The following is a 91,179-nucleotide window of genomic DNA, read 5'->3' on the forward strand; positions in this document are numbered from 1 at the left end:
GCTGCTGCATTTCGGCGCGGCGCCGCTTGAGGAAGGCGCTGTCGCGGAGAAGAACAAGCCGGGCTTCCGGCTGCTGGAGCTGCAGCTGACCGGCGAGGACCGGGCGGAATATCACGGCCGCACGCACCGCGCCTCGTATCCGGGCCTGCGGATGGTCTACAGCGGGCACAGCGAGACGGTGAACGGGACCGGGCGCAAGCTGGAGCTGACGCTTAGCGATCCCGTAACGGGCGTACAGGCTGTACAGCATTACCAGTTCTATACCGGTGTCCAGATTATGCGGTGCTGGACAGTGCTGGTCAACGAAGGGACGGAAGAGGCTGCGGTAGAATATATTTCCTCCTTCGCTCTGACCGGAATAGACAAAGAAGGCGCGGGGGACCGCAACGGCAAGATCGAGGTATCGCTTGCCCACAGCGGTTGGCAGAGCGAGCTGCAGTGGCGCACCTACAGCCTGCCGGAGCTGGGCATGTCCCACCTGGCCGACCGGGGCTCGAAACGGATCGCGGCCAGCAATACCGGCTCGTGGTCGGCGGCGGAGCTGCTGCCGATGGCGGTGCTGCACAACAAGGAGAGCAGCAGCACCTTGTTCTGGCAGATCGAGCATAACGGCTCCTGGCACTGGGAATTCACTGACCAGTATGACCAGCTGACCTTACTGGCGGGAGGACCAACCGAGCATGACAACCACTGGTGGAAGCGGCTCGCCCCGGGTGAATCGTTCACCTCGGTTCCTGTAGCCGTCGGTGCGGCAGAAGGTGGTTTCCGGGAAGCGGCAGAGCAGCTGACGCATTACCGGCGGGTCATCCGCCGGCCTAACGAAGACAACGAGCTGCTGCGGATTATCTTCAACGATTATATGAACTGCCTCTGGGGCAGCCCCACGACAGAGAAGCTGCTGCCGCTGATCGATGCCGCCGCCGAAGTCGGCTGCGAGTATTTCTGCATTGACGCCGGCTGGTATGCACCGGGCGAATGGTGGGACGGCGTGGGCGAGTGGCTGCCGTCAAGGGAACGCTTCCCGGAAGGGATCAAATACGTGCTGGATTACATCCGCAGTAAGGGAATGATTCCGGGGCTGTGGCTGGAGCTGGAGGTCATGGGCATTAACAGCCCCAAGCTGGCCGAGACGGACGACAGCTGGTTCTTCATGCGCCACGGCAAGCGGGTCAAGGACCGCAGCCGCTATCAGCTTGATTACCGGAATCCCAAGGTTATCGCCCACGCGGATGGCGTGATGAGGCGCCTGGTGGAAGAATACGGCGTCGGCTACATCAAGATGGATTACAACATCAATGCAGGCATCGGTACGGAGACGGATGCCGACAGCTTCGGGGACGGCCTGCTGCAGCATAACCGGGCGTATCTGGCCTGGCTGGACAGCATCTTCGCCCGTTATCCGCAGCTCGTCATCGAGAACTGCTCCAGCGGCGGCATGCGCATGGATTATGCCATGCTGAGCCGGCACAGTATCCAGTCGACGAGCGATCAGGAGGATTATGTGCAGTATGCGGCCATTGCCGCCGGCGCCCCGGCGGTGCTGACACCGGAGCAGGCTGCGGTCTGGTCGTATCCACTGCGAGAGGGCGACGATGAGGAAGTGATCTTCAACATGGTCAACGCGCTGCTGCTGCGTGTCCATCAGAGCGGCCACCTGGCCGAGCTGACGCCGCCCCGGCGGGCGCTGGTCAAGGAAGCGCTGGATTATTATAAATCGATCCGCGCCGACATTCCGCAGGCGGTGCCGTTCTGGCCGCTGGGCCTGCCGGATTCCGGCAGTGAATGGATCAGCCTGGGACTGCAGGCCGGCGAAACGCGCTATGTAGCCGTATGGCGGACAGCGGGGGAAGAAACAGAGGTCACCCTGCCTGTCGGCGATCTGGCCGGAGCCCGGCCGGAGATTGTTTGCGCTTATCCCAAGGAGCACCATTCAACATGGAGCTGGGAGCCGTCAGCAGGCGCGCTTACCGTGACGCTGCCGCCGGGAAGAACAGCCAGGCTGTTTGAAATCCGGCATTCATAAGCTTTAGATCAGCCCTTTGTGAGCAGAGTTTTCTCGCAAAGGGCACTGTTTTGCCCATAATGCTTAAACGGTTGAATTTCTTAATTTAAATATTCTCAAATAAAAACTTGTCAATCTCAAAGAAAATTGGATAAAATAGAGATTAAGTTGTCTTTTGTCGAAAACACTCTAAATATATCAGAGTAATTTGTCGATATATATCAAAAGATGTAGAAAAAAATTTGACAGGAAAGAAATAGCACACTACAATTGTCAAAGAGGCATAATCATTCCTACTATTTAGAAGCTTAGATAGCTTTTAACATCAATGATTAGATAAGTGTGACTTAAAGGAGGAAACATTGTAATGAAAGCAACAGGTATTGTGAGAAAAGTAGATGAGCTGGGACGTATCGTTATTCCGATTGAGCTGCGCAGAACAATGGGCATCGACATTAAAGATCCTTTGGAGATTTTTGTCGACGGGGAAAAAATCATTCTCCGGAAATATGAGCCGACTTGCATCTTCTCCGGCAGCGCAGAGAACCTGATCAATTTCAAAGGTAAAATGGTCAGCAAGGATGTCCTGGACGAACTGATCGCCAGCTTTGACCGGGTGTAAACTTATACTTAGGCATTATTTATACTTAACCATGACGGAGCCGGGTTCCGGGCACTTTAAAGTGCCTGTGATCCGGCTCTTTTTAAGCATTAGCCGCTCTCGGCGGAAATGCAGTTACCGTCTCCGGCTTCACGGGCGGACCGGCCTGGCTGCAGCGTAGACAATCCGCCCGCCCTCCGCTATGATGGGGGAGGAAAGCGAACCAGAAGATCAACCGGAAGGGAATGGATTACTTCATGACGAATGGAGCACTGGAGCCTGCCGCAGGCGGTGGGGCGCGGCTCAAGAAACCGGAAGCAATCGTCTTTGATATGGACGGAACCTTATTCCAGACCGAAAGTCTGCTGCTGCCCGCCTATCACAAGATGTTCGACATTTTGCGGGAGGAAGGTCTGCACAGCGGACCGACGCCGCCGGAGGAACTCATCCTGGGCAGCCTGGGCCAGCTTCTGGCACAAATCTGGAAGAACGTGATGCCGGGTGCGGATGAATCGGTGCACCGCCGGGCGGATGATTTGCTGCTGCAGCTGGAGATTGAGGGGCTCGAGGCGGGCGGAACCCTGCTGTATCCCGGAGTACCGGAGACCCTGGCCGCCTTGCGGGCCAGAGGTGTGCGGCTGTTCGTGGCCAGCAACGGGCTGCAGGATTATATCCACAGCATCACCGTGGTCCATAAGCTGGGGGATTTGTTCGAAGGGCTCTACAGCGCAGGAGGCCAAGGTACGGCTACCAAGACGGACCTGCTGCGGATTCTGCTGGACAACCATGGCGTTAAGAGCGCCTGGATGGTCGGCGACCGTTCTTCCGATGTCGAAGCCGGCAAAGGGAACGGACAGACCGTTATCGGCTGCGCTTATGCCGGATTCGGCAAGCAGGAGGAGCTGAAGGGCTCGGACCGCATCATCACCAATTTCAACGAGCTGATTGCGCTGTACGACGAAGCGGAGTGATTAAGCCATAGATGCATCCGGCGCAAGCCCGCCGGAAGGAACGCTGGAGACGTCTGCCTTTTCCTGGAACAGGAAGGTGGACGTCTTTTTACATATCAGGAAGCAGATAAAAGAAACTTGGCACTTTACATCCTGAAATTTGAGCGTATAATACAGCGTTGTGATAAATGCGCGGATTGCCCGTTCACCCGGCGCTTCATGCGCTGCATGGACGGGCGCTTATGAAATACAATGAGAACCTTTCTGAAATCCGGGGAATAGGTTGATTGGAGATGGTTATGGCAGCTATTCATATCAGAATTGTTGTTGAGAGAGGAATAGGTTGTCCGCCGTTGCCGGAGGTAAAGAATCATCCAAGGAGATGGGTCATTAAGTATGAACAAGTTATACGATCTCAGAAATAAACCGATTATACTGTTTACTTTCCTGCTGCTGCTCAAGAGCACGGTGGCCTACTTTGTCGTGTTTGACGACGGGCCGAACTGGGGCATGCTGCTTACGGAAATCCCGTTTTTCATTATTGTGTTCAGCCTGATCGAATGGTTCGCCTCCAAGCGGAAAATTCTCTATTATATGATTGCAAATCTCTTGATTACGCTAATCTATTTCGCTGTTCTCATGTACTACAAATACTACGGCGTCATCGCTACCTATCATGCCTTGCAGCAGGCCGATAAGGTGACGAAGGTCGGGGAAAGCACGTATTCGCTGATTGCGCCTTATTACTTGTTTATCTTTGTGGATATTGTCTTCTTCCTGTTCCTGATGTTCCGTCCGAAGTATGTCAAGCGGATGAAGGAAAGAGGCAGCAGACGGATGAGCCGGAAGGTGCTGCTGACTTCTACCGTGCTGTCGCTCGCCCTTTGCGTCTTCAGCGTCTGGCCGAACCATGCCAGCATGAATGAAATCAAGAAAGCCGAAAGCATGGGGATTCTTAATTACGAGGTATATACGCTGCTCGCGGACTCCACCGAGGACGAGACTATCATCGACGCCAAGGAGATTACGCAGCAGGTTGTAGATCAGGTGAAGGGCACCGTCACACCTGCAGCCCCGAAGTATTCCGGCGTGGATCAGGGCAAGAATCTGATCGTCGTGCAGATGGAGTCCTTCCAGAACTTCCTGATCGGCCTGAAGATCGACGGCCAGGAGATTACGCCGAACATCAACAAGCTGGTGAAGGAGAACACTTACTTCAACAACTTCTATACCAACGCCGGCCAGGGGACGACCTCCGATGCCGAGTTCGTGGTCAACACGTCGTTCTATGTGCCGAAGAATGAGCCGGCCACTTCCTCCGACTACATGAACAAGGCTGTACCGAGCCTGCCGAGGCTGTTGAGCCGCAGCGGGTATTATACGGCCACCTTCCATACCAACAGCGTGGAATTCTGGAACCGTACGGCGCTGTACAAAGCGGTCGGTTTCGACACTTACTATGATCAAGCCTTCTACGGCGACGACGACCATATCGCCTTCGGCTCCTCCGACGAGGTGCTGTTCAAGAAGACGGTACCGGAGCTGGCGCGCCTGGACAGCCAGCCGCAGCCATTCTATGCTATGGTGATTTCGATGAGCGCGCATCACCCGTTCCACCTGCCGGAAGCGAAGTACAAGATACAGCTTGCGGAGGAATACGACGATACGCTGCTGGGCAATTACCTGTATGCCCAGAATTATGCCGATTACGCCATGGGCCAATTCCTGGATCAGCTGAAGGCCAGCGGGCTGTGGGATGACAGCGTCATTGTGTTCTACGGCGACCATCAAGGGGTGCCGATGTATACGCTGGACAGCGCCGAGAAGGAGCTGATGCAATCGCTGGTCGGCCATGAATACGGGTATACCGATATGTTCAACATTCCGTTTATTGTGCATTCGCCGAGCGGCCAGCTGCCTCCGGTGATGAGCGGCACAGGCGGACAGATCGATATCCTGCCGACGGTGGCGAATCTGCTGGGCGTATCCACGGAGAGCCAGCTGCATTTCGGGCAGGACCTGTTCAACCAGGAGAGCAACCTGATTCCGCTGCGGCATTTCCTGCCGACCGGCTCCTTCATCAACGACAGCAGCATTTATGTGACCGGCAAGGATTATGCCGACGGCAGCAACTACAGCCTTATCGACAACGGCCTGATTCCCGGCGGCTCCACAGAAGAGCAGTTTAACCGGGCGCAGCGGCTGCTCGATCTGTCGAACAGCTATCTGCTGCAGCTGCCGGACCGGAAGTAATGCCTTAGAATCAGTCATAAGCTAGAATAGTACGGCTATAGCTCCCGGTTGTCCTTTCAAGGATGGCCGGGAGCTTTATTAATTTGGAGGCCGGTGCAGGAATAAGGGGGATTCCTGCCACTAAATTCAGGTTCCGGGCAGCCATCCATTTGGCTGAGGCGTGCGCTGAGCGCATCCGGAGCGCACTCCTTGTTTAATTATACTTAGGCCTGTTAACGCAGTGTTAAACAAGGGGCCGGATGTTGTATAATAAGGCCTTGTTAAGCAGCGGTACAATTCATAGGGAACAAGGGGAGCGCATGAAGCAGATTACGATTGGCATGTTCGCCCATGTCGATGCAGGCAAAACGACACTGGCCGAGCAGATGCTCTACCATACACAGACGATCCGCGAGCGTGGGCGGGTGGATCACCGGGACGCTTACCTCGACAGCCATGAGATCGAGCGGGCCAGAGGAATTACCGTGTTCGCTGATCAGGCGGTCATGACCTATAAGGATACGGTCTTTTATTTAATTGATACACCCGGACACGTCGACTTCTCACCGGAGATGGAGCGCGCGGTGCGGGTGATGGACTACGCGATTGTGGTGATCAGTGCGGTGGAAGGAATTCAAGGACATACGGAGACGGTCTGGCAGCTGCTGCGGCGGCACCGGGTTCCGGTGTTCTTCTTCATTAATAAAACCGACCGGTCCGGAGCGGATCCGGAGCAGGTACTGGAGGAAATCCGCAGCCAGCTGACTGCGGATGTGTGCAGCCTGGACGGCAGCTATACGGATGGCGGCCTGGCGCCGGCCCTGCAGGAGAGCATGGCCGAGCGGGACGAGGAGCTGCTGGAGGCTTTTCTGGATGGGGCAGGGAATGCGGATTATTGGCTGGATGCGCTGCGCGTGTTGATCCGCGGCTGCCGGCTGTATCCTTGTGTGAGCGGCTCTGCACTCCAGGATACCGGTGTGACCGGCTTCCTGGAGCAGCTATACCAGCTGGCTGATATCAGCTACGATGCCTCCGCCCCGTTCAGCGGGCGTGTCTACAAAATCCGCCATGACAAGAGCGGCGTGCGCCTGACTTACATCAAGGCGCTGAGCGGCACGCTGAAGGTCCGGGATGAGCTCACCTACCGCAGCGGCAGCGAGCTGCGGGCCGAGAAGATTACCAGGCTGCTGAGCGTCAGCGGCAGCCGGGTGCAGCCGGTGGATCAGGTGGCGGCCGGGAGCCTCTTCGCTGTAACCGGCCTCACGGAAGCCGGCGCGGGGCAGGGGCTGGGAGCCTGTGAAGATCACACGGAGTATGAACTGGTCCCGACCTTGACCTCCAAGGTGATCTTCGGCCCGGAGCTGAACGTGAAGGAGGTGCTGGGCGCCTTCCGGATGCTGAATGCGGAGGACCCGTCGCTTGCGGTGGTCTGGGAGGAGCAGGTGCAGGAGATTCATATTCACGTGATGGGCGTGATCCAGCTGGAGGTGCTGGAGCTGCTGGTGAAGGAGCGCTTCGGCTTTACCGTCTCCTTCGGCCGCCCGGAAATTCTGTACAAGGAGACCATCCGTTCGGCAGTCACGGGATACGGGCATTTCGAGCCGCTCCGCCATTATGCCGAAGTGCATCTGCGGCTGGAACCGGGAGAGCGGGGCAGCGGACTGACCTACAGAAACGAGTGCCGCCCGGAGCAGCTTAGCGTGGGGAATCAAAATCTGGTGCACTCCCATCTCTATGAGCGGGCGCATCACGGCCTGTTAACCGGCAGTCCGCTGACCGACATCCGGGTGACCCTGCTCACCGGCGCCGGCCATGACGAGCACACGCACGGCGGCGATTTCCGGGAGGCGACCTTCCGGGCCCTGCGCCAGGGGCTGGAGAAGGCGGAGAATGTGCTGCTGGAGCCGGTGTATGACTGCAAGGTCAAGGTGGAGCTGGATTTCATGGGGCGTGTGCTGTCCGACCTGCAGCGGGCCTCCGGCCGCTTCGAGCCGCCGGAGCTCACCCGGACCCATGCCGTGATCAAAGGCCGGGTGCCTGTCGCCACCTTTATGGATTACAGCGCAGAGCTGGCTTCCTTTACCCAGGGGAGGGGCAGCCTGCATCTGTCTTTCGGCGGCTATGAACGCTGCCACAACGAAGCTGAGGTCATCGGGCGGCTGGGGTATGACAAAGATGCCGACCCGCTCTACACTTCCACGTCCATATTCTGTGCCAAAGGCAGCGGTTATTCCGTTCCGTGGCACGAGGCTGAAGCGAAGATGCATTTATTGTGAGTAGCCGCTGCAATAACAGGAAGGCTGTGGTTCCGGTCACCTTCATGGATCGGGAGCCGCCGCCAGCGGCAGCTTCACCCGGACTTCAAAGCTGCCGGCTTCCACTGAAGCGCCTGCGCTGCCGCCCATCTGCTCAGCCAGCAGCTGCACAATATGCAGCCCCAGACCGGACGGGCGGGAGGTTCGGGCTTCATCGGCGGTGTAGAATCGCTCGAACAGCCGCTCCGGCTGCAGCGGGGTACCCGCAGCCACCGGATTACGGAAGGCCAGCAGCGCCTGGCCTTCCGCCAGCGCAACCTTGACCTCCACATCGCCTGCAGAGTGGGCCAGGCTGTTGGCAATCAGGTTGCGGATGATCCGCGCCGTCATTTCCGGATCGGCCAGCACCTCAACTGCAGCCGGGGCATCCAAGGAGATGTCAATCCCTTTCTGCTCAAAGTCACTGACCGCATCCGCCAGCAGTTCGGTTACGAGCGGGGACAGCGGGAGCGGGACTTGCTCCGCCTGCCGCCCGGCGGTGACCAGATAGGAATACTCGAACAGCCGCTCGATCAGCTGCCCCAGATGCTCCGCGTGGTTCTGGGCAATCTTCAGCTTGCCAGCCTGACCGGGAGTCAGCCCGCCAGCATTTCGGCCAGCATATGATTGATATCCTTACTGTCTTCAATAATGAGGATCATCTAGGTAGTCAGACACCTCCTTGTTGGAATGATAGTAACAGTATAGCCGATGGGGGGAGGGGCGTCAGCAGGGGAAGGTGAAAGAGTGATGTAACCGGACCGTAAAGCCGCTATCCACGAAAAAATGCGGGTTCTGGCGGACGTACGGACTCAGTTGCACTTAATCCGGCTGCACATAAGTATATATGCTTTTCAATAATGAATAAGCGCGCCGGTGTCCGTTACGGGGAAGCATTCGCGCATAGATGAAAAATAAGGTCATCCGAGTCCGTTACGGTGAAGAGCACGTTGAAGAGCATGGTGAAGGGGCAGACACCAGGCCCACTCCCAATAGAAGGCATGGGCCTAGTACCGCTATTCCTCCGTCGTCTTCGCCCCGGCGGGTACGTTCTTGTTCTTGTAGACCCACATGGCGTATTCGAGCGGGCGGGTCAGCGCCTTGTGATAGGTGGCGCTGTCGCCGGAGCGGGCGAACACCTCGCGGGCCGGCTTCGGGTTGACCTCCAGCACATAGATGCGGCCTTCGCGGTCGATGGCGAGGTCAAACGCCAGCTCGCAGAGTGCGCCGAAGCTGTCCTCAAGGTAAGCGGCGGCCTCCAGCCCCAGCTTCTCCGCGGTCTTTATCACTTTGGCGGCGCGCTCCTCGGTCCCGAGCCACTCCTTCAGCAGCTTCTCCGCGCGGACCGCGTGACCGCCGCCGTGCAGATTGGAGGTAACGCTGCGCGCGGCGCCTACCCGGCCGGCCATGCCTGTCAGCTCCCAGACGCCTTGCCCGTTCTTTTGCACCAGCATACGGTAGTCATGCACGCGCCCGCCCGGCAGGCGGAGCGGTATGCCCTGCTGCACAACGAACCGGCTGCCGATGCACCACTGGCGCACGATGGACTCCAGGCGCGAGAGCGATACTTTGCGCGGCGCAATGATCTGGCGGTTCTGGCGGCGGCCCTGGATGTCGTACATGCCTTTTGCGTCCCGCAGCCGTTCAATCCGCAGAATGCCCCGCCCGCCGGTGCCGTTGATCGGCTTGACATAGACGAGGGGGGCGAATTTCAGCATCCGCACCAGATCGGCGGAAGACTGGTACAGCAGCGTTTCCGGCAGATGCTGGCGGAAACGGCTTTTCTGGGCGAACGTCTGGTGAATCGTCCATTTATTCCGCAGGGGACGGTTAAGAAACGTCAGATGACTGTATTTGGAACGGAACTGCAGCAGCTGCTGGAACCGGGTGCTGCGCTGAATCCGGCAGCGGTCATAGATCATAGCAGGGAAAGGCCTCCATTTACGCGACCACTTGCCGCTGGCAGGATCATAGATCAGTGCGTGAATCATTTCCTTGGCGCTGTTCACATCCATCGGCGTAAACACAAAGACATCCAGACCGATCCGGCTGCCCTCGATAATCATCCGCCGGTATACGCCTTTCTCTTCCAGTTGTTTGGCATCGTTCAGATACAAGGTCAGGATGCCTAAGACCGGTTCCGGCACAGCGGATCACCTCCTTGACTAAGGATATCCGCCGCGCCCTCCTGCGGCAGAGGCCGCAGCAGCAGGGTGGGCTTGCCTGTCTTCCCGGTCAGCAGATCAACGGCGGCCAGCCCGCTGTTGAAGCACATCTTAAGGCTGGCCGGATTGTCGCAGGCCACCTGGCATTCCAGGCGGCCCAGACGGCGCAGCTGGGCGCTCAGGAGCGCCGTGCCGGTCCGCCGGTTCCGGTACAGGGGATGGACTGCGACAAGGCAGGCGTCCTTGCCGTAGCCGGAGACGAAGCTGACGCCAGCCAGCTGGCGGCCGTTCTGTCCGCGCACGGTGGCGACCAGCAGGGAGACGCCTGGAGATCCAAGCTGCTCCGGCGTCAGCCGGGCCAGCACCCTGCATCCGCGCAGTGTCAGCCGCTGCTCCCCGTGCTCTTTTAAGAATTCCAGCAATCCGGACAGCTTCTGCTTCCACTGCTCCGGACCGCAGTCATAGACCGAGGAGATCTGCATGGTGTGTCACTTCCTTTACGCTTAATTACTACTTGTTCTGCCGGGCCAGGTGCTGGCTGTACTGAAAAATCCGCTCCAGCGACAGCTTGCGGATATTCGGCTCGTCGAATTTCATCGGCCGCGAATTGGCCTCGAAGAACCAGAGGCCGCCGGCCTCGTCGACCCCGAGGTCCATCGACATCTCGCCGAGCGTCGCTTCCGACGCCCGCTCGATCTGGCGGGCGAGCAGCAGCGCAGTGGCAGGGACAACTTTAAGGATGGCCGACGCCTGCTCGGTGCCGAAATGCTCGCTGAGCATCGTGGCCGGATCTTCGACGCTCCCGCCGCGGGGTACATGGGTGGTGATGCTGCGGGACCCGGCGAGCCGGGCGCCTATTCCGGTCACGCCCCAGGCGCCGCGGCCGTTCTTTTGCAGCAGCACCCGCAGGTCAAACGGCCGGCCGTGGAAGGCAGCAAGCCCGATGGCCTGCTGCACAATATATCGGGCTGCCCCTTTTTCCCGGCTGATCCTCAGCCAGAGGCGTTCAATTGACGCGGCTTTGTAGGTCGTATTTTTTTTGTCGCTTTGAATTTGCAGACGGTAGGGCAGAGTGGCGTCTTCCAGGTACTTCAGGCGCATGATGCCTTTGCCCGCCTTGCCGCTCTCCGGCTTCAAATAGAGGCTGTCATGGCTTTTAAGCATCGCACTCAGGGTGGCGGCGCTGCGCAGGCGTCTCGTCTTGGGCACATGCTTGGCGGTAGCGCGTGATTCCTTTAGCCATTCGAACAGGTTCCATTTATTAAAAAAATTCGGATTATACAAATGAATGTGCTCGTGCTCCAGGCATTCGGAGATTTTGCGGGCAACCGGGGCCTTCTCCTCCTCATTGCGGTTAGGGATGCGGTTATAGACCACCTGCGGCAGCGGGAAGGACATGCTGTACCAGAGTTTTCCGCTGGCCGAGGGCACGTAACCGTTCACTGTCCGCTCATCCAGCTTCAGATCGCGGACGGTAACGACGTATACCACATAGCCGAGCTCTCTGCCGCGCGTAATGATATCGCGGAAGTTGTTGCGGTTTCCCTTGAACTGCTTGACACGGTCGCTCGTGGTCAGAATAGCGATGACGGGCTTGTTGGGATCGCGGGTGCTCACAGCTCATCCCTCCGGCGGAACTTGCTGAGATAGAGACAATGCTCCAGGATATGTTCAACGGAAGCCTTGCCCTCGGCACGCAGGGAGGGATGGCGGAAGATCGAGCGGCCGGGTTTGGCATTGGCTTCGAACATCCAGATGTTCTCATCCTGATCGATGCCGAGGTCAAAGCCGATCTCGCCGATCAGATGACGATGCTGGATTTCCAGTGACTCCGCCAGGCGGATCGCCGTCGTCTTCGCCCGCTGCAGCACCTCATCCGATCTTGCGCCGAAGACCCGGCCCAGCGCCTGCTGCGGAGTCAGGAGCGCGCCGCCGTTCTTGAGATGCGTAGTGACGCTGCCCCGGCCCGCCTTTTTGGCCCCGATACCGACAACGACCCACTGGTTGCTGCCATTCTTATGCATATGGAAGCGGAAGTCGATCGGGCAGCCGTCGATTTCAATCAGCCGGATGCCCTGCTGGACGACATAGCTCTGCAGGCCCTGCCCGTGGCGGCCGCGCAGCATGCGCATCAGGCTGTCGAAGCTGGCAAAGCGCAGCAGCACATTTTTGCCGTTCCGGCGGTAGCGGGCGAAGTAACCCTTCTTCGGCAGGTAGGTCAGCCGGTATATCCCGAGCCCCAGACTGCCTGCAGACGGTTTGTAATAGACAAAGTGATGGCGGTCGAGCATTTCCCGCATTTTTTCCGCGGTAGGGTTGGCATGTGTTTCCGGGACGAACCGGTTAGCGGCTCCGTCATTCTCCAGCAGCCGGTATATATCCGATTTGTTGAAGAAGCTCCAGTTGAAATAGGGGATCCGCTTGCGCATAAACCGTTCGCGGAGCTGGTTGATATAGGGCGAGGTTTCCGCTTTCCGGCTGGGCAGGCGGTTGTAGACTACATCGGGCAGCGGAACGATTTTGCGTTCGAATTTGCCGCTTGCGGTGAGAAAATACCCGTTCACCTGCTCCTGCTGCCAGTCGATGTCGCGTGGCATAAAAGCAAAGATATAGCAGCGGTTCGCCCCCTCGCGCAGCAGCTGCTTGATGAAGCCCGTGCGTGAACCGAAGGGCTGCGCCGCAGACGCCGGCCCGTCGGAGAGCACGCCGACCAGCGGGCCGAGCTGCACCTCGTCATTTTGCAGGTTGCGCAGATAGACAACGCCGCTCTTGGGAACCTTGATCGCGCTTTTGACGCCCGATGCCAGAAACAGGTGCTTGCCGGCGCGCTTGATCGGCTTGATCGCCGCCGGGATCGCATCCTTGCCGAGCCGCAGGCGGATGTTTTTTTTGCCGGAAAGCTTCAAGCTTTTCATCAACTCACCTGACACATAAACCACTCTTTGGGGCTGCTTGGTGAAATGCACGTTGCAAAAAGTGAGACCCATTATTGAATCCTCCTTAGGAACCGTTGATTTCGTACTCCGTCATTAGTGGAGCTGTCCGCGCGGCGGATTGCAGCCCGCCCCCCGCGTCAGCAGCAGGTAGCGCGCATAGCGCAGCGGGTTCTCGGCGGCCAGCCTGGCCGCGCGGCGGTCGCCGCTTAAGCCGAAGACGGCCCGGCCCGGCTTGGAATTGGCTTCGAGCAGATAGATCCGGCCGCCCCTGTCGATCCCGAAATCGAGGCCAAGCTCCCCGAGTCTGCCGCAGGACGCCTCCAGCAGGGGAGGCAGCAGGGCTGCCGCGGCGGTAAGCTCTCTCAGCATTGCTTCAGCCGCCGTCCCGCCGTATTCTTCAAGCAGGTAGGCCGGGGCGGGAACTGCAGTTCCTCCGCCGTGCAGATTGGAGGTGAGGCCTCCGCGTCCGCCCAGCCGGACGGCCATGCCGGTTAAGGTCCATACGCCGCGGCCGTTCTTCTGCATCAGCACCCGGACATCGAACGGATGTCCCTTGCTGTCGGTCAGGTGCAGGTAGGACTGTATGATATAGCGGCGCCGGCCGATGAAATGATGGATCCACTCCAGGCCCAAGCTCAGAGAGACGAAGGTATGGTGAAAGACGCCGTTGGCGCCATCCCGGCCGCTGATGCACATTCCGCCGCCGGCTTTCTGCCCGCTCAGGCGGGCATGGAGCGAGCGTTTGCCGTGCGTACCGTTAACGGGCTTCAGGAAGACGCCGTCCGCCCGCTTGGCCAGCTGCGCCCCGAGCTGTGCAGGACCGGTGTACAGCCGGGTTTCCGGCAGGAGCGGTGCGGCATCCCGGCTGCGGCGCAGCATCCGGTATACGTTCCATTTGTCGGGCAGCCCGCGCGACCAGGGAACGCTGCGGGGCAGAGACGCGATGGCCGCCGCCGCCGCCCGCTTCTCCTGCGGGTCGGTATAGAGGCCGCGGTTATACACAATGTCCGGGGGAGCGGCCATGGTCTGCTCCCACTGTCCGCCGCTGAAGGTATAACCGGAGATGGTGTTGCTTCCGCCGTCGACTCCTTCCGGGTGGAAGACTAGGGCCTGCAGTCCATAGGACGGGGCGGCGGCGCAAAGCTGGCTGCAGAATTCAGGTTCGGCGACAGGCGGATAGCCGTTTCTGCGGCCGGTCATGATGCCGAGGAAGCCAAGTCGGTTCTGTGTCATGATGTCCTCCTCATAACCCGGCCAGGTAACGGCAATAAAGAATCATTTGCTTGACGGACGGCCTGATCTTGGTTTCGTTAAGCGGTGTATTGTCATTCTTCGACGGCTTGGAGTTCACTTCCAGCAGCCAGATCCGCCCTGACTGGTCCAGGGCAAGGTCGATGCCGAGCTCGCCGAAATGGGCGGGGATGTAAGTCTCGACGCCTCTGGCGATCGCCAGCGCCGCCCGGGGCAGCTGCACCTGCGCATTCTCCTTCATGCCGGGAGGGAGATTACTCTTCGCGACCGCCTCCCGCACCGGACTGAGACTGCCGCCCCGCGCCAGATTCGAGACAAAATGATTGTTCCCCGCCGTGCGGGCGACAATGGAGGTGACGGCCCATTTGCCGGTGCCGTTCTTCTGCACCAGTGCGCGGAAATCGACCGGACGCCGGCCGATCTCCATCAAGGGCAGTCCTTGCTGGATCTGGAAGCGTGTGGTCTTCATCTTTGGTGCAATGGACTGGTACAGCTTCGCCAGACTCGGGTAAGTCTGTCTGCGGGTGCCGAGCGGGGTGGTGGAGAGCAGCCGGTATCCCCCGCTTTCGTCTTTGGAAATACGCAGAATCCCTTTGCCGAGGCTGCCGCGCACAGGCTTGAGGAATACGCTCGAATAGCTGTTGCACATTTTCTTCAGGGTGGCAAAGCCTTGGAGGGCATGCGATTCCGGTAAATACCGCTGCAGGGCCGGGTCATGCGTCAGCGCTTCGAATACCTCTGTTTTGTCCAGAAACTTTTCATTGAAAAAATGCGTTCCGTATCGGGATTTTACATCCGCCAAGAAATGCTGTACGCTAGGTTTGTTCTCCACCTTCCGCGTGGTCAGCCGATTATTGATGACGTCGGCTACGGGAAGGCTCAGCTTGTGCCAGCCCTCGTCGTATACCCAGCCCTGGATGGAGGCGCTGCGCGTTTCCAGTACATCCGGGGTAAAGAAATATACATAGGCACCCTGTACATGGCAGGCATTGGTCAGTTCCCGGCAGAACATCGTAATCGGGCCAAACAGCCTGTCGGGATGATCGGGATGGTCACGGCTGACCATTACGCCGATCAGCGGCCCCAGCCGCAGTGTACGGCTGCCGGGGCTGTAGGCGGCGTTCAGGTTCAGTTTGCTTTTCCAGCCCAGACGCCGGCCCAGACCTTCGCTGATGCGCAGACTGTCGGCTTTCGGGACAGGAACGACGGTTACCTCCTGCCGGAATGAGCCGAAGGCGAGCTGGATCATTCCGTGTGCCGGTATTTTGAGCCGTTTCATGGTTTTGTCGCCAAGCATTACAGCGTTTTCCTGCAGGATGCCCGAGTGGACCGTTTGGACCGGGATCTTGAACTTAGACATCGTGGATCTCCTTCCGGTAGGCAGCATGATGCCGGCAAAATGATAGCTAAGGGTTACATATCATTCATCATATGGAGACATCCGACCCTTGGTGATTGACCCATTTCATGAAAAAGCCGTGCCGGGCGCCTGCATCCGCGCCCTGACACGGCCGCGGTATCGCAACCTAGGGCAAGCGCCTATTTATCGTTCTGGACGCCGGGGGAGCGAATTTTGAACGAAGTGAATTCAAGAGAAGTATTGCTAACCATACTTTGAGGAGGATTAACATGAACGTAATCGATAAAGCGCATGAACTGGCAAGAGCCATTAAGGAGAGCAGCGAGTTCGCCGACGTATCCAGCGCGATGCGGGTGATTGAGTCAGATGCGGAGAGCAAAGCGATGCTGGACAACTTCCGCGCCAAGCAGGTGGAGCTGCAGCAGCGGATGATGAGCGGCGAAATGCCGCCGCAGGAGGACATGGAGCAGATGGAGAAGCTGTTCGAGGTGCTGAACCTGAACCTGGCCATCCGCCGGCTGTTCGAAGCGGAGCGCCGTCTCAGCGTTGTGATCGAGGATGTAAACAAGATTATTACCGACAGCTTGTCGCAGATGTACAGCGGCCGCTGAGGTCTGGTTGTACGGCGGGTGGAAGTTGCCGGCTGTTTATGGAAAAAAGGGAGCTTCTCCGCCATCCGGACGGAGAAACTCCCTTTTTGCGCTGGCCGGCGGAGGCCGTATTCCCGCCCGGGGGTGCGGCGAGCGGCTTGTTAGGCATACCCGCCAGGCAGCAGATACCGGCGGATAGGGACGCTTGGCATCCGCATGGAGTGAGCTTCCACTCTAGTTGGATTTTTGTCACTTAAATAATCCCTTTGTGCCGGTTAGCTGCGGATTAGTTCGATAATCGCCACTTAATCGTAGTGAAAGGGATGACTGGAGCGGATTTCTGTCAAAATAGATGGCGGAAATCCAATTAAATCCTGAAAATAGCCCTGTACGCGGAAAATAAGTGGCGGAAATCCAACTGGCGCCTAAGCCTCGCTGTGCTGCACCATCGCCACCGCCAAGCCTCGCTGTGCTGCACCATCGCCACCGCCAAGCCCCGCTGTGCTGCACCATCGCCACCGCAAGCCCCGCTGTGCTGCACCATCGCCACCGCCAAGCCCCGCTGTGCTGCACCATCGCCACCGCCAAGCCTCGCTGTGCTGCATCACCGCCACCGCAAGCCCCGCTGTGCTGCATCACCGCCACCGCCAAGCCCCGCTGTGCTGGTCCTGCGGCTCTGCAGCGCGTGTGCAAGCCGCGCTATTCCTGCTTGCCCTCGACGGCACAGAGCAGGATGCCTGCGGCCAGGCCGAGACGGCGGTCCAGTTCGCCGCGCCGGTCCTCCGAGAAGTCGGCGGTAATCTTGGTGACGAACGGATTGATATTTTGCCGGAACGCCGGAAGGGTCTGGTGCCGCAGCACAATATTGTACCGCTGCGGAATCAGCGTGATCATCCGCCGCAGCAAAGCCATGAGCGTGCTGTCCTCCTTGATCGCACCAAGCTCATGGTCGTGCCGGTCGAGAATGATCCACTCGTCTTTGACGATGGATTTTAGTCCTTTGCGCCTAAGTGCGCCTACATGCTCGCCGGACTCCGAATCATACACATCAAAGGTGGCGCTGAAATCAATCATTTTGCGGGCCTTGATGCGCAGAAGCTCCTGATGCATGCTTTCATCAGAGTACAGCGCAATATCCTCTTTGAGCTTAAAGGCCTTCATCTCCGAATACCCCACAAGCTCCTCTGCATTGTTGTAGAGGTGCAGCTTGGCGCCCATGATGGAGAAGACCTTTTTACGGATGGTGTATTCCGTGTAGCTGAATATCTGATTCAACATCTATCCCTCCTCGAATGCCCTTATCATCTCATATGCCCGCTTTCCCTGCCATCATAAACAGCTCATCCTTGCTGGCTGCTGTGCCTGAATCTACTTTCGGAAGTATATGGTTGTTTAATATTTTTGGCGGGTTGTCTCATATTCTGCAAAGACGGTTCATAGAGTAGAGATATAGAGACGGGATGAACACCCTTTTATTATTAGAACAAGGAGCTGTCCGACAATGAAAAAAAGAAACAAATTCAAGCATGCCGCCTACATGCTGGCAGCACTGGCAATGCTGCTGTACGCGCTGCCGCGGCTATCCTTTGGGGAAGGGCCCGGCTGGGTGCTGGGATTCGGCCTGGTCTGGTGCGGGTTTGCCTTTCTGGTCATTGCGGCCCACCTGCATTTCCTGCTCGGAGTCGATGAAGAGAAGCAGAAGCGGCTTGCTGCTGTCCGCAAGCATAAGCTGGAGCAGTGGCAGGAGCAATGGACGGAGAAGGCGAGAGCTGCCGGCCGGTAAAACGTATGTGCAATCCTGGTGAACAAAGGCACCGGTCAATAACACTGAAGCCATCGGGCATCCTGGCTATCACGGCTGAAGCTATCGGTCAGTACCGCTAAAGCCATCAGCATCCTGGCCATTACGGCTGAAGCCACCGGTCAGTAACACTGAAGCAATCGGCCTTACCTCTGGCAGCAGGGCAATAGATGATCTTGCCAAAACAGGCGTCCTCAGAACCGTTAGCGGTTCCGGCGGACGCCTGTTTTGTTGGCGTACAGTCTGCGGCATCCGAACCGCCCAGCTTGCCGTGCAGCATGCTCCGGCCGGGTCCGGGAGCCGGGGGCAAACCCGGGACCGGCGCGCCTTAGCTGCAGCGCATGCCCCCCGTCAAATAACGTTCAAATCTGCCGCGCTTCAGCACTGCATTCACTTGCGAACCGTATCGCTGGGCGTTAATATAATAGGTACAGTATAGTACAGATCGGACCATGGGGGTGTAACAGTTGGAGAGCCAGGGTGACAATATTACTAAACATGAACAACTGCTGCAGCACATTGAGAGCCTGAAGGTCGGTACGAAAATATCGGTCCGCAAGCTGGCCAAGGAGATGGCGGTCAGCGAAGGCACGGCCTACCGCGCCGTCAAGGAAGCGGAGAATCTCGGTATTGTGATCACCAAGGAGCGGATCGGCACGGTCCGGGTAGAAAAGAAGCCGCGCAACATTTCCGACCAGCTGACCTTCGGGGACGTGGTGGATATTGTCGAAGGCCATGTGCTTGGCGGAGCAGACGGGCTGGGCAAACATCTGCACAAATACGTCATCGGCGCTATGAAGGTGGACGCCATGGTCCGGTATATCGACGCGGACAGCCTGCTGATCGTCGGCAACCGCGAGGATGCGCATTCGCTTGCGCTTGAGCAGGGGGCGGGCGTACTGGTGACCGGGGGGTTCGGGACAAGCCGCGAAGTGAAGGAGCTGGCTGACGAGCTTGATTTGCCGGTGATATCCTCACGCCATGACACCTTTACGGTGGCGTCGATGATTAACCGGGCGATTTTTGACCGGCTGATCAAGAAAAAGATTATGCTCGTCGAGGACATCCTGGAGAGCAAACCCCGGCTGCACACGCTCAAGACCTCCAGTACGGTCGCGGAGCTGCGGAAGCTGTCGCAGGAGAGCGGGGAGCAGCGCTTCTCGGTCACGGATGAATGGAACCGGGTGATCGGCATTGTCGGCAGACGGGATGTCGAGGATCTCGCGGATGAGCAGGGCATTGAGAAGGTGATGGTCCGCAGCCCGATTACGGCCGGACTCCAGACCTCGCTGGCTTCGGCGGCGCAGATTATGATGTGGGAGGGAATCGACTTCCTGCCGATTGTGGACCGCAACCGCAAGCTGGTCGGCTCGCTGACCCGCAGAGAGGTGCTGCAGAGCCTGCGCGATGTCAGCAACCAGCCGCAGCTCGGCGAAACGTTCGACCATCTGATCTGGAACGGCTTTGCCGAGGAACGGGATGAGGAGGGGAGGCTGTTTTTCCACGGCTTTATTACCCCGCAGATGGCAACGGATCTCGGTACGATCTCCGTCGGCGTGCTCTCGACGCTGATGACGTTGTCGGCTTTCAAAGCGGCCAAGGATATTACCGGGAACGATTATGTGCTGGACAACATGGCAACGTATTTCATCCGTCCGGTGCAGATTGAACATTCGGTCATCGTGATGCCGAAGCTGCTGGAGATCAGCCGCCGTACCTGCAAGCTGGAGATCGAAATCAGCCATAATGAGACGATGGTGGCCAAGGCCGTCCTGATGCTGCAATCGATTGACCACGGATAAAGTCAGCAGGAAGGAATAACTTGGCGGGACAAATTACCTCTAATTCTTGTTGTCACCCGGAATCACGAAAATAAAGGGAAAGGCTACCTCTAATTCGCAGAAATGGCCGGTTTGGCTGAGCTTTAGTTCATTAGAGGTAGAAAATCCCGCTAATCTGCCGGAATTGGATTACAGGCTGAAATAAGTGGTGGAAATCCCTGTATTTCAGCACTGGCCTATTCCGGGCATGCGCTGATGTTGGCGCTGGAGCCCTTTTTCCTCTGTGATATACATCCTTTACCCCCGCGCAACCGGCCGGATTTCCACCCAGATTTGCAGCACGCCTTCCATGACCAGCATGGTGCGGATGCTGACCGCATATTCTTTTTCACGCACAATATAGATCTTGCCGTCCAGCAGGAGGCGTGCCAGCTTGCCGTCGGTGTCGATCTCGAACATGCTGCGGCCGCGCATCGGTTCCAGATCCTCCGTCATTTTGCCGACGATTTCCTTGGCCGTTGCCGGTTCAAGCGCCGGTTCTCCATCCTTGTCCCTGTCCCTGCTCGTTTCTGCACGCACCTTGATTTCCCGGATGACCGTGGAGGAGTTATTGTATTTCTTCAGCGTCTGAATGTCCTTGCGGTTCTGCTCCACCTCAAGCCGCAATTCCTGATTCTCTCTCCAGAGCGCATCGTAACCCGCATGAAAAATCGAATTGTAAAGCACGGTCCCTGCGACCATGCCCAGTACGAATACGGCGGAAATCTGCGAGAAGCGGCGGTAGCGGTGAAACGGCGGCACTCTCAACTGTCGCTCACCCCTTGCCGCAAACCCATTTGACCAGCTCGCTGCCCATATGGGCGCCCAGAAAGGCAAAGACAAGATAGAGAATCTGCTTGATGGCAGGAGAGAGATTGCCGCCGAGCATGTTGCTCTCAATCACCCGCATCGGGTCGATCGTGCCGCCGACGGCGGCGGCGAGCGCCCAGATTTTGATCCGGTCCGCGATCTCCAGCATCGTCTGTGTGGGCGGCTGCAGCGAGACCGCCGCACCGACGCCGCCCAGCATCGCGCCGCCCAGCACAATGCCGAAGGCAATAAAGAAGTCGAGCGCGGCTTTGCTCAGGAATACATTCATACATGCGCTCCTTTCGTGGATTCACCGGTACGGATATAAGCTTCGGAGTTGCCGCCGTAACAGGGCTGAACCGGCCCCGAAAGCCGGAATGGATTCTAGAGGAGACGGGGGATAATTGGAACCCGCGCCGGCCTGTCCCCGGTGTACCTACTCCATTCTATGGGCGGCTCCCGGGGGAATATGATAAAATAGTTAGATCATCTGTTTTGAATTTGCTAGCTGAAGGGAAGTGGGGACGCTTGAGCCCATTCGTGCATTTGCATGTGCACAGCGAATACAGTTTACTGGACGGGGCCGCGCGCATTACCGATCTCGTGCGCCGGGCCGGCGAATACGGCATGACATCGCTGGCGCTGACTGATCACGGAGTAATGTACGGGGCCATCCCCTTTTATAAAGCCTGCAAGGCTGCAGGCATTAAGCCGATTATCGGCTGCGAGGCCTATCTGACGGCCGGATCGCGCCGTGAGCGGGGAAGCCGCAAGGACCAGCCGATCTATCACCTGATTCTGCTGGCCAAGAATCTGACCGGCTACAGGAACCTGATGCGGCTTGTTTCCATTGCCCATCTGGAGGGCCAGCATTACAAGCCACGCATCGATATGGAAGCGCTGGCTGTACACGCCGAAGGCATAATCTGCCTTAGCGCCTGCCTCGGCGGGGAAGTGCCGCAGCATTTGCTGCACGGGCGGGACGAGGAAGCACGCCGGGCGGCGCTGCGGTATAAAGAAATCTTCGGCGATGATTTCTTCCTGGAGCTGCAGGACCATGGGATGCCCGAGCAGAAGCGGGTCAATCCCAAGCTGATCGCGCTCGCCGGGGAGCTGGATATCCAGCTGGCCGCCACCAACGACGTTCATTATCTGGAGCGTGAGGATGCGGAAGTGCAGGATGTGCTGATCTGCATCGGAACCGGCAAATCCGTGGACGACGAAGACCGGCTGAAGATCGGAACGGACCAGCTGTACCTGAAGAGCGGCGAGCAGATGGCGGCCTTGTTCCCGCATGTGCCGCAGGCGGTAGAGAATACGCTGGCCATCGCGGAGAAATGCAATCTGGAGCTGACGTTCGGCGAGCACATTCTGCCCGAATATTCACCGCTGCCCGAAGGACTGGATGCTGCGGCCTACCTGCGGCAGCTGTGTCAGCAGGGACTGGAGGAACGTTATGCCGGCCCTGGCGGCTGGCCTTCGCCGGAGCTTGAACGCACAGCCCGGGAGCGGCTGGATTACGAGCTGGGCGTCATCGAGAAGATGGGCTTCAATGATTATTTCCTGATTGTCTGGGATTTCATCGCCTTCTGCCACCGCCAGGGCATCGCCACCGGCCCGGGGCGCGGCTCCTCGGCAGGCAGCCTTACAGCTTATTGCCTGCGGATTACCGATGTGGACCCGCTGAGATACAATCTGCTCTTTGAACGCTTCCTCAATCCTGAGCGGATTACGATGCCCGATATCGATATCGATTTCAGCGATGAGCGGCGCGATGAGGTCATCGCCTATGTCGTTGATAAGTATGGGCATGAGCATGTGGCGCAGATCATCACCTTCGGGACGATGGCGGCGCGCGCCGCTGTCCGTGACGTCGGCCGGGCGCTCAATCTGCCGTACAGCGATGTGGACAAGGCGGCGAAGCTGATCCCCGGACAGCTCGGCATCAGCATTGCCCGGGCGCTGGAGAGCAGCCCCGAGCTCAAAGCGATGTATGAGAGCAACACGAAGACGAAGGGCCTGCTGGACATGGCGATGAAGGTGGAGGGCATGCCCCGCCATGCTTCGACGCATGCCGCCGGCGTCGTCATCTCCAAAGGTCCGCTGACGGACAATGTGCCGCTGCAGGCGGGCAGCGAGAATACCGCGCTGACGCAGTATTCCATGGAGAATCTGGAGAGCGTCGGCTTGCTTAAGATGGATTTTCTGGGTCTGCGGACCCTCTCGATCATTGAGCGGACGATGGACTGGATCAGGGAAATGACTGGCCATGTGCCCGATTTCCGCAGCATTCCCGACAATGACCCGCTGACCTACGAAATGCTCGGCCTCGGCGAGACGACCGGCGTCTTCCAGCTGGAATCGGCGGGGATCCGCCGGGTGCTCAAGGATTTGAAGCCGAGCGTCTTCGAGGACGTGATTTCCGTGCTGGCCCTGTACCGCCCGGGACCGATGGAATTTATTCCTAAATATATCGGCGGCAAGCATGGGGAATTCGAGGTGGAATACCCGCATCAGGACCTGATTCCAATCCTTGCCGACACTTACGGCATCATTGTGTACCAGGAACAGATCATGCAGATCGCCTCACGGATGGCGGGCTTCTCGCTGGGCGAAGCCGATCTGCTGCGCCGCGCAGTCTCGAAGAAGAAGCGCGAGACGCTGGACAAGGAGCGCAGCCACTTCGTTGAAGGCAGCCTGCGCCAGGGTTACGGTGAGCAGGATGCGAATGCGGTCTACGACATGATCGTACGCTTCGCCAATTACGGCTTTCCGCGCGCCCATGCCGCCGCCTACGGTGTGCTTGCGTTCCAGACGGCCTATCTGAAGGCCCATTATCCGGTGCAGTTCATGGCCTCCATGCTGACGGCCGTCATGGGTAACCACCGCAAGGTGGCGGAATATGTGCTGGAATGCCACCGCACCGGGATCGGCGTGCTGCCGCCGGATGTGAACGAGAGCGGCGTGCTGTTCACGCCGGTAGCCGGCGAAGGCGCCGGCGATATTCGTTTCGGTCTGGGCGCGGTCAAGAATGTCGGCACGCTGGCGGTGGAGAACATTATGACGGTCCGCCGGGAGCGGCCGTTTGACAGTCTGCTGGACTTCTGCCGCCGTGTGGACCTGCGGGTCTGCAACAAGCGCGTCATCGAGTCGCTGGTGCAGGCCGGGGCATTCGACCGGCTGCCGGGCCACCGGGCGCAGCTGCTCGCCATGCTCGACGAGACGGTGGAGGCGGCGCTGAAGTGGCGCAAGGAACGCGATGAGCTGCAGATTCAGCTCTTCGACGACCTGATCGAGACGGCGAACTGGGATATCCGCTATCCGGATATCCCGCCCTTCTCTGTGGGCCAGCAGCTTGAGCTGGAGCGTGACCTGCTGGGGCTCTATCTCTCCGGCCATCCGCTGGACGATCATGCGGAGCTGCTGGAGGAGCCGGGCATGCAGCGGCTGATGGACCTCGGCGAAGCCGCGGACGAGAGCATGTCCGTGACGGCCGGGATGGTGGTATCCGTCAAGGAGATCACCACCAAAGCCGGCAAGGCCATGGCCTTCGTGCAGTGGGAGGACCAGATCGAGCGCTGCGAGGTGGTCTTCTTCCCCGAGGTGTGGAAGCGCAGCCGCAGCATGATCGCCAAGGGCGCGCTGCTGGCGCTGCGCGCCAGGGTGCAGCTGGAGGACGAGGGCTTCAAGCTCCTCGCCGAGGAAGCCGCGCCGCTCGAAGCCGGCGCGGTCCGCGGGCTGCTGCAGCGGAGCCGCGCCGCAGCGGCCCGCGCTTCCGGCGCCGCCCGCCCGCAGGGCCGGGGCGGCGCGGCTCCCGCGCGGGCGCCCGGGCCGGGCAGCGCGGCAGCCCCGGCGCCATCCGCTGCGGCAGCTCCCGCAGCGCCCCCGCAGGCAGCAGCGCCTCCGCAGGCAGCGCCGGCTCCGGCCGGCCGGCGCGTCTTCATCAAGATCACGCCGGATGCCGAGAATCCGGCGCTGCTGACCCGCCTGCAGACGCTGCTGCAGAGCCATCCCGGGCCGTCTGCGACCGTGCTGTTCTATGAGCGGGACCAGCGGCTGCTGGCACTCAGCGACGCGTACCGGATCAATCCTACAGACGAACTGGTTGCCGCTGTTGAAGGCATGCTCGGCACAGGAACGGTGCGTATAAAGTAAGCACATTTTTGTGACTTTCCGCATACATTAGGGAACCACAGGGAATGGTCCCGTGCGGAAAGGAGAATAGCGGCATGTCCTACCAAATGGCGGCGGAAATACTGGAACGCAGGGGGGTCACACTTGCTTCCATCGTAGAGATCGTATATATTTTACAGTCGGCATATTACCCCGATTTAACCCATGAGGAATGTATGGCAAGCGTGAAGGCCGTACTTGGCAAAAGAGAGGTGCAGTACACCCTGATGACGGGGGTGGCACTCGATGAGCTGGCGGAGCAAGGCGTTCTGCCCCAGCCGCTGCAGGCGGTGATGGAGGCTGATGAATCGCTTTACGGGGCGGATGAGACGCTGGCGCTCGGAATCACCGGAGTGTACGGCATGATCGGTTTGACAGGCTTCGGTTATCTCGACAAAATCAAGCTGGGCATCATCGGCAAGCTGAATGACCAAGTGGGCCGGATCCATGTGTTCCTCGACGATCTGGTGGCAGGCATTGCGGCTGCCGCGTCGGCGCGGATCGCCCACCGCCACGAAGGCGCCAAGGTATACCCGCATCATACCGGGACGGAATGATTTTTACCTCAGATAATAGCAGAAATCGGGCCTCCCGGTCCTGCTTCCCAGGACCTACTCCTGTTGCGGGTGCAAAGATATGTATGTTATCATGATTCCAATATACGGGTACGGCCGGGAATTTAGATTAGGGAGGCTTTGTCAGGGCATGTGGACGGTAATTTACATTGCGCCGACCGCCAAAGTGGCGGATATGATTCAAAGCAAGCTGACGGAAGAAGGATTCATGGTGAAATGCCGACCGATCAATATGTCCAAGCAGCAGTTCGAGATACTGGTTCCTTCGGGCGAGCTCGAGGAAGTACAGGAAGTCCTTAATCTGATTCTCCATCCTTGAAGTTACAGGCGGTAGTGCGGACGCATCCTCTGTTTGGAGGCGAGCGCGCCAAAGGGCCGCCGTCTTACCCCCTGCGCAAAGCGCCATGCACGCCCTGAATTAGACTGAGCAGCAGCCGCAAGGCTACTGTATTCGCAAATAAACGGCTGAAGAGGTGCGACCTTGTTTAAAGATTTATTTCAGAAAAAACGGAAGTACGCCACGATCCCTTCAGATCGTCTGGAGCGGAGCGGCACAGCGCCTGAAGGCGAGCGCCCGAAACGGGAAATCCCGGAAGGGCTGATGAGCAAATGCAGCAAATGCGGAAGCATTCAGTACAGCAAAGAACTGGAGAAACACTTGAAGGTATGCCCTTCCTGCGGTCACCACATGCGTCTGAACGCTTCAGAGCGGATTGCCATGACGCTGGACCCCGAAGGGTTTATTGAATTTGACAGCGAAATGTCCTCCGTTGATCCGCTGAATTTCCCGGGATATGCCTCCAAGCTGGAGCAGCAGCAGTCCAAAACCGGACAAGTTGAGGCGGTTATTACCGGACAGGGGACGATCGGCGGTCATCCGGTGATTATCGCCGTAATGAACTTTGAATTTTTTACCGGCAGTATGGGCTCGGTCGTCGGCGAGAAGATTACCCGGGCCGTGGAAGAAGCCACCGAGCGTAAGCTGCCGATGTTGATCTTCTCCACCTCCGGCGGGGCCCGGATGCAGGAGAGCATCCTCAGTCTGATGCAGATGGCCAAGACCAGTGCGGCGCTGGCCCGCTTCAGCGATGCCGGAGGCTTATACATTTCGGTAATTACAGATCCGACAACCGGAGGCGTCTCCGCCAGCTTCGCTAGCCTGGGCGATATTATTATCGCCGAGCCCGGCGCCGTTTTCGGTTTTGCCGGCCGGATTGTCATCGAACAGACCATCCGCCAGAAGCTTCCGGACGATTTCCAGACGGCGGAATTCAATATGCAGCACGGCCAGCTTGACCTGGTGGTGCACCGTAAGGAATTGCGTTCCACGCTGACGAAGCTGCTGGAACTTCATGACGGGAAAGGGGGATTTTAAGTTGGCGGGAGAGTTGCCTTTTGAAATGCCTCTGGTAGAAATGCGCAAGAAAATTGGGGAACTGCAGCAGTTCGGAGAAGAGAAGGGCATTGATTTCAGCGATGAAATCGCCCGGCTGGAGGAGCGTTACCGCGTGCTTGCGGATGAAATTTACTCGAATATCACAGCATCGCAGAAGATGCATCTAGCCCGGCACCATGGCCGGCCGACCTCGCTGGATTTGATCAATCTCATCTTTACGGATTTCATTGAACTGCACGGTGACCGCCTGTTCGGGGACGATCTGGCAGTGGTCGGCGGTATCGCCCGGCTGAACGGCTGCCCGGTGACAGTCATCGGCCAGCAGCGCGGCAAGGACACCAAGGACAACATCCAGCGCTTCTTCGGCAGCGCGCATCCGGAAGGCTTCCGCAAGGCGCTGCGGCTGATGAAGCAGGCCGAGAAATTCGGCCGTCCGATCGTAACCTTCATCGATACCAAGGGGGCTTACCCCGGCAATACGGCCGAGGAACGCGGCCAGTCGGAGGCGATTGCCCGCAGCCTGTTCGAGATGTCCAGGCTGAAAGTTCCGGTGGTCTGTGTCGTTATCGGCGAAGGCGGGAGCGGCGGAGCGCTGGCCGTTGCGGTCGGCAACCGTGTGCTGATGCTGGAGCATGCCATCTATTCGGCGATTTCGCCGAACGGGGCGGCCTCGATCCTATGGAAGGATGCGGCAAAGGCGGAGCAGGCGGCGGAGGCTATGAAGATTACGGCTGCCGATCTCCTGGCGAATGAAGTTATCGAAGAGATTATTCCGGAGCCGCAGGGCGGCGCCCACCGTGACTATGAGGGGACTGCAGAGGCGATCAAGACAGCGGTCTGGCGCCATTTGCAGGAATTGTCCGCGTTCAGTGCGGTAGAGCTTGTCGAGGACCGCTACGCCAAGTTCCGCAAGATCGGTGAGTTCGCCGAGCCGGGGGACGAGCCTGCGGCGCTTGAAGAAGAACTGCACGGCGCAGAGTGATCAGCTTCACCTATTTGCACTTTCTGCACTTACCCGGTCTGTGCAAGGTGTACCGGAGAAGTGCTTATATACTATAAAAATAATCCCGCCGTCATAGCGGGATTATTCTTGTTCCGGGACCGCCCCGCTAAAGAATTCGACCGGATTTTACACGAAAAAGTCGCTGCAACATTGATTTTGTCTCCGACTTGCAGTAATATTCATAAGGGCGCAGTATATGGTATATGTGATAAAGTTCCTATACAAGCAACAAGCCTTATAGTAGATTTTGTAGTTGGAAAAAGTGAGACAGAGAGAACGAAAAAACGGAGGAAAACCTAATGCGGAAAAGTAAAATTGTATGTACGATCGGACCTGCAAGTGAGTCGTTGGAGAACATCAAAAAATTGATTTTGGCTGGTATGAATGTAGCCCGTCTGAACTTCTCCCATGGCGATTATGAGGAGCATGGCGGCCGCATCAAAACGATCCGTCAGGCTTCGAAAGAGCTTGGCAAAACCGTTGCCATCCTGCTCGACACCAAAGGACCGGAAATTCGCACAGGCAAGCTGGAAGTGGAACCGATTGAACTGGTTCAGGATGAGTTCCTGACACTGACTACGGAAGAAATCCTCGGCGATCAGAACCGTATTTCTGTGACCTATGCAGATCTTCCTAACGACGTTCAAGTTGGATCGACAATTCTGATCGACGACGGTCTGATCGGATTGACAGTTGTCGACATTCAAGGCACCGAAATCAAGACCCGTATCGTAAACGGCGGAACCATCAAGAGCAAGAAGGGCGTTAACGTGCCTGGAGTTGCCATTTCCCTGCCGGGCATTACGGAAAAAGATACCAACGACATCATCTTCGGGATCGAACAGGACATTGATTTTATCGCCGCTTCCTTCGTGCGCAAAGCCAGCGACGTTCTGGAAATCCGCTCCTTGCTGGAGAAGCATAATGCTTCCCACATTCAAATCATCTCCAAGATTGAGAATCAGCAGGGCGTTGACAATCTTGATGAAATCCTGGCCGCATCCGACGGTCTGATGGTTGCCCGCGGCGACCTCGGCGTGGAAATTCCAGCTGAAGATGTGCCGCTCGTGCAAAAAATGATGATCCGTAAATGTAATGTTGCCGGTAAACCGGTTATCACTGCAACGCAGATGCTGGATTCCATGCAGCGCAACCCGCGTCCTACCCGCGCCGAAGCGAGTGACGTGGCCAACGCCGTATTTGACGGAACCGACGCAATCATGCTGTCCGGCGAGACTGCTGCCGGTAAATATCCGGTAGAATCCGTGCTGACGATGTCCCGCATCGCTGAGAAGGCTGAGTCCGCACTGAACCACCGTGAAATCTTCATGAAGCAGCAAATCGCCCAGGAAACAACCGTAACTGAAGCGATCAGCCAATCCGTAGCGATTTCCGCCCTGGATCTGAACGCGAAAGCGATTCTTTCTTCCACAGTTACCGGCCACACTGCGCGCGTGGTTTCCAAATACCGTCCGAAATCGCCGATCATCGCGGTTACGACTCAGGAAAGAACGATGCGTCAACTGGCTGTAGTATGGGGAATTACACCTGTATTCGGACAAGAAGCGACTTCGACCGACGAATTGCTGGAAACTGCACTTAAAGGCGGCAAAGCTTCCGGGCTCGTTAAAGCCGGAGATCTGGTAGTCATTACTGCAGGAATCCCGCTGGGCAAATCCGGTTCCACCAACCTGGTGAAAGTGGACACGATCCCAGCCGACTAAGCTGCATTTCAATGATTGAATGGATTAATCGTTTAAAGAGCAATGGTGTAATTCACCATTGCTCTTTTTGTAGCATTGGGAGCCGGCTGCAGCTATGATGGAAGTTGCCGGTATTTTTGCAGAGAAACACCTTAGGATGGATTAAAGAGCGGGCTCCGCGAACAGGCGAGAGGCACGCTTTTACGATAAGAACGTCTGACCGCAAAGCTGTCCCCGCTGCGGTTCGGGCAGGACGGGATGGCTACGGTCACTCTCTTCTGGATCATGTAGCCGCCGTTCCGGGCGGTGAGCCGGGGACTCTTGCCATTCAGCCGGCAGCGGCTGAAGATGACAGTCGACATGCGGGTAAGAGCGGCCACATTGCCGCCGACCAGCGGGGCTTCCACCACCCATTCCGCAGAGTTATGCGGGCCGGTATACTTCTGCACTGTCCGGAAGAACCAGCCTTTGCTGAAATTGCGGAGGAAGATAACCCATTTTCCGGGACGAAGCTTATAGATTAGCGCATACATGCGGTCACCGGGTGAAACCGGGAGCGGAATAACGGTTTCCGAGGCCGGGAGGATCTCCCACCAGGCATAGTAATTGACGCTTCCATTCGCCGACTCATGACCGGTTCCCGTCTGAATCAGGCTGCCGTTCTTGAAGCCGTCGATGCCGATCCAGGCCGAAGAATAGGTTGGTCTTTCTGAAGGGTTGACCACAGGAACATTCCACTCGGCAGAAATTCGCTTGATGGAGCCCTTGGCTCCGGTTACGGCATAGCCGCTCCAGTTGCGGGAGTTCCAGCCGAATCCGGCCCTCCGGGTCCGGACTGAATTGGATTTGTCAATCAGACAGGGCCTGCTGCTCTTGGTTTGGACTACTGTGCCCACTTGTCCACCGCCTTTGCAAGGATTTCTCTCTATTAAATGCGGCGAACTCTTCTTAAGGTTGGGTATTCCGCTAAAAAGGAATGGGAAGGATTTATAGATAGCCATGAATAAACTAGTGAAGCTCCGCGGCTTTTATCTGTTTCTGGGGCTGGCCGGCGGCTCGTTCGGCTCCTACCTTTCACTGCTGCTCAAGGATAACGGACTTGATGTCGGCCAGATTGGTATGCTGATGGCTACCGGTACCCTGATTGCGATTATGATCCAGCCGGTCTGGGGGCTGATTGCGGACAGATACAATCAGGCGCGGCTGGTGCTCATTTTCAGCGTGGCCGTGCCGGCGGTGCTCTCCGTCTTTTACAGGTCCGAGTATTTCATCGTTCTGCTGCTGGTCTACACCGTATCGACCATCTTCTCTTCGACACAGGCCCCTATAGCCGATTCTTACGCCATTGCGGCGGCCAACCAGGCCGGGGCAACCTATGGCAGCATCCGGCTGATGATGAGTATTGGCGCGGCTGTGGGGGGCTATGCGGGGGCGCAGTATATTGCCGAGGTATCCGTATCGACGATCTGGGTGCCTTTTCTGCTGTTCAGCAGCATCGCTGTGGCCATTGCGTTATCCTTGCCAAGGCAGGCGGAGGAGAATCATATGATGACCCAGTCGTTCTCCAAAGGCGTGAAGCAGCTGCTCGGCAACCGCATCTTTCTGGCGTTTCTTGGCGGCAGCTTTTTGGTTAACCAGACCATGACGGCGTTCGGGACCTATTTTGTGATTGCCTTCCAATCGGTGGGCGGCTCGACCAGCCATTCCGGCATCGCCTTATTTCTGGCTTCCGTAACGAATGTGCCGTCCATGTTCTTTGCTTCCAAGGTCATCCGGAGACTGGGGATGGAACGGACCCTGCTGCTGGGCGCGCTGATTTATGTGCTGCGCTGGGGCATACAGGTGCTGTTCCCTTACCCGATGGTGATGATCGGAGTTCAGGTGCTCCATGGGCTGTCCTTCGGGTTCTTTTATATTGCAGCCGTCGAATATGTATCAAAGATTACGCTGCCTGAGATTCAGGCTACCGGCCAGAGCGTGTTCAACATGGTCTTCTCGGGCTTTGCCGGGATTCTCGGCAATCTGCTGAACGGCTTTCTGCTGGATCAGGGCGGCGTGAACGCCATGAATATATCTTGTATGCTGAGCTCCATGATCGGGGCTGCGCTGCTGCTGTATGTGGCCCGCCGCTCGCGTCGCGCCATCCCGGCTCCGGCCGCCCCCGGAGAGCTTGGCGCTTGAAACAGCATCCGGGAGGTTAATGGAAAGGAGCAATACCAATGAAATCACAGGAGCCGCCATCCGCCGGCCGCTGGTACGGCACAGCATTTCGGGTCCGTTATCAGGAGACCGACCGGATGGGTGTGGTCTACCACGCCAATTACTTGAGCTGGTTCGAGAGCGGCCGGACGGAAATGTTCCGCAGGCTGGGCCTAACCTACCGCTCCATGGAGGAAATGGGCGTGCTGCTGCCGGTGACGGCGGCAGATTTGCAATATAAAGCGCCGGCGCGCTATGATGATCTTGTAGCCGTATTTGCGCGGATTACCGTTTGCTCGGCGCTCAGGGTGGGTTATGAATATGAAGTGCGCCGGATCGGGAGCGGGGAAGCGCAAGCAGAAAGCGTACAGGAATTTCCGCATTTTCCCGCACCCCTATCGCGGGAAGAGCTTCCCGGTGAATTACTGGTTGCCGGAACCACCAGCCATGTATGGGTGAACGGGGAGTGGAAGCCGGTCCGGCTGGACCGGGCGCTGCCGGAGCTGTATCAGGCGATTCAAGGAGCGCTCGGGGAAGAAGGAGGAAAGTAATGATCAGAAGCAAATGGCTGTGGGCGGCGCTTTTTATCATCCCGGCTGTGGAATTATTCGCTTTCATTTATGTCGCGGAAGCAATCGGGGCGCCCAAGACGCTGCTCTTAATGCTGTTTACTTCGGTGATCGGCATGCTCATGATGCGCTTTGAGGGCAAGAAGGTGCTGCAGGACAGCAAGCTGCAAATGCAGGAGGGCAAGGTGCCCGGGCGGACGATGCTGGACGGTCTGTGCATCTTTTTCGGCGGCCTGCTGCTGATTCTGCCGGGATTTATAACCGATATCGTCGGCTTCTCGCTGGTCTTTCCGCTCACCCGCCCGCTGTACCGGGTGGTTCTTCTGAAATGGATCGAGAAGAAGATGAAGAACGGAACCATCACCTACTACCGCAGATAGCTGCGGCATCATTGACAAAGCGTGTTGCTCTGCATTCAAGCAGAGTGATGCGCTTTTTTGTAATGTGTTATTGAAATGTGAGTGAGCCGTCAGTGTGCAGGGGTTTTATTTAGCCACAGCTTGAGTTACGATAAGCACTGGGGTTATTTTACAATGCAAGGAATCCTGGAACAGTAAACGGAGGGGATGACTCTGGAAAGTTATGCATGCTTATATGTTGTACGCGGCGAACCCTATCGATCGGGCACCTGCGTGAATCTGGGAGAGGATGAAATCCTGGTCGGCCGGGCCTCCAGACTGATCACTCCGGATATGGCTTTTACGAATGCCTTTATCTCCCGGAAGCATTTCGTTATCCGCAGGGAGCAGGACAAGGCGGTGCTATATGATTTAGGAAGCCGCCACGGAACGGAGATCAATGGCGTACCGCTAACGCCCCACATGCCCTATCCCTTGAACAATTTCGATATCATTAAGCTAGCCAGAGGGATGGTCGTCCTCGACTTCTCCTATATGTTTGCCGATCAGACTCTGGATATAGGACCGCTCAGCATCACGAGTTACCTGGAAATCCCGCAGCTTCCGCCGCTCACAATTCACTGGGAAAAGAGGGAATGTGTAGTGGACGGCAGGAGAATCCGCATGTCCGAAAAAGAATATCTGCTGATTCGTGTGCTCCATGAGAACGCCAACCGGCTTGTTCCGCTGAGCGAAATCAAATCCAGGGTATGGCCGGAAAGATTAGCGGGGTCACATGGTGTCACCGATGTAACTCTCGATGAACTGAACGCCCTCATATACCGGGTCCGCAAAAAATACGGGAAGAATACCTTTCTTATCAGCGCTGTGCGCGGCGGTGGATACATGCTCGAATCTGAAATGAAAACATTATAACGAGAGCGGGGATAACTTCATGAAGTACATACAGGCGGAGTATTCAGGACCGCTGAACGGAACGGTGCATATCCCGGGATCGAAGAACAGCTCCCTTGCCTTGCTGGCCGCCGCTTGTCTGACCGACCATACCGTAACTCTAGAGGGCATACCGCGCATAGACGATGTCCGGATTATTGCGGAGATCGGCCGGGATATCGGGATCAGGCTGGAGCAGGATGGCGGACAGGTGATCATTGACCCGAGCGGCATTCACAGCTCCGTGATCGATCCGGGCAAAGCTTCGAGCTACCGGGCCTCCTATTATTTTGCCGGCGCGCTGCTGTCCAGATTCGGCAGAGTCACCATCGGAATGCCCGGAGGCGACGATTTCGGCTCAAGGCCGATTGACCAGCATATCAAGGTATTTAAAGCGCTCGGAGCGCAAATACATATCTTCGAAGACTATTATGAAGTCGAGACAGCCGGGCTGAAGGGTGCGGATATTTATTTCGACACCATTACCTCAGGTGCGACGATCAATGCGATGCTGGCGGCTGTGCTGGCCAAAGGGCAGACCCGGCTGCATGGCGCAGCGGTGGACCCGGAGGTGTGCGATACGGCAAGCTTCCTGAACCGGCTCGGAGCACGGATTACCGGGGCGGGAACGGAACATATCCGTATTGAAGGCGTCTCTTATCTGAATGGGGGAACGCATACGGTAATTCCGGACAGGCTGATCGCCGGAGCGTTTCTGATGGCGGCGGGGCTGCAGGGAGGGCAGATTACCGTCAAGGACGTCATTCCCGAGCATCTGGGCGCCTGCATAGCCAAGCTGGAGGAGATCGGGATAGCTGTGGAGTGCGGCGAGAGCCAGATTACAGCTTACGGAACCGGCCCGCTGAAGGCAACGCGGATCCGCACGGGGATGTACCCGGGATTTGCCACCGATTTACAGCAGCCCATGACCGCACTTCTGCTGCAGGCCAAGGGGACGAGCATCGTTAACGACCGCGTCTATCCTAAACGGTTAGCTCACGTTCCGCAGCTGCGGCGGCTTGGTGCAGAGATAGAGCTGCGGCGGGAAAGCGTGTTTATCCGCGGCGGACACCCGTTGAAGGGCGGCTGGGTTCATGCTGGAGATGTGCGTGCCGGCACTTGCTTACTGCTGGCCGGTCTGGCTGCTGAGGGCAGTACCTATATTACAGGAGTCGAGCATATCGAGCGCGGCTACGAGGACGTCATTGGCAGCTTCCGGTCCATTGGCGCCAAGGTCGCGATGTACGAGTCGGATGCGCAGGAGCTTCCGGGCCGGGATTTACATGCCAATGTGCGTGTGCTCCGTTAAAGTCTGGAACAGGGAATGTATTACCATGTGAAAAATTTTCTTTTGGGCCATCCTTATTGGATGGTCTTTTCCTGCTTCTCGCTGCGGCTGCTTATTGGGGTCCCCGCAAAGTACCAGGAAACAGCTTCAAAGCAAAAGCTTCACTTTGCGGGGGTATTCAGTGCAGCCGGCCGCTGACGACGTAGCTGAGGAGCGCCCGGAACACCCCGGCCCGGTTGAACGCATCCAGGATCACCAGGACTACCGGGCCCAGGAGGATGCCGAGCATCCCGAACAGCTGCATGCCGGCGAACACGCCGATCAGCATGGCGAGCGGATCGATACCTACGCTGCTGGCCAGCACCTTGGGCTCCAGCACTTGGCGGGTCACGAGAATCACAGCGTACAGTACGAGCAGTCCGGCGGCGAGACCCAGGTCGCCGATCATATACGAGTACAGCGACCAGGGCAGCAGGATAATTCCGACGCCGAGGTAAGGGATCATATCGACCAGCCCGATGGTCAGCCCGATGGCAAAAGCCGAATTGACACGCAGCACCAGCAATCCGGCAATGACAATCACCGCTGTTACCGAGATCAGCACGAGCTGCGCGCGCAGATAGCCGAACAGCGCCTTGCGCAGATCGCCCCATATCTCCAGCACCGGACGCTGCAGGCGGGCGGGGAGCAGCAGGCTCAGCCTGGCGTTATGCCGTTCCCAGCCGGTGCTGAGGAAGAAAGCGGCCAGCACAATGACGATCAGAATCGTCCCCAGACTGGGCAGAGCGGAGACCAGATTCAGAATCATATTGAAGAAGCCGGTGATCAGCTTGGTGACGGCATGGCCGACGCTTTCTGTCGTGCGGCTGATATTGCTGTCGATGGTGGCGTGATAGTCGGGATTGTCATAATAGAATTGGTTGATCTGATTGATGATGTTCTGGATACTGGCATTGCGGCTGAAGGAGAGCAGCAGCTCGCGCCACTGGTCGGTATGCAGGTCAAAGGTCTGCAGCAGGCCAATCAGTTCCTTGACCAGACGGGTGATCAGGGCGGTCAGCACCAGGGCGGTGCCGCCGACGTACAGCAGCAGCGACAAGGATACGGCCAGCCAGCCCGGCAGCCGGATGCCCTTCAGCAGCTCCACCAGCGGGCGCATCAAGTAAGCAAGCAGCCAGGCCAGCAGGAGCGGATAGAGAAGCGGCAGCAGAAAGTATACGGCGAGCACGAAGCCCAGGGCGGCCAGAAGCACCCATAAGCCGCGCAGCACTCTTTTTAGCACAAGCATGTCCATCCTCCGGTCCTCCCCCGAATGATTCCTGCATTGATACTCTATGTATATTCATAGATTGTCCTTAAAAGACTACAGGGAGCGGAAAGCGGAGACCCGCTAAACTGAAAACGCATTCATGAAACAGAGAATCGTTCGTTTTTTTCTATCTCCTTGATAAAATCATTTGATGCTTGCTAAAGCTTCCATGTTGTTCACATAAACGTCAAAATCCGTTATGATTATTAAAGAATCTGCTTTAAATATCGTTGCATTCCCCGCAAATACTGCATCCGCCCACTCTTTCGTGAAGATGTATCCGCAAAATTGTAAATGTTTTCATCATGTTAGGAACGGCTTTTTATACCCTTGTTGGCAAAGGAGAGAGATAACTATGACAGCTACAAAAGGATTGGAAGGCATCGTTGCCACGACCTCTTCGATCAGCTCCATTGTGGACGGAGTTCTCACTTACCGCGGATATGATATCGACGATCTGGCGGTGAACGCCAGCTTTGAAGAGACCGCCTATTTGCTGTGGTTCGGCGCTCTGCCCACCGCCAATGAGCTGCAGGCGCTGCAGCGGGATTTGAGCGCGTTCGCCGCGATCCCGGAGCAGGTCATCGCGCAGATGAAGCTCTTTCCAAAGGAAGCCAACACGATGGCTGCGCTGCGTTCGGCCGTGTCCAGCCTGGCGCTGTACGATGAAGCCGCCGACGATATGAGCCGCGAGGCCAACGAGATCAAGGCTGTGAAGCTGCAGGCCCAGATTCCGACGATTGTGGCCGCTCTGGCCCGCATCCGCAAGGGTCTGGAACCGGTCGCACCGAAAGAGGGGCTGACGCTGGCCGAGAATTTCCTGTATATGCTGTGGGGCAAAGAACCGGACATGATTTCGGTTAAAGCGCTCGACTCTGCACTGGTGCTGCATGCCGACCATGAGCTGAACGCTTCCACTTTTGCCGGACGCGTTACCGTCGCTACCCTGTCCGATATTTATTCCGGTGTGACCTCAGCCATCGGCGCACTGAAGGGCCCGCTGCACGGCGGCGCCAACGAGGCCGTGATGCGGATGCTGGAGGAGATCGGCAGCCTGGACGCGGTAGAGCCGTATATCCAGGATAAGCTGGAGCGCCGCGAGAAAATCATGGGCTTCGGGCACCGGGTATACAAGAATGGCGATCCGCGCGCGAAGCATCTGATGAAGATGTCCCGTGAGCTGGGCCTGATGAAGGACGACACTACGCTCTACGACATGTCCGTGAAGATCGAAGAACTGATTACCTCGCAAAAAGGCCTGAAGCCGAACGTCGATTTCTACTCTGCTTCCGTGTATACCCAGCTTGGCATTGAACGTGAATTGTTCACGCCGATCTTTGCCATCAGCCGGGTATCGGGCTGGACTGCCCATTTCCTGGAGCAGTATGACAACAACCGCATCATCCGTCCGCGTGCCGAATACACCGGTCAAATCGAACAAAAGTATGTTCCGGTGGATGAAAGATAAGCCTGTCTTTGCAGGCGTCTCCTTCCCTTTAGTAGAATAAGCTATAAATAAACCGTCAGCAGCCGCTGCGCTTTCGGGACCGTTCCGGTTACCGCCGGGCGGCGGCTGCTGCAATTACCCCATAGGAGGAATCCCCAACCATGTTGAAACTGGAGAAATACGCTCTGCCGACAGAAGGCGAACAAATCACAATCGAAGACGGCAAACTGGTGGTTCCCGATCAGCCGATCGTTCCGTTTATTGAAGGCGACGGCACAGGGCGCGATATTTGGCGCGCATCGAAGCGCGTGCTGGACGCTGCAGTGGAGAAGGCTTACGGCGGCAAGAAGCAGATTGCCTGGTACGAAGTGTTTGCCGGCGAGAAGGCCTTCAATACATACGGCGAATGGCTGCCGAATGATACGCTGGAGGCGATCCGTGAGTACATTGTCGCCATTAAGGGACCGCTGACCACGCCAATCGGCGGCGGTATCCGCTCGCTGAACGTGGCGCTGCGCCAGGAGCTGGACTTGTATGTGTGTCTGCGTCCCGTACGCCACTTCGACGGTGTGCCTTCGCCGGTGAAGCATCCGGAGCTGGTGGACATGGTCATCTTCCGCGAGAATACCGAGGATATTTATGCCGGTATCGAGTACAAGGAAGGCTCCGAGGAAGTCAAGAAAGTGATCGAATTCCTCCAGAAGGAAATGGGCGTGAACAAAATCCGCTTCCCGGAAACCTCCGGCATCGGCATTAAGCCGGTATCTTCCGAAGGCTCGAAGCGCCTTGTGCGTGCAGCTGTGGAATATGCAGTGAAGCATGGCCGCAAGAGTGTAACGCTGGTACACAAAGGCAACATCATGAAATTCACTGAAGGCGCGTTTAAGAACTGGGGCTACGAAGTGGCCGAGCAGGAATTCGGCGACAAAGTCTTCACCTGGAACCAGTACGATGTTATTAAGGAGCGCGACGGCGAAGCCGCTGCGAATGCTGCCCAGAAGGAAGCGGAAGCAGCCGGCAAGATTATCATCAAGGACGCGATTGCCGATATCGCCCTGCAGCAGGTGCTGACCCGTCCGACTGATTTCGATGTCATTGCCACGCTGAACCTGAACGGCGACTATCTCTCTGACGCCCTGGCTGCACAGATTGGCGGCATCGGCATCGCCCCGGGCGCGAACATCAACTATGTCACGGGACATGCGATCTTTGAAGCAACCCACGGCACGGCTCCGAAATATGCCGACAAGGATGTCGTAAATCCCGGCTCGGTCATTCTCTCCGGCGTCATGATGCTGGAACACCTCGGCTGGCAGGAAGCCGCAGACCTGATCTACAAAGGCATGGAGACAGCGATCAACAACAAGACGGTAACCTATGACTTCGCCCGCCAGATGGAAGGCGCAACGGAAGTGAAATGCTCCGGCTTCGCGGACGAAATCATCAAGCATATGTAGGAGTCAGCAACGCTAACAAAACTAAGCATATGCTTACGAGGCAAGTTTTGTCCGATGCATATTCACAGCAGTAATCCTAACAAAACTTTTAGGAGGTCAAATCGTGGCCATCAAACGTTATAAAATTACAGTGGTAGGCGCCGGGTTCACCGGTGCGACTACGGCGCTGATGCTGGCGCAGAAGGAACTGGGCGATGTGGTGCTGCTGGACATTCCGCAGCTTGAGAATCCGACCAAGGGCAAGGCACTCGATATGCTGGAGGCCGGACCGGTTCAGAAGTTCGACAGCCAGATTACCGGCACGTCCAACTATGAGGATGCGGCCGATTCGGATATCGTCATCATCACTGCAGGCGTTGCCCGTAAGCCGGGCATGAGCCGCGACGATCTGGTGAACACGAACGCCGGGATCGTCAAGTCGGTCTGCGACAATGTGAAGCAGGTTGCTCCTGAATCGATTGTCATCATTCTAAGCAACCCGGTGGATGCGATGACTTATGTGGCTTACAACGCGCTGGGCTTCCCGAAGAACCGCGTCATCGGGCAGTCCGGTGTGCTTGACACCGCCCGCTACTGCACGTTCATCGCGCAGGAGCTGGGCGTATCCGTGGAGGATGTGCGCGGCTTCGTGCTCGGCGGCCACGGCGACGACATGGTGCCGCTGGTGCGGTACTCCAGCGTCGGCGGCATTCCGATCGACACGCTGATTCCGGCGGAGCGCATCGAAGAGATCGTGCAGCGCACCCGCGTCGGCGGCGGAGAGATCGTCAGCCTGCTCGGCAACGGCAGCGCCTACTATGCACCGGCTGCCTCGCTGGTACAGATGACCGAGGCGATCCTGAAGGACAAGAAGCGGATTATTCCGGTAATCGCCTTGCTGGAAGGCGAATACGGCTACGACAATCTGTTCATGGGCGTACCTGCGCTGCTGGGCGCAGGCGGCATTGAGAACATTTATGAGCTGGAGCTGACGCCGGACGAGAAGGCGGCTTTGGATAAGTCGGCTGATTCCGTGCGCAATGTGACCTCGGCAGTAACAGTTTAACCGGTTTGTATAGTATCACAATTGGCCCGCGGTTCTGACAGAACCGCGGGCCTTTGTTGTAAATCGGGAATTGTCAGGCCTCTTCCTTTTCTTCCTATGCCGAAATGGGTATAATAGTATGTAACTTTAATCACTGCAAATATAGGAGGTTACCTGGTATGTGGAAGGCTACGTTTTTCCTACATATGATCGGCACCCTGGCGCTGGGATTCTATCTGGTGCTGCCCTTTGTGCTGGGCAAGACCCAGAAGCTGTCTGCTTCCGCTAAAGAGGGCACGCTGAGTTTTATCAGCGGGTTTAACCGGTTCGCCCAATACGGGCTGGTGATCCAGCTGCTGACGGGCGGCTACATGATGTCGCAAGGCGAATATTCCGTGCCTTGGATGGTCATTGTTGTCGTGCTGATGCTGGCCATGTTTGCGCTTGGCGGCATTATGGGCAAGCCGCTGCGCCTGGCCGCCGCCGGCATGCGCGAGAACCGCGATGTCTCGGCCGAGACCGGCAAAATCCGCACGCTCAGCCTGCTGCTGCTGGTGGCGCTTGTGCTGATGATCTTTTTCATGGTGTACAACGAGCTCATCTAAAACAACATAAAGAACCTGGAATAACCCGCCTCCCAGATCCGGAGCTGCGGGTTATTTGGGCATTAGCCGTTTCAGCCGCACCAGCTATATCAGCCGCACCCGCTACACCAGTTCTGGCAGCTCCCATACCCCGCTGCGCGTGAAGTCTTCCAGAATGCCGGCCGGCAGCAGCTCCTGCAGCTCATTCCTGGTGCACCACAGATATTGGCTGTGCTCTTCCGACAGTTGTACCTTATCCCCGCCGGAACGGCACAGATAGGTAAGCAGCACCAGCTGCCTTGCCTGATCGGTTAAGAACGAGGTGGCGTAGAGCAGATCGCCCACAGCTACCGTAAGACCGGTCTCCTCCTTGATTTCTCTGGCCAGCGCATCCTCCAGACCTTCGCCGAATTCGATTTTGCCGCCGGCGCATTCCCAGGTGCCTGCTCCTACAGCATCGGCCTGAGTACGCTGCACGAGCAATACTCTCCCCTGGTTCAGGATCACGCCTTTGACGGCGACGATGATGGACCGTGAGTTTTTTGCCATGAAGTCAACTTCCTCTCCAAGTAACTGCGTACTTTCGCACAGAACCTGCATAGTACCTAATTTAGTATATATCCGGCATCCGGCAAAAACGACAAGATTATCGTTTGACAAGCCTCAAGGTGTGGTAAGTAAGATAACGTAATCACTTATCCACTCTTGATGCAGTACGAATAAAGCATGTCCCATAAGCCATCCTAACCGAGTGAGATTGCAAAGTATGCACACAGCGAAAGGAGACTATGAACATGTCAGACAACAAGCAAACGCAAAAAACTCTGCCTCCTCAGGAGCAGGACCGCCAGCCCGGGCTTGAGAGCGAAATGCACCCGCTGCCGGAATTTGAATCGGCGGAATATAAGGCCGCAGGCAAGCTGCTCGGCAAAGTCGCGCTGATTACAGGCGGAGACAGCGGAATCGGACGGGCGGTAGCCGTCTATTATGCCAAGGAGGGCGCCGATGTCGTCATCTCCTATCTGGATGAACATTCCGATGCGGAAGAGACCAAACGCCAGGTGGAGCAGGAAGGCCGCAAATGTATTCTGGTGGCCGGTGATATCGGCGTAGAAGCTTTTTGCCAGGACCTGATTAATAAGACCGTGGAAGGCCTCGGTAAGCTGGACATTCTGGTCAACAATGCGGCAGAGCAGCATCCTCAGAAGAGCCTGGAGGATATCAGCTCGGAGCAGCTGGAGCGGACGTTCCGGACGAATATTTTCTCCATGTTCTATCTGACCAAGGCCGCCCTGCCTCACCTGAAAAAAGGAGCTGCCATCATCAACACGACCTCGGTCACCGCATACCGCGGGCAGCCGGAGCTGCTGGACTATTCGTCCACCAAGGGCGCGATTCTCAGCTTTACCCGCTCGCTGGCCCTGAATCTGGCGGAAAAAGGCATCCGTGTCAACGCCGTGGCCCCGGGCCCGATCTGGACACCGCTGATTCCATCGACCTTCGATGCCAAGAAGGTCAGCGAATTCGGCGCAACCCAGCCGATGAAGCGTCCGGGCCAGCCGGAGGAGCTCGCTCCTGCTTACGTCTACCTGGCTTCCACCGATTCGTCCTATGTCAGCGGCCAGGTCATCCACGTCAACGGCGGCGAGATTATCAACGGCTGATACTGCTCGTATAAATACAGGTTTGCTAAAGCCTTATCCGGAGGGATAGGGCTTTTTGCTGCTCTGGGGTAGGCCGGGAATACGGAGAGCTGTGAGTAGCGGAAGGCAGCCGAAAGTGGGATGTAGAATCGTTGTTTGGAGTAAACGGCATTGCCAAGCAACAATGTTTGAGTGGAGTGTGTAAACCGCAGGGTGCCTAAGACTTCATTTATTAAGTCTTGGACCGCCGCTGCAAAACGTTCCATCACGCTGATAATGCTCATCACATGCCGGTAACACTCATCCAAACTTACTAAAGCCAGCATTCTCTTACGCTGCTATTCTGCTAAATAGCGTCTCCTCGGTCTGTAAGCTGCCGCGGAATCAGGAATCTGTTTCGATAACTGCTTAACAAGCGTGCTTTTCCCAACACCGGATGATAAACCGCAAATCGCAAATACCTTACAGTTTTTATTCATTGGAAGTAGCCTGTCCGTTAGCTCCAATGAAGCATCGGCAGTCCAGAACTTTATTTTCTTTTGACACTGGGAACGACGTCAGAGGTGCCAAGCATGCCTACAGCCCGGGGCGTACTCCCTGGCTGTCCGCCCCGCAGGCCTAGCCTGGCTGCTGCGGGGCCGCTACTCCCCGCTGCCGGCCGACAGCTCGTCCAGCGACAGCTCAAAGCCCGGCGCCAGGTGGACGAGGAAATAGTCCACCTCGGGCAGAGCCAGCTCGCGCAGCTTGGCACCGGTCTGCGTCTTGGCGGCGGCGAACTCGCGGTTGCCTGCGGCGACCTCCCAGACGCATTTGAGATAGGCGTCCAGGCTGTCGGCCGCCTTGACGTACAGGAGCAGTCCGGCATCCCTGGAGCCGGGCGGACTGTCCTGCGGCTGCAGGAGCGGCGCGTAGACGGCGCGCAGCTCCGGCGGGACCATCGCCGCCAGGCGTTCGGCGGCGATCCGCTCCATGTCGCGGAAGCTGGCAAGGAGCCGCGGGTTGTTGTGCTTTACCGGCGTGGCGATGTCGCCGGTGAATACCTCGGTGGCGTCGTGGAACAGCGCCATCGTGGCTGCCCGGTCGGCGTTCAGCGAGCGGGCGAAGTGGACGTTGCCGATCGTGCAGAGCATATGGGCCAGCAGAGCGACCTGGAACGAATGCTGCGCCACGTTCTCCGGGGTGGTGCTGCGCATCAGGCTCCAGCGCTGAATGTACTGCAGGCGGTACAGATAAGCGGAGAAATGGTAGTTCAATTTTTAAGTAACCCCTTTCATACGCGCTTTAATATGATATTATAATAACTAATTGTAACAGAGTTTAAGCAACCTTGACGGACCAGAGAGGAGCTTGATAGCGATGCGGGATTTCGAAGAGAGTATATATCAGCTGATCGTGGAGACCTCCACCAACCTGCCGGGCGATGTGCGGCGGGCTGTGGCCAAGGGGCGCGCGCTGGAGGACCGGGCGACCCGTTCCGGTCTGGCGCTGACGACCATCGCACAGAATATCGGTATGGCCGAGCAGGAGGTATCACCGATCTGCCAGGATACGGGGATGCCGACTTTCATCGTGCATACGCCTGTCGGCGTGAATCAGATGGAGATGAAAAAGGATATCCACAGCGCCATTGTCCGGGCCACCAAGGGCGGCAAGCTGCGCCCCAACTCCGTGGACTCACTGACGGGCGAGAATAGCGGCGATAATCTGGGCGCAGGCACACCGGTGATTCATTTTGAACAGTGGGAAGAGGAGAACATCGATGTCCGGCTGATTCTCAAAGGCGGCGGCTGCGAGAACAAGAATATCCAGTACAGCCTTCCGGCGGAGCTGGAGGGGCTGGGCAAAGCCGGACGCGATCTCGACGGCATCCGCAAATGCATTCTGCATGCCGTTTACCAGGCGCAAGGGCAGGGCTGCAGCGCGGGCTTTCTGGGCGTCGGCATCGGCGGTGACCGTACCACCGGTTATGAGCTGGCGAAGAAGCAGCTGTTCCGGAAGGTGGATGATGTGAATCCGGTCGCCGATCTGGCCAAGCTGGAAGACTACATTATGGAGAATGCCAACAAGCTGGGTATCGGCACCATGGGCTTCGGCGGAGAGGTAACGCTGCTGGGCTGCAAGGTGGGCGTGATGAACCGGCTGCCGGCCAGCTTCTTCGTCTCGGTGGCCTATAATTGCTGGGCGTTCCGCCGCCAGGGTGTGCTGATCGAGCCTGCGAACGGCGGTATCCAGGAATGGCTTTACGAGAGCGGCACAGGAATCTCGGTAGAGGGTGAGCCGGAGGTCCTGGAAACTGTCGCTGCCGGACGGCTTGGCGCTGCCGTTAACGACGGTGTTGCTCCTGTAGACATGACGATTGCAGCAGCACCGGAGATCGCTTCAGCGGCTTCAACTGCTTCCGCAGACAGCCAGTCTTCCGGGGGAACGCGGGAAATCCGGCTGACGACGCCGATCAGCGAAGAGCAGATCCGCAGCCTGCGTGTCGGCGACGTGGTGATTCTTTCCGGGGAAATGCACACCGGACGCGATGCCCTGCATAAATACCTGATGGACCATGATGCGCCTGTTGATTTGAACGGAGCAGTCATTTACCACTGCGGTCCTGTCATGCTGAAGGATGAGGAAGGCTGGCATGTTAAGGCTGCCGGCCCAACGACGAGCATCCGTGAGGAGCCGTATCAAGGAGCAATCCTGAAGAAGTTCGGCATCCGCGCCGTCATCGGCAAAGGCGGTATGGGACCGAAGACCCTGCAGGCGTTGCAGGAGCACGGCGGTGTGTACCTGAATGCGATCGGCGGAGCTGCGCAATATTATGCCGAATGTCTCAAGAAGGTCAACGGCGTGGACTTTATGGAATTCGGGATTCCCGAGGCGATGTGGCATCTGCAGGTCGAGGATTTTGCCGCGATTGTTACGATGGACTCCCACGGAAACAGCCTGCATGCAGACGTGGAGAAGGGTTCTGCCGCCAAGCTGGCGTTGTTCAAGGAGCCGGTCTTTAAGTAAATTACAGCACTCATTTAACATGCCTGAATGCCCTTTTCGGACCGTGAGTCCGGATAGGGCTTTTGGCCATACAACGCCGCTCGCCCCATCATCATCCATAGAAAGAGGCGAATAAATGAAACTAACTGCTTTTCAGATTGTCTTCATTATCCTCATCATTAATGCGGTGCTTAATCTAACTCTTGCTGAGCTAGGACCCGTAAGTATTACACTAAACGTTGTAGTAATCCTTATATGTACCATGGGATTTATTGTAATCCCTATCAAACGCAGAAAATAGGCTGCTTGTATGAGCCGGATACAGCCCGGACTTTTACAAGGATAACAGGCCTTTAAGGCCCCTGCCAAAAAATGATCATCAGCGGTCCCGGTATTATTCCGGCCAAGCCGGTAATTCGGTAATGCGGTATATATTTCTGCGTCACGGATTGCTGACATCCATAATAGAACGTTCGCCGGTATATTATCCCAAAGAAAGAGCTGGAATCAGACAAACTGATGGCCGCATATGGGTACATAAACGCGAATGAGGTGGATAATGAGACCTACGTTACATAAGCATGAGTTTCAAGTCTTTGTCATCACCAAGGGAGATGTGCTCCGTTTCTTCGTTATTGAGATTATTATCGGGACCGTGACGTATTCGCTGGCCATGAAGCTTGTTCATAATGTAGTGCTGGCCAGTGCGGGCGGGTGGGCATGGACCGAGGGGATGAAACGGCTGGGCCTTAAGGAGCTATTCGGAAAATAAAGTGCAGCGGGCCATTCCTTTACGGGATGGCTTTTTTAGTTGCTTCTGCAAAAAAACATGAATTATATTTCTTGACAACGTAACAGGGGCGTGGTAATTTTTAGGGGAAACCGGTTTCCTGTACCAAATGTTAACTTGCAACATGAAGCTGCAGTTCTTCAGTACCCCTGCCTGTCCTTCACTCAACGTTGTCAGTCACTTCAGCTGCTTGCCTGTCAGCAAGTCCCGGAAAGCCGGCTTCACCCCGCAATACCGCCAGTCAATCTGTAAGTTCCAGGTATCCTGCAAGACGATCCAGTGAGTTAGGAAGTAGAAGTGCAGTCTGTTGCCATTTTGTGCAAACGATTTAACTGAATTGAAAACGCTTTTACGAGAGGGAGATGAGGATGAAACGCAAACCATGGCTTGTTCCCGTTCTGATTGCATCCATTGTACTTTCCATCACGATGAATTTGTTTGTTGTGCCTCCGGCGCAGGTGGAGGCCGCCAGCATCGGCACTGTAACCGAGAATGACACGATTTATCAGATTATGGTAGACCGTTTCCACGACGGCGATTCCTCCAATAACGCCACTGGAAGCGCAATCCGTTACGGAGAGAACTCCGAAGAGGATTTCCGCTACATGAAGGGCGGCGACTGGCAGGGCGTCATCGACAAGCTCCCGTATATAGCGGGCATGGGCTATACGGCGATCTGGATTTCTCCGGTGGCCGAGCCGCAGATGACGAACCGGGAGAACAACGGCTCCGGCAAGAATACCGCCTACCACGGCTATAATGTCAAAGACCCCAACAAAGCCAATCCATACTTCGGCACCAAGGAAAAACTGAAGGAGCTGGTGGATTCGGCCCATGCTCTCGGCATCAAGGTCATTATCGATGTCGTGCCGAACCATATCGGCGATTACATGCTTGGCACGCAAGCATACTACGATATTCCAGCCTTGCAGCCGGCTGCGCCGTTCAACAACCCGGCCTGGTATCATCATAACGGTGATATTAACTGGTCGTTGGCGGATGGACGGTATGACCAGTGGGCGCAGGACTATCTGGAGAACCATGACCTGGGTGGACTCGACGATATTGATTTCGATGTTCCGGCGGCCAAACAGGCAATATTCAGCTCCATTAAGGGCTGGTTCGACTATACCGGCGCCGACGGGGCGCGGGTGGATGCAGCCAAGCTGATGAAGCCGACCGATATCGGCGAGCTGCAGAATCTGCTGGGCGTCAATACCTTCGGCGAGAATTTCGACGGCAACGCCGAATTCGTCTCCCGCTGGGTCGGCGCGAACAAGGAATGGGGGATGCTGGACTTCCCGTTGTTCTTCTCGGTGCTGAACAGCTTCGCATACGGCCAGTCCTTTGAAGCCAATGTCAAGAATACGCTGGCCCAGGATTCCTATTACAACGGAAATGCGAACCATATGGTCACTTTTATTGATAACCATGACCGTAACCGCTTCCTGACGGAAGCTGGCGGCAGCGTGGAGAAGCTGCAAAATGCGCTGTCCTTCATCTTCACTGTCCGCGGTACGCCGGTAGTCTTCCAGGGCACCGAGCAGAACAAGGGCAACGGCAACGGCCAGATAATGACCGGCGGCATCGCCGATACCTGGAACCGCTGGTCGATGGTGAAGCGCGATGCCAGCGGCAATGTGCTCCAGAACTATTTTGACCCGAACGCCAGCACTTATAAGCATGTAGCCAAGCTCAATGAGATCCGCAAGAATAACCCGGCTCTGCGCACCGGCACCCAGCGCGAAATGTGGGCCGCACAGAATCTCTACGCCTTCTCGCGCCGGATCGACAGCGGTACGAATGTCGGCCAGGAAGTTATCTCCGCGTTCAGCAACGCTTCCGGCGGCACACAGACCGTAACGATTCCGCTGCGCGCCGAAAGCTCGCTGGCTGTAGGCACCAAGCTGTATAACCAGTTTAATAGCGCAGATACCGTAACCGTCCAATCGGGTGGCGTTACCGGCAAACAGATTACAGTATCGGTTAGCGCGAGTTCGGCCAAAATCTACGCCGCAACCCCGCTGTCAACGGATACCACGGCACCAAGTGTTCCTGCGGGTGTAACGGCTGTAGCCCAGAACGCTTCCAGTGTAAAGGTAAGCTGGACGGCCTCGACGGATAATGTGGGCGTAACCGGCTATGAGGTGTACCGCAACGGTGTCAAGGTTGGCACGACGGCAGGCACCTCCTATACCGACAGCGGATTGACCGGCAGCACCAGCTATACCTACACGGTAAAAGCTTATGACGCCGCAACCAATCTGTCGGCCTTCAGCGTGGCGGCACTGGCAACCACGCCGGCAGGGAACAGTGTAACGATCTACTATAAGCAGGGCTATACCACACCTTACATCCATTACCGCCCGGCAGGCGGAACATGGACGACTGCGCCCGGCGCAGCCTTACCTGCCGCTGAGATCAGCGGATACAACAAGATTACGATTGACATTGGTGCGGCAAGCCAACTGGAAGCGGCCTTCAACAATGGAAGTGGCACTTGGGACAGCAATGGTGGCAATAATTACCTGTTCGGCACAGGCACCTGGACGTACACGCCGACAGGAAGCATTCAGGCGGGTGCGCCGGTATCACCGACGGCCACGCCGACCGCAACACCGACGGCCACGCCGACCGCAACACCGACGGTGACACCGACACCAACGCCGACTGTGACGCCGACACCGACCCCGACGGTAACGCCGACCGCCACACCGGGGTCTTCGGTTACTATTTATTACAAGAATACGGCTTACACCAATTCATATATCCACTATAAGTTGGATAACTCCAGCACCTGGACGACCGCACCGGGCGTGCAGATGCAGGCCTCTGCCTTTACCGGATACAAGTCGGTAACCGTTCCGCTGGGCAGTGCGGCCGGGCTGACCGCTGCGTTCAATAATGGCAGCAATACCTGGGATAATAACGGGGGCAATAACTATCACTTTGGTGCCGGAACCTGGAGCCTGGTGAACGGCAGCATCGCCGCAGGCGAACCTCAGCCGGACAGTGTAACCTTCCGTGTGAACGTACCGGCTTCAACTCCGGCTGACGGTCCGGTCTACATCTCCGGCAGCTTCAATAAATGGAATGCCGCCGATCCGGCTTACAAGCTGACCAAGGGCAGCGACGGAGTGTACTCCATTACCCTGAGCCTTCCTGCGGGCACGGCTGTGACGTATAAGTTCACCCGAGGCGCCTGGACGAACGTAGAGACGGCATCCGGCGGTGCGGACATCGCTAACCGTTCCCTTACGCCTGCGGGCGGTGCGCAAACGGTGACATTGACCGTACAGCGCTGGAAGGATCAATAACGGAACATTTCTGTCCAATAGCTGAAAGGGGCTGGTTAACCGGATGAAGCACTCCAGATTCAGACGGGGGCGCAGAGCGGCGGCCTTGCTGCTCGGCTCTCTGATGCTGGTCCAATCCGCCGGGGCAAGTGTCTCGGCGGAGATTGCGGCCTCCCATGTATACCACAACCACATGCCGAATTTCTGGGCCTATTATGATGTGAATGCTTATAATTCTTTGCCTGTCGGCAGTCCGGTCCGCTATACGTATGACGGCGATGTCATCCAGCTCAAGCAGAATCCGCCGGCGAATTATACGTATTATTTGCCGAACGGCTCGCCGATGCCGCATGACGACCTGGTGTCGTACTATTCCCACCATGCGAAGACCGGCGCGTATTTGACCTGGCCCTGGAGCGTGGCGAATACGCTGGACGCCAATCATCCGCAGGCCCAGATGCATGTAACGATGTCAGGATCAGTGGTGAATAACGTCAACAATATTATCCAGCGGGGCAATGTCAGCGGGTATACCGATCCGAATTGGGGAACGCCGTGGAAGACCGCGTATACTCAGCTTAAGACGGCAAATAACAAAAATACGCTCGACATAATTCATTTTTCCGGGCATCATTCCATGGGACCGCTGGTCGGCAACGATTATTTGCTGAAGGACCTGATCTACCACGGGGCTACCCTGGCCCAGCCTTATTTTCTGGGCAGCAGCTACAAGTCCTCCAAGGGCTTTTTCCCTACGGAGCTCGGGTTCTCCGAACGGATCATTCCTGTCCTGGAGAAGCTCGGCATCCAGTGGTCGGTCATCGGGAACAATCATTTCTCGCGGACACTTAAGGATTATCCCTTACTGAACAGCCCGGGAGCGGACACGATGGTATCTCCGCCGAACCGCGCCGATCTGCAGAATACCAGCACATTAGGGGCCTGGGTGTCGGAGCCGATGTTCAATGAGCAGCAGGTTGTCCAGAACAAATACCCGTTCGCCTCGACGGCGCACTGGGTTCAATACGTCGATCCGGCGACAGGCAAGCAGTCCAAGGTGGTCGGTGTGCCGGTGGCACAGGCCCAGTCCTGGGAGGAAGGCTATCTCGGACAGGTGAAGGCGGATGCCCTGAAGCCATACGAGAACCTGGTGGCACAGAAGCAGATTTTTGTAGTCGCGCACGACGGCGATAATTCCTCGGGCCGCGCGGGCTCCGAGGAGACGTGGCGGAACGCCGGAAATGTCACTTACTCGGACTCGGGCGTCAAGGGGATGGGCATTGACGAATATCTGCTGGTCAACATGCCTGCAGCCTCCGATGTGGTCCATGTCCAGGATGGCTCCTGGATTGATACCCGGGATTCTTCCTCCGACCCGACCTGGTACCACTGGCATCTGCCGTTTGGCATCTGGAAAGGCCAATTCAGCGCCTTTAATCAGGCGAACGGAACCTCCTATGCACCGAAGAAGAATCTTTCCGGGGTGGAAGAGGGGATGACCGTCTCATTTGAACAAGGCTATCATTATCTGGAACGCAATTTTGCGCTGCTGCAGGCTTCGCTGAATTATGCGCAGACCGCAGAGCAGATCTGGCTCGACGAGCATCCGAATTACTGGAAGCCGGCGACGGTACTGGACCGCGAGGTTACGTATGAAGGCAATCAGCTTAATCCATGGATGCTCTCTTACCCGGTCAAGGGCGATGCGTCCAAGGATTATGCAGGCGGCGCCAATCCGGCTGAGCTGGCCTGGTACTTCCTGTTGCCGGCGATGGATTCCGGCTTCGGCTATTACGACGAGAATGTGGATGACAGCGTGAAGCCGACGCTGGCGTTTAACCAGTCCATCTATTTCTCCAAGCCTTATGTCACCCAGAAGCTGGCCAAAGACAAGACCGGTCCGTCCGTATGGTGGCCGCAGCGCTATCCGTACAACCCCGGCAGCGCGAATGTCAGCAAGGCCGAAGGCTGGACGCTGCAGCATTTCAACAATGAGTTTGCCATCTATACCTACGCTTACGATACGAGCGGCATCAGCGACATTAAGGTTAAGATCCGGGTGCACCGCGATAAAACAGCGGACGCTACCGACAATACATTCAAGGTCTATGATCCCGAAGGCTTGGCTGCCGCAGGCGTTGCCGGCATTAATCCGGATAAGGTCGGCGAGTGGGTAGAGTACCCGATGAATGTCCGCGACCTGAATCCGGATATTAACGGCGTCGCCTGGCAGCCGGGCAGCAAAGCGGTGATGGAGAAGGTTCCGGCGTCGGAAATCGGCGACCTGTACTTCAGCTATATCTCCGATTACCGCGACCAATTGCTGGATTACTATATTGAAGCAACGGATGACAAGGGCAATGTGACCCGCAGCGAGATCCAGCAGGTGTATGTCGGGGCAGGCAGGTATACGCAGTCCGGAGGAAAGTATACGGAGAGCATTAACGGAACCATCGAGGGCACGCATCCGTTCATTACCGATGTGCCTGCCGTTCCGGATCTCGAAGCTCCGAGCACGCCAGCGAACCTGCAGGCTTCGGTAGTAAACGCGTCTTCGGCAGCACTGACCTGGAACGCTGCCACCGACAACGTGCGGATTGCCGGATATGAGATCTTCCGGAACGGCGTGAAGGTTGGTACGGCTGCAGGCACCTCGTATACCGACAGCGGACTTGCAGGCAGCACTTCCTACGAGTATAAGATCCGGGCATTCGACGCGGCGGGCAATATGTCGGCCTTCAGCGCAGCTGCTGCGGTGACGACTCCTGCGGGGAACAATGTGACGATCTATTACAAGCAGGGGTATCCTTCGCCTTATATTCATTACCGGCCGGCCGGAGGCACATGGACGACAGCGCCCGGCGTGCCGATTCCGGCATCGGAACTCAGCGGCTACAATAAGATCACCATCAACATCGGGGCAGCCACCCAACTGGAAGCCTGCTTCAACAACGGCAGCGGCACCTGGGACAGCAACGGCGGCAGCAATTACCTGTTCGGTGTCGGCACCTGGACCTACACGCCTACCGGCAGCATTAAGTCCGGTGCTCCGGTGACGCCAACGGCAACCCCGTCAGCGACGCCAACGGTAACCCCGACGGCCACGCCGACCGCAACGCCAACGGCAACACCGACTGCCACACCGACCGCCACGGCGACCGCGACGCCAACGGCAACACCGACCGCGACACCGACCGTGACGCCGACTGCCACGCCAACTGCGACACCGACGTCTACGCCGACCGCTGTGGCGAACATTTATTACAAGAACACGGCTTTCAGCAATTCATATATCCATTACAAGCTGAATAATGCCACCACCTGGACGACCGCTCCCGGTGCGCAGATGCAGTCCTCTTCCTTCGCCGGGTACAAATTCCTGTCCATCCCGCTCGGCAGTGCTACGGGTCTGACCGCTGCCTTCAATAACGGAAGCGGCACCTGGGACAATAACGGCGGAAATAATTATAATTTCACGGCAGGAACCTGGAGTCTGGTGAACGGCACTGTTACAGCGGGTCAGCCCCAGGCGGACGGTGTGACGTTCCGGGTGAGCGTTCCTGTCTCTACGCCGGCGGATGCAGCCGTGTATCTCTCCGGCAGCTTTAACAGCTGGAATGCGGCAGACCCCGCATATAAGCTGACCAAGGGCAGCGACGGTGTATATTCCGTTACGCTCAGCCTGCCTGCCGGAACGGCAGTGCAGTATAAGCTGACACGCGGCAGCTGGGCATCCGTTGAAACAGCTTCCGGCGGTGCAGATATTGCCAACCGGACATTGACGCCTGCCGGAGGGGCACAGACCGTCACACTGACGGTCCAGCGCTGGAAGGACCAGTAAGCAGTCACCGCGCCCCAGCATAAGAATGAAAAGCGAAAACCGTACCGGCAAAGGGAAGCCCTTGCCTGGTACGGTTTTTTTCAGCGGGATATAGCGCCTCTACACAGCACCTGCACCGGCGCAGCTGCGGTCTCAGGAATATGAAGCATCCATCCTATCTGGTTCCAGGCAAGAGAAAGCTATCCGGCACCAACGGGTCCCAGATTGCATTTTGTACAACAGATGCTCCGTTCAAGCTGACGCGCGACAAACCACACAAGCCGAACACAAGCCGTATCCCACAACTTGCGGGCTATTCCCCGGACTAGCAGCCGCAGCATCCCACAAGTTCGCAGCCTATAACCCCAGACCCGCCGTAGACGCACGTTCAATCAAATCAGGCTGCAGCAGAAGCTGCCGCGCCTCAGCCTGACCGCTCTGGATACGTTCCATCAGCCACCTCCCTGAGGATTCGCCAAGCCGGAAGGTGTCGATGTTCAGTGAGGTCAGCGGCGGTGTGGTGTAGGGGGATAACGGATACTCGTCAAAGGAAGCCACGCCCAGCTGTACCGGCACGTCCACTCCCAATTCGCGGGCAGCCTTGATGGCACCGAACGCGGAGTAACTGGTCATGCAGACTATGGAATCGGGCCGTTCTATGTGCTGCAGCAGCTGAAGCGCGGACCGGTACCCTTCATGCTCATTGGCTTCGACGTTGATAATCCAGTCTTCGCAGACGGGAATGCCCGCCTGCTGCAGCCCTTGCAGATAACCGGCCAGACGCCGGGTAAAAATCCGTTCGTTCTTTTCCCCGCCGATAAATGCAGGCCGTCTGTAACCCCGCTTCAGTAAATGGGAAATCAGCATCCTGCCGCCGGCTTCATTGTCGAAGTCCACCCAACTGCCTGGTGCATGGATTTCGCCGATGGAGATATAAGGGAAATCCAGCTCATTCAGCGTATGCGACAGTTCATCGGTAAGCACGGAATTGTTGGCAATGAGCCCGTCGACCCGGCCGCTCCGGACCAGCCGGTTGAGGAAATGGTCTTTGCTGTCGCTGTGCTGCACATTGAAAAGTGTTAATTCATACCCCATAGGGCCGATCACACTTTCGATCCCGCCGATGATGCTATAGAAGAATTGGTTCAGAAATTCGCTTTGCTTGGACAGGTCGACCAGCAGGCCGACGGTATTACTGCTTCGTTTGGCCAGTCCTGTAGCCATGCTGCTCGGAATATAGTTGAGCTCCTTCATAATATCCCGGACCTTGCGTTTGGTTCCCGCCGATATTTTGGGAGAGTCGTTGAGCACTTTGGAGACGGTGGATTTGGCGACGTTGGCCGCCTTGGCCACATCGGAAATGGTAACTTTCATATATTGCCCCCGGTATCACAAACTAGTTATAAAATGATCATATCATAATGCCGAAGACTCACCAATCACAGGCAGAAATTCAGCCTGCAGGTTCACTGTCATTTTACACTGCGTTGATAATTGGTTCCGGCTCTGGCAATTTGACAGGAATGGAGGTAGGATGTGTTCAGAGAAACCATGTTTAAGAAAGAGGAAACGAACTGATGAAACCTTTCCGCATTCGCCTGACTTTAATTATGATGATCCTGATCGGCATCTCGATGACCGGCGCGGGCCTGACGATGGCCAAGCTTTTCCGTGATTCCCATATCGCGGCGCTGGAAGAGAACATGACCCGGGAGATTCACCTGCTCGCCGGCACTTTTACATTCATCGATACCGACAGACCGGACGCCATGAGCTATTACACAGAGCAGGCCGAACGCATCTCCACGCTGACGGATTCACGGATTACCTTCATAGCCAAGGACGGCCGGGTCATCGGTGATTCCGAGAAAAATGCGCTGGAGATGGACAACCACTCGAACCGCGAAGAAGAAGTGCTGGCGGCGAAGGAGGGCATCGGCCGGGCCATCCGTTACAGCGATACGCTCGACCGCAAAATGCTCTATGTCGCCGGAGCGGTAGTGTCGGAGCAGGGCTTTGACGGCTATATCCGGATGTCTATGGGACTCGATGCGGTGACGGAGGGACTGAGCCAGGCCTGGATCGTCATGGCTGGAGGACTGGTGCTGCTGTTCATTGCGGCGACCTTTGTCAGCTACAAGGTGGCTTCGAGCATGACCTCCCCGCTGGAGCAGATTACGCGGGTGGCCCGGCGCATCACCGATCTGGATTACGATGCCAGAGTGACGGTTCAGCGCAAGGACGAGGTCGGCCAGCTGGCGTTTGCCATCAATGCGATGGCCGACAGCCTGCAGGCCCAGCTCAAGACGATCCGCGACAATGAGGACCTGCTGCAGAGCGTGCTCGACAATATGACCGGCGGAATTGTAATGATCAACGCAGAGGAAGAGATCGCCCTGCTTAACCGCGCGGCGGAGAAGCTGCTGGATGTGCAGAACAGCGAGATGGCCGGACGCTCCTATAAGGAGCTGAAGCATCACTATGAGATTAACCGGCTCATTGAAGAGGGTGTCTTAGGCCGGGAGCCGGTTCATGACGAGCGGAGCATCTATAATCCGAATGAACGGATTGTCCGGCTGGACGGAGTGCCGATGATGCAGGACGGTTCCTACCGGGGGATGCTGTTTCTGCTGCAGGAGGTTACCGAGATCCGCCGTCTGGAGAAGATGCGCAGCGAATTCGTAGCCAATGTCTCCCATGAGCTCAAGACACCGGTAGCGGCCGTCAAGGGCTTTGCCGAAACGCTGCTGGGCGGCGGCGTGACGGATGAGAAGACCGCCCGCTCATTTCTGCAGATTATCTATGACGAGAATGAGCGTCTGAACCGCCTGATCGGTGACATTCTGGACCTGTCCAAAATCGAATCCAAGCGCGTGCAGCTGGAATGCTCACCTGTGCATCTGATTGATTTTATGAACTCGGTGCTGGAAACGCTGAGCAAGGTGGCAGAGAAGAAAAACATCAGCATCAGTGTGGATGTGCCGGAGGAATTGTTCATCGAAGGCGACGAGGACAAGCTGCGGCAAATCTTCATCAACCTGCTCTCGAATGCGATTAATTACACGCATGAGGGCGGGTTCGTCAAAGTAACGGGAAAGACCGGCCAGAAAGCCGACGGCACCGAGACGGTGCTGTTTACCGTCACCGATACCGGGATCGGCATTCCGCGCAAGGACCTGCCGCGGATCTTCGAACGCTTTTACCGTGTCGACAAGGCGAGATCGCGCAGCTCCGGCGGTACGGGACTCGGGCTCTCCATCGTGAAGCACCTGGTCGATATGCACCGCGGCTCCATCACTGTGGAGAGCGATCTCGGCCTGGGCAGCTCCTTTATCATCGAGCTGCCGCTGCTCCAGGAACCGGACTGAAGGACCGTGCAGATTGCTGCTGGGCCGGTGCAGGCGTCCGGCTGGTTCAACCGGGAGAACTAACCGCTCCAGGCCCGGCTGCCCGCACGGATTGTCAGCCCGCCTTCAACACGCTACTATAAAGTTGAAGCGAAATCATTTTGACAATGAAAGATTTTACACCAAGTTAACATTCCGGTGATATGATGGGCTTGGCTCTATATTGGTTGATCTTTAAGCGCATACGGGGGTACTACGGGGAATGTTTGGACTTCCAGCCGCTGTTGTCCCCAGATTTCTTTAACTCTATCGCTTTAAGCGGTAGAAATCGGTGACAAAGGCGGACGCTGACGCTCTTCCAGTTCCAAACTTCCCCTCCGCACTTCATCCTTGCTATGCTATGTAAAGTTCAACCTCTATAGTTTTGGTTATTTGTAAATTTAACACAAGAAAGACGGGGGGAACTATGGCACAACGATTGCTTGTCATTGAAGACGAACCGACGCTGGCCCGGCTGCTGTCCTACAATCTGACGCAGGAAGGGTACGAGGTTACGGTTGAGGATCATGGAACGGCAGGGTACGACCGTGCATCCAGAGAACCTTTTGACCTGATCGTGCTGGACCTGATGCTGCCGGGAATGAACGGAATCGATATCCTGGATAAGCTGCGCAGCCAAGGAATCCTTACACCGGTGATCGTCCTGACCGCCAAGAATGCCGAAGAGGATGTTGTCCGCGGACTGAAATCCGGCGCCGATGATTACATCACCAAGCCTTTCGGCGTGTCCGAGCTGCTGGCGCGGGTAAGTGCAGTGCTGCGGCGGATTACGGGAGTGACCGAAGAGATCCAGCCGGAGACGGGGGCTTCCTCCTCCACAATCATTTTAGGCCAGCTGGAGATTTATCCTGAACGGTATGAAGTTTCGCTTGGCGGACAGAGCATTAATCTGCGGCCCAAGGAATTCGAGGTGCTGCTGTATCTGGCGCGCAAGCCGGGAGTGGTGCTGACGCGCGATGACCTGATGAATGCCGTTTGGGGCTTTGATTACATTGGCGGACAGCGCACCGTGGATGTTCATGTCAGCTCTCTGCGCAAGAAGCTTGAGCTTGATCCGGAATCCGTTCACATCGACTCCATTCGCGGCGTCGGCTATAAGCTGGTAGTCAATAAGAAAAGAACGCCTGTCATGTAATATGACGGTGTTCTTTTTTGTTTAACCCTCCGTTTACGCTGCGTTGACATTCTCTTTACAATTCTTTGCTATGATTTTTAGATGAACGAAAAGGCAGGGTTCCTTGTATTTTTCCCGGATAAGCGGATTGGGGTACAGGAATGCTATGCAAGACTGCGGCGAATCTGCCGGTTTGCTGGGCGGGGTTATTTTACACAGGGATAATAATTCTCCTCAACCGGATTTACAGTGAACGCTTATGATGGGGTACGAAGATGATGAGAAGGAGACACTAATACGAATGAAATCCATCATTGACATAGAGAAGCTGGATCTCTACTATGAATCTTTCCATGCGCTGAAAGGAATGGATCTGCAAATCCCGGAGAAGCAGGTCACTGCGTTTATCGGCCCTTCCGGCTGCGGAAAGTCCACTCTGCTGCGCACACTCAACCGTATGAACGACATGATTCCCGGAACCCGGATTGAAGGAAGCGTAACGATTGGCGGCAAAAATATTTACAGCGACGAAGTGGAAGTGGAAAGCCTGCGCAAGCAGGTAGGCATGGTCTTTCAGCAGCCTAATCCGTTTCCGAAGTCGATCTACGACAATGTTGCCTATGGTCCGCGTCTGCACGGCACACGCTCCAAAGCGGAGCTGGATGTGCTGGTCGAGCAAAGCCTGCGCCAAGCCGCGCTGTGGGAAGAAGTGAAGGATTTCCTCAAGAAATCCGCGCTCAGCCTCTCGGGCGGTCAGCAGCAGCGTCTGTGTATTGCCAGAGCACTGGCGGTGCAGCCGGATATTCTGCTGATGGATGAAGCCACCTCGGCGCTCGATCCGGTATCCACGCTGAAGATTGAAGAGCTGGTGCAGGAGCTGCGCAGCGAGTATACGATTGTCATGGTCACGCATAATATGCATCAGGCGGCGCGTGTGTCGGGGCGCACTGTATTTTTCCTGAACGGTGTAATTGTAGAAGCGGCGGATACGGAGCAGCTGTTCTCCAATCCGAAGGATTCCCGCACGGAAGACTATATTTCGGGACGCTTTGGCTAAGCCATCAACCGTTCCTGTGAATACTGATGACGATACGTTTTGGAGGAGGATCGGTTAGGATATGATTCGCAGAAAAGAATTCGACAAGGACCTGGAAGAACTGCGCAGCACCCTGCAGCAAATGGGCGAGCATGTAACGGATGCTCTGGAAGGCGCCATTGTGGCGCTGCAAACACTGGACACCGCGCGTGCCCAGGAGATCGTCAAAGCGGATTTGGCGCTCAATGCGATGGAAGACAAAATTATGGATATCGGCTCCCGGCTCATTATTACCCAGCAGCCCGTGGCCAAGGATTTACGCCGGATTATCGTCGCCTTCAAAATCTCCAGCGATCTGGAGCGGATGGGCGATCTCGCGCTTGATGTAGCCAAGGTCACGATGCGTATTCAAGGTCAGCAGCTCATCAAGCCGCTGGTGGATATCCCGCGCATGGCGGAAATCGTTAACCAGATGATCGACGAAGCCATTCAGGCTTATCTGGATGAGAATACCGATCTGGCTTACAAAATGGCTCAGGACGACGATCAGGTCGATCATCTGTACAGCGGCATGATCAATGAGCTGTACAATCATCTGGTCGCCAACCCTGATTCCCTGTCGCAGACGATGCTGCTGACCCTGGTCGGCCGCTATATCGAGCGGATTGCCGACCATGCCACCAATATCGGCGAGAGCGTTGTGTATCTGGTCACGGGCAAACGCCCGGATTTGAATCAATAATGTCAAGTTACGTAAGCAACGATAACAGCAAGTTTCCAGCCCGGAAGCTTGCTGTTTTTTTATTTGTTCCGGGAATGCTTTGCGGGAGGAATGCTGCCGTTTTTTTAGAAAAAGAGGTTTAAGGACAAGCCGGATGGTTAACCTGCATGTCATACAGGCTTTGTGCTATTTCGTGCGCTTTGGTTCGTTTTGGGCAGGCCGTATGGTAAGATGTAAGGGAGTAAGCAAGAAAAAGGCGAGGTGCTACAGTGGACAAGTTGATCCTTATAGATGGAAACAATATTATTTACCGCGCGTTCTTTGCGATGCCGCCGCTGACGAATTCGGCCGGACAGCAGACCAATGCCGTATACGGCTTTACGACGATGCTGCTGCGTTTGATTGAAGAACATAAACCTAGCCACCTGATTGTGGCATTTGACGCCGGGAAGATTACGTTCCGGCATGAAGGCTATGAAGATTATAAGGGCGGCCGCCAGAAGACGCCGCCGGAGCTCTCCGAGCAGTTCCCGCTCCTGAAGGATTTGCTGCGCGACCTCGGTGTGCCGCAATTTGAAATCAACGGCTACGAAGCCGACGATATTATCGGCAGCATTTCACGCATTGCCGATGCGGAAGGCCGCGAAGTGATGATCGTATCCGGGGATAAGGATATGCTGCAGCTGGCGTCCGAGCATACGACCATTGCGCTGGTCCGCAAGGGCGTCACTGAGGTTGAGCTGTATGGTCCAGAGCAGATCCGTGAGAAGTATGATCTTACGCCTGAGCAGATCATCGACCTGAAGGGCCTGATGGGTGATGCCAGCGACAACATTCCCGGCGTGCCGGGAGTCGGCGAGAAGACCGCGCTGAAGCTGCTGCACCAGTTCGGTTCCGTGGAAGGGGTGCTGGCCGGAACCGGCGAGCTGAAGGGCAAGATGAAGGAGAAGCTGGAGGAGCATGCCGACAGCGCCGTCATGAGCAAGAAGCTGGCGACGATCTACCGCGAGGTTCCGCTGGAGCATGCCTGGGAGGACATGGTGTTCACCGGCATCAAGTCCGATACCGCCGGTCCGGCGCTGGCCAAGCTAGAGTTCAAATCGCTGCTGGAGCGTCTGTCGCTGAGCGCACACGCTGCGGCTGCGCCGGGAGAAGACGGAGAGAGCGCTCCTGTACAGGAAATGGCGGAGCTCGACATCGTCATCATCTCTGAGACGGATATGGAGACGCTGAATGCGGACCTGTCCGGCATCACAGCGCTGCATGTTGAATCGAACGGGGAGAATCCGCATCATGCCGAGGTTGTCGGTCTCGGATTGTCTTCGGCGGAACGGCATTATTATGTGCCGTTTGAGCTGCTGAAGACGCCCGGAGCGGCAACGCTGCGGGATTGGCTGGCCGATCCCGGGATCCCGAAGAGCGGCTTCGATCTGCACCGGGCCGACTTGGCGCTGCATTGGCAGGGCATCGCTTTTGCCGGGGCGCACAGCGATGTGCATCTGGCCGCTTATCTGCTCGACCCGACGGAAGCGGGCCAGGAGCTTAGCGATCTGGCCGCCAAATACGGGCTGCCGCGCCTGGCTGCGGATGAAACGGTCTTCGGCAAAGGCGCCAAATACAAGGTGCCGGAGCCTGAGGTTGCGGGCTCGCATATCGCTCGCAAGAGCGCGGCGGTAACGGAGATCGTGAAGAAGCAGCAGGCGGAGCTGGAAGCGGCGGCGATGACCGGGCTGTTCTATGATCTGGAAATGCCGCTCTCCCGCATCCTGGCCGATATGGAGAAGCAGGGCATCACCGCCAACCGCGACGAGCTGCAGGAGCTGGGCAAGGAATTCGAACAGCAGATTTCCGCTCTGGTGGCGGAGATTTACGATATTTGCGGCACGGAATTTAATTTGAATTCGCCGAAGCAGCTCGGTGAGATTCTGTTCGTGAAGCTGGGCCTTCCGGTCGTCAAGAAGACGAAGACCGGATACTCCACCGATGCGGAGGTACTGGAAAAGCTGGCGCCATACCATGATGTTGTGCGGCTCATTCTTAAGTACCGCACCATTGCCAAGCTGCAGTCCACTTATGTGGAAGGTCTGCTCAAGGAAATCTCTGAAGAGACCGGCAAGGTGCACACCTACTACCGGCAGACGATTGCGGCTACGGGACGGCTGAGCAGCCAGTTCCCGAACCTGCAGAACATTCCGATCCGCCTGGAGGAAGGGCGGAAGATCCGTAAGGTGTTCGTTCCTTCGGAGCCGGGCTGGTCCATTCTGGCTGCAGACTACTCGCAGATCGAGCTGCGTGTGCTCGCGCATATCTCCGACGATGAGCGGCTGAAGGAAGCTTTTGTCCATAATATGGATATCCATACCAAGACGGCGATGGACGTGTTCGGCGTCTCCGCTGAACAGGTGGACAGCAATATGCGCCGTTCGGCCAAGGCGGTCAACTTCGGTATCGTCTACGGCATCAGCGACTACGGGCTGTCGCAGAACCTGAACATTCCGCGTAAAGAGGCCGCGCAGTTTATCGAGCAGTATTTTGAGATTTTTCAGGGCGTGCGCCGCTATATGGATGAGATTGTGGTGGAGGCTCGCAAGCAGGGCTATGTCACTACACTGCTGGAGCGGCGCCGCTATTTGCCGGAGATTAACGCGAAGAACTTCAATCTGCGCTCGTTCGCGGAGCGCACGGCGATGAACACGCCGATCCAGGGAACGGCCGCCGATATCATCAAGCTGGCGATGGTTCAGATGGATCAGGCGCTATATGACCGCAAGCTGAAGAGCCGGATGCTGCTGCAGGTGCATGACGAACTGGTCTTCGAGGTGCCGGAGGATGAGCTGGAGCTGATGAAGAAGCTGGTTCCGGAGGTTATGGAAGGTGCGCTCAAGCTTTCTGTTCCGCTTAAGGCTGAGGTAAGTTATGGAAGCAACTGGTATGAAGCGAAATAGCCTCCCCGCTGGCCCTTATTATCCGGTATAATGGGGGAGAGGTGAAGCAATATGCCGGAATTACCGGAAGTAGAGACTGTCAAGAGAACCTTGAACGCCCTCATTGCAGGGAAACAAATTCACAATGTTACCGTCCGGCTGCCGCGGATTATCCAGCGGCCGGATGATATTCAGGCTTTTGCCTATATGCTGCAAGGTCACAAGTTTATCGGGGTCGAACGCCGCGGCAAGTTCCTGCGGTTTATTCTGGACGGTCTGGTCATGGTCTCCCATCTGCGGATGGAAGGCCGGTACGGAGTCTATTCAAGCTCGGACCCGCTGGACAAGCACACGCATGTCATTTTTCATTTCACGGACGGCACCGAGCTGCGCTATACCGATGTGCGCCAGTTCGGCACGATGCATCTGTTCCAGCCTGGCGAGGATCTGCTTCTGCCGCCGCTCAACAAGCTGGGATTGGAGCCGCTGGATGATTCGTTTACGGCGGACCGGTTCAAGGCACTGGTCGCCGGCAAGAGCACAAAGATCAAGCCGCTGCTGCTGAACCAGGAATATGTCGTCGGCATCGGTAATATTTATGTGGATGAGTCGCTGCACCGCGCCGGAATTCATCCGGAGGAGACGGCCAAATCGCTGACCGCCGGGCAGCTGGACAAGCTGCACGGGGCGATTGTCGCGACGCTGTCGGAAGCGGTGGACGCCGGCGGCTCCTCCATTAAATCTTATGTCAATGGACAGGGGGAGAGCGGCCGGTTCCAGCAGGAGCTGCTGATATACGGCCGGAAGAATCAGCCCTGTGCCACCTGCGGCACGATGATTGAGAAATCGGTGGTCGGCGGCCGGGGGACGCATTATTGCCCAAGCTGCCAGCCGGTTCCAACCGCAGCAGTGAAGCCTTTAACCACTGGAGTGTAAGCAGTTTCTAATTGTTCTGCCTGACCAAGAAGCCGTCCCTGCTTCGCAAATACCACGCACCCCCTGCAGACAGCGCCCATATACTGTGTAAAGACTGCTGAAAATAGGCGGAAGCGGAGCCTTGGCGGGAGCTGACTCCCAGCCCTGGCTTCCGGTTCTTTACAGGAGGGATTGCGGGTGCTCAGCCCACTGTTTTCGCTTTTGCTGCTGGCGTTTGCGCTGAGTTTGGACGGTTTTGGTGTCGGCATTACATACGGGTTACGCAAAATGAAAATACCGCTGCTATCGATTCTGATCATCTCGCTTTGCTCGGGGATCGTCGTCGGCGTATCGATGCAGGTTGGCGTGCTGCTGGCCAAGGTGGTCTCTCCGGATGCCGCGTCCATTGTTGGAGCGGTTATTCTCGTCTTGATGGGCTGCTGGTCGCTGGTGCAGATGCTGATGCAGGGGGAGATGGACACCGCAGGAGGCCCTGACGGGAAAGCCGATACGGAAATGGCAGCCCTGGCGGCGGGTGACGGGACCTTCCCGGCGCCTGAGAGTGAGGCACCGAGACCGGCCGTATTCTCGCTGGAGCTGCGGCATCTGGGCATAGTGATCCAGATTCTGCGCACACCGTCGTCGGCCGACCTGGATGCTTCGGGAAGCATTTCCCCGGCCGAGGCCATGGTGCTGGGCATCGCGCTGTCGCTGGACGCGTTTGGCGCCGGCCTGGGCGCAGCGCTGCTGGGCTTCAGCCCCATCGCCACCTCGCTGATGATTGCTGTGTTCAGCGGCAGCTTCCTGGCTCTCGGGATGCGTACGGGACTGAAGCTGTCCGGGAGCTTCTGGATGAAGCATGCCGCCGCACTGCCTGCGTTATTATTGATAGCAATGGGAATAATGAAGCTGTTATGAGGTGAGTACATGATTATTGGCTTAACCGGAGGTATCGCCTCCGGCAAAAGCACCGTCTCCGCGATGCTGACGGAAAAGGGAGCAAGACTTGTCGATGCCGACGTCATTGCCAGAGAAGTCATGCTCCCCGGGCATCCGGTGCTGGCCGCCGCTGTACAGCAGTTCGGAAACGGCATTCTGCAGCCGGACGGTACGCTGAACCGGGCCAGGCTTGGCGAGATCGTCTTCAATAACCCGGAAGCGCTGGCACAGCTGAACGGGCTGACGCATCCGGCGATCCGCCAAGAGATTAAACGGCAGATGCACAGCTATGAAGAGGAAGATCCGCAGCGGCTGGTGGTTGTGGATATTCCGCTGCTCTACGAATCACGGCTGGACAACCTGTTTACGCAAATCGTGGTAGTTTACGTGCCGCGTGCGGTTCAGTTGGCCCGGTTGATGCAGCGCAGCGGATTGACCAGGGAACAGGCGGAAGGCAGATTGAACGCCCAGATGGATATAGAGGCCAAGCGCGAACGGGCCGACTATGTCATTGACAACGGGGGGGAGCCCGCAGCTACGAAGCGGCAGGTTGAAGAATTGTGGGCCAGGCTGGGATTGCCATGTTGAAATGGCTGCGCCGCAAAAGAGTGCTTCTCCTGCTGTTCCTGGGCTTTACTGCAGTACTGTTCCTGAGTACCAACTGGATGACCTGGTTTTATCCCATTTATTATAAGAATGAAATCCGTAAGCACAGCCAGACCTACGAAATGGACCCGTTTCTGGTCGCCTCAATCATCCGGGTGGAAACCAATTTCAAGACCGGCCGCGAATCCAAGAAAGGCGCAATCGGATTAATGCAGCTGATGCCAGATACGGCCAAATGGGCCCTGGAAACGGCCAAGCTGCCCGAGGTGTCGCTGGAGGAGCTGAAGGAGGAGCCATCGGCCAACATTGAGCTGGGCACATGGTACCTCTCTTCGCTGTCCAAGCAGTTTGAAGGCAACCGGACGGCTGTCATCGCCGCCTACAACGCCGGTCCCGGCAAGGTGAAGAGCTGGCTGGATGAAGGCGCCTGGGACGGCTCTGAAGCCGCTATAAAAGATATTCCGTTCGGGGAGACCCGGCATTATGTTCAACGGGTAATTTACTACTATAATCAGTACACGGAGATCTACAATGAGTTCTAGGCAGGAGCTTGGCCATCATAAAAAAGCATTAACCGGGCCGTAAGGCCGGTTAATGCTTCTTAGGCAAGCTTTAGGGGACAGGTTATCTGACGAATTGACCTGCCAGTTGTTGTTCAGCCAGGGTTACCAGACGCTTAGTGATGTAACCACCGATCGAACCGTTTTCGTAAGAAGTTTTATTGCCTTGGTATCCGTCTGGGGAAAGAGTAATCCCAAGTTCTTGGGCTACCTCATATTTCAACTGTTCCAAGGCGCCGCGAGCGTTAGAAACGACAAGGTTGTTGGAGCTGTTGTTGTTCTGTGCCATTGCTGTTCACCTCCTATCGGTTGGTAACTGTATTATGTACTGAACCTCGCGGATTCATTACAACAATTAATTAGTGGATTTTGGAAATCAGAATGTGAAGACATTCAGAATACGAAGGAAGTGATGAAGCTTATGAAGTGCCCATACTGTGACCATACGAATACTAAGGTGTTGGACTCCCGCCCCGCCAATGAAAATAAGTCTATTCGCCGCAGGCGGGAATGTGAGCGCTGCAGCCGGCGGTTTACCACTTTCGAGATGATTGAGGAGACCCCGCTTATCGTCATCAAGAAGGACGGCAGCCGCGAGGAATTCAGTCGCGATAAAATCCTGCGCGGATTGATCCGCGCCTGCGAGAAGCGCCCCGTCTCCGTGGAGCGGCTGGAATCGATCGTCTCCGAGGTAGAGAAGACGCTGCGCGGCATTGCCCTGGCCGAAATCGAAAGCCGGGAAATCGGCGAACTGGTGATGGAGCAGCTGTATCCGGTGGATGAGGTGGCCTATGTGCGCTTCGCGTCAGTGTACCGTCAATTCAAGGATATCAATATGTTTATGAAGGAACTGAAGGGCCTGCTCTCCAAAAATGACGGCGAGATCGAGGGTCTGTAGGCGGTTAGATATATGAGTCATCCGTGCGGCGCGCCGTTATTTCTGAGCGTGTCGCACAGGGCTTCTTGCCGAAGGTCTGACTACTGCAGGAATTAGTTGATGATTTCGCGCTTATAATGTACCGTTGAATTTTTTTTGATTATATTGTTGACAATGTGGCAAATGTCCGGTATTATATAAAAGTCGCCTCTGACATTAAGCTAACAATAAGCGGTAAGGCGAAATTAAGTTTCCGAAATACATAGGTCATTCCGGAACACGCATACGGGGCCATAGCTCAGCTGGGAGAGCGCATCGCTGGCAGCGATGAGGTCAGGGGTTCGATCCCCCTTGGCTCCACCAATAACACCATATGGACTCTTAGCTCAGTTGGTAGAGCAGTAGACTCTTAATCTATTTGTCCAGGGTTCGAGCCCCTGAGAGTCCATCCTGGAAGGAACGGCAGAGATGCCGTTCTTTTGCTGTCTGGAGAGTTTGTTGCAACATAGCCGGATTTGCAGAAATTATCGAGAGGGACACGGACCATCCGCGAAATATATGTCTAATTGCGGAGGTGGACGGCCGAATCGTCGGTTATTCCCGGTGTGAAGGAAACGATTTGGAGCGGTTCAAGCACAAGGTGCAGTTTGGAGTAGGAGTCATGAAGCAGTATTGGGGATTCGGCATAGGGAAGAACCTTCTGCAAGCGTCTATATCCTGGGCTGACGCTAACTCCATAACCAAATCATTCTAAGCGGCGTTCTGGAAACCAATGAGAGTGCTATCCGGATGTACCAAAGGCTAGGTTTTGAAGTCGAGGGGATATTAAAGAAGGACCGGATCCTGTCAGACGGGAAATGTTACAGTACATATATGATGGCAAGATATACAGATTAGGCACTGCCAGGGCCTAGTCACATGTAGCGGCTCTCCGAAGTTCCTTCCTGCTCTCGCCGTTCGGGACCCCGCGGCCTTTATTTGCCCGAAATCATCCGGGTTTTGGGCCCGAACCTCCGCCAATAACTGCATCGGAGTCTGTAAGGAGGAAGGATCGGCCTTTTTGCAGGGAATAAGGTCTCCTCGGTCTGTAAGTGGGTACAACTCTTACCGCGGGCGTGCCGGCTCCATCCGACCATTTGCTGTAATTATTGAATAAATAATTTGTTGACAAAAACAAAATAACTCGATATACTATTAAAGTATCTTTTGAACAAACATAACAAGTGTGTTGCATATGTGGACTCTTAGCTCAGTTGGTAGAGCAGTAGACTCTTAATCTATTTGTCCAGGGTTCGAGCCCCTGAGAGTCCATCACAGGAAAGAACGGCAGAGATGCCGTTCTTTTGTCGTTGTAAAGAGCGTTCTGCAACAGGCAAGGAGGAACATGCGCTGTGTCCGGGTCGGAGCCAGAGTCTTACACCCGCAGCATGCCCCGGAAGCCTCTGGCCCCATAATAAGAATCTGCGCCGTTATGGTATACGAACACTTTTCCATACCGGTAATCCCCGAAGATGGCCCCTCCGCGGGAGCGGATATCGGGAGGGGTTCTCAGCCAGCTCGAGGTTTTCTGATCAAATGCCCCAAGCCGCTGCAGCTCCCGGTACTGCTCCTCCGTCAGAACCTCAATGCCCATCTCTGCCGCCATTTCTAGAGCGCTGTTGTCCGGCTTGTTCTGTTTTCTGGCGTTCCGGGCTTCCCCGTCATAGCAGACACTTCTGCGGCCCTTGGGGCTTTCCGCCGAACAGTCACAGAGAATATACTCTCCCGTTCCTTCGTCATAACCGATTACATCCGGCTCTCCTCCGGTCGCTTCCATCTGATGAACGGACCACAGTGTTGTGGTACCCGCCGCTTCCAGCTTCGACTGCACCTGAGTCCAGCTGCAAGCCGGATGACGGTTCATATTTTGTTCAAAACGGGCTTTCAGCACGCCAAGCAGTTCCGCTCTCTGTTCAACGGTAAGCTCTCTTGATTCTGCCAACACGTAAGCCTCCTCCAATTATTCTTTGCTGTGTTCCGCCAACTGTACCTCAAAACCATCCGGGTCCAGGATATAAAAGAAACGCAAGTGTGGATTGGGCGCAACCGGTCCGCGGGCAATAGGGATGCCCTCGCTGTTCAGGTATTCAATCGCCGCTTCCAGCGAAGGAACCTCAAAGCCGACAGAAACACCGCATTCCGGCTTGAGGGCCGGACCGCCGCCTTGAATCAGTTCAACCTTAGGCTGTCCATCCGGACCCAGCATCACGATCTGTTTGCCGCTGCTTTCAAATCTCCGCTCAATGGGCAGTCCCAGAATCTTATGGTAAAAATGCAGCGAAGCCTCCAGGTCGGCTACCCTGAGCGTAATCCAGTTCATGGCCAATTTTATCATTACGGTTCCCTCCAAGCCAAAAGTCTATTCCACTCTTAATACTATCAGAAGGAGGGAGGGGGGGGCTGCAGAATTTTTTTAAAAAAAGTATTGCAATCATTCATAGAAGCCTGTATAATCTATTCTTGTGAGCAACACAGAATCATTAGAAAAGATAATCACTTGGGGCCATAGCTCAGCTGGGAGAGCGCATCGCTGGCAGCGATGAGGTCAGGGGTTCGATCCCCCTTGGCTCCACCAAATAACCTCATATGGACTCTTAGCTCAGTTGGTAGAGCAGTAGACTCTTAATCTATTTGTCCAGGGTTCGAGCCCCTGAGAGTCCATCCCGGGAAGAACGGCAGAGATGCCGTTCTTTTGCTGTTGTTAGATACCTGTGGTAATAAATGCAGGGTGCAGAGTGGCATTGCATATTGTCTCCAGTCAGCGGCCGCACCGTTATTTTGCCCCTTACGTACTGGTTTGTGCAAATAAAACTGTTTTGCCTGGCTAATCCGGGTCCGTTAGGACAACCTCAAAATAGAATGATATGGAGGGACGGCCGCCAGAGCCTGATCTCTCTGCCGAGCTGGCAGCCGAACTGGTGCAATACCGTCAATCCGAAGACGATGAAGACGCAGCTGCGGCTGCAGAGGCCGCTGCGGCAGCGCTGGCCGATTGCTGGGCAATGACAATGCTGGTTAAGCTTGTGGAGAGCGAAGCGGTAAGCAGGCCCTTCTGAATGTCCTCAATTTGTTTGTAGGCTGCCAGAGCGGCCGCATACAGCAGAACTTCCTGCTTAGTGAGCCAGAAGCTGCCGAATCCTTTCTGCTCCCGCAGAAACTCGTAAGTCTCTTCTACTGTACGCACAACCGTATCCCGCTCAGCAGGCAGCAGCGATAGAACGCCGAGGGAGGTTAAGGTATAATCCTTATCCAGACGGATGCCCTTGCGGCGGAAATCCTCCTGCAGCAGCAGCAGGCGGCTTGCCGTCTCCGGACTGTCTTCTCCGAGCACCAGTACCTGTGTTAACGCCTGCAGGCGGTTGCTGGCTCCAAATTCCGGCTTCAGCAGCACGTAGAGCTGCTCCATTCGCTCTACAGCGGTCTCGGCGTCGAGGGGGGATAGGCCGAGCAGTGCGGCAAAGATATAATCATCCTGCCCTGTAAGGAAGTAATGCCGGGATTTCATCCGGTCATAGAAATCTTTGGCCCGTTTGATCACTGTGCTGGAATCTGCGTCTCCCGAATGGGTGGCAATCTGGTGTGCAGCTATAACCAGATAATCGGAAGCCCTGAATTTGAATTCCTTCATCATCTCATAGACTGCTAACGTATCGTTCAACTGCTTGACGGGGTCGCCGGAGAGAGCCAGCAGAGCCGCGATGCAGACGCCTAGGTTCCCTCTGAACTGCGAGAAGAATCCTGTATTCTCTTTAAGCAGATTGTAGCAGTACCGGATCGCCTGTACATCTGCATTCCGGTTCTCTGCCGTGTACAGCAATGCTGCCAGCCGGTTGATCTGGGCGTTGTGCCAGCTGAACTCTGATTTGACGTTCTGGGCATTGGCGGTGAACAGTTCAAGCTTTGTCTGGTACCCGGTCTCCATTCTACATCTCTCCTGCCTGGCTAGATTTCACCTGCGCGAATTGTTCGCGTGTTGCACTATAAGTGTACAATGGATTGCAGAAATGGTGCTACTTTAACAGCAACAAAAAAAGGACGGCAGAAGCTTCATTCTGCACGTCCTTTCTATATTGAAGCTACATTCCCCCGGCTTGCAGGTAGGCAATGCCCAGGCCGCCGGTTACAGGATTGCGGTAAATTTCGCAGGACACATCAAATACCTGATGAATCAGTTCCTTGGTCAGGATCTGTTCGGGCTCACCCTTCGCCACCACCCGGCCTTCCTTCATCACATAAAGGTAATCACAATATTCCGCTGCCAGCGTCAGATCATGGAGTGCGGCGAGAATGCCGATGTCCAGCTTGCGCACAATGCTCAGGATCTGCAGCTGGAACTTGATGTCCAGATGGTTGGTCGGCTCATCGAGGATCATGAATTCCGGCTGCTGCGCCAGCGTACGGGCCAGAATGACCCGCTGCTTCTCACCGCCCGACAAGGAATTATAGCTGCGGGCCGCGTAAGAAGCCAGATTGACCTTGGCCAAAGCGGCTTCGACAATGCGGTAATCCTCGCTGCTGTCGGTTTCCAGAAGGCCTTTGTGCGGCGTGCGGCCCATCATGACCATCTCTTGTACAGTAAAATCAAAGCTCAGTTCATTGAACTGGCCGACTACGCCCAGCTTGCGTGAGACATGCTTGGGATTGGCCTTGATGACGTTGAGGTCGTCAAGGAACACGTCGCCTTGGCGCGGCTTGATGACTTTATAGATGCTCTTGAGCAGGGTAGACTTCCCGCAGCCGTTGGGGCCGATCAGGCCGACGAACTGCTTGTTCTTCACCTGGACAGAGACTTCTTTGACAATATCGGCATCGGAGAAAGAGACGCATAACCGTTCGACATTTAAATTCATCAGGATTTCCCTCCAAAGGCGTAGCCTTTTTTGACAAGCATATACATGAACAGCGGCGCACCGATCAGAGCGGTGATAATGCCGATCGGAAGCTCTACATTCGGCACGATGGTACGGGCGATGACATCCGTCCAGATCAGGAAGATGGCGCCGCACAGGACGGATGTCGGAAGCAGCCGGCGGTGGTCGGAGCCTACAAGCCCGCGGACCATATGGGGGATGATCAGCCCCACGAAGCCGATCATTCCGCAGCTGGCAACCATCACGCCGGTGATCAGCGCTGAGACAATTAAGTAAGCCCGGCGGTAGGCGCTAAGGTTAATGCCGAGCGTCACGGCCGCTTCGTCACCGAGCAGCATGGTATTGAGTACTCTGGACTGCAGCAGGAAGAAGGCGACTGACAGCACGATGACGATGGAGATGAGCGGCAGCTTATCCCAGCTGGCGGCGGCCAGACTGCCCATGGTCCAGAACGTGACGGTCTTGATGCCTTCGGCATTGTTGGCAAAATAAACGATAAAGTTGGCGAAAGCCGTACATAACGCGTTGATGACCATACCGGCGAGGACCAGCTTAACGGAGGTCATTTTGCCGCCGGAGCTGGCCAGCATCAGCACGAGCAGCGAGGCGCCCACCGCGCCGGCGAACGCCCAGAAGGCGATGCCGGTCTGACCGAGGAAGCCGATCGAGCCGAAGCCGACCAGAATAGCGAAGGTTGCGCCAAGCGAAGCGCCGGATGAAATGCCGAGAATATAAGGATCGGCAAGCGGGTTCTGCACTGCTGCCTGCATGATCGTTCCGCACAGCGTCAGTCCGGCCCCGATGAACATGGCGAGCAGGACGCGGGGAAGGCGGATTTTCCAGATGATATCGACGAAGGAGCCGGAAGCCAGCTCTGCAGGGTCGCCGGTTTGAATGCCTGTAATCTGATATAGCAAAATTCGGTAGGACTGGGAGATCGGGATTTCCACCTGGCCGAAGGACACGGCGGCGCCGGCCGACAGAAGTACAATGACTAAGAGGATGCCGGTCATCGCCAGAAAGCCGGAGCGTGTATGGATTAGGGATGGCTTGGGCTCGTTGCCGATTAAGGTTGCAGTCTGCATGGCGTTTATTGATTCTCCTAGCGTGTAATGTTATTACTTAAATATATTTTGATTGAGAATGATTGTCAATGATAATAATTCTCATTGACATGAGGTTTAAATTTTAATATTCTACGGTTGTACCAGGCAGCACCGGAACAGCATTGCCTGCGGAACAAATTCATAGTTTACATAGAGGAGAGGTTTTGAAATCATGAAGAGAAGCTGGAGAGGTTTTTTGCCGCTGCTGGCGGTATTGATGGTGGCACTGATGATTGCCGGATGTTCTTCTAACAACGCCGGGAATGCCAATAACGCAGGAACTGCAGAGAATGCCGCGAATCAGACGGCCACTGCCGAGCCTTCGGCTACAGCAGCTGCGGAAGAAACGGCAGCAAGCGCCAAGACGGTATATCCGCTGACTATCGAGAACTATACAAACAACGGTGAGGGAACGGAATGGACGGCGAAAGCCCAGACCTTTGATCAGGTTCCGCAGAAAGTGGTCGCCAATACCCAAGGCGCTGCAGAGCTGATGATCAAGCTGGGACTGACGGATAAAATCGTTGGAGTAGCTGCGTTGTACGGCGGAGGTGATCCGGCTGTAGCCGAGGAATTCAAGAAGATTCCAGTACTCACCGAAAATTACGCCAGCAAAGAACTGGTCGTTGGCGCCAGCCCGGATCTGGTACTCGGGCGTGCTGATCTGTTCGCCGATGCAGATTGGGGGGTCGGCACGGTCGAAGGATTAAATGAATTGGGGATCAAGACCTTCCTGCAGAACACCAGCGTGAAGGGCGGGACGCTGGACAGCTTGTACAAGGATATTGAGCAGATCGGTCAAATCTTTGATGTTCAGGAGCAAGCCGCGGCGTATACTGAGGAACTAAAGGCACGTGCCGAAGCGCTGAAAGCCAAGTCCACCGGTGAGAAGACCTTCGCTTATGTATCGGATGCCGGAGATGGTGCAATTGCGGTTTACAGCGGCAATATCGACACCTTTGCAGGTGATGTCCTGGGGCTTCTGGGACTTAAAAACAGCTTCGGTGACATTACCGGCGAAATCAGCAAGGAACAGCTGCTGGCTACGAACCCGGATGTAATGCTGCTGTCCGATTACACCGGAGGTCCGGATCCGCAGGCTACCATCGACGCTTTCTATGCCGATCCGTCGCTGCAGAGTCTGAACGCCATCAAGAACAAGGAGATCCATGTCATCGATTTCAATCAGTTCTGGGGCTACAGCTATTCGATCTTTGACGGGGCCGAGAAGCTGGCTTCCGAGCTGGCGGGCAACTGAGACGTGGGCCGTTTAAGCTAATAGTATAGGGCAGCAGGATGCGGCTTGTATTGCGGATTGCATTCAGGATTATGGAATAGAGTAAGGCTTATGGAGTCGAGTAACAGGATGGTCGGAACAGTATTCAGGCAGCCGGGTAAGCCCGCCTGCCTTTTCTTTTGCTTGTCCTATCAAAATTAAACCTTTGAATATTTCATTACGAAGATTTAAGATAAATGGATTAACTTATTACGCTATGCGAATGTGGGAGGATATAACAGTGGAAATTGGTGTGAGCACCTTTGTCGAGACAACGCCCGATACGGTAACAGGAGAGACGATGAGCCATGCGCAGCGGCTGCGCGAGGTAGTGGAGGAGATTGTGCTGGCGGATCAGGTGGGGCTGGATGTGTACGGCGTTGGTGAACATCACCGTCCCGATTTTGCGGCGTCTTCGCCTGCGGTGGTGATGGCTGCAGCCGCTTCGCGGACTACCCGAATCCGCTTGACCAGTGCAGTAATGATCTTATCTTCCTCCGATCCGGTGCGCGTATTTCAGGATTTCGCTACACTGGACGGGCTGTCGGACGGACGGGCCGAAATTATGGTGGGCCGGGGTTCTTTTACCGAATCGTTTCCGCTGTTCGGGTACGATCTGAAGGATTATGAAGAATTGTTCGAGGAGAAGCTGGATCTGCTGCTGCAAATCTGCGCCGCGGATAAGCTTACCTGGAGCGGCAAGTTCAGACCGGCGATACATAATCAGACCATCTATCCGCGTCCGGTGCAGCAGCCGCTGCCCGTATGGATTGCCAGTGCCGGGAGCCATGCATCCGCTGTTCGCGCCGGTACGCTCGGCTTGCCGTTCGCCCTGGCAATCATCGGCAACGTCAATCCTTCAGATTACGCAGAGCATGTGAGATTATACAAAGAAGCGGCGGCGAAAGCGGGTCATGATGTATCCAAACTGCCGATAGCCACCCATTCGCACGGCTTTATCGCCGAGAGCACACCGGCCGCCGCCGAGCGGTTCTTCCCGTCGACCTATGCCCGCACCAATTTCCGGGCTGCCGAGAAAGGCTTGCCGCCGTATACCCGTGCGGACTACGATGCAGCCTGCAGCTGGGACGGGGCGTTGTATGTCGGCGATCCCGAAACGGTGGCCGCCAAAATCATCCACTTGCGCAAGCATGTCGGCATCACGCGCTTCCTGCTGCATGTGCCGCACGGCACGATGCCGCATGCAGATGTGATGAAAGCGATCCGTCTGCTCGGAACCGAGGTGGCTCCGCGCGTGCGGGAGGAGATTCTCCGCTGGGAGCAGAGCGGGGAATAATCGTTACTGGGCCGGGAGACGCAGAGTTACAGCGCTGACGGCTAGTCTGCATGTGTAGCCACTGCATCAGAGTAAATGAATAAAGCGGATAAATGACGCTAATCATGCAAGAATGTGGACGTTTACCATCACGGCAGCGCATTGTGTTTGATTTTTCGCATCCCGGATAAGAAGGATGGGCCAGATTTATCAGAGTGCTGAATCGTGAGCTAACCCGGCGTTATAGAGGGCGGCAAAAGATTTCAAGGCCAGCAGCGGCACCGTCTCCCTTAAAAGAGAGGCGTGCGGCGGTAAGATATAGCTCACATGTGAGGTTGTATGCATGTTTAGTGGATAATCGCAAACTAATTCCGGCCTTGAAGCGTGTTTGCAGAATCTAAGTGGAAATGAGCCATCTAAATCGGGGGTTTGGGCCGTTCTGCGCCAAATAGTCCAAATTAGATTGCTGTTTTCCACTTAGTTTTTTTCTGCGAGCTCATTGGGTGCATTTAGTTTGCTTAAATCAAATTAGATCCTGATTGGCCCCATTGTCTCAGGTTCGGGCAAGGGTAATCAAGATAGGAAGAGCAATTAAGATAAGGTAGCAAATCAAGCTAAGGTAGCAAATCAAGCTAAGGTAGCAAATCAAGCTAAGGTAGCAAATCAAGCTAAGGTAGCAAATCAAGCTAAGGTAGTCAATCAAGCTAAGGTAGTCAATCAAGCTAAGGTAATACAATCAAGACAGGAGGTCCAATCCAGGCGAATCCAATCCGGCCCATCTTACAGTTAGATAGCGGCTTACTGAGCCGGGCTCGTCTGCAGCGCGAGCAGCCGGTATTCATAGGCTGCGAGCGTGAGGCGGCCAGCGGGTACCGCGGCGCCGCTCAGCGCGTCCCGGGCGGGGCGCGGCAGCGTGACCGCGCCGCCGAGCCCGTCCATGTTGACGAGGGTCCAGACCTCGTCAACAGCGCCGCGCCGCGGGCAGACCAGCGTGCCCGCGCCCGCGTTGGTGCGCAGCGTGACGCCCGCCCGCTGCGCATAATACCCGATCAGCGCGCGCAGCAGCGCATCGCCGTCTTCGCCGGCCGGCAGCGAGCCGAGCATGACCACCGCGCCGCGGCCGTAAGGCTGCTCGGTGAGGAAGGCGAGGCCCGGCGTGCGGCCCTCCGTGATCCCGCCGATCACGGAGGCCCCGCCGGGCAGCGGCTCGAAGACCGCGCTCCATAAGGACAAGGGCGCGGACAAGCCGAAGGCTGTGCCGATGCTGCCGGTGCCGTCCATGGGGTAGACGAATCTGGTCTTTACCCCGGCGGCCTGCTCCAGCGCGCCCAGTGCGGCATCCGTATGCAGCGTATGCTCTGCCGTCCGTCCGCCGGTCAGCGGGCCGGCGACCCAGATGCCGCCCGCCTCCGCGAAGGCCAGTGCCTTCGCCATGAACTCCGGCGACAGATAATGGACGAACGGCGTGAAGAGCAGCTTATAGCCGTCCAGCGATCCGCCTTCAGGCATCAGATCACGGTGAATGCCCATTTGCAGGAACCGCTTGTAGAAGTCGCCCAGCAGGCTGCGGTAATTCAGCTTGCGGTGCGGCTCCGTGGCGAGGTAGGCCTTGGTCCGGTCCGAATAGGTAATGGCTACCTCAGCCTGCATGGGACGGGTAGCCAGCATCACCGGCTCGATGGCCAGCCGGGCCCGGGAAGCCTGCAGCACCTGGTCATAGCCGAGCGCCGGCTCGCCCCAGGCGCTGAGCACTGAGCCGTGCGGCTGCTCGCTGCCGCTGCGCTGCTGGCGCCACAGCCAATAGCAGAAGGCACCGGCCCCCAGCGCATAGGCGGCTACGGCCTGGGCGGCGACATACCCGTCCGGGTGCGGCACCGCATAGCTCTGCAGCGAGCCGGCATACGACGGGCTTGTCTCCATCAGCCAGAAGTCCTTGCCCGGCTTCAGATTGCGCCACAGATCGCAGTTCAGCGTGTAGGCATGCATATTGGCCTGCGAAGCGTAAGTGTCGTAGGCGGCAAAGTCCAGGCTGCGGAAGAGGCGCTCGTTGTCGAGGTGAAAGGCCACACTGCTGTTATGTGTGACGGGGGCCTGCGAATGGCGCCGCAGAATCGCAGCCTGCTCATCCGCAAATTCGGCAATTTGCTCTGCCTGGAACAGGCGGTACATTGTCTGCAGGGACGAATTATGCAGGAACGGGGTGGCCACGGGCTGCGGCACCTGGTCAAACCGCTGATACGTATGGCTCCATACGCCTGTTCCCCATGCCTCATTCAGCTCCGCCACCGTTCCGTAGCGCTTCTCCAGCCACTGATGCCACAGCGTCCGGCACGTTCCGCACATGCACTCCGCCACATGGGATTTGAATTCATTGTCCAGCTGCCAGGCGACCAGGCCCGGCAGCCGGCCCAGCTCCCGGGCAAGATATCCGGCAATGACCGCAGCACGCTCCCGGAAATAGGGGTTGTTCGTGCAGACATGCTGCCGCGACCCGTGTCCCATAACGCGGCCGTCCTGATCGACGAACAGCCGCTCCGGATGCCCGTGCGTCAGCCAGACCGGCGGGGTCGCCGTCGGTGTGCACATGATGGTATCTATTCCTTGTTCGTGCAGCTCGGCAATGTATCCGGCAAACGGACCGGCGTCCATCCGGTTCTCCTCGGGCTCCAGCGCCGACCAGATGAACTCGCCCATGCGGACCAGATTGATGCCCGCTTCTTTCATTAGCAGAAGATCCCGCCGGCGGGTTTCTTCACTCCACAGCTCAGGATACCAGGCAACCCCGTGATATAATTTGTTTTTCATCATTATTGCTCTCCTCCCCAGGGCGATGCGGAAATGTCTTAAGCATCATAGGGGCTGTGCCTGCGGGCGGCAATAGTAAACTTTTGCCGGCTTTGCACTTTCTTGAACCGGTGCCCGGAGCGGCGGAAAAGGCGCTGTAGCCAAAAAGTCTGATTGCCGGAAAAAACCGGCGCCAGCATAATAGGAATCGCAGCCGGGCTGACGGGCTGCAAATCACAACGGAGGTGAAACACCAATGAAGCAAGGAGCGGCTTTGGAAGCCGGCATCCGCCCCCCTGTGCTGCGGGATACCAGGCGGGCGCAGGTGCTGCGGCGCCTGAAGCGGGACAAGTGGCTTTATATTTTATTGACACCTGGCCTGCTGTATTTTCTAATCTTTAAATATGTGCCCATGTGGGGCGTGCTGCTTGCTTTTAAAGATTATCAGCCCTTTGTCGGCTTCTGGAAAAGCGAGTGGGTAGGACTGGAGCATTTCCGCACGTTTTTCCAGAATCCCGATTTCTTCATGCTGCTGCGCAATACGCTGGTGCTGTCTTTTTACAATCTGGTCTTCTATTTCCCGGCACCGATTATTCTGGCTCTGCTGCTGAACGAGATCAGGTTGTCCTTCTATAAACGGACGATCCAGACGATGATTTATGTGCCGCACTTTATTTCCATGGTTATTGTGGCCAGTATCACGTATGTGTTCCTGACAACAGAAGGCGGTGCCATCAACGAACTGCTGTATCAGATGACGGGAAGCAAAATCGACTTTCTGGCCAGTCCCGACTGGTTCCGCCCGCTGATCATTCTGCAGACCATCTGGAAAGAATGCGGCTGGGGAACGATTATCTTCCTGGCGGCTCTGGCCGGTGTCGACATGGAGCAATATGAGGCTGCCGTAGTCGACGGAGCGAGCCGCTGGCGGCAGATTTGGCATATTACGCTGCCGGCGATCCGCAGTACCATTATTATTCTGCTGATTCTGCGGATGGGTACGATTCTGGATAACGGCTTCGAGCAGATTTATCTGATGATGAATGCGCTTAACCGTGAAGTTGCCGAGGTATTCGATACCTATGTTTATGCGCTGGGGATTACCCAGGGGGCATTCAGCTACAGTACGGCCGTAGGTCTGTTCAAATCGGTAATCGGCGTAATCCTCGTTCTCGGAACGAACTGGCTGGCCAAGAAATCCGGCGAATCCGGACTGTATTAAAGCTTGATTGTTATGAAGAGAGGAGGAAACTAGGATGACTAAACGTTATCGCAGTGCCGGAGAGAAGGCCTTCGATGTCTTCAACTACATATTTCTGGGGGTCATCGGCATTGCTGCGATTCTCCCGTTCCTGTTCGTGGTCGCCGGTTCGTTCGCTACGGAGGCGGAAATCACAAAGCGCGCGGTGTTTCTGATCCCGACCACCTTTACGCTCGACTCGTACCGCTTTATTTTCTCAACGGATACGATTGTACGCAGTATCGGGGTGTCGCTTTATGTCACGGTGATCGGAACGATCGTCAATTTGTTCTTTACAGTGACGATGGCTTATCCGATGGCCAAGCGTTATTTGATGGGGCGCAATACGATTCTGAATCTGGTCATATTTACGATGCTCTTCGGGGGCGGCATGATTCCCACTTATCTGGTCATCCGTGACTTGCACCTGCTGGATACTCTGAACGCCCTCATTCTGCCGGGAGCCATCAGTGCATTCAATCTGATTATCGTCAAAAATTTCTTCCAGGAGATGCCGATCGAGGTTGAGGAAGCCGCACGCATTGACGGCTGTACCGAACTCGGGCTGCTGTGGCGGATTGTACTGCCGCTGTCCAAGCCGGTGCTGGCGACCTTCACGCTGTTCTATGCGGTAGGGCACTGGAACAACTTTTTCTCCGCGCTGCTGTATATCAACGATCCGACCAAATGGCCGCTGCAGGTCATGCTGCGCCAGATTGTCATGCTGTCCCAGACGGCGGCGGGCGATCTCAGCTCCATGGATCCGAATTTCGTGCAGCCGCCGGAGCAGGCGATCAAGATGGCGGTAATCGTCGTCGGCACGCTGCCGATCATGTGCGTCTACCCGTTTCTGCAAAAGCATTTCGCTAAAGGGGTGATGCTCGGCTCTGTCAAAGGGTAATCCATACTGCAGGGGAGACCTGCAGCTGAAAGTCAAGATGTACCAGCATTTCAGGCAACATATAAAAGGGAGGCCTATGATGAATACTCATCGAACACAAGGTGACAAACGTTTGAAACAGTGGTTGATCCTGCCGCTAACTGCTATTATGGTTGTAAGCGCATTAACAGGCTGTGGCGGCAATAACGGGAACGCCGAAGGCAATCAGACGAATTCCGCGGGTAAGCCGGCTGAGACAGCAAACGGCGGGGCGGCAGCCGAGACGGAAAAGCCGCTTGAGCTGACAATGATGCTGCCGATCTTCAAGACGAACTTTCCGAAGGACGACAGCCCGGTCGCGGCTGAGCTGGAGAAGCTTACGAACACTGATATTCATTTTGAATGGGTGCCGAACGCATCCTATGCCGATAAATTCAATATTACGCTGGCTTCGGGCAAGCTGCCCGATATTATCTACGTCGGCGGAACCAAGGAGGCCAGCTTCGTCAATGCCGTCAAATCCGGCGCCTTCTGGGAGGTAGGCCCTTATCTGAAGGATTATCCGAATCTGAGCCAGGCCAATCCGGTCATTCTCAGCAACTCGGCGATCGAAGGCAAGAATTACGGTATTTACCGGGGCAGAGCGCTGGGCCGAAACGGCGTCGTGTTCCGTCAGGACTGGCTGGAGAAGGTCGGGCTGAAGACACCGGAAACCGTAGACGACTTCTACAATATGTTGAAAGCGTTTAAAGAGCAGGACCCGGACGGCAACGGCAAGGACGATACGTATGGTATGGTACTTGTGAAATGGACCGGCGGCTGGGCCAGCGGCTTTGACACGATGAAGCTGTGGTTCGGCGCACCGAACAAATGGGGTATCCAGGACGGGAAGCTGGTGCCGGAGCATGAATATCCGGAGTACTTGGAAGCGCTTAAATTTATGAAAAAGCTGTATGACGAGAAGCTGATCAACTCCGACTTCGCCGTTATGGACAGTTCCAAGTGGAATGATCCGGTTGTCAATAACAAAGCCGGTGTCATTGTTGACGTGGTGGACAACGCAGCGCGCCTGGACGACAAGATTCATGCCGCATTGCAGACTGCCGGTACCGATGAACCCGACCGCCATTATATGGATGTTATCGGCGGTGTGAAAGGTGCGGACGGACAGCTGCACACGCTGCCGACTTCCGGCTTCGCGGGCATGCTGGCTATTCCGAAATCCTCCGTGAAGACGGAAGAAGAATTGAAGCGGGTTCTGACGTTCCTGGACCGGCTGAACGAAGAGGACCTGCAGACTATGCTGGGATACGGTCTGGAAGGCGTTCATTACACGCTGACCGAGGACGGCTTCATCGAGCGTTCCACCGACACGGTATTGCTTGAATCCGAAGTGGAGGGCCTGAACCAGATGCTGCCGTACATTCCACAGGACGTAGCCAAGCAAGTAAAGCAGACACCGCTGCGGGTGAAGCAGCTTGAGGTGCAGAAAGCCAATGAAGCAACAATCGTCGTCAATCCGGCCGAGGCGCTGATTTCTACGGTTTATACGCAGAAAGGCTCCCAGCTTGACAATGTTATCAACGACGCGCGGATCAAATTTATTGTCGGCCAGATCGACGAAGCGGGCCTGAAGGACGCATTCAACGTTTGGCGGAAGACCGGCGGCGATGAACTGGTGCAAGAAATGAACGAACTTTACGCCAAGGCGAACCAATAGAGCCGGCCTTCTCCATGCTGATTTTGCCGGTACAAACCGTTCAGGCTGCAAGGCTAAGGTTCCAAACTACGGATGTGGCTGGTGATCATCATGGAAGAGGGTATTTTGGCAAAATGGAACCGGCGTATAACCGGGTGGAGCGGAAGAAAAGGAAAATACTACCGGAAAAATCTGATTATCGTCCTGATTGTCTCCTCCATCCCGGGTTTTATTATCGGAGCAATGGTCTATTGGATGGCCGGCGGACGGCTGGAAAAGGAGCTGCTCGACATGCACAACCGGCAGATCGAGCAGCGTGCCGCCAATATCAACGACCAATTGTCCAATTTGGAGCTGATGCTGGCCCATTGGGCCTTCGATCCCAAGTTTGACTACAGCTTGAGCGGCATGGATTTCACGCTGAACCATGAGCGGGCCTGGGATATTACGAAGACCCTGCTCGTCATGCAGGGTTCCAATACCATGCCCCGCAATGTGGAGCTGTATTTGACGGGAGAGCAGCCGGTGCTGTTCGGACCGGAGTACGGCACTGTGCCGGCTGCACAGGCGGCCGCCGTCTATGACAAGCTGCTGGAGACGGAAGCGAGCACGTACTGGACGGAATGGGCGTTCGAGCCTGCCGCACCGCAGCAGAAGGAGCTGACGCTGGTGCATCAGATTCCCGGCGGCAGCCAGAAGCCCTTCGGGGCGCTGCTGCTGCGGATGGATGCCGCCAAGGTCGGCGACATGCTGCGTACGATGACACCTTATGACAGCGGAGAGGTCTTCATGCTGCAAAAGAGCGGAGACCTCTTCGTCTCGGGCAGCGCAAGCGATGAGAACGCGCCGTTTATTGAAACGCTGCGCAATGCGATCGGCAAGCGGGGCGGGGCCGGAGGCTCTTTTTTGTACGATTGGGAAGGGGAGACCTTCGCCGTTACGTACGGGGATTTCTCACGGATCGCCGATGAGTGGATGTATGTGTCCGCCTCGCCGATTTCCAGCATTACTGCGCCGGTGGTGGCCATCTCGCGGATGATCTTCCTTGTCAGCTTCTGCGCTCTGCTGCTGGCGGCCATTCTGTCCTGGATCGCCTCGCGCAAAATTTATTCACCGGTGGGGCGTCTGATGCAAACGCTGCTGCCCGAGAATCCGCAGTACGGGGAGCGTGAGGATGAGCTGACGCTGATCGAGCGTCATTGGCAGAACCTGCACGGCCAGCAGCATGCCCTGCAGTATATGCTTACCGAGCAGCTGCCGCATGTGCAGCGCAGCTTCCTGCATCAATTGTTCCAGGGCTATCTGTACGCCTATTCGGAGGAGGATCTGCTCAGCCGGATGAAGCAGTACAAATGGGAAGTGGAGGACTGTCAATTTGTAGTTCTGTACGTCCAGCTGACCGGCATCTCAAGTCTGGAGGGTAAATTCCGCAGCGGCGATGAGAGTCTGGTGACGTTCGCGGCGGTGAATATTATCGGCGAGCTGGCTGCCGAGCATTTCGAGCAGGCGGAAACGGTCAATATGCATGCCCTCAGCGCAGGTCTCCTGCTGATCGAGCCCGGTGCGGGGCCCGCTGCGGCAAGAATCGAAGCCTTCTGCGAGGAGCTGGCCGCCACGGTCAATCGGATGCTGAAGCTGCAGGCGACTGTTGCTTACAGTGCTCCGCTCGGCGCCGTTACGGGCATCCCGCGGGCCTTCGAGGCGGCGAAGCAGGCGGTCAGCCACCGGCAGTTCGGAGGCGGCAACCAGATCATCAGCCTGGAGCGGCCGGACCGGGAAGGGCAGAGCGGCTGCATCCCGCAATATTCCTTCTCGCTGGAGCGCGGCCTGATTCAGGCGCTGCGCACCGGAGAGACAGAGGAGTCGGAACGGCTGCTGGAAGAATTCCTGAATACGCTGTGCGAAGGCGGGGCCAAGGTCATCGATGTGCAGCAAGGTATGCTGCAGCTGCTCGGGGCGATCCTGCACGCGGTCATGGTGGCCGGCATTCATCCGAACCAGCTGTACCAGGGCCGCAATCTGTACACCGAGCTGTCGCAGATCCATGAGCCCGGACTGATTCTGTCCTGGTTCCGCGGCAAGGTTGTTGCCCCGTTCCTGGCAGAGCTGTCCGAGCGCTCCGATGCCGGCATCCGCCGGACCATCGAGCAGGCGATGCTCTACATACAGGAGCATTATATGGACAATATTTCGCTGGACAGCTGCGCCGATCATATCGGCACCAGCCCGTTTTTGCTCAGCAAGTCGTTCAAGCGGGTGACCGGGGACAACTTTATCGATTATCTGACCGAACTGCGTCTCGACAAAGCGAAGGAGCTGCTGCGGAGTACCGACCTGAAGATGAACGAGGTTGCGCAGCAGGTAGGATATCAGCAGAGCTATTTCAACCGGATATTCAAAAAACAGGAGGACATCACGCCGACACGTTACCGTGAGCTGAGCCGGCAGGAGGGCGTAAAGCCGCCGGACCGGGAAGCCGGTATCATTAAAAGGCTCTAACCTTGGGGCAGGCGGGGATACCGCCTGCCCGCTGGCGTATACACGGCTTCGAGGAAGACGTGCCGGAGATGTCCGCCATTAGGAGATGAAGAGTGTGTCTTCAGTCTTGCCGATTCAACTGCATTGGTTACACCAGCCTGCCGGGGCTGCCGGAGTCACCTGGGGTGTCCCGTGGCCTAAGGGAGAGCTTGAGCGCGGGAAGCTGTGTGAGCTTGTGCTGCGCGGTGCCGGAGGCGGGCCGGTGCAGCCGCTGCAGAGCCGCCCGGCTGCTTATTGGCCGGACGGCAGTGTGAAATGGTCCTTTCATACGGCGGTCTGCAAGGAACCGGATGCCGGAGTCTATGCACTGGTCCGGACGGACGGCACACCGGCGGTGTTCACGGATACGCTGTCTGTACTTGAGACGGAAGATGCTTTCGTTGTCGATACCGGTGCTATCGTCTGCACGGTCAGCAAACGGGGCGGAAATCCGCTCTCCCGCATCGTCCGCCGCGCGCCGGGAAAGCCGGAACAGACCGTCTGCTCCGGCAGCGAGCTGGTCTGCCTGCGTGAGCAAAGAGAGACGCTGAGCGGGGGGATGACTCTGCGGGAGGAACGTTTTGCCGGAAACACGCTGCAGGCTTGCCTGGAGCAGGAGGGTCCGCTGCAGGCCGTCATCCGGCTGGAAGGACGGCACCGGAGCACCGGCGGAACGCGTGAGTGGCTGCCTTACACGTTGCGGCTGTATTTCCACGCCGGGCTGGAGTCGATCCGGCTGGTGCACACCTTCCATTATGACGGCAATCCGCACCAGGATTTCATCAAGGGCCTGGGCATCCGCTTCAGGCTGCCGCTTGCCGGACCGCTATACAACCGGCATATCCGCCTGGCTGGCGATAACGGCTGGTTCCGTGAGTCCCCTAAGACACTGCATACGCGCCGGACCAAAGGCAAATACCGTGAGATGTTTGAGCACCAGCTGGAGGGCCGGATGCTGGAGTTCGATTCGGAGGAGGATGCATATTTCCTGGAGCTGCTCCGCGACTCGGCCGTCTGGAACAGCTTCAAGCTGCACCAGGATTCCTCCGAGCATTATTCTGTGCAGAAGCGGACGGAAGAGGGCTGTGTCTATATCAAGGCGGCGGAAGGCCGGAGAGCGGAGGGCTTCTGTTATATCGGTGCGGAAGGCGGCGGTCTGGCCGCAGGCGTGCGCAATTTCTGGCGGAAGCATCCGGCGGCGCTGGAAGCGGCCGGTATGGCCGGAGAGGAGGCTTCGCTGGCCGTCTGGTTCTGGTCGCCGGACGCTCCGGCGATGGATCTGCGCCACTATGACACGAAGACACATGTGGAGTCTTCCTATGAAGGGGCAGAGGAGCTGCGGGCCACGCCGTACGGCATCGCCAACACCAGCGAGCTGACGCTGTGGTGCACGGATCATACGCCGGATCCGGCGGAATTCCAGCGCATGCTCACGGCAGCCGGAGATCCGCCGCTTCTTGTCTGCGAGCCGGAATATTACAACCGCTGCCGGGCGTTCGGCCTCTGGAGCCTGCCCGACCGCAGCACGCCGGCCAAGGCGTACCTGGAGGAGCGGCTAGACGGCATTCTGGAGTTCTATCTGGCGGAGATCGAGCAGCGGAAATGGTACGGCCTGTGGGATTACGGCGACTTCATGCACAGCTACGATCCGGTGCGCCATGTGTGGAACTATGATCTGGGCGGCTGCGCCTGGCAGAACGCCGAGCTTGTGCCGAACATGTGGCTGTGGGTCAGCTTCCTGCGCAGCGGGCGGGCCGATGTGTTCCGTATGGCGGAAGCGATGACCCGGCATACCGGCGAGGTGGATGCGTATCACTTCGGCGAATACGCCGGCCTCGGCTCACGCCACAATGTCGTGCATTGGGGCTGCGGCTGCAAGGAGGCGCGGATCGCCATGGCCGGACTGCACCGCTATTATTATTATCTGACCGGCGATGAACGGACCGGCGACCTGATGGACGGTGTCAAGGATGCTGATTACTCCACGGTGACACTGGACCCGATGCGGGCTTATTTTCCGAAGGACGAATTCCCGACGCATGTGCGGGTCGGCCCCGACTGGGCGGCGTTCAGCTCCAACTGGATGACCCGCTGGGAACGGTATGAGGATACGGCGTACCGCGACAAAATCATCACCGGCATCGATTGCATCAAGCAGGCCAATCTGCGGCTGATCTCCGGACCGACCTACGGCTATGACCCGAAGACGGGCATTCTTACCGGTATGGGCGACGATAACTGGGGACGTCATCTGGCCATTTGCATGGGCGGACCGCAGGTCTGGTTCGAGCTGGCGATGCTGCTGGAGGACCCGGAGTGGGAGGATATGCTGGCGGAATTCGGCGTCTTCTACAATCTGCCGCAGGAGGAGAAGGACGCTCTTAGCGGGGGTGTAATCACCGGGAAGCTGCGTTTCGAGCACCCGGTGCTGAGCGTAGGCATTGCCGCCTTTGGGGCATGGTACCGGGCCGACCGGGCAACGGCAGACCGCTGCTGGTCCATACTGCTGGATAATCCGTTCGGCTGCGTCAATCTGCAGCAGGAGCAGCGGCGGGTAACCTATATGGAGGATGTATACGAAATCGACTGGATGAACACCAATGAAGCTTCGCAGTGGTCACTGAATACGGTCATTGCGCTGGAGCTGATTCCTGAGGCGTTGCCGGAATGGCCGGAATGTCCGGGACAGCCGGAGCACGAAAGTGCAGCGAAGCCTGCAGCAGCGGAAGGAGGGGCGGCCCATGGGGCACCCTCGCGGTGAGGAGAAGCAGAACAAGGAGCACCCGCACGCTGAGGAGTTGCAGAAGGTCGCCTCCGCTGAGCCAAGCGGGGAAGAACTTGACCCTTCGCTGCGCGGCGAAGCTGCACTGATTCCGCCGGGCTGGCGGCCGGTTTACCGCAATCCGCTGCAGGCTCCCGGGAATGTGGCCGGTTTCGTGCTGGAAGGCGACGGGGCGGCGACCTTCCCGCTGGGGCGGCTTAGGCTGGAAAGCACGCGCAGCCCGGAGGAGGGGCAGAAGGCGAACATCGTCTTCTGGTGTCCCGAAGAGTTCCCTGCCGATCATGCGGTATCCTGGAGCTTCCGTCCGCTGCATGAGCCCGGCCTCGCCATCCTGTTCTTTGCGGCGGCGGGGAGCTGTGGCCGCGACCTGTTCGATCCGGGCCTGCCGCAACGGACGGGCGAGTACGATCAATACCATCACGGAGAGATGAACGCGCTGCATATCTCCTACTTCCGCCGGATGTGGGCGAGTGAGCGCTCCTTCCACACCTGCAATCTGCGCAAGAGCTACGGCTTCCATCTGGTGGCCCAGGGGGCTGACCCGCTCCCCGGCGTTCTGGATATGACAGAGCCTTACCGGATGCTGCTGGTCAAGCAAGGTCCGGATGTCACGTTTGCCGTCAATGGGCTACCGGTGCTCCGGTGGCGGGACGACGGCAGGGCTTATGGACCGCTGCTGGCCAGCGGCCGGATCGGCTTCCGGCAGATGGCGCCGCTGATCGCAGAATACAGCGATTTGTCCGTGTATGCGCCTTGAGGCAGGGAAGGATGCGGGCTGTGATGAGGCGGCCTGATAAGCTAAGGTCTTCTTAGTTTGACGGAAAGGTAAGATTCCAGATGAATATTGCAGCCTGTACTGCCCGGCCGGTACAGATCCGGCAGAATCGCCGGGATGGATGGTGCGGGCGGTATGGGCGGCATGATGTAAAGGGGAGAGTATCGTGCCAGGAGTGTATTATTGTTTCCCGCAAGGCCGGCATAAGGTGCTGACGATGAGCTATGACGACGGACGGCGGGCGGATGAGCGGCTGGTCGGAATTTTTAATAAATACGGCATTAAAGGGACGTTCCACGTGAACTCCGGTCTGCTCGGGGAGGGCGACCGCATCACGGCGGAGGAATTACCGCAGCTCTATCAGGAGCATGAGGTAAGCGCGCATACCCGGCGGCATCCGACCATCGCCCGTTGTCCGCAGGAGTATATCGTCGAGGAGGTTATGGAAGACCGCAAGGCGCTGGAGCGGCTGATCCGCCGGCCGGTGCGCGGGATGTCTTACCCGAACGGCTCCTACAGCCCGGAAATTATCCGTCTGCTGCCGCATCTGGGCATTGAATATGCCCGGACGGTGGAGAGCACGGGGGGCTTCGGTCTGCCGGAAGACTGGCTGGAATGGCGGCCTACCTGTCATCACAACCGGGGGCTGCTGGAACACGGAGAACGTTTTGTCGGACTGCATAAGCGGCAATATCTGTACCTGATGTATGTCTGGGGCCACAGCTATGAATTCGACAATGACGATAACTGGGAGCTGATCGAGAACTTCTGCGCCATGGTCGGCGGCCATGATGATATTTGGTACGCGACCAACCTGGAGATCGTGCATTATATGAAAGCATGTGAGCGCCTGATCTTTGCGGCTTCCCGCGATTTTGTGCATAATCCGGGAGCGGCGTCCGTCTGGCTTGAGGTGGACGGGCGTATAGTGGAAGTGCCCGGAGGGCAGACCACCCATTTAACTTAAAAACACCGGGGCGGAGAAACCGCTTGGCTGGTGCTCATCGGAGGAAGAGCTGTGCAAACAATCAAACAAGCGGCGCACCGTCTGTCGGAAATCGACATTTCGGCCGCCGGAGTCGGCTGCAAAATGCTGCTGGGCGATCTGGACGGCGATGGACGAGCCGAATTGCTGCTGGTGCAGCCGGATAACCGCCAGGATGTCCGCTATATTCCGCATCAGGTCCAGTGTCTTACCGCTTACGACCTGGAAGGAAGAATGCTGTGGCAGACCGGGAAGCCGGACCCCGGCGCAGGCAGCCAGGGCTCGGATTATCCGGCGCAAATTTATGATATCGACGGGGACGGCGCGTTGGAAGTGCTCTGTGTGATGGACGGCCGGTTCCACATTTTGAACGGGGCAACCGGCAGCATCAAGCAGGTGCACAATCTGCCGGACAAGGAAGCGCATGACTGCATTATTATCGCCAATCTGTCCGGTAAGGAGCGGGCCACGGACATTATTCTCAAAGACCGGTATCACCGCCTGTGGGCACTGGACAGCGATTTCCGGCTGCTGTGGACCCACGAAGGGAATGTAGGGCATTATCCCTGGGTATTCGATCTGGACGGAGACGGCCGCGATGAGGTGATGGCCGGGTACGATCTGCTGAGTGCGGACGGGAAGCGGCTGTGGAGCTGTCATGACCTGGATGATCATGCCGACTGCCTGTGGGTCGGCGATGTGAACGGCGACGGTCTGCCCGAGCTGGTGATCGGGGGCAGCGTGACGGTGATGTATGACCGCAGCGGCCAAGAGCTGTGGCGCTATGCGGGCTCCGTCGAATCTCAGCATCTGGCGCTCGGCCGCTTCCGGCCGGAGCTGCCCGGGCTGCAGATCGCCGGTCTTGACCGGATGGTCCGGGAGGACGACGGCAAGGGACTGAAGGGAAAGGATGCCTTGTTCCTGCTGGACCAGGAGGGCCGGGAGCTCTGGAAGGAAGTGCGTACGACGGATGGCTGGTTGACGATCGCCGAGACGGTCAGCCGTTTCCGTGCGGACGCGCCCGACTATATTCTGGCCTACCGCCGGGGCGGCGGTGTGCTGCCTGCCCTGTACGACGGGCATATGAACATTGCCGTGCAGTTCGATACGGAAGGGTATGCCGTGCACGGCGATCTGCTGGGCACCGGCACCGAACAGGTCATTATTTATACGCCGGAGCGCGCGGTCGTATACGGCGGGGAGCCGCTGCCGCTGACTGCGGCGCATCCCGGGGAGCCGCTGCCCCAGCCCAAGCGGCTCTATAGCTCGACATTGTATCCCGGCGGAGAGGTAGGGCTGTAAATCTAGTGCAGACAGTAAGCCCATTCTAACCCGGGGCTGGCAGGTGGCGGGAATCCCGCATGTGGCATTACGGACCCTATAACAAAAGACCGAGCAGCGGTCCTTCAATTACTGAAGGACCGCTGCTCGGCCAGGCTGTCGAGAAAGTCTCGACAGCCTTCTTTATGGAATATTAATTTCACACGACACCGCGTTAATGTTGTATAATATAGGAAACTACTCATGAACGGACGGTGTATTGAATGCTGCGTTCCACTCGTGAAAGACAACTATCATATGAGTTTGTTTCCATTGAAGAATTGGTTCCGGAAGATCACTTACTTCGCAAAATAGATAAGCATATCGATTTTTCATTTATTGAGGAGAAGGTCCGCCCACTGTACTGTGCAGATAACGGTCGTCCGGCCATCGATCCTGTCATCTTGTTTAAAATGATTTTTCTTGGCTACTTCTACGGCATTCGGTCCGAACGCCAATTGGAGCGGGAGATCCAAACGAATCTGGCGTACCGCTGGTTTCTTGGACTCGGATTGACCGACAGGGTTCCAGACCATTCGACGATTAGCTGGAACCGGCGTACCCGGTTTAAAGATACGGACATCTTTCAGGATATTTTTGATGAAATTGTCCTGCAGGCCATCTCCCATCGCATGGTGGGCGGACGTGTTCTTGTCACGGACTCTACTCACGTCAAAGCCAATGCGAATAAACACCAGTATACCAAACAGCAAGTGTTGCAAAATACCAAGGATTATGTGGACGAGCTCAATGCCGCCGTCGATGCAGACCGGAAGGCTCACGGAAAAAAGCCCTAAAATCCAGAGAGGAAGTGAATGAAGAAAAAGAAATTAAAGTGAGCAAGACTGATCCCGACAGCGGATACATGATCCGCGACGGCAAGCCGGAAGGCTTTTTTTATCTGGACCACCGGACGGTGGATACGAAATACAATCTTATTACGGATGTATATGTCACGCCAGGAAACGTCCATGATTCTGTGCCCTATTTGTCGCGTCTGGATCGCCAGCGGGAACGGTTTGGATTTCAGGTAGAAGCTGTTGCTCTAGATTCAGGGTATTTAACAACGCCGATTTGCCGCGGCCTGCAGAGCCGAAAGATTTTTGCTGTCATTGCTCACCGTAGATTCCATCCCAAGCAAGGGCTGTTTCCCAAATGGAAGTTT

72 protein-coding genes, 5 tRNA genes and 1 pseudogene (1 of these 78 only partly in view) are annotated in these 91,179 nt (G+C 56.7%); 56 read left to right on the forward strand and 22 right to left on the reverse strand.

Translation table 11 applies throughout. From position 1 onward, the window contains the following. The 5 genes from F1381_RS13950 to F1381_RS13970 form a co-directional block, all read left to right on the forward strand. Nucleotides 1-2,023, forward strand: partial view of an alpha-galactosidase gene (locus F1381_RS13950; RefSeq protein ID WP_151735533.1) — the 3' portion only. Its footprint begins 77 nt before the window's first position; 2,023 of the gene's 2,100 nt are visible here — the last part of the coding sequence; its start codon lies off the left edge, out of view; its stop codon occupies nt 2,021-2,023. Nucleotides 2,024-2,369: 346 nt separating this feature from the next. Beyond that, nucleotides 2,370-2,624, forward strand: a complete 255-nt coding sequence (locus tag F1381_RS13955; RefSeq protein ID WP_020428768.1) for an AbrB/MazE/SpoVT family DNA-binding domain-containing protein — start codon at nt 2,370-2,372, stop codon at nt 2,622-2,624. Nucleotides 2,625-2,860: 236 nt separating this feature from the next. Continuing rightward, nucleotides 2,861-3,574 carry an HAD family hydrolase gene (locus tag F1381_RS13960; protein WP_151735461.1) on the forward strand — a complete coding sequence of 238 codons (714 nt, stop codon included), beginning with the start codon at nt 2,861-2,863 and terminating at the stop codon, nt 3,572-3,574. Nucleotides 3,575-3,949: 375 nt separating this feature from the next. Beyond that, complete coding sequence (locus F1381_RS13965; protein WP_151735462.1) at nt 3,950-5,806, forward strand: LTA synthase family protein; 1,857 nt, start codon at nt 3,950-3,952, stop codon at nt 5,804-5,806. Nucleotides 5,807-6,105: 299 nt separating this feature from the next. Next, a complete protein-coding gene (locus F1381_RS13970; RefSeq protein ID WP_151735463.1) occupies nt 6,106-8,061 on the forward strand; it encodes a GTP-binding protein in 1,956 nt (651 codons plus the stop codon). Nucleotides 8,062-8,103: 42 nt separating this feature from the next. Here F1381_RS13970 and F1381_RS13975 read toward each other — a convergent pair whose 3' ends face one another. Then, nucleotides 8,104-8,430, reverse strand: a complete 327-nt coding sequence (locus tag F1381_RS13975) for an ATP-binding protein (protein ID WP_187355349.1) — start codon at nt 8,428-8,430, stop codon at nt 8,104-8,106. On the opposite strand from F1381_RS13975, the gene F1381_RS28310 reads away from it, so the two are divergent. Further along, nucleotides 8,383-8,706: a hypothetical protein gene (locus F1381_RS28310; RefSeq protein ID WP_187355350.1), complete on the forward strand. Its 324-nt coding sequence runs from the start codon at nt 8,383-8,385 to the stop codon at nt 8,704-8,706. The genes F1381_RS13975 and F1381_RS28310 overlap by 48 nt on opposite strands. 389 nt (nt 8,707-9,095) lie before the next feature. Here F1381_RS28310 and F1381_RS13980 read toward each other — a convergent pair whose 3' ends face one another. The 6 genes from F1381_RS13980 to F1381_RS14005 are packed head-to-tail and all read right to left on the reverse strand — an operon-like array spanning nt 9,096 to nt 15,791. Further along, on the reverse strand, nt 9,096-10,226 hold the full coding sequence (locus F1381_RS13980) for a YheC/YheD family endospore coat-associated protein (RefSeq protein ID WP_151735465.1): 1,131 nt from the start codon (nt 10,224-10,226) through the stop codon (nt 9,096-9,098). Beyond that, nucleotides 10,208-10,726 (reverse strand): GNAT family N-acetyltransferase, encoded by a 519-nt coding sequence (locus F1381_RS13985; RefSeq protein ID WP_151735466.1) that lies wholly within the window; start codon nt 10,724-10,726, stop codon nt 10,208-10,210. Before F1381_RS13985 ends, F1381_RS13980 begins: the two co-directional genes overlap by 19 nt. Nucleotides 10,727-10,754: 28 nt before the next feature. Continuing rightward, a complete protein-coding gene (locus tag F1381_RS13990) occupies nt 10,755-11,861 on the reverse strand; it encodes a YheC/YheD family endospore coat-associated protein (RefSeq protein WP_151735467.1) in 1,107 nt (368 codons plus the stop codon). Continuing rightward, entirely contained in the window at nt 11,858-13,231 is a 1,374-nt protein-coding gene (locus tag F1381_RS13995) for a YheC/YheD family endospore coat-associated protein (RefSeq protein WP_151735468.1), read from the reverse strand. Before F1381_RS13995 ends, F1381_RS13990 begins: the two co-directional genes overlap by 4 nt. A 42-nt stretch (nt 13,232-13,273) precedes the next feature. Further along, nucleotides 13,274-14,413 (reverse strand): YheC/YheD family endospore coat-associated protein, encoded by a 1,140-nt coding sequence (locus F1381_RS14000; RefSeq protein ID WP_151735469.1) that lies wholly within the window; start codon nt 14,411-14,413, stop codon nt 13,274-13,276. A gap of 10 nt (nt 14,414-14,423) precedes the next feature. Beyond that, the gene (locus F1381_RS14005; protein WP_151735470.1) at nt 14,424-15,791 is read right to left on the reverse strand and encodes a YheC/YheD family endospore coat-associated protein; all 1,368 of its coding nucleotides are present in this window, start codon (nt 15,789-15,791) and stop codon (nt 14,424-14,426) included. Nucleotides 15,792-16,060: 269 nt separating this feature from the next. On the opposite strand from F1381_RS14005, the gene F1381_RS14010 reads away from it, so the two are divergent. Beyond that, the gene (locus F1381_RS14010) at nt 16,061-16,402 is read left to right on the forward strand and encodes a YlbF/YmcA family competence regulator (RefSeq protein WP_151735471.1); all 342 of its coding nucleotides are present in this window, start codon (nt 16,061-16,063) and stop codon (nt 16,400-16,402) included. A 678-nt stretch (nt 16,403-17,080) separates the two neighbouring features. Here F1381_RS14010 and F1381_RS14015 read toward each other — a convergent pair. Beyond that, nucleotides 17,081-17,659: an LURP-one-related family protein gene (locus F1381_RS14015; RefSeq protein ID WP_151735472.1), complete on the reverse strand. Its 579-nt coding sequence runs from the start codon at nt 17,657-17,659 to the stop codon at nt 17,081-17,083. Between the two features lie 223 nt (nt 17,660-17,882). Here F1381_RS14015 and F1381_RS14020 point away from each other — a divergent pair, with 223 nt between their 5' ends. Together F1381_RS14020 and F1381_RS14025 are read left to right on the forward strand one after the other, a co-directional pair. Then, nucleotides 17,883-18,164, forward strand: coding sequence for a hypothetical protein (locus F1381_RS14020; protein WP_151735473.1), 282 nt, complete (start codon nt 17,883-17,885; stop codon nt 18,162-18,164). A gap of 485 nt (nt 18,165-18,649) precedes the next feature. Beyond that, nucleotides 18,650-19,984, forward strand: coding sequence for a DRTGG domain-containing protein (locus F1381_RS14025; RefSeq protein WP_151735474.1), 1,335 nt, complete (start codon nt 18,650-18,652; stop codon nt 19,982-19,984). A 276-nt stretch (nt 19,985-20,260) separates the two neighbouring features. Here F1381_RS14025 and F1381_RS14030 read toward each other — a convergent pair whose 3' ends face one another. Beyond that, a complete protein-coding gene (locus tag F1381_RS14030; protein ID WP_151735475.1) occupies nt 20,261-20,770 on the reverse strand; it encodes a sporulation membrane protein YtrI in 510 nt (169 codons plus the stop codon). Nucleotides 20,771-20,777: 7 nt separating this feature from the next. After that, a complete protein-coding gene (locus F1381_RS14035; protein ID WP_150267204.1) occupies nt 20,778-21,101 on the reverse strand; it encodes a YtrH family sporulation protein in 324 nt (107 codons plus the stop codon). A 239-nt stretch (nt 21,102-21,340) separates the two neighbouring features. Here F1381_RS14035 and F1381_RS14040 point away from each other — a divergent pair, with 239 nt between their 5' ends. The 6 genes from F1381_RS14040 (at nt 21,341) to pyk (ending at nt 29,683) form a co-directional block, all read left to right on the forward strand. Then, nucleotides 21,341-24,967 (forward strand): DNA polymerase III subunit alpha, encoded by a 3,627-nt coding sequence (locus F1381_RS14040; RefSeq protein ID WP_151735476.1) that lies wholly within the window; start codon nt 21,341-21,343, stop codon nt 24,965-24,967. A gap of 74 nt (nt 24,968-25,041) precedes the next feature. Beyond that, nucleotides 25,042-25,542, forward strand: coding sequence for a phosphatidylglycerophosphatase A family protein (locus tag F1381_RS14045; protein ID WP_151735477.1), 501 nt, complete (start codon nt 25,042-25,044; stop codon nt 25,540-25,542). Nucleotides 25,543-25,690: 148 nt separating this feature from the next. Beyond that, nucleotides 25,691-25,879: a glutamate decarboxylase gene (locus F1381_RS14050; protein WP_151735478.1), complete on the forward strand. Its 189-nt coding sequence runs from the start codon at nt 25,691-25,693 to the stop codon at nt 25,877-25,879. Nucleotides 25,880-26,041: 162 nt separating this feature from the next. Further along, on the forward strand, nt 26,042-26,935 hold the full coding sequence (gene accD / locus F1381_RS14055; RefSeq protein ID WP_151735479.1) for an acetyl-CoA carboxylase, carboxyltransferase subunit beta: 894 nt from the start codon (nt 26,042-26,044) through the stop codon (nt 26,933-26,935). Nucleotide 26,936: 1 nt separating this feature from the next. Then, the gene (locus F1381_RS14060) at nt 26,937-27,938 is read left to right on the forward strand and encodes an acetyl-CoA carboxylase carboxyltransferase subunit alpha (protein WP_151735480.1); all 1,002 of its coding nucleotides are present in this window, start codon (nt 26,937-26,939) and stop codon (nt 27,936-27,938) included. A 320-nt stretch (nt 27,939-28,258) separates the two neighbouring features. Then, a complete protein-coding gene (gene pyk / locus F1381_RS14065) occupies nt 28,259-29,683 on the forward strand; it encodes a pyruvate kinase (protein ID WP_151735481.1) in 1,425 nt (474 codons plus the stop codon). Nucleotides 29,684-29,814: 131 nt separating this feature from the next. On the opposite strand, the gene F1381_RS14070 is transcribed toward pyk, so the two are convergent. Next, nucleotides 29,815-30,558: a G1 family glutamic endopeptidase gene (locus F1381_RS14070; RefSeq protein WP_246188024.1), complete on the reverse strand. Its 744-nt coding sequence runs from the start codon at nt 30,556-30,558 to the stop codon at nt 29,815-29,817. 103 nt (nt 30,559-30,661) lie between these two features. On the opposite strand from F1381_RS14070, the gene F1381_RS14075 reads away from it, so the two are divergent. From F1381_RS14075 to murA, 5 genes are all read left to right on the forward strand, one after another. Next, a complete protein-coding gene (locus F1381_RS14075; RefSeq protein WP_151735483.1) occupies nt 30,662-31,843 on the forward strand; it encodes an MFS transporter in 1,182 nt (393 codons plus the stop codon). Nucleotides 31,844-31,881: 38 nt separating this feature from the next. Further along, entirely contained in the window at nt 31,882-32,412 is a 531-nt protein-coding gene (locus F1381_RS14080) for an acyl-CoA thioesterase (RefSeq protein ID WP_151735484.1), read from the forward strand. Beyond that, complete coding sequence (locus tag F1381_RS14085) at nt 32,412-32,810, forward strand: FxsA family protein (RefSeq protein WP_151735485.1); 399 nt, start codon at nt 32,412-32,414, stop codon at nt 32,808-32,810. The genes F1381_RS14080 and F1381_RS14085 overlap by 1 nt, the downstream gene beginning before the upstream one ends. A 252-nt stretch (nt 32,811-33,062) precedes the next feature. Then, the gene (locus F1381_RS14090; protein ID WP_246188025.1) at nt 33,063-33,704 is read left to right on the forward strand and encodes an FHA domain-containing protein; all 642 of its coding nucleotides are present in this window, start codon (nt 33,063-33,065) and stop codon (nt 33,702-33,704) included. Nucleotides 33,705-33,723: 19 nt separating this feature from the next. After that, the gene (gene murA / locus F1381_RS14095; RefSeq protein WP_151735486.1) at nt 33,724-35,031 is read left to right on the forward strand and encodes a UDP-N-acetylglucosamine 1-carboxyvinyltransferase; all 1,308 of its coding nucleotides are present in this window, start codon (nt 33,724-33,726) and stop codon (nt 35,029-35,031) included. Nucleotides 35,032-35,188: 157 nt separating this feature from the next. Here the strand turns inward: murA and ytvI are convergent, their stop codons facing one another. After that, on the reverse strand, nt 35,189-36,304 hold the full coding sequence (ytvI, locus tag F1381_RS14100) for a sporulation integral membrane protein YtvI (protein WP_151735487.1): 1,116 nt from the start codon (nt 36,302-36,304) through the stop codon (nt 35,189-35,191). Nucleotides 36,305-36,674: 370 nt separating this feature from the next. Between ytvI and citZ the strand changes: the two genes are divergently transcribed. From citZ to F1381_RS14120, 4 genes are all read left to right on the forward strand, one after another. Continuing rightward, the gene (citZ, locus tag F1381_RS14105) at nt 36,675-37,787 is read left to right on the forward strand and encodes a citrate synthase (protein WP_151735488.1); all 1,113 of its coding nucleotides are present in this window, start codon (nt 36,675-36,677) and stop codon (nt 37,785-37,787) included. A 140-nt stretch (nt 37,788-37,927) separates the two neighbouring features. Further along, nucleotides 37,928-39,223, forward strand: a complete 1,296-nt coding sequence (icd, locus tag F1381_RS14110) for an NADP-dependent isocitrate dehydrogenase (protein WP_151735489.1) — start codon at nt 37,928-37,930, stop codon at nt 39,221-39,223. Nucleotides 39,224-39,326: 103 nt separating this feature from the next. Beyond that, entirely contained in the window at nt 39,327-40,268 is a 942-nt protein-coding gene (gene mdh / locus F1381_RS14115) for a malate dehydrogenase (RefSeq protein WP_151735490.1), read from the forward strand. 158 nt (nt 40,269-40,426) lie between these two features. Next, nucleotides 40,427-40,852, forward strand: coding sequence for a hypothetical protein (locus F1381_RS14120; RefSeq protein ID WP_151735491.1), 426 nt, complete (start codon nt 40,427-40,429; stop codon nt 40,850-40,852). A 102-nt stretch (nt 40,853-40,954) separates the two neighbouring features. Here F1381_RS14120 and F1381_RS14125 read toward each other — a convergent pair whose 3' ends face one another. Then, complete coding sequence (locus tag F1381_RS14125) at nt 40,955-41,380, reverse strand: NUDIX hydrolase (RefSeq protein ID WP_151735492.1); 426 nt, start codon at nt 41,378-41,380, stop codon at nt 40,955-40,957. Between the two features lie 245 nt (nt 41,381-41,625). Between F1381_RS14125 and F1381_RS14130 the strand changes: the two genes are divergently transcribed. Next, a complete protein-coding gene (locus tag F1381_RS14130) occupies nt 41,626-42,495 on the forward strand; it encodes an SDR family oxidoreductase (protein ID WP_151735493.1) in 870 nt (289 codons plus the stop codon). 620 nt (nt 42,496-43,115) lie between these two features. Here the strand turns inward: F1381_RS14130 and yfbR are convergent. Beyond that, a complete protein-coding gene (gene yfbR, locus F1381_RS14135) occupies nt 43,116-43,727 on the reverse strand; it encodes a 5'-deoxynucleotidase (RefSeq protein ID WP_151735494.1) in 612 nt (203 codons plus the stop codon). A gap of 103 nt (nt 43,728-43,830) precedes the next feature. On the opposite strand from yfbR, the gene F1381_RS14140 reads away from it, so the two are divergent. The 4 genes from F1381_RS14140 to F1381_RS14155 all read left to right on the forward strand — a co-directional run bounded on the left by F1381_RS14140 (nt 43,831) and on the right by F1381_RS14155 (nt 53,386). Beyond that, nucleotides 43,831-45,480 (forward strand): fumarate hydratase, encoded by a 1,650-nt coding sequence (locus F1381_RS14140; RefSeq protein WP_151735495.1) that lies wholly within the window; start codon nt 43,831-43,833, stop codon nt 45,478-45,480. Nucleotides 45,481-46,018: 538 nt separating this feature from the next. After that, nucleotides 46,019-46,231, forward strand: coding sequence for a hypothetical protein (locus F1381_RS14145; protein WP_151735496.1), 213 nt, complete (start codon nt 46,019-46,021; stop codon nt 46,229-46,231). Between the two features lie 386 nt (nt 46,232-46,617). After that, a complete protein-coding gene (locus F1381_RS29080) occupies nt 46,618-49,566 on the forward strand; it encodes an alpha-amylase family glycosyl hydrolase (protein ID WP_151735497.1) in 2,949 nt (982 codons plus the stop codon). Nucleotides 49,567-49,609: 43 nt separating this feature from the next. After that, nucleotides 49,610-53,386 carry a carbohydrate binding domain-containing protein gene (locus F1381_RS14155; protein WP_151735498.1) on the forward strand — a complete coding sequence of 1,259 codons (3,777 nt, stop codon included), beginning with the start codon at nt 49,610-49,612 and terminating at the stop codon, nt 53,384-53,386. 336 nt (nt 53,387-53,722) lie between these two features. Here F1381_RS14155 and F1381_RS14160 read toward each other — a convergent pair whose 3' ends face one another. After that, the gene (locus F1381_RS14160; RefSeq protein ID WP_151735499.1) at nt 53,723-54,739 is read right to left on the reverse strand and encodes a LacI family DNA-binding transcriptional regulator; all 1,017 of its coding nucleotides are present in this window, start codon (nt 54,737-54,739) and stop codon (nt 53,723-53,725) included. Nucleotides 54,740-54,942: 203 nt separating this feature from the next. Between F1381_RS14160 and pnpS the strand changes: the two genes are divergently transcribed. From pnpS to F1381_RS14205, 9 genes are all read left to right on the forward strand, one after another. Continuing rightward, entirely contained in the window at nt 54,943-56,733 is a 1,791-nt protein-coding gene (gene pnpS, locus F1381_RS14165; protein WP_151735500.1) for a two-component system histidine kinase PnpS, read from the forward strand. A gap of 445 nt (nt 56,734-57,178) precedes the next feature. Continuing rightward, nucleotides 57,179-57,907, forward strand: a complete 729-nt coding sequence (locus F1381_RS14170) for a response regulator transcription factor (protein ID WP_151735501.1) — start codon at nt 57,179-57,181, stop codon at nt 57,905-57,907. Between the two features lie 280 nt (nt 57,908-58,187). Next, on the forward strand, nt 58,188-58,943 hold the full coding sequence (pstB, locus tag F1381_RS14175) for a phosphate ABC transporter ATP-binding protein PstB (RefSeq protein WP_222850444.1): 756 nt from the start codon (nt 58,188-58,190) through the stop codon (nt 58,941-58,943). Between the two features lie 61 nt (nt 58,944-59,004). Continuing rightward, nucleotides 59,005-59,664 carry a phosphate signaling complex protein PhoU gene (phoU, locus tag F1381_RS14180; RefSeq protein ID WP_151735502.1) on the forward strand — a complete coding sequence of 220 codons (660 nt, stop codon included), beginning with the start codon at nt 59,005-59,007 and terminating at the stop codon, nt 59,662-59,664. Between the two features lie 248 nt (nt 59,665-59,912). Further along, nucleotides 59,913-62,588 carry a DNA polymerase I gene (gene polA / locus F1381_RS14185; protein WP_151735503.1) on the forward strand — a complete coding sequence of 892 codons (2,676 nt, stop codon included), beginning with the start codon at nt 59,913-59,915 and terminating at the stop codon, nt 62,586-62,588. Nucleotides 62,589-62,639: 51 nt separating this feature from the next. Next, complete coding sequence (gene mutM, locus F1381_RS14190) at nt 62,640-63,503, forward strand: DNA-formamidopyrimidine glycosylase (RefSeq protein ID WP_151735504.1); 864 nt, start codon at nt 62,640-62,642, stop codon at nt 63,501-63,503. A 177-nt stretch (nt 63,504-63,680) separates the two neighbouring features. Then, complete coding sequence (locus F1381_RS14195) at nt 63,681-64,400, forward strand: manganese efflux pump (protein ID WP_151735505.1); 720 nt, start codon at nt 63,681-63,683, stop codon at nt 64,398-64,400. A gap of 9 nt (nt 64,401-64,409) precedes the next feature. Further along, nucleotides 64,410-65,009 (forward strand): dephospho-CoA kinase, encoded by a 600-nt coding sequence (gene coaE, locus F1381_RS14200; protein ID WP_151735506.1) that lies wholly within the window; start codon nt 64,410-64,412, stop codon nt 65,007-65,009. Beyond that, the gene (locus F1381_RS14205; RefSeq protein WP_151735536.1) at nt 65,006-65,569 is read left to right on the forward strand and encodes a lytic transglycosylase domain-containing protein; all 564 of its coding nucleotides are present in this window, start codon (nt 65,006-65,008) and stop codon (nt 65,567-65,569) included. The genes coaE and F1381_RS14205 overlap by 4 nt, the downstream gene beginning before the upstream one ends. 82 nt (nt 65,570-65,651) lie before the next feature. On the opposite strand, the gene F1381_RS14210 is transcribed toward F1381_RS14205, so the two are convergent. After that, a complete protein-coding gene (locus F1381_RS14210; RefSeq protein ID WP_151735507.1) occupies nt 65,652-65,876 on the reverse strand; it encodes an alpha/beta-type small acid-soluble spore protein in 225 nt (74 codons plus the stop codon). Between the two features lie 132 nt (nt 65,877-66,008). On the opposite strand from F1381_RS14210, the gene nrdR reads away from it, so the two are divergent. The 5 genes from nrdR (at nt 66,009) to F1381_RS14235 (ending at nt 67,775) form a co-directional block, all read left to right on the forward strand. Then, entirely contained in the window at nt 66,009-66,485 is a 477-nt protein-coding gene (nrdR, locus tag F1381_RS14215) for a transcriptional regulator NrdR (protein ID WP_151735537.1), read from the forward strand. Nucleotides 66,486-66,751: 266 nt separating this feature from the next. After that, nucleotides 66,752-66,827 (forward strand) — tRNA-Ala (locus tag F1381_RS14220). Nucleotides 66,828-66,839: 12 nt separating this feature from the next. After that, nucleotides 66,840-66,912, forward strand: a tRNA-Lys gene (locus F1381_RS14225). After that, nucleotides 66,883-67,218 (forward strand): GNAT family N-acetyltransferase, encoded by a 336-nt coding sequence (locus F1381_RS14230; RefSeq protein ID WP_246188026.1) that lies wholly within the window; start codon nt 66,883-66,885, stop codon nt 67,216-67,218. The genes F1381_RS14225 and F1381_RS14230 overlap by 30 nt, the downstream gene beginning before the upstream one ends. Before the next feature lie 484 nt (nt 67,219-67,702). Further along, nucleotides 67,703-67,775, forward strand: a tRNA-Lys gene (locus F1381_RS14235). Between the two features lie 103 nt (nt 67,776-67,878). Here the strand turns inward: F1381_RS14235 and F1381_RS14240 are convergent. Next, nucleotides 67,879-68,448 (reverse strand): DUF4256 domain-containing protein, encoded by a 570-nt coding sequence (locus tag F1381_RS14240; RefSeq protein WP_151735508.1) that lies wholly within the window; start codon nt 68,446-68,448, stop codon nt 67,879-67,881. Between the two features lie 15 nt (nt 68,449-68,463). Next, entirely contained in the window at nt 68,464-68,838 is a 375-nt protein-coding gene (locus F1381_RS14245; protein WP_246188027.1) for a VOC family protein, read from the reverse strand. A gap of 164 nt (nt 68,839-69,002) precedes the next feature. On the opposite strand from F1381_RS14245, the gene F1381_RS14250 reads away from it, so the two are divergent. Together F1381_RS14250 and F1381_RS14255 are read left to right on the forward strand one after the other, a co-directional pair. Beyond that, a tRNA-Ala gene (locus tag F1381_RS14250) sits at nt 69,003-69,078 on the forward strand. 13 nt (nt 69,079-69,091) lie between these two features. Beyond that, nucleotides 69,092-69,164, forward strand: a tRNA-Lys gene (locus tag F1381_RS14255). A 268-nt stretch (nt 69,165-69,432) separates the two neighbouring features. Here the strand turns inward: F1381_RS14255 and F1381_RS14260 are convergent. The 3 genes from F1381_RS14260 to F1381_RS14270 all read right to left on the reverse strand — a co-directional run bounded on the left by F1381_RS14260 (nt 69,433) and on the right by F1381_RS14270 (nt 72,459). After that, nucleotides 69,433-70,425, reverse strand: a complete 993-nt coding sequence (locus tag F1381_RS14260) for a DUF4003 family protein (protein WP_151735509.1) — start codon at nt 70,423-70,425, stop codon at nt 69,433-69,435. 154 nt (nt 70,426-70,579) lie between these two features. Next, nucleotides 70,580-71,353: an ABC transporter ATP-binding protein gene (locus tag F1381_RS14265; RefSeq protein ID WP_151735510.1), complete on the reverse strand. Its 774-nt coding sequence runs from the start codon at nt 71,351-71,353 to the stop codon at nt 70,580-70,582. Further along, entirely contained in the window at nt 71,353-72,459 is a 1,107-nt protein-coding gene (locus tag F1381_RS14270; protein ID WP_151735511.1) for a FecCD family ABC transporter permease, read from the reverse strand. The genes F1381_RS14265 and F1381_RS14270 overlap by 1 nt, the downstream gene beginning before the upstream one ends. A 193-nt stretch (nt 72,460-72,652) precedes the next feature. On the opposite strand from F1381_RS14270, the gene F1381_RS14275 reads away from it, so the two are divergent. Together F1381_RS14275 and F1381_RS14280 are read left to right on the forward strand one after the other, a co-directional pair. Then, nucleotides 72,653-73,738: an ABC transporter substrate-binding protein gene (locus tag F1381_RS14275; RefSeq protein ID WP_151735512.1), complete on the forward strand. Its 1,086-nt coding sequence runs from the start codon at nt 72,653-72,655 to the stop codon at nt 73,736-73,738. Between the two features lie 259 nt (nt 73,739-73,997). Further along, entirely contained in the window at nt 73,998-75,053 is a 1,056-nt protein-coding gene (locus tag F1381_RS14280; protein WP_151735513.1) for an LLM class flavin-dependent oxidoreductase, read from the forward strand. Between the two features lie 777 nt (nt 75,054-75,830). On the opposite strand, the gene F1381_RS14285 is transcribed toward F1381_RS14280, so the two are convergent. Further along, entirely contained in the window at nt 75,831-77,837 is a 2,007-nt protein-coding gene (locus tag F1381_RS14285) for a beta-galactosidase (RefSeq protein WP_151735539.1), read from the reverse strand. Between the two features lie 235 nt (nt 77,838-78,072). On the opposite strand from F1381_RS14285, the gene F1381_RS14290 reads away from it, so the two are divergent. The 9 genes and pseudogenes from F1381_RS14290 to F1381_RS14330 all read left to right on the forward strand — a co-directional run. Then, a complete protein-coding gene (locus F1381_RS14290) occupies nt 78,073-79,038 on the forward strand; it encodes an ABC transporter permease (RefSeq protein WP_151735514.1) in 966 nt (321 codons plus the stop codon). Nucleotides 79,039-79,072: 34 nt separating this feature from the next. Then, nucleotides 79,073-79,957 (forward strand): carbohydrate ABC transporter permease, encoded by an 885-nt coding sequence (locus tag F1381_RS14295; protein ID WP_151735515.1) that lies wholly within the window; start codon nt 79,073-79,075, stop codon nt 79,955-79,957. A gap of 79 nt (nt 79,958-80,036) precedes the next feature. Then, nucleotides 80,037-81,656, forward strand: coding sequence for an extracellular solute-binding protein (locus F1381_RS14300; protein ID WP_151735516.1), 1,620 nt, complete (start codon nt 80,037-80,039; stop codon nt 81,654-81,656). 105 nt (nt 81,657-81,761) lie between these two features. Further along, complete coding sequence (locus F1381_RS14305; RefSeq protein WP_343043408.1) at nt 81,762-84,134, forward strand: helix-turn-helix domain-containing protein; 2,373 nt, start codon at nt 81,762-81,764, stop codon at nt 84,132-84,134. Between the two features lie 85 nt (nt 84,135-84,219). After that, nucleotides 84,220-86,913, forward strand: coding sequence for an exo-rhamnogalacturonan lyase family protein (locus F1381_RS14310; RefSeq protein ID WP_222850445.1), 2,694 nt, complete (start codon nt 84,220-84,222; stop codon nt 86,911-86,913). Continuing rightward, nucleotides 86,894-87,691 (forward strand): DUF1961 family protein, encoded by a 798-nt coding sequence (locus F1381_RS14315; protein WP_151735518.1) that lies wholly within the window; start codon nt 86,894-86,896, stop codon nt 87,689-87,691. The genes F1381_RS14310 and F1381_RS14315 overlap by 20 nt, the downstream gene beginning before the upstream one ends. A 184-nt stretch (nt 87,692-87,875) precedes the next feature. After that, nucleotides 87,876-88,676 (forward strand): polysaccharide deacetylase family protein, encoded by an 801-nt coding sequence (locus F1381_RS14320; protein WP_281349915.1) that lies wholly within the window; start codon nt 87,876-87,878, stop codon nt 88,674-88,676. A gap of 123 nt (nt 88,677-88,799) precedes the next feature. Then, entirely contained in the window at nt 88,800-89,996 is a 1,197-nt protein-coding gene (locus F1381_RS14325; protein ID WP_246188033.1) for a hypothetical protein, read from the forward strand. A gap of 242 nt (nt 89,997-90,238) precedes the next feature. After that, nucleotides 90,239-91,179 (forward strand): annotated as a pseudogene (locus F1381_RS14330) (IS1182 family transposase); the annotation flags it as partial.

It is taken from the genome of Paenibacillus tengchongensis (genome assembly GCF_008973665.1).
In the GTDB taxonomy this organism is placed as follows: Bacteria; Bacillota; Bacilli; order Paenibacillales; family Paenibacillaceae; genus Paenibacillus_AQ; species Paenibacillus_AQ tengchongensis.

Bases quoted from the DNA above. Each gene is read 5' to 3' on its own strand.
- F1381_RS14300 (WP_151735516.1), top strand. From the start codon at position 80,037: ATGAATACTCATCGAACACAAGGTGACAAACGTTTGAAACAGTGGTTG.
- F1381_RS14290 (WP_151735514.1), top strand. From the start codon at position 78,073: ATGAAGCAAGGAGCGGCTTTGGAAGCCGGCATCCGCCCCCCTGTGCTG.
- F1381_RS14295 (WP_151735515.1), top strand. From the start codon at position 79,073: ATGACTAAACGTTATCGCAGTGCCGGAGAGAAGGCCTTCGATGTCTTC.
- F1381_RS13985 (WP_151735466.1), bottom strand. From the start codon at position 10,726: ATGCAGATCTCCTCGGTCTATGACTGCGGTCCGGAGCAGTGGAAGCAG.
- F1381_RS14010 (WP_151735471.1), top strand. From the start codon at position 16,061: ATGAACGTAATCGATAAAGCGCATGAACTGGCAAGAGCCATTAAGGAG.
- F1381_RS14210 (WP_151735507.1), bottom strand. From the start codon at position 65,876: ATGGCACAGAACAACAACAGCTCCAACAACCTTGTCGTTTCTAACGCT.
- F1381_RS14160 (WP_151735499.1), bottom strand. From the start codon at position 54,739: ATGAAAGTTACCATTTCCGATGTGGCCAAGGCGGCCAACGTCGCCAAA.
- F1381_RS14265 (WP_151735510.1), bottom strand. From the start codon at position 71,353: ATGAATTTAAATGTCGAACGGTTATGCGTCTCTTTCTCCGATGCCGAT.
- F1381_RS14310 (WP_222850445.1), top strand. From the start codon at position 84,220: ATGAAGAGTGTGTCTTCAGTCTTGCCGATTCAACTGCATTGGTTACAC.
- F1381_RS14000 (WP_151735469.1), bottom strand. From the start codon at position 14,413: ATGACACAGAACCGACTTGGCTTCCTCGGCATCATGACCGGCCGCAGA.
- F1381_RS13975 (WP_187355349.1), bottom strand. From the start codon at position 8,430: ATGACGGCGCGGATCATCCGCAACCTGATTGCCAACAGCCTGGCCCAC.
- F1381_RS14140 (WP_151735495.1), top strand. From the start codon at position 43,831: ATGCGGGATTTCGAAGAGAGTATATATCAGCTGATCGTGGAGACCTCC.
- murA (WP_151735486.1), top strand. From the start codon at position 33,724: ATGAAGTACATACAGGCGGAGTATTCAGGACCGCTGAACGGAACGGTG.
- F1381_RS14285 (WP_151735539.1), bottom strand. From the start codon at position 77,837: ATGAAAAACAAATTATATCACGGGGTTGCCTGGTATCCTGAGCTGTGG.
- F1381_RS13955 (WP_020428768.1), top strand. From the start codon at position 2,370: ATGAAAGCAACAGGTATTGTGAGAAAAGTAGATGAGCTGGGACGTATC.
- F1381_RS14170 (WP_151735501.1), top strand. From the start codon at position 57,179: ATGGCACAACGATTGCTTGTCATTGAAGACGAACCGACGCTGGCCCGG.
- ytvI (WP_151735487.1), bottom strand. From the start codon at position 36,304: ATGGACATGCTTGTGCTAAAAAGAGTGCTGCGCGGCTTATGGGTGCTT.
- F1381_RS14245 (WP_246188027.1), bottom strand. From the start codon at position 68,838: ATGATAAAATTGGCCATGAACTGGATTACGCTCAGGGTAGCCGACCTG.
- F1381_RS14050 (WP_151735478.1), top strand. From the start codon at position 25,691: ATGTGGACGGTAATTTACATTGCGCCGACCGCCAAAGTGGCGGATATG.
- F1381_RS13965 (WP_151735462.1), top strand. From the start codon at position 3,950: ATGAACAAGTTATACGATCTCAGAAATAAACCGATTATACTGTTTACT.
- F1381_RS14045 (WP_151735477.1), top strand. From the start codon at position 25,042: ATGTCCTACCAAATGGCGGCGGAAATACTGGAACGCAGGGGGGTCACA.
- F1381_RS14020 (WP_151735473.1), top strand. From the start codon at position 17,883: ATGAAAAAAAGAAACAAATTCAAGCATGCCGCCTACATGCTGGCAGCA.
- mutM (WP_151735504.1), top strand. From the start codon at position 62,640: ATGCCGGAATTACCGGAAGTAGAGACTGTCAAGAGAACCTTGAACGCC.
- F1381_RS14125 (WP_151735492.1), bottom strand. From the start codon at position 41,380: ATGGCAAAAAACTCACGGTCCATCATCGTCGCCGTCAAAGGCGTGATC.
- F1381_RS29080 (WP_151735497.1), top strand. From the start codon at position 46,618: ATGAAACGCAAACCATGGCTTGTTCCCGTTCTGATTGCATCCATTGTA.
- F1381_RS14120 (WP_151735491.1), top strand. From the start codon at position 40,427: ATGTGGAAGGCTACGTTTTTCCTACATATGATCGGCACCCTGGCGCTG.
- F1381_RS13995 (WP_151735468.1), bottom strand. From the start codon at position 13,231: ATGGGTCTCACTTTTTGCAACGTGCATTTCACCAAGCAGCCCCAAAGA.
- pnpS (WP_151735500.1), top strand. From the start codon at position 54,943: ATGAAACCTTTCCGCATTCGCCTGACTTTAATTATGATGATCCTGATC.
- F1381_RS14325 (WP_246188033.1), top strand. From the start codon at position 88,800: ATGCTGCTGGGCGATCTGGACGGCGATGGACGAGCCGAATTGCTGCTG.
- F1381_RS14130 (WP_151735493.1), top strand. From the start codon at position 41,626: ATGTCAGACAACAAGCAAACGCAAAAAACTCTGCCTCCTCAGGAGCAG.
- phoU (WP_151735502.1), top strand. From the start codon at position 59,005: ATGATTCGCAGAAAAGAATTCGACAAGGACCTGGAAGAACTGCGCAGC.
- F1381_RS14275 (WP_151735512.1), top strand. From the start codon at position 72,653: ATGAAGAGAAGCTGGAGAGGTTTTTTGCCGCTGCTGGCGGTATTGATG.
- F1381_RS14270 (WP_151735511.1), bottom strand. From the start codon at position 72,459: ATGCAGACTGCAACCTTAATCGGCAACGAGCCCAAGCCATCCCTAATC.
- F1381_RS13960 (WP_151735461.1), top strand. From the start codon at position 2,861: ATGACGAATGGAGCACTGGAGCCTGCCGCAGGCGGTGGGGCGCGGCTC.
- F1381_RS14080 (WP_151735484.1), top strand. From the start codon at position 31,882: ATGAAATCACAGGAGCCGCCATCCGCCGGCCGCTGGTACGGCACAGCA.
- nrdR (WP_151735537.1), top strand. From the start codon at position 66,009: ATGAAGTGCCCATACTGTGACCATACGAATACTAAGGTGTTGGACTCC.
- F1381_RS14075 (WP_151735483.1), top strand. From the start codon at position 30,662: ATGAATAAACTAGTGAAGCTCCGCGGCTTTTATCTGTTTCTGGGGCTG.
- coaE (WP_151735506.1), top strand. From the start codon at position 64,410: ATGATTATTGGCTTAACCGGAGGTATCGCCTCCGGCAAAAGCACCGTC.
- citZ (WP_151735488.1), top strand. From the start codon at position 36,675: ATGACAGCTACAAAAGGATTGGAAGGCATCGTTGCCACGACCTCTTCG.
- F1381_RS14260 (WP_151735509.1), bottom strand. From the start codon at position 70,425: ATGGAGACCGGGTACCAGACAAAGCTTGAACTGTTCACCGCCAATGCC.
- F1381_RS14085 (WP_151735485.1), top strand. From the start codon at position 32,412: ATGATCAGAAGCAAATGGCTGTGGGCGGCGCTTTTTATCATCCCGGCT.
- icd (WP_151735489.1), top strand. From the start codon at position 37,928: ATGTTGAAACTGGAGAAATACGCTCTGCCGACAGAAGGCGAACAAATC.
- pyk (WP_151735481.1), top strand. From the start codon at position 28,259: ATGCGGAAAAGTAAAATTGTATGTACGATCGGACCTGCAAGTGAGTCG.
- pstB (WP_222850444.1), top strand. From the start codon at position 58,188: ATGAAATCCATCATTGACATAGAGAAGCTGGATCTCTACTATGAATCT.
- F1381_RS14005 (WP_151735470.1), bottom strand. From the start codon at position 15,791: ATGTCTAAGTTCAAGATCCCGGTCCAAACGGTCCACTCGGGCATCCTG.
- F1381_RS13970 (WP_151735463.1), top strand. From the start codon at position 6,106: ATGAAGCAGATTACGATTGGCATGTTCGCCCATGTCGATGCAGGCAAA.
- F1381_RS14155 (WP_151735498.1), top strand. From the start codon at position 49,610: ATGAAGCACTCCAGATTCAGACGGGGGCGCAGAGCGGCGGCCTTGCTG.
- F1381_RS14145 (WP_151735496.1), top strand. From the start codon at position 46,019: ATGAGACCTACGTTACATAAGCATGAGTTTCAAGTCTTTGTCATCACC.
- F1381_RS14035 (WP_150267204.1), bottom strand. From the start codon at position 21,101: ATGAATGTATTCCTGAGCAAAGCCGCGCTCGACTTCTTTATTGCCTTC.
- F1381_RS14015 (WP_151735472.1), bottom strand. From the start codon at position 17,659: ATGTTGAATCAGATATTCAGCTACACGGAATACACCATCCGTAAAAAG.
- F1381_RS14315 (WP_151735518.1), top strand. From the start codon at position 86,894: ATGGGGCACCCTCGCGGTGAGGAGAAGCAGAACAAGGAGCACCCGCAC.